General features: G+C 62.1%; 109 protein-coding genes, 2 tRNA genes and 2 pseudogenes (2 of these 113 cut by a window edge). 60 read left to right on the forward strand and 53 right to left on the reverse strand.

Going from position 1 to position 113,471, the window contains the following annotated elements; all coding sequences use genetic code 11:
• The 18 genes and pseudogenes from leuS to WIR04_RS15380 form a co-directional block, all read left to right on the forward strand.
• Positions 1-1,961, forward strand: partial view of a leucine--tRNA ligase gene (gene leuS, locus WIR04_RS15295; RefSeq protein WP_338888026.1) — the 3' portion only. 616 nt of this gene lie to the left of the window's left edge; the window shows 1,961 of its 2,577 coding nt (coding positions 617-2,577); the start codon falls outside the window, past its left edge; its stop codon occupies positions 1,959-1,961.
• A gap of 119 nt (positions 1,962-2,080) precedes the next feature.
• The gene (gene lptE / locus WIR04_RS15300; RefSeq protein WP_041205225.1) at positions 2,081-2,563 is read left to right on the forward strand and encodes an LPS assembly lipoprotein LptE; all 483 of its coding nucleotides are present in this window, start codon (positions 2,081-2,083) and stop codon (positions 2,561-2,563) included.
• A gap of 13 nt (positions 2,564-2,576) precedes the next feature.
• Positions 2,577-2,699: a hypothetical protein gene (locus tag WIR04_RS15305; RefSeq protein ID WP_338888030.1), complete on the forward strand. Its 123-nt coding sequence runs from the start codon at positions 2,577-2,579 to the stop codon at positions 2,697-2,699.
• Complete coding sequence (gene holA / locus WIR04_RS15310) at positions 2,699-3,733, forward strand: DNA polymerase III subunit delta (protein ID WP_338888032.1); 1,035 nt, start codon at positions 2,699-2,701, stop codon at positions 3,731-3,733. Before WIR04_RS15305 ends, holA begins: the two co-directional genes overlap by 1 nt.
• Before the next feature lie 64 nt (positions 3,734-3,797).
• Positions 3,798-4,451: a nicotinate-nucleotide adenylyltransferase gene (gene nadD, locus WIR04_RS15315; RefSeq protein ID WP_338888034.1), complete on the forward strand. Its 654-nt coding sequence runs from the start codon at positions 3,798-3,800 to the stop codon at positions 4,449-4,451.
• Between the two features lie 212 nt (positions 4,452-4,663).
• Positions 4,664-4,999, forward strand: a complete 336-nt coding sequence (rsfS, locus tag WIR04_RS15320) for a ribosome silencing factor (protein ID WP_025326094.1) — start codon at positions 4,664-4,666, stop codon at positions 4,997-4,999.
• A gap of 6 nt (positions 5,000-5,005) precedes the next feature.
• A complete protein-coding gene (gene rlmH, locus WIR04_RS15325) occupies positions 5,006-5,473 on the forward strand; it encodes a 23S rRNA (pseudouridine(1915)-N(3))-methyltransferase RlmH (protein WP_025326093.1) in 468 nt (155 codons plus the stop codon).
• Positions 5,474-5,574: 101 nt separating this feature from the next.
• Positions 5,575-7,503: a penicillin-binding protein 2 gene (gene mrdA / locus WIR04_RS15330; RefSeq protein WP_338888037.1), complete on the forward strand. Its 1,929-nt coding sequence runs from the start codon at positions 5,575-5,577 to the stop codon at positions 7,501-7,503.
• Positions 7,504-7,559: 56 nt separating this feature from the next.
• A complete protein-coding gene (gene rodA, locus WIR04_RS15335) occupies positions 7,560-8,663 on the forward strand; it encodes a rod shape-determining protein RodA (RefSeq protein ID WP_025326091.1) in 1,104 nt (367 codons plus the stop codon).
• Between the two features lie 26 nt (positions 8,664-8,689).
• A pseudogene (locus tag WIR04_RS15340) lies at positions 8,690-8,797 on the forward strand (FtsW/RodA/SpoVE family cell cycle protein); the annotation flags it as partial.
• Positions 8,794-8,931, forward strand: a complete 138-nt coding sequence (locus WIR04_RS15345) for an FtsW/RodA/SpoVE family cell cycle protein (protein ID WP_338888041.1) — start codon at positions 8,794-8,796, stop codon at positions 8,929-8,931. The pseudogene WIR04_RS15340 and the gene WIR04_RS15345, both read left to right, overlap by 4 nt.
• Positions 8,931-9,929, forward strand: a complete 999-nt coding sequence (mltB, locus tag WIR04_RS15350; protein WP_338888043.1) for a lytic murein transglycosylase B — start codon at positions 8,931-8,933, stop codon at positions 9,927-9,929. Before WIR04_RS15345 ends, mltB begins: the two co-directional genes overlap by 1 nt.
• Positions 9,871-10,803 carry a septal ring lytic transglycosylase RlpA family protein gene (locus WIR04_RS15355; protein WP_338888045.1) on the forward strand — a complete coding sequence of 311 codons (933 nt, stop codon included), beginning with the start codon at positions 9,871-9,873 and terminating at the stop codon, positions 10,801-10,803. Before mltB ends, WIR04_RS15355 begins: the two co-directional genes overlap by 59 nt.
• Positions 10,804-10,995: 192 nt before the next feature.
• Positions 10,996-12,225: a D-alanyl-D-alanine carboxypeptidase family protein gene (locus WIR04_RS15360; RefSeq protein ID WP_025326088.1), complete on the forward strand. Its 1,230-nt coding sequence runs from the start codon at positions 10,996-10,998 to the stop codon at positions 12,223-12,225.
• A gap of 288 nt (positions 12,226-12,513) precedes the next feature.
• Complete coding sequence (gene ybeD, locus WIR04_RS15365; protein WP_025326087.1) at positions 12,514-12,777, forward strand: DUF493 family protein YbeD; 264 nt, start codon at positions 12,514-12,516, stop codon at positions 12,775-12,777.
• Positions 12,778-12,858: 81 nt separating this feature from the next.
• Positions 12,859-13,536, forward strand: coding sequence for a lipoyl(octanoyl) transferase LipB (gene lipB / locus WIR04_RS15370; protein WP_338888048.1), 678 nt, complete (start codon positions 12,859-12,861; stop codon positions 13,534-13,536).
• A gap of 98 nt (positions 13,537-13,634) precedes the next feature.
• On the forward strand, positions 13,635-14,600 hold the full coding sequence (lipA, locus tag WIR04_RS15375; protein ID WP_025326085.1) for a lipoyl synthase: 966 nt from the start codon (positions 13,635-13,637) through the stop codon (positions 14,598-14,600).
• Between the two features lie 165 nt (positions 14,601-14,765).
• A complete protein-coding gene (locus tag WIR04_RS15380; protein ID WP_338888051.1) occupies positions 14,766-15,272 on the forward strand; it encodes a GNAT family N-acetyltransferase in 507 nt (168 codons plus the stop codon).
• Between the two features lie 47 nt (positions 15,273-15,319).
• Here WIR04_RS15380 and nqrE read toward each other — a convergent pair whose 3' ends face one another.
• From nqrE to WIR04_RS15400, 4 genes are all read right to left on the reverse strand, one after another.
• On the reverse strand, positions 15,320-15,919 hold the full coding sequence (gene nqrE, locus WIR04_RS15385; RefSeq protein WP_025326083.1) for an NADH:ubiquinone reductase (Na(+)-transporting) subunit E: 600 nt from the start codon (positions 15,917-15,919) through the stop codon (positions 15,320-15,322).
• A gap of 172 nt (positions 15,920-16,091) precedes the next feature.
• Positions 16,092-16,517 carry a hypothetical protein gene (locus WIR04_RS15390; RefSeq protein WP_338888053.1) on the reverse strand — a complete coding sequence of 142 codons (426 nt, stop codon included), beginning with the start codon at positions 16,515-16,517 and terminating at the stop codon, positions 16,092-16,094.
• Positions 16,518-16,793: 276 nt separating this feature from the next.
• On the reverse strand, positions 16,794-18,524 hold the full coding sequence (gene recJ / locus WIR04_RS15395) for a single-stranded-DNA-specific exonuclease RecJ (RefSeq protein ID WP_338888055.1): 1,731 nt from the start codon (positions 18,522-18,524) through the stop codon (positions 16,794-16,796).
• Positions 18,490-19,206, reverse strand: coding sequence for a disulfide isomerase DsbC N-terminal domain-containing protein (locus tag WIR04_RS15400; protein ID WP_338888057.1), 717 nt, complete (start codon positions 19,204-19,206; stop codon positions 18,490-18,492). The genes recJ and WIR04_RS15400 overlap by 35 nt, the downstream gene beginning before the upstream one ends.
• A gap of 259 nt (positions 19,207-19,465) precedes the next feature.
• Between WIR04_RS15400 and mscL the strand changes: the two genes are divergently transcribed.
• Entirely contained in the window at positions 19,466-19,876 is a 411-nt protein-coding gene (mscL, locus tag WIR04_RS15405) for a large-conductance mechanosensitive channel protein MscL (protein ID WP_307765105.1), read from the forward strand.
• A 101-nt stretch (positions 19,877-19,977) separates the two neighbouring features.
• Here mscL and xerD read toward each other — a convergent pair whose 3' ends face one another.
• The gene (xerD, locus tag WIR04_RS15410) at positions 19,978-20,889 is read right to left on the reverse strand and encodes a site-specific tyrosine recombinase XerD (protein ID WP_025326078.1); all 912 of its coding nucleotides are present in this window, start codon (positions 20,887-20,889) and stop codon (positions 19,978-19,980) included.
• 197 nt (positions 20,890-21,086) lie between these two features.
• Here xerD and fldB point away from each other — a divergent pair, with 197 nt between their 5' ends.
• The 6 genes and pseudogenes from fldB to WIR04_RS15440 all read left to right on the forward strand — a co-directional run bounded on the left by fldB (position 21,087) and on the right by WIR04_RS15440 (position 25,677).
• Positions 21,087-21,605 (forward strand): flavodoxin FldB, encoded by a 519-nt coding sequence (fldB, locus tag WIR04_RS15415; protein WP_025326077.1) that lies wholly within the window; start codon positions 21,087-21,089, stop codon positions 21,603-21,605.
• Between the two features lie 63 nt (positions 21,606-21,668).
• A pseudogene (locus WIR04_RS15420) lies at positions 21,669-21,770 on the forward strand (flavodoxin FldB); the annotation flags it as partial.
• A gap of 33 nt (positions 21,771-21,803) precedes the next feature.
• Positions 21,804-21,935 (forward strand): hypothetical protein, encoded by a 132-nt coding sequence (locus tag WIR04_RS15425; RefSeq protein WP_392418334.1) that lies wholly within the window; start codon positions 21,804-21,806, stop codon positions 21,933-21,935.
• Between the two features lie 255 nt (positions 21,936-22,190).
• The gene (locus WIR04_RS15430; RefSeq protein WP_338888061.1) at positions 22,191-23,591 is read left to right on the forward strand and encodes a TldD/PmbA family protein; all 1,401 of its coding nucleotides are present in this window, start codon (positions 22,191-22,193) and stop codon (positions 23,589-23,591) included.
• On the forward strand, positions 23,591-24,931 hold the full coding sequence (locus WIR04_RS15435) for a TldD/PmbA family protein (protein ID WP_338888063.1): 1,341 nt from the start codon (positions 23,591-23,593) through the stop codon (positions 24,929-24,931). Before WIR04_RS15430 ends, WIR04_RS15435 begins: the two co-directional genes overlap by 1 nt.
• A gap of 350 nt (positions 24,932-25,281) precedes the next feature.
• Positions 25,282-25,677, forward strand: coding sequence for a VOC family protein (locus WIR04_RS15440; RefSeq protein WP_338888065.1), 396 nt, complete (start codon positions 25,282-25,284; stop codon positions 25,675-25,677).
• A 66-nt stretch (positions 25,678-25,743) separates the two neighbouring features.
• Here the strand turns inward: WIR04_RS15440 and WIR04_RS15445 are convergent, their stop codons facing one another.
• Positions 25,744-26,670 carry a L,D-transpeptidase family protein gene (locus tag WIR04_RS15445; protein ID WP_005326662.1) on the reverse strand — a complete coding sequence of 309 codons (927 nt, stop codon included), beginning with the start codon at positions 26,668-26,670 and terminating at the stop codon, positions 25,744-25,746.
• A 455-nt stretch (positions 26,671-27,125) separates the two neighbouring features.
• Between WIR04_RS15445 and yegQ the strand changes: the two genes are divergently transcribed.
• Both yegQ and WIR04_RS15455 read left to right on the forward strand, forming a co-directional pair.
• Positions 27,126-28,487 carry a tRNA 5-hydroxyuridine modification protein YegQ gene (yegQ, locus tag WIR04_RS15450; RefSeq protein ID WP_042648800.1) on the forward strand — a complete coding sequence of 454 codons (1,362 nt, stop codon included), beginning with the start codon at positions 27,126-27,128 and terminating at the stop codon, positions 28,485-28,487.
• A gap of 1 nt (position 28,488) precedes the next feature.
• A complete protein-coding gene (locus WIR04_RS15455; protein WP_025326072.1) occupies positions 28,489-28,737 on the forward strand; it encodes a YfhL family 4Fe-4S dicluster ferredoxin in 249 nt (82 codons plus the stop codon).
• 86 nt (positions 28,738-28,823) lie between these two features.
• On the opposite strand, the gene WIR04_RS15460 is transcribed toward WIR04_RS15455, so the two are convergent.
• A complete protein-coding gene (locus WIR04_RS15460) occupies positions 28,824-29,216 on the reverse strand; it encodes a DUF1090 domain-containing protein (RefSeq protein ID WP_171275619.1) in 393 nt (130 codons plus the stop codon).
• A gap of 159 nt (positions 29,217-29,375) precedes the next feature.
• Between WIR04_RS15460 and WIR04_RS15465 the strand changes: the two genes are divergently transcribed.
• Complete coding sequence (locus tag WIR04_RS15465; protein WP_338888077.1) at positions 29,376-29,729, forward strand: DsrE/DsrF/TusD sulfur relay family protein; 354 nt, start codon at positions 29,376-29,378, stop codon at positions 29,727-29,729.
• Positions 29,730-29,732: 3 nt separating this feature from the next.
• On the opposite strand, the gene WIR04_RS15470 is transcribed toward WIR04_RS15465, so the two are convergent.
• From WIR04_RS15470 to rlmE, 16 genes are all read right to left on the reverse strand, one after another.
• On the reverse strand, positions 29,733-30,950 hold the full coding sequence (locus WIR04_RS15470) for an MFS transporter (protein ID WP_338888078.1): 1,218 nt from the start codon (positions 30,948-30,950) through the stop codon (positions 29,733-29,735).
• Between the two features lie 151 nt (positions 30,951-31,101).
• Positions 31,102-33,243 (reverse strand): polyribonucleotide nucleotidyltransferase, encoded by a 2,142-nt coding sequence (gene pnp, locus WIR04_RS15475; RefSeq protein ID WP_338888080.1) that lies wholly within the window; start codon positions 33,241-33,243, stop codon positions 31,102-31,104.
• Between the two features lie 180 nt (positions 33,244-33,423).
• Positions 33,424-33,693, reverse strand: a complete 270-nt coding sequence (rpsO, locus tag WIR04_RS15480; RefSeq protein WP_005326646.1) for a 30S ribosomal protein S15 — start codon at positions 33,691-33,693, stop codon at positions 33,424-33,426.
• A gap of 160 nt (positions 33,694-33,853) precedes the next feature.
• Positions 33,854-34,813: a tRNA pseudouridine(55) synthase TruB gene (truB, locus tag WIR04_RS15485; protein WP_263684543.1), complete on the reverse strand. Its 960-nt coding sequence runs from the start codon at positions 34,811-34,813 to the stop codon at positions 33,854-33,856.
• Position 34,814: 1 nt separating this feature from the next.
• A complete protein-coding gene (gene rbfA, locus WIR04_RS15490) occupies positions 34,815-35,249 on the reverse strand; it encodes a 30S ribosome-binding factor RbfA (protein WP_005326642.1) in 435 nt (144 codons plus the stop codon).
• 55 nt (positions 35,250-35,304) lie between these two features.
• A complete protein-coding gene (gene infB / locus WIR04_RS15495) occupies positions 35,305-37,998 on the reverse strand; it encodes a translation initiation factor IF-2 (protein ID WP_307765113.1) in 2,694 nt (897 codons plus the stop codon).
• 20 nt (positions 37,999-38,018) lie between these two features.
• Positions 38,019-39,521 (reverse strand): transcription termination factor NusA, encoded by a 1,503-nt coding sequence (gene nusA / locus WIR04_RS15500; protein WP_025326065.1) that lies wholly within the window; start codon positions 39,519-39,521, stop codon positions 38,019-38,021.
• Between the two features lie 14 nt (positions 39,522-39,535).
• On the reverse strand, positions 39,536-39,994 hold the full coding sequence (rimP, locus tag WIR04_RS15505) for a ribosome maturation factor RimP (RefSeq protein ID WP_025326064.1): 459 nt from the start codon (positions 39,992-39,994) through the stop codon (positions 39,536-39,538).
• A gap of 166 nt (positions 39,995-40,160) precedes the next feature.
• Positions 40,161-40,237: transfer RNA gene (locus WIR04_RS15510), tRNA-Met, on the reverse strand.
• A 91-nt stretch (positions 40,238-40,328) separates the two neighbouring features.
• Positions 40,329-40,413 (reverse strand) — tRNA-Leu (locus WIR04_RS15515).
• A gap of 9 nt (positions 40,414-40,422) precedes the next feature.
• Entirely contained in the window at positions 40,423-40,749 is a 327-nt protein-coding gene (gene secG, locus WIR04_RS15520) for a preprotein translocase subunit SecG (protein WP_025326063.1), read from the reverse strand.
• Positions 40,750-41,514: a triose-phosphate isomerase gene (gene tpiA, locus WIR04_RS15525; RefSeq protein WP_042648793.1), complete on the reverse strand. Its 765-nt coding sequence runs from the start codon at positions 41,512-41,514 to the stop codon at positions 40,750-40,752.
• 131 nt (positions 41,515-41,645) lie between these two features.
• The gene (gene glmM, locus WIR04_RS15530; RefSeq protein ID WP_106887617.1) at positions 41,646-42,980 is read right to left on the reverse strand and encodes a phosphoglucosamine mutase; all 1,335 of its coding nucleotides are present in this window, start codon (positions 42,978-42,980) and stop codon (positions 41,646-41,648) included.
• A gap of 17 nt (positions 42,981-42,997) precedes the next feature.
• Positions 42,998-43,843, reverse strand: a complete 846-nt coding sequence (gene folP, locus WIR04_RS15535) for a dihydropteroate synthase (RefSeq protein WP_338888091.1) — start codon at positions 43,841-43,843, stop codon at positions 42,998-43,000.
• 84 nt (positions 43,844-43,927) lie between these two features.
• A complete protein-coding gene (ftsH, locus tag WIR04_RS15540; RefSeq protein ID WP_025326059.1) occupies positions 43,928-45,880 on the reverse strand; it encodes an ATP-dependent zinc metalloprotease FtsH in 1,953 nt (650 codons plus the stop codon).
• Positions 45,881-45,925: 45 nt separating this feature from the next.
• Positions 45,926-46,555: a 23S rRNA (uridine(2552)-2'-O)-methyltransferase RlmE gene (gene rlmE, locus WIR04_RS15545; RefSeq protein WP_025326058.1), complete on the reverse strand. Its 630-nt coding sequence runs from the start codon at positions 46,553-46,555 to the stop codon at positions 45,926-45,928.
• Positions 46,556-46,652: 97 nt separating this feature from the next.
• Here rlmE and yhbY point away from each other — a divergent pair, with 97 nt between their 5' ends.
• Both yhbY and WIR04_RS15555 read left to right on the forward strand, forming a co-directional pair.
• Positions 46,653-46,949: a ribosome assembly RNA-binding protein YhbY gene (gene yhbY, locus WIR04_RS15550; RefSeq protein ID WP_025326057.1), complete on the forward strand. Its 297-nt coding sequence runs from the start codon at positions 46,653-46,655 to the stop codon at positions 46,947-46,949.
• A 105-nt stretch (positions 46,950-47,054) separates the two neighbouring features.
• On the forward strand, positions 47,055-47,648 hold the full coding sequence (locus WIR04_RS15555) for a PilZ domain-containing protein (RefSeq protein WP_338888095.1): 594 nt from the start codon (positions 47,055-47,057) through the stop codon (positions 47,646-47,648).
• Between the two features lie 48 nt (positions 47,649-47,696).
• On the opposite strand, the gene greA is transcribed toward WIR04_RS15555, so the two are convergent.
• The 3 genes from greA to WIR04_RS15570 all read right to left on the reverse strand — a co-directional run bounded on the left by greA (position 47,697) and on the right by WIR04_RS15570 (position 49,171).
• A complete protein-coding gene (greA, locus tag WIR04_RS15560; protein ID WP_025326055.1) occupies positions 47,697-48,173 on the reverse strand; it encodes a transcription elongation factor GreA in 477 nt (158 codons plus the stop codon).
• Positions 48,174-48,556: 383 nt separating this feature from the next.
• A complete protein-coding gene (locus tag WIR04_RS15565) occupies positions 48,557-48,934 on the reverse strand; it encodes a PRC-barrel domain-containing protein (RefSeq protein WP_025326054.1) in 378 nt (125 codons plus the stop codon).
• A gap of 78 nt (positions 48,935-49,012) precedes the next feature.
• On the reverse strand, positions 49,013-49,171 hold the full coding sequence (locus tag WIR04_RS15570) for a hypothetical protein (protein WP_338888099.1): 159 nt from the start codon (positions 49,169-49,171) through the stop codon (positions 49,013-49,015).
• A 380-nt stretch (positions 49,172-49,551) separates the two neighbouring features.
• Between WIR04_RS15570 and WIR04_RS15575 the strand changes: the two genes are divergently transcribed.
• From WIR04_RS15575 to WIR04_RS15595, 5 genes are all read left to right on the forward strand, one after another.
• Entirely contained in the window at positions 49,552-50,058 is a 507-nt protein-coding gene (locus WIR04_RS15575) for a DUF421 domain-containing protein (protein ID WP_025326053.1), read from the forward strand.
• 120 nt (positions 50,059-50,178) lie between these two features.
• Positions 50,179-51,195: a hypothetical protein gene (locus WIR04_RS15580; protein WP_338888101.1), complete on the forward strand. Its 1,017-nt coding sequence runs from the start codon at positions 50,179-50,181 to the stop codon at positions 51,193-51,195.
• Between the two features lie 150 nt (positions 51,196-51,345).
• Positions 51,346-51,834 carry a hemerythrin domain-containing protein gene (locus WIR04_RS15585; RefSeq protein WP_338888103.1) on the forward strand — a complete coding sequence of 163 codons (489 nt, stop codon included), beginning with the start codon at positions 51,346-51,348 and terminating at the stop codon, positions 51,832-51,834.
• Between the two features lie 452 nt (positions 51,835-52,286).
• Positions 52,287-54,323, forward strand: a complete 2,037-nt coding sequence (locus tag WIR04_RS15590) for a catalase (protein WP_338888105.1) — start codon at positions 52,287-52,289, stop codon at positions 54,321-54,323.
• Between the two features lie 235 nt (positions 54,324-54,558).
• Entirely contained in the window at positions 54,559-55,938 is a 1,380-nt protein-coding gene (locus tag WIR04_RS15595) for a sorbosone dehydrogenase family protein (protein WP_338888107.1), read from the forward strand.
• A gap of 186 nt (positions 55,939-56,124) precedes the next feature.
• Here the strand turns inward: WIR04_RS15595 and WIR04_RS15600 are convergent, their stop codons facing one another.
• From WIR04_RS15600 to pomA, 7 genes are all read right to left on the reverse strand, one after another.
• Positions 56,125-56,793, reverse strand: a complete 669-nt coding sequence (locus WIR04_RS15600) for an ABC-type transport auxiliary lipoprotein family protein (protein WP_338888109.1) — start codon at positions 56,791-56,793, stop codon at positions 56,125-56,127.
• Positions 56,790-57,743, reverse strand: a complete 954-nt coding sequence (locus tag WIR04_RS15605; RefSeq protein ID WP_338888111.1) for an MlaD family protein — start codon at positions 57,741-57,743, stop codon at positions 56,790-56,792. Before WIR04_RS15605 ends, WIR04_RS15600 begins: the two co-directional genes overlap by 4 nt.
• Positions 57,740-58,531 carry an ABC transporter ATP-binding protein gene (locus WIR04_RS15610; RefSeq protein WP_338888113.1) on the reverse strand — a complete coding sequence of 264 codons (792 nt, stop codon included), beginning with the start codon at positions 58,529-58,531 and terminating at the stop codon, positions 57,740-57,742. Before WIR04_RS15610 ends, WIR04_RS15605 begins: the two co-directional genes overlap by 4 nt.
• A 1-nt stretch (position 58,532) precedes the next feature.
• Positions 58,533-59,657, reverse strand: a complete 1,125-nt coding sequence (locus WIR04_RS15615) for an MlaE family lipid ABC transporter permease subunit (protein ID WP_338888115.1) — start codon at positions 59,655-59,657, stop codon at positions 58,533-58,535.
• 165 nt (positions 59,658-59,822) lie between these two features.
• The gene (locus tag WIR04_RS15620) at positions 59,823-60,194 is read right to left on the reverse strand and encodes a BON domain-containing protein (protein ID WP_338888116.1); all 372 of its coding nucleotides are present in this window, start codon (positions 60,192-60,194) and stop codon (positions 59,823-59,825) included.
• Positions 60,195-60,583: 389 nt separating this feature from the next.
• Complete coding sequence (locus tag WIR04_RS15625) at positions 60,584-61,477, reverse strand: flagellar motor protein MotB (protein WP_025326043.1); 894 nt, start codon at positions 61,475-61,477, stop codon at positions 60,584-60,586.
• 8 nt (positions 61,478-61,485) lie between these two features.
• The gene (pomA, locus tag WIR04_RS15630) at positions 61,486-62,244 is read right to left on the reverse strand and encodes a flagellar motor protein PomA (protein ID WP_106887625.1); all 759 of its coding nucleotides are present in this window, start codon (positions 62,242-62,244) and stop codon (positions 61,486-61,488) included.
• Positions 62,245-62,478: 234 nt separating this feature from the next.
• Here pomA and xseB point away from each other — a divergent pair, with 234 nt between their 5' ends.
• The 3 genes from xseB to dxs are packed head-to-tail and all read left to right on the forward strand — an operon-like array spanning position 62,479 to position 65,508.
• A complete protein-coding gene (xseB, locus tag WIR04_RS15635; protein ID WP_025326041.1) occupies positions 62,479-62,730 on the forward strand; it encodes an exodeoxyribonuclease VII small subunit in 252 nt (83 codons plus the stop codon).
• Positions 62,731-63,621: a (2E,6E)-farnesyl diphosphate synthase gene (ispA, locus tag WIR04_RS15640; RefSeq protein ID WP_106887626.1), complete on the forward strand. Its 891-nt coding sequence runs from the start codon at positions 62,731-62,733 to the stop codon at positions 63,619-63,621.
• Positions 63,622-63,642: 21 nt separating this feature from the next.
• The gene (gene dxs / locus WIR04_RS15645; protein WP_338888123.1) at positions 63,643-65,508 is read left to right on the forward strand and encodes a 1-deoxy-D-xylulose-5-phosphate synthase; all 1,866 of its coding nucleotides are present in this window, start codon (positions 63,643-63,645) and stop codon (positions 65,506-65,508) included.
• 76 nt (positions 65,509-65,584) lie between these two features.
• Here dxs and WIR04_RS15650 read toward each other — a convergent pair whose 3' ends face one another.
• From WIR04_RS15650 to glyA, 13 genes are all read right to left on the reverse strand, one after another.
• The gene (locus tag WIR04_RS15650; protein ID WP_025326038.1) at positions 65,585-66,526 is read right to left on the reverse strand and encodes an ABC transporter permease; all 942 of its coding nucleotides are present in this window, start codon (positions 66,524-66,526) and stop codon (positions 65,585-65,587) included.
• 3 nt (positions 66,527-66,529) lie between these two features.
• Positions 66,530-67,504, reverse strand: a complete 975-nt coding sequence (locus WIR04_RS15655; RefSeq protein WP_025326037.1) for an ABC transporter permease — start codon at positions 67,502-67,504, stop codon at positions 66,530-66,532.
• Positions 67,505-67,599: 95 nt separating this feature from the next.
• The gene (locus WIR04_RS15660; protein WP_025326036.1) at positions 67,600-69,156 is read right to left on the reverse strand and encodes an ABC transporter substrate-binding protein; all 1,557 of its coding nucleotides are present in this window, start codon (positions 69,154-69,156) and stop codon (positions 67,600-67,602) included.
• Between the two features lie 58 nt (positions 69,157-69,214).
• Positions 69,215-70,939, reverse strand: a complete 1,725-nt coding sequence (locus tag WIR04_RS15665) for a dipeptide ABC transporter ATP-binding protein (protein WP_025326035.1) — start codon at positions 70,937-70,939, stop codon at positions 69,215-69,217.
• A 780-nt stretch (positions 70,940-71,719) separates the two neighbouring features.
• Positions 71,720-72,208, reverse strand: coding sequence for a phosphatidylglycerophosphatase A (locus WIR04_RS15670; RefSeq protein ID WP_338888127.1), 489 nt, complete (start codon positions 72,206-72,208; stop codon positions 71,720-71,722).
• Positions 72,205-73,164, reverse strand: coding sequence for a thiamine-phosphate kinase (thiL, locus tag WIR04_RS15675; RefSeq protein ID WP_338888129.1), 960 nt, complete (start codon positions 73,162-73,164; stop codon positions 72,205-72,207). Before thiL ends, WIR04_RS15670 begins: the two co-directional genes overlap by 4 nt.
• Positions 73,165-73,366: 202 nt before the next feature.
• Complete coding sequence (gene nusB / locus WIR04_RS15680) at positions 73,367-73,780, reverse strand: transcription antitermination factor NusB (protein ID WP_025326032.1); 414 nt, start codon at positions 73,778-73,780, stop codon at positions 73,367-73,369.
• A 14-nt stretch (positions 73,781-73,794) separates the two neighbouring features.
• On the reverse strand, positions 73,795-74,265 hold the full coding sequence (gene ribE, locus WIR04_RS15685) for a 6,7-dimethyl-8-ribityllumazine synthase (RefSeq protein ID WP_025326031.1): 471 nt from the start codon (positions 74,263-74,265) through the stop codon (positions 73,795-73,797).
• A gap of 292 nt (positions 74,266-74,557) precedes the next feature.
• Positions 74,558-75,667, reverse strand: coding sequence for a bifunctional 3,4-dihydroxy-2-butanone-4-phosphate synthase/GTP cyclohydrolase II (gene ribBA, locus WIR04_RS15690; protein ID WP_338888133.1), 1,110 nt, complete (start codon positions 75,665-75,667; stop codon positions 74,558-74,560).
• 142 nt (positions 75,668-75,809) lie between these two features.
• Positions 75,810-76,463 (reverse strand): riboflavin synthase, encoded by a 654-nt coding sequence (locus WIR04_RS15695; RefSeq protein WP_338888135.1) that lies wholly within the window; start codon positions 76,461-76,463, stop codon positions 75,810-75,812.
• A gap of 54 nt (positions 76,464-76,517) precedes the next feature.
• Complete coding sequence (gene ribD / locus WIR04_RS15700; RefSeq protein WP_338888137.1) at positions 76,518-77,627, reverse strand: bifunctional diaminohydroxyphosphoribosylaminopyrimidine deaminase/5-amino-6-(5-phosphoribosylamino)uracil reductase RibD; 1,110 nt, start codon at positions 77,625-77,627, stop codon at positions 76,518-76,520.
• A 297-nt stretch (positions 77,628-77,924) separates the two neighbouring features.
• A complete protein-coding gene (nrdR, locus tag WIR04_RS15705; protein WP_025326027.1) occupies positions 77,925-78,374 on the reverse strand; it encodes a transcriptional regulator NrdR in 450 nt (149 codons plus the stop codon).
• A gap of 152 nt (positions 78,375-78,526) precedes the next feature.
• The gene (gene glyA / locus WIR04_RS15710) at positions 78,527-79,780 is read right to left on the reverse strand and encodes a serine hydroxymethyltransferase (protein ID WP_338888140.1); all 1,254 of its coding nucleotides are present in this window, start codon (positions 79,778-79,780) and stop codon (positions 78,527-78,529) included.
• Positions 79,781-80,210: 430 nt separating this feature from the next.
• Here glyA and WIR04_RS15715 point away from each other — a divergent pair, with 430 nt between their 5' ends.
• Positions 80,211-80,498, forward strand: a complete 288-nt coding sequence (locus WIR04_RS15715; RefSeq protein ID WP_025326025.1) for a hypothetical protein — start codon at positions 80,211-80,213, stop codon at positions 80,496-80,498.
• A gap of 45 nt (positions 80,499-80,543) precedes the next feature.
• On the opposite strand, the gene torS is transcribed toward WIR04_RS15715, so the two are convergent.
• Entirely contained in the window at positions 80,544-83,363 is a 2,820-nt protein-coding gene (gene torS / locus WIR04_RS15720) for a TMAO reductase system sensor histidine kinase/response regulator TorS (protein ID WP_338888143.1), read from the reverse strand.
• Positions 83,364-83,433: 70 nt separating this feature from the next.
• On the opposite strand from torS, the gene torT reads away from it, so the two are divergent.
• Entirely contained in the window at positions 83,434-84,486 is a 1,053-nt protein-coding gene (gene torT, locus WIR04_RS15725; protein ID WP_338888145.1) for a TMAO reductase system periplasmic protein TorT, read from the forward strand.
• A gap of 14 nt (positions 84,487-84,500) precedes the next feature.
• Here torT and torR read toward each other — a convergent pair whose 3' ends face one another.
• A complete protein-coding gene (torR, locus tag WIR04_RS15730; RefSeq protein WP_338888147.1) occupies positions 84,501-85,214 on the reverse strand; it encodes a two-component system response regulator TorR in 714 nt (237 codons plus the stop codon).
• Positions 85,215-85,359: 145 nt separating this feature from the next.
• On the opposite strand from torR, the gene torC reads away from it, so the two are divergent.
• From torC to WIR04_RS15800, 14 genes are all read left to right on the forward strand, one after another.
• Complete coding sequence (gene torC / locus WIR04_RS15735; RefSeq protein ID WP_338888149.1) at positions 85,360-86,526, forward strand: pentaheme c-type cytochrome TorC; 1,167 nt, start codon at positions 85,360-85,362, stop codon at positions 86,524-86,526.
• A 40-nt stretch (positions 86,527-86,566) separates the two neighbouring features.
• On the forward strand, positions 86,567-89,059 hold the full coding sequence (torA, locus tag WIR04_RS15740; protein ID WP_338888151.1) for a trimethylamine-N-oxide reductase TorA: 2,493 nt from the start codon (positions 86,567-86,569) through the stop codon (positions 89,057-89,059).
• 99 nt (positions 89,060-89,158) lie between these two features.
• The gene (gene torD, locus WIR04_RS15745) at positions 89,159-89,827 is read left to right on the forward strand and encodes a molecular chaperone TorD (protein WP_338888153.1); all 669 of its coding nucleotides are present in this window, start codon (positions 89,159-89,161) and stop codon (positions 89,825-89,827) included.
• Positions 89,828-89,834: 7 nt separating this feature from the next.
• The gene (locus WIR04_RS15750) at positions 89,835-90,203 is read left to right on the forward strand and encodes a hypothetical protein (RefSeq protein ID WP_025326018.1); all 369 of its coding nucleotides are present in this window, start codon (positions 89,835-89,837) and stop codon (positions 90,201-90,203) included.
• Positions 90,204-90,309: 106 nt separating this feature from the next.
• Complete coding sequence (locus tag WIR04_RS15755) at positions 90,310-92,103, forward strand: sensor domain-containing protein (RefSeq protein WP_338888155.1); 1,794 nt, start codon at positions 90,310-90,312, stop codon at positions 92,101-92,103.
• Positions 92,104-92,303: 200 nt separating this feature from the next.
• Positions 92,304-94,250 carry an acetate--CoA ligase gene (gene acs / locus WIR04_RS15760; RefSeq protein WP_338888157.1) on the forward strand — a complete coding sequence of 649 codons (1,947 nt, stop codon included), beginning with the start codon at positions 92,304-92,306 and terminating at the stop codon, positions 94,248-94,250.
• Between the two features lie 2 nt (positions 94,251-94,252).
• Positions 94,253-94,375: a hypothetical protein gene (locus WIR04_RS15765; protein ID WP_307765142.1), complete on the forward strand. Its 123-nt coding sequence runs from the start codon at positions 94,253-94,255 to the stop codon at positions 94,373-94,375.
• 2 nt (positions 94,376-94,377) lie between these two features.
• Positions 94,378-94,500, forward strand: a complete 123-nt coding sequence (locus WIR04_RS15770) for a hypothetical protein (protein ID WP_262108529.1) — start codon at positions 94,378-94,380, stop codon at positions 94,498-94,500.
• A gap of 285 nt (positions 94,501-94,785) precedes the next feature.
• Entirely contained in the window at positions 94,786-95,235 is a 450-nt protein-coding gene (gene aroQ / locus WIR04_RS15775; RefSeq protein ID WP_338888163.1) for a type II 3-dehydroquinate dehydratase, read from the forward strand.
• A 36-nt stretch (positions 95,236-95,271) separates the two neighbouring features.
• Positions 95,272-95,733, forward strand: a complete 462-nt coding sequence (accB, locus tag WIR04_RS15780; protein WP_025326015.1) for an acetyl-CoA carboxylase biotin carboxyl carrier protein — start codon at positions 95,272-95,274, stop codon at positions 95,731-95,733.
• 15 nt (positions 95,734-95,748) lie between these two features.
• On the forward strand, positions 95,749-97,089 hold the full coding sequence (accC, locus tag WIR04_RS15785; protein ID WP_025326014.1) for an acetyl-CoA carboxylase biotin carboxylase subunit: 1,341 nt from the start codon (positions 95,749-95,751) through the stop codon (positions 97,087-97,089).
• A 188-nt stretch (positions 97,090-97,277) separates the two neighbouring features.
• Complete coding sequence (locus tag WIR04_RS15790; RefSeq protein ID WP_307765143.1) at positions 97,278-97,526, forward strand: YhdT family protein; 249 nt, start codon at positions 97,278-97,280, stop codon at positions 97,524-97,526.
• Between the two features lie 89 nt (positions 97,527-97,615).
• Positions 97,616-99,073 carry a sodium/pantothenate symporter gene (gene panF / locus WIR04_RS15795; RefSeq protein WP_307765144.1) on the forward strand — a complete coding sequence of 486 codons (1,458 nt, stop codon included), beginning with the start codon at positions 97,616-97,618 and terminating at the stop codon, positions 99,071-99,073.
• Positions 99,074-99,161: 88 nt separating this feature from the next.
• Complete coding sequence (locus tag WIR04_RS15800) at positions 99,162-100,586, forward strand: PTS transporter subunit EIIC (RefSeq protein ID WP_338888167.1); 1,425 nt, start codon at positions 99,162-99,164, stop codon at positions 100,584-100,586.
• Here the strand turns inward: WIR04_RS15800 and WIR04_RS15805 are convergent, their stop codons facing one another.
• Entirely contained in the window at positions 100,587-101,459 is an 873-nt protein-coding gene (locus WIR04_RS15805) for a LysR family transcriptional regulator (protein WP_338888169.1), read from the reverse strand.
• A 100-nt stretch (positions 101,460-101,559) separates the two neighbouring features.
• Here WIR04_RS15805 and WIR04_RS15810 point away from each other — a divergent pair, with 100 nt between their 5' ends.
• From WIR04_RS15810 to WIR04_RS15820, 3 genes are all read left to right on the forward strand, one after another.
• The gene (locus WIR04_RS15810) at positions 101,560-102,576 is read left to right on the forward strand and encodes a zinc-binding alcohol dehydrogenase family protein (RefSeq protein WP_338888171.1); all 1,017 of its coding nucleotides are present in this window, start codon (positions 101,560-101,562) and stop codon (positions 102,574-102,576) included.
• Between the two features lie 535 nt (positions 102,577-103,111).
• Positions 103,112-103,990, forward strand: coding sequence for a 50S ribosomal protein L11 methyltransferase (gene prmA / locus WIR04_RS15815; RefSeq protein WP_338888173.1), 879 nt, complete (start codon positions 103,112-103,114; stop codon positions 103,988-103,990).
• Between the two features lie 208 nt (positions 103,991-104,198).
• Positions 104,199-104,765, forward strand: coding sequence for a sugar O-acetyltransferase (locus WIR04_RS15820; RefSeq protein WP_338888175.1), 567 nt, complete (start codon positions 104,199-104,201; stop codon positions 104,763-104,765).
• 414 nt (positions 104,766-105,179) lie between these two features.
• Here the strand turns inward: WIR04_RS15820 and WIR04_RS15825 are convergent, their stop codons facing one another.
• Positions 105,180-105,728 carry an NAD(P)H nitroreductase gene (locus WIR04_RS15825; RefSeq protein WP_025326007.1) on the reverse strand — a complete coding sequence of 183 codons (549 nt, stop codon included), beginning with the start codon at positions 105,726-105,728 and terminating at the stop codon, positions 105,180-105,182.
• A gap of 143 nt (positions 105,729-105,871) precedes the next feature.
• Positions 105,872-107,899, reverse strand: coding sequence for an NADPH-dependent 2,4-dienoyl-CoA reductase (locus tag WIR04_RS15830; RefSeq protein ID WP_338888178.1), 2,028 nt, complete (start codon positions 107,897-107,899; stop codon positions 105,872-105,874).
• A gap of 417 nt (positions 107,900-108,316) precedes the next feature.
• Here WIR04_RS15830 and sppA point away from each other — a divergent pair, with 417 nt between their 5' ends.
• Entirely contained in the window at positions 108,317-110,161 is a 1,845-nt protein-coding gene (gene sppA, locus WIR04_RS15835) for a signal peptide peptidase SppA (RefSeq protein WP_338888180.1), read from the forward strand.
• Positions 110,162-110,225: 64 nt separating this feature from the next.
• On the opposite strand, the gene WIR04_RS15840 is transcribed toward sppA, so the two are convergent.
• Both WIR04_RS15840 and WIR04_RS15845 read right to left on the reverse strand, forming a co-directional pair.
• Positions 110,226-110,783: an NUDIX domain-containing protein gene (locus tag WIR04_RS15840; protein WP_338888182.1), complete on the reverse strand. Its 558-nt coding sequence runs from the start codon at positions 110,781-110,783 to the stop codon at positions 110,226-110,228.
• Entirely contained in the window at positions 110,780-111,583 is an 804-nt protein-coding gene (locus WIR04_RS15845) for a DUF2989 domain-containing protein (RefSeq protein ID WP_338888184.1), read from the reverse strand. Before WIR04_RS15845 ends, WIR04_RS15840 begins: the two co-directional genes overlap by 4 nt.
• Positions 111,584-111,793: 210 nt before the next feature.
• Between WIR04_RS15845 and WIR04_RS15850 the strand changes: the two genes are divergently transcribed.
• On the forward strand, positions 111,794-113,227 hold the full coding sequence (locus WIR04_RS15850) for a glyceraldehyde-3-phosphate dehydrogenase (RefSeq protein ID WP_338888186.1): 1,434 nt from the start codon (positions 111,794-111,796) through the stop codon (positions 113,225-113,227).
• Between the two features lie 33 nt (positions 113,228-113,260).
• A protein-coding gene (locus WIR04_RS15855; protein WP_025326001.1) for a YeaC family protein crosses the window boundary here: on the forward strand, positions 113,261-113,471 show its 5' portion. It continues 68 nt past the right edge of the window; 211 of the gene's 279 nt are visible here — the first part of the coding sequence; it begins with the start codon at positions 113,261-113,263; its stop codon lies beyond the right edge, outside the window.

The raw sequence follows: 113,471 nt of genomic DNA on the forward strand, positions 1-113,471 counted from the left end.
TCGACAACCTGGAAGGCTGGCCAGAGATGGTCAAGACCATGCAGCGCAACTGGATTGGTCGCTCCGAAGGGGTCAACATCAGCTTCGCCATCGAGGGTCAGGCCGAGCAGCTGGAGGTCTACACCACCCGCCCGGACACCTTCATGGGCGTGACCTATGTGGGCATTGCCGCCGGTCACCCGCTGGCCGCACAGGCTGCCGCAACCAATCCGGAACTGGCCGCCTTTATCGAGGAGTGCAAGCACACCAAGGTTGCCGAGGCTGACATGGCGACCATGGAGAAGAAGGGCATGGCCACCGGCCTCTACGCCATTCACCCACTGGATGGCCGCAAGGTGCCGGTCTGGGTCGCCAACTTCGTGCTGATGAACTACGGCACCGGTGCCGTGATGGCGGTACCGGGTCACGACCAGCGTGACTTCGAATTCGCCACCAAATACGGCCTCGACATCAAGGCGGTGATCAAGCCGGCCGATGGCGAGGTGAATGTGAGCGAAGCGGCCTACACCGAAAAGGGCGTGCTGTTCGACTCCGGCGAGTTCGACGGTCTCGACTTCCAGGGTGCCTTCGATGCCATCGCCAGCAAGCTGGAAGCCCTCGGCCACGGCAAGCGCACCGTCAACTACCGCCTGCGCGACTGGGGCGTCTCCCGTCAGCGTTATTGGGGTGCCCCCATCCCCATGTTGACCCTGGCTGACGGCACCGTAGTGCCGACCCCGGAAGATCAACTGCCGGTGCTGCTGCCGGAAGATGTGGTGATGGACGGCATCCAGAGCCCCATCAAGGCCGATGCCGAGTGGGCCAAGACCAGTTACAACGGCCAGGAAGCGTTCCGCGAGACCGATACCTTCGATACCTTTATGGAGTCTTCCTGGTACTACGCGCGCTACTGCTCCCCCGACTACGACAAGGGCATGCTGGACCCGGCTGCCGCCAACCACTGGCTGCCGGTGGATCAGTACATCGGCGGCATCGAGCACGCCTGTATGCACCTGCTCTACGCCCGCTTCTTCCACAAGCTGCTCCGTGATGCCGGTCTGGTCAACAGCGACGAGCCGTTCAAGCGCCTGCTCTGCCAGGGCATGGTGCTGGCCGACGCCTTCTACTACAAGGACGAAAAAGGCGGCAACGTCTGGGTCAGCCCGACCGACGTCAAGGTAGAGCGTGACGACAAGGGTCGCATCACCAAGGCCGTCGATCTTGAGGGCCGCGAGGTGATCCACTCCGGCATGACCAAGATGTCCAAGTCCAAAAACAACGGCATAGACCCGCAGCTGATGGTCGAGCGTTACGGCGCCGATACCGTCCGCCTGTTCATGATGTTCGCCTCCCCGGCCGACATGACCCTGGAGTGGTCCGACTCCGGCGTAGAGGGTGCCCAGCGTTTCCTGCGTCGCCTGTGGCGCACCACCTTCGAGCACATCTCTGGTGGCGCCGTTGCCGCGCTGAATGCAGGCGCACTCAGCAGCGAGCAGAAGGCAGTGCGTCGCGAGCTGCACAAGACCATCGCCAAGGTGAGCGACGATGTGGGTCGCCGTCAGACCTTCAACACCGCCATCGCCGCCATCATGGAGCTGATGAACAACCTGGCCAAGCTGGACTCTGACGAGCAGGACCGCGCCCTGATGCAGGAAGCGCTGGAAGCCGTCGTCGTCATGCTCTACCCCATCACCCCGCACATCGGCTTCGAACTGTGGAAGATGCTGGGCAAGGAAGGGGACATCGACGTCGCGGCCTGGCCGGTGGCGGATGAAGCCGCCATGGTCGAGACCGAAAAGCTGGTGGTGGTGCAGATCAACGGCAAGATGCGCGGCAAGCTGACAGTGCCGGCCGACATCAGCCAGGCCGACGTCGAGAAACTGGCCATGGCCGATGCCTCGGTGCAGAAGTTCACCGAAGGCCTGACAGTGCGCAAGGTCGTCTATGTACCGGGCAAGCTGCTCAACATAGTCGCAAACTGAGGATAACCAGCACTCCCGCCCTCCTCCCCTGTCGGGGGAGGAGGGCTGCAGGGTCTGAATCTATATGTGACGGCGGGCAAGCGCCCGCCGTTCTTCACTTGATGCAAAGAGGAATTCACATGGGCATGTCCCTCACTCGCTGGATTGCCATCATGCTGACGGGCCTGCTGTTGCAGGCCTGCGGTTTTCAGATGCGGGGAACCGCCATCCCCCCGGAGCTGATGACCATGAAGGTGGTCGGTGACAACAAGAGCGACTTCTATCGGCTGGTGACCACCCGCCTCAAGGCCTCGGGGGTGACTCTGGCGGACAAGGAAGGCATTCCGGTGCTGACCCTGTCCGGGGTACGCAGCAGCAGCCAGGTTGCCTCCGTCGACTCCATAGGCCAGGACCGCGAGTACCTGCTGGGTTACAGCACCCAGTTCACCGTCTCCATGCCGGGCAAGCCGACCCAGGTCTTCCCCATCACCTTCAACCGCAGCTTCCTGAACAAGCCGGATGCGGCGCTGGCCTCCTCCCGCGAGCAGGAGCAGCTTGGCAAGGAGATGCAGGAGCAGGCTGCCAATCTGGTGATCCGCCAGCTGAGCCAGGTCAAGTTCTGATGCGGGTATCCTGATGAGAATCTACCTCGAGCAGGTCGCCGATCTGGTGATCCATCAACCCGAGCCAGGCCAAGTTCTGATGCGAGTCTGCCCAAAGCAGTCTGCAGAACACCAACTCAACCAGGGCAAGTGCTGATGCGGATCTATCCCGAGCAGTTTGCGGACCATCTCAAGGCAGGGCTCAAGCCCTGCTATCTCGTTTTTGGTGACGAGCCGCTGCTCAAGCTCGAGGCCATCGACGCAGTGCGTCAGGTGGCCCGCAAACAGGGTTTCGATGAGCGCCACAGCTTCGTGGTGGAAGCCGGGCTGGACTGGAATCAGGTCTATGACGCCTGTCAGGCCATGAGTCTCTTCTCGGCCCGCCAGATCATCGAGCTGGAGCTGCCCGCCAAGGTCGACAAGGATCTCGCCGCCCGCATCACCGAGATCGGCAAGCAGCTGCATCCCGACCTGCTGCTGGTGCTCTCGGGGGGGCGTCTCAATCAGACCCAGATGAAGGCAGCCTGGTTCGACAAGCTGAGCCAGAGCGGCACCTATGTGCCGGTCAATCACCCCGAGCCCCGCTTCTTCCCGCGCTGGATGAGTGCGAGGTTTCAACGCTTTGGCCTCAAGGCACTGCCGGATGCGGTCAACTTCATGTGTCACGCCTTCGAGGGCAACCTGCTGGCCGCGAGTCAGGAGATAGAGAAGCTGACCCTGCTCGGCCCGCCCCAGCCCATCAGCGTCGCCTATCTGCAAGAGACCATCATACGCCACGCCCACTTCACCCCCTTCCAGCTCGTCGATACCCTGCTGGAGGGCAAGGTGAACCGGGCCCAGCGCATACTGCTGGCGCTGCGGGCAGAGGGCACCGAGCCCGGCATGCTGGCCTGGACCCTGTGCCGGGAGCTGGAGCAGCTCACCGAGCTGGCCCTGGCCGCCCGTGCCGGTCAGCCGCTGGTGGAACACTTCAGCCGGTTGCGCATCTGGCAGAGCCGCCAGCAGCTCATTCAGCAAGCCCTGACCCGGCTGCCCGTTGGCAAGATACAGCAGCTGTGGCAACTGATGGCCCGGCTGGATGACGCCCAGCGCCGGTTCGACACCGAGCAGGCCTGGCTGATGTTGCAGACCATAGCCCTGGGTTTTCGCGATGGCACGCCGCTGCCCCTGCTGGAGGTGGACCCATGCTGAGCGCCCCCATCGAACGCCAGGACGGCCCCTTGGCCCCCCTCCATGATCTGACAGGAAGAGCCTCATGCTGAAGGCCCCTATCGGCATCCTGGGCGGTACCTTCGATCCCATCCACATCGGTCACCTGAGGCCCGCCATCGAGGCGCGGGACGCTCTGGGCCTGGCCGAGGTGCGCCTGCTCCCGAACCATATTCCGCCCCATCGCGCCAGTCCCTTCTGCTCCAGCGAGCAGCGGCTCGCCATGGTCGCGCTGGCGGCGGCGGAGAACCCGGGCTTCGTGGTGGATGAGCGGGAGCTGCAACGGGACACCCCCTCCTGGACCATAGACACCCTCATCGAGCTCAAGCAGGAGCTGCCGGAGACCCCTGTCTGTTTCCTGATGGGCATGGACTCCCTGCTCGGCTTGCCGAGCTGGCATCGCTGGCAGGAGCTGCTCGAACATGCCCACCTGGTGGTGAGCAAGCGCCCGGGCTGGCAACCGGATTACCCAACCGAGGTGGCCAGCCTGCTGGCCCGCCACCAAACCCGGGATGTGCAGGATCTTCATCGACACCGTCAGGGCCATGTCTGGATCGCCGACAACCTGCCCATAGAGCTGTCGGCCACCCGGCTGAGGGCCCTGCTGGCGGCAGGGCAGGACCCCAGGTACCTGCTGCCGGCTCCGGTCGCCGACTACATCCGGCGGCACCGGCTCTATCAACCATCGCCAAGCCGGTGAGCGGCACCACGCGGGTTGGTCAGCCGACATCCTGAGGCGCACCCGGCACGGGCTTGACTATTGTCCCGCCCGGTTGCGCACTATAGTGATCAACAGGGGCCTGCCTTGCCCATGGCGGCGACCCCGGATCCATTCCCTTTTGCCAGACTGGGAAACGGGAGTGACCATGATATAATCCGCCGCCCTCTGGCGCCGGAAGATAGGAGAAGACATTGCAAGGCCAAGAACTGCTCGCCTTTATCGTCGACAAGATCGATGACATGAAAGGCCGCGACATCATCACCCTGGATGTACGCGGCAAATCCAGCATCACGGACACCATGATCATCTGCTCCGGCAACTCCAATCGCCACGTCAGCGCCATCGCCCACAACCTGGCCAGTGAGGCCCGCCATGCGGGGCTCGACCTGCTCAGCGTGGAAGGTCAGCTCACCGGTGAATGGGTGCTGGTGGACATGGGTTCCGTCATCGTCCACGTGATGCAGGATGAATACCGCGACTTCTACCAACTGGAGAAACTCTGGGGTGGCACCCAGGTGCAAGCGTAACGAACGATGAAGATCCAGTTGATTGCAGTGGGCACCAAGATGCCTGCCTGGGTAGAGCGTGGCTTCGAAGAGTACCGTCGCCGTTTCCCGAAAGACATGCCGTTCGAACTCGTCGAGATAGGCGCGGGCAAAAGGGGCAAGAATGCCGACATTCCCCGCATCCTGCAAAAGGAGGGGGAAGCCATGCTGGCCGCCGCCGGCCGCTCGCGTATCGTCACCCTGGACATCCCCGGCAAGCCCTGGACCACGGAGCAACTCGCCGTATCGCTGGAGGCCTGGAAGCTCGATGGCCGGGATGTGGCGCTACTGGTGGGCGGGCCTGAAGGCTTGTCCCCCGAGTGCAAGGCCGCCGCCGAACAGAGCTGGTCCCTGTCACCCCTGACCCTGCCCCATCCGCTGGTGCGGGTGCTGGTGGCCGAGAGCCTCTACCGCGCCTGGAGCATTACCACCAATCATCCGTATCACAGGGAATGAGCCATGACACCTTGGAACATCACTCCCTCATACACCCAGTACCACAGGGGATAGTCCATGTGGTACCCGCCCCTGCTCCCCGTCAGCCATAAGGTAACGGCATGCTGAAGAATCGCATCGAAATGCGCGATCACAGTGCCGAGGGACGTCTGTTCTTCCGGCGCACCCTGGTAGCCTACATCGGCATGGTCGTCCTCATGCTGGTGCTGCTGGGTAATCTCTACTACCTGCAGGTAGAGTCTTACGAAACCTATCAGACCCGTTCCAACGACAACCGGATCCGGGTCGTGCCGGTGGCACCGCCACGGGGCCTCATCTATGACGCCAACGGCGTGCTGCTGGCGGAGAACCGCCCCGTCTACAGCCTGGAGATAGTGCCGGAAGAGACCGAGGATCTGGAGAAGACGGCCGACGAGCTGATCACCCTGCTGGCCCTGCCGGAGGGGACCAAGGAGCGGTTCCTGGCCGAGGTGAAGCGCCAGCGCCGCTTCAAGCCGGTCCCCCTGTTCGAGAAGCTGACCGAGTACCAGGTAGCCCTCTTCTCGGTCAACCAGCACAACTACCCGGGCGCCAGCATAGAGGCCTATCTCAAGCGCTACTACCCCTTTGGCGATACCCTGACCCATGCGCTGGGCTATGTGGCCAAGATCAACACCCGTGACGTGGAGCGCCTCGACAAGGAGGACAAGCTCGCCAACTATGCCGCCACCAAGGACATCGGCAAGCAGGGGGTGGAGAAGTTCTACGAGGATCAGCTGCACGGCGTGGCGGGCTACCAGGAGGTCGAGGTCAACAACCGCGGCCGGGTGGTGCGCACCCTCAAGTTCCAGCCGCCGGAGCCCGGCAAGGACATCTACCTCAACATCGACATCCGCCTGCAGTTGAAAGCGCAGGAGCTGCTGGCCGGCCGCCGGGGCGCCATCGTCATGATGGATCCCAATACCGGCGCCATCCTGGCCATGGAGTCGAGCCCGAGCTACGACCCCAACCTGTTCGTGACCGGCATCTCCAACACCAACTACTCGGCGCTGCTCAACGATCCGGCGCGCCCGCTGGTGAACCGCACCACCCAGGGCATCTATGCCCCCGCCTCTACCGTCAAGCCCATGATGGCGGTGATGGGGCTCAACGAGGGGGCCATCACCCCCAACTATCGCTACTTCGGCGGTCCCAGCTTCTCTATCCCGGGCACCACCAAGAAGTTCCGCGACTGGCGCCGCTGGGGCCATGGCTGGCTCGACGTCTATCGCGCCATCGAGGTGTCGGCCGACACCTACTTCTACGATCTCGCCTACCGGGTCGGCATCGACAAGATCCACGCCTACATGACCAAGTTCGGCTTCGGTCAGTACAGTGGCGTCGACCTCTATGAAGAGACCAAGGGCGTCATGCCGTCCCGCGACTGGAAGATGGCGCGCTGGCGTCAGCCCTGGTATCAGGGGGACACCATCTCCATCGGCATAGGTCAGGGCTACTGGAGCTCCACCCCCATCCAGCTCGCCAAGGCGATCAGCATACTGACCCAGAACGGTCACGATGTGACGCCGCACCTGCTCAAGAGCACCGCCTCGGCGGATGGCGTGGTCAACGCCCCCATCAACCCGAACGTGGCCATCGCAGCCAAGAGCGACACCTACTGGCAGGTGGCCAAGGATGGCATGTGGCGCGTCATCAACGGCCATGAGGGGACGGGACGCCGCGCCTTTGCGGGCACTCCCTACAAGGCGGCGGGCAAGTCAGGTACCGCCCAGGTGGTGGGCCTCAAGGAGAACCAGGTCTACAACGCGGCCACCACTAAGGTGGAGCACCGCGACAACGCCCTCTTCGTCGCCTTCGCCCCCTTCGAGGCCCCCAAGGCCGTGGTGGCCCTGGTGCTGGAAAACGCCGGTGGCGGCAGTGCCATGGGGGCGCCGGTCGCCCGCCACATGCTGGATGCTTACCTGCTGCCGCCAGAGCCCCAGCTGCCGCCGGCGCCCGACAAACCGTCCACCCCTGGCCCGGATCAGCGCGAGGCCGTGCCCAATGAATAACGCCGCACTCTTGCCTCCCCTCCCGAGGCCATCCATGCAGAACGAGGTCTTCTCTCATGAGTAACTCCGCCCGCCAGCAGAGTATCTGGTACAAGCTGCACATCGACCTGCCGCTGCTGCTCGGCCTGCTGGCGCTGATGACCCTCTCCATGGTGGTGCTCTACTCCGCCTCGGGCCAGGACTTTGACTCCATAGTGCGCCAGCTGGTGCGTGGCGGCCTCGCCTTCGGCCTGATGATAGGCCTGGCCCAGCTGCCCCCCTCCCTCTATGCGCGCTGGTCCGTGCCCCTGTTCACCCTGGTGGTGCTGCTGCTCATCGCGGTGGACGTGTTCGGCCATATCGGCAAGGGGGCCCAGCGCTGGCTGGACCTCGGCTTCATGAAGTTCCAGCCCTCGGAGGTGATGAAGCTCTCCATGCCCATCATGGTGGCCGCCTGGCTCAGCCGCCACTCCCTGCCCCCCAAGTTCAGCCATGTGCTGATCGCCCTGGTGATGGTGCTCTTGCCCACTTTGCTCATCGCCGCCCAGCCCGATCTCGGTACCTCCATCCTGGTGGCGGCCTCCGGCTTCTTCGTCATCTTCCTGGCGGGGATCAGCTGGTGGCTGATCGGGCTGGCGGTCTTGCTGATCTGCGCCTTCATGCCGGTGCTCTGGTTCTTCCTGATGCACGACTACCAGCGCCAGCGGGTGCTGATGCTGCTCGACCCTGAGAAGGACCCCCTCGGCCGCGGCTACCACATCATCCAGTCCAAGATAGCCATCGGCTCCGGCGGCGTCTTCGGCAAGGGCTGGCTGCAGGGCACCCAGTCCCAGCTGGAGTTCTTGCCGGAGCGCCACACCGACTTCATCTTCGCGGTGTTCAGCGAGGAGTTCGGTCTGGTGGGGGTAGCCCTGCTGCTGGTGATCTATCTCTACATCATCAGCCGCTGCCTCTTCATCTCCATGCAGGCCCAGAACAGCTTCGAACGCCTGCTCGGCGGCGCCCTGACCCTCACCTTCTTCGTCTATGTGTTCGTCAACATGGGCATGGTGAGCGGCATATTGCCTGTGGTGGGGGTGCCCCTGCCCCTGGTGAGCTATGGCGGCACCTCCATGGTGACCCTGATGGCAGGCTTCGGAATACTGATGTCCATTCAGACCCACAGAAGGCTGCTGGCATGATGAGGTGGATATATTCTGCCGGTGGTGGGGTGCCCCTGCCGCTGGTGAGCTATGGCGGCACCTCCATGGTGACCCTGATGGCAGGCTTCGGAATACTGATGTCCATTCAGACCCACAGAAGGCTGCTGGCATGATGAGGTGGATATATTCTGCCTGTCGTGGAGGACCCCTGCCCCTGGTGAGCTATGGCGGCACCTCCATGGTGACCCTGGTGGCAGGCTTCGGAATACTGATGTCCATTCAGACTCACAGACGACTGCTCGCCTGATGAGACGGGTTGGATTGCTGCTCCCTCTCGTCGCCTCGGTGGCCACCGCCGCAGTGGCACCGGATCGGCTGGCACAGCTCGCCGAGCAGCAATCCGTGCCGCTGGCCGAGTTGCAGGCCGCCGCCGCCCAGGCGCGGCTTCGCCAGGAGGTGCTCGACACCATCAGCCGCCCCTGGGAGGCCAAGCCCTGGCATAGCTACCGGCCGCTGTTCGTCACCCCGGAGCGGATCCGGGACGGGGTCGGCTTCTGGCAACGCCATGCCGCCACCCTGACCAGAGCCGAGCAGCACTACCGGGTGCCCGCCTCTCTCATCGTCGCCATCATCGGCATAGAGACCTCCTATGGCCGCCAGATGGGTCGTCATCCGGTACTCGACAGCCTCTACACCCTGGGGTTCCACTATCCCGCCCGTGAGGAGTTCTTCGCCAAGGAGTTTGCCCAGCTGGTGCTGCTTGCCCGGGAGGAGAAGTGGTCGCTCACCAGCCTCAAGGGCTCCTATGCCGGCGCCATGGGCATGGGACAGTTCATGCCCTCCAGCTATCGCCACTACGCCGTCGATTTTGACGGGGATGGCAAGCGGGATCTGTTTGCCAACCCGGCGGACGCCATCGGCAGCGTGGCCAACTACTTTGCCGAGCACCGCTGGCGCTGGGGAGAGTCTGTGGTGGAACCCGCCTTGATCGGATTGGCGCCAGTAGGTACCCTGCTGGGGCCCGAGCCCGAGCTCAAGCAGCGCTGGGCCGAGCTGGCCGCCGCCGGGATTGAACTCGCCACCCCGCTGGCACCGGACACGCCGGTGAAACTGCTGGCATTGGAGCAGGCCGATGGACCGGAATACTGGGTCGCGCGCCACAATTTTTATGTGATCACCCGCTACAACCGCAGCCCTCTCTATGCGATGGCGGTGCATCAACTCAGTCAAGCCATCCAGGACGCTTATGCATTACAGCCACAAACTTCTCCCCCTCACGCTGACCTTGTTGCTGGCCGCCTGTAGCAGCCAACCGGAGCAGGCTCCCCCGCCGCCGGTCCCGGTGCAGCCGGAAAAACCCCAGGTGATCGAAATCCCGCAAGCCACAGGCGCCATCCCGCGCCCCGAGCCCATGAGCGAGAGCGGCAACCGGGACTACTGGATCGGCAAGCAGAAGTACGAGGTGTGGCGTGACATCAAGCACTACAGCGAGGAGGGCACCGCCAGCTGGCTGTCCCAGGATCTCGATGGCAACAAGACCGCCAACGGCGACGTGCAGGACAGCACCCTGTTCAGCGCCGCCCACCGCAACCTGCCGCTGCCGAGCTATGTGCGGGTCACCAACCTGGACAACGGGCTGGAGACCATAGTGCGAGTCAACGATCGCGGCCCCTTCGGCAGCGAGCGCCTGATCGATCTCTCCCATGCCGCGGCCAAACAACTGGAGATGGTCGACGGGGGCGAGGCCAGAGTACGTCTCGAGCTCATCACCGATCAGCCGGATCAGATGGTCGAGATGGTCCCCATGACGCCGATGCAGCCCATGCAGCCGGCCGCCCAGGAGGCAGCCTTCCTGGGTGAGGCCCAGCCGGCGGCTGCGGCCACCGTCACCCCGGCCAAGGCCGCTCCCGCGGCCACCGCCACGGCGACCGGCACCCTCTCCACGCCCAAGGCCGCCACCGGCCAGGGCAAGATGATCCAGGTGCTGGCCAGCGGCTCCCAACCCAGGGCCGAGGCCATGGGCAAGGTGATGACCCAGCGCTACGGCGTGCCCTACCAGGTGGTGGCCCACGATGCCATCTTCCGGGTGCTGCTGGGACCGGTCGCCTCCGATCAGCAGGCAAGCCTGCTGGAACAGATCCGGCAGGGGGGGCTGGAGCAGGCCTTCATCGTGCCCTGATGACAAGGCAAACAGAGTGAATCGTCACTTTCCCCCGGCGTCACGTCGTTTCCCGGCGTGACGCTGACAACCGATGGATAAAAAACCAGACCAGATGGCACGCCGGACTATGACCGACCGGCACATCTGGTATAGTGGACCCCGCTTTTTTTCAACTTGGGTAATCCCCATCCAGGCACCAGGAATTTCAAGATGTCCAAATTTGCCCGTTCCGTTATTCTGGCCTCCCTGCTAAGCGCGACCGCCCAGGCCAACCAGCCGGTACCGACGCCGGATTCGGCTCTGCCGACTGCCCAGCCGGTCCCCACATTGAACAGCGCCCCCATGGTGGTGCCTGCCGCGCCGGAGATCTCCGCCAAGGCCCATATTCTGATCGACTACTTCTCCGGTCAGGTGCTGGCCGAGCAGAACGCCGACGAGCGTCTGCCCCCCGCCAGCCTGACCAAGATGATGACCTCCTACATCGTCGGCAACGAGCTGCTCAAGGGGAACATCAAGGGCACCGACATGGTGACCATCAGCCAGAACGCCTGGTCCAAGAACTACTCCGACTCCTCCAAGATGTTCATCGAGGTGGGCAAGCAAGTCTCCGTCGATGATCTCAACAAGGGCATCATCATCCAGTCCGGCAACGACGCCTGCGTCGCCATGGCCGAACACCTGGCAGGCAGCACCGACTCCTTCGCCAGCCTGATGAACTCCTGGGCCGCCAAGCTCGGCATGAAAGACTCCCAATTCAAGAACCCCCACGGTCTGGATGAAGAGGGTCACTACAGTACCGCTCGCGACATGGCCCGCCTGGGTCAGGCCCTGATCCACGATCAGCCTGAGGAGTACAAGATCTACTCCCAGAAGTCCTTCGTCTTCAACGGCATCACCCAGCACAACCGCAACCGCCTGCTGTGGGATCAGTCCCTGCAAGTGGATGGCATCAAGACAGGCCACGTCAGCCAGGTCGGCTACAACCTGGTCTCCTCCGCCACCAACAACGAGGGCATGCGCCTGATCGCCGTGGTGCTGGGCGCCAGCAGCGAAGGTTCCCGCGCCGCCGAGAGCAAGAAGCTGCTCACCTACGGCTTCCGCTTCTTCCAGAGCCTGACCCCCTACAAGGCCGGCACCGAGCTGGTGACCCAGAAGATCTGGATGGGCGACAAGTCCGAAGTGAAACTCGGGGTCGATCAGGATGTCTCCGTGCTTGTCACCCGTGGCCAGGGTAACAACCTGAAGGCGGACTTCCAGCTCGAGAGCGAGCTGAAGGCCCCGCTGGCCAAGGGTCAGCGCGTCGGTACCGTGTTCCTCAAGCAGGGTGACAAGGAGATCAAGCAGGTTCCGCTGGTCGCCCTGGAAGAGGTGCAGGAAGGTGGCCTGATGAGCCGTCTGTGGGATTACCTGGTGATGCTGGTCGCCAGCTGGTTCAAGTAATCTACCGCACAATCCCGACCAAGCAGCGGCGCCAACAGGCGCCGCTGCTGTCTTTACCACTCTGGGGCAGTGAATAACCCTGCAATCTGCAGGTTCCGCCGACGCGCCATTTGTGGTAAAAAGCAGCATTCCCACGTCCTGTCGACCTGGCGGGCCTTGATCCCGTGCCGGGCAATGCCCATATAAGATGGAGCCGTGCCCATGGTTGACGCGACTGGCGGCCCGAGTCCTTCGGCCAGACAAGATGCAAGATGAAGTCGTTTCGTGACGACGCTAAAGGTGAGTGAGATGAATACCAAGTTTGATGAGCTGCTGGAGTTCCCCTGCAAGTTCCCGTTCAAGGTGCTTGGGGTGGCCGATCCCGCCCTGCCGGATCAAGTGGTTGAAGTGCTGCAGCAACATGCCCCCGGTACTTACAGCCCCACCGTTCAGCCCAGCTCCAAGGGCAACTACCACTCGGTCCGCGTAACCGTGACGGCCCAGAGCAAAGAGCACATCGAAGCGATGTATCACGCCCTTGGCAAGATCGAGCTGGTGAAATACGTACTGTAATTTCTCTCTCGCCCCGCCATCGGGGCGAGCGATTATTTGCCATTCTGTTTTGCCGACGCAAGCGCCCGTCAGTGAGGAAAGATGTCATCACAGATCCCCGCCCAGCCACGGCTGTTAGTCAGACAGTTGGGCCGTCGCCCCTACCAGCCGGTGTGGGACGCCATGAAGGCCTTCACCGACAACCGCACCAGCGAGACGCCCGACGAGTTCTGGGTGGTGGAGCACGATCCCGTCTACACCCAGGGCCAGGCCGGCAAGGCCGAGCATCTGCTCGCCCCCGGTGACATCCCCGTGGTGCAGAGCGATCGCGGCGGCCAGGTGACCTATCACGGCCCCGGCCAGCTGGTGCTCTATGTGCTGGTGGACGTGCGCCGCAGCAAGCTCTCGGTGCGCGAGCTGGTGACCTGCCTGGAAACCGCCATCATCAATACCCTGGCGAAGAGCGGTATTGAGGCCTATGCCAAGGCCGATGCCCCCGGCGTCTACGTGAAGAACGATCTCGGCATCGAGGCCAAGCTCGCCTCCCTGGGCCTGCGGATCCGCAAGGGCTGCTCCTTCCATGGACTGGCTCTCAATATCAACATGGACATGACCCCCTTCCTGCGCATCAATCCGTGCGGTTATGCAGGCATGGCCATGACCCAGACCAGCGCCCTGGGCGGCCCGCAGAGCGTGGCCGAGGCGCAATCCATCCTGGTGATGGAGCTGGCCAGCCTGATTGGCTATGAGACGATCACGAATACCGACGAGGCATCATGAGCACGCCCTGCATCAGCACCCATGCCGGGCGCTGATGCGGAGATGTCGATGCTCCCGACGGCCATCAACCTGACAATAACAAACACCGAGAGTGAATCATGAGCAAACCCGTTCGTATGGAGCCGGGCGTCAAGCTGCGCGATGGCGACAAGATGGCCCTGATCCCGGTGAAATTCATGCCGGATCCCAACGAGGAAGTGCTGCGCAAGCCGGACTGGATGCGGATCAAGCTGCCGCCGTCGAGCCAGAAGATCGAGCACATCAAGAGCACCCTGCGCAAGAACAAGCTGCACTCGGTATGTGAAGAGGCCTCCTGCCCCAACCTGGCGGAGTGCTTCAACCACGGCACGGCCACCTTCATGATCATGGGCGCCATCTGCACCCGCCGCTGCCCCTTCTGCGACGTGGCCCACGGCCGCCCGCTGGCGCTGGATCCCGAAGAGCCGAAGAAACTGGCGCTCACCATCAAGGAGATGGGGCTGAAATACGTGGTCATCACCTCGGTGGACCGCGACGATCTGCGCGACGGCGGTGCCCAGCACTTCGCCGACTGCATCAAGCAGATCCGCGAGCACAGCCCCCAGACCCGCATCGAGATCCTGACCCCGGACTTCCGCGGCCGCATGGAGCAGGCGCTGGAGGTGTTCCGCGAAACGCCGCCTGACGTGTTCAACCACAACCTGGAAACCGCCCCGCGCATGTACCGGGTCGCCCGCCCGGGTGCCGACTACAAGTGGTCCCTCGAGCTGCTGCGCCGCATCAAGGAGATGCACCCCCATGTGCCGACCAAGTCCGGCGTCATGATGGGCCTTGGCGAGACCAACGAAGAGATAGTCCAGGTGCTCAAGGATCTGCGCGAGCACGGCGTCAACATGCTGACCCTGGGTCAGTATCTGCAGCCGAGCCGCCACCACCTGCCGGTGAAGCGCTACGTGCCGCCCGCAGAGTTCGACGAGCTGAAAGATGTCGCCATGGGGCTGGGCTTCTCCCACGCCGCCTGCGGCCCCTTCGTGCGCTCCTCCTACCACGCGGATCTGCAGGCCAAGGGCGAAGAGGTCAAATAACCTCGCCCGGAAAGAGGGGTCAGATAACCTCTCCTGCTAAAAGAAGAGCGCCCTTGGGCGCTCTTTTTGTTGAACATGTCGGACTCGACACTCCCGGCCAACCTCTTGGCTAATTCCCAGTTCCGGGGTTAAGGTGGCGACTCCCTTTCCTTGAGTGAAGCTCCGATGCCAATCCCTATCGTTCGTCTGATCCCCATGGATGAGGCGGCTTTCCCCGCCTATCGCGACTACTTCATCGACGACTACGCCCAGGATCTTGCCAGCAATCACGGGCTGACCCTGGCCGATGCCCGCCAACAAGCCGAGGCTTCCTTGCTGCAACACCTGCCCCAAGGAGCCGCCACGCCGGGCCAGAGCCTGCTCTGCATCATCCCTGTGAGTGACAATGTCGGGAGTTCAGTCGCACCGACGGCGGGCATTGCCGGCTATCTCTGGCACAGCATCGACAGCGCCGCCCACACCACCTTTGTCTATGACTTCTACATACTCCCGACCCATCGCGGACTGGGCTATGGCAAGGCCGCCATGGCGGTGCTGGAGGCCGACTTGAAGTGCCTTGGCGTCGGCCAGATCAAGCTGAGAGTCGCCTATGACAATCCGAGGGCCAGGGCGCTCTACGAGGAGATCGGCTTTCAAATCACGGGCTACAACATGGCCAAGACGCTGGGTTGATGGCTTCCGCCATCGACCCTCTTCCCGGTTTCAGTTCGCGCGGACACTCAGAGCGAGATCCCGGAAAACGACATAAAGCCGAGCGACATCAGCCCCGCCACTATGAAGGTGATGCCAATGCCTCGCAGCCCTTCCGGCACGTCCGAGTACTTCATCTTCTGGCGCAGGCCGGCGATGGCGACGATGGCCAGCAACCAGCCTAGCCCCGACCCCGCCCCGTAGACCACGGATTCGATGAAGTCGTAATCCCGCTGGGCCATGAACATGACGCCGCCGAAAATGGCGCAGTGCACCGTCAACAGCGGCAGGTAGATGCCGAGCGCGTGATGGAGCGCCGGGAAATGCTTGTCCAGCACCATCTCCATCACCTGCACCAGGGCCGCCAGCACGCCTATGTAGATGATGAAATCGAGAAAGCCGAGATCAAATTCCCCGAGGAAGGTGCTGTCCGGACGCAGTATATGGCGGTAGATCAGGTTGTTGAGGGGAATGGCGATAACCATGACCACCAGCACCGTCATGCCAAGGCCGAAGGCGGTGTTGATGTTCTTCGACACCGCGAGGAAGGTACACATGCCGAGAAAGAAGGCCAGGGCCAGGTTTTCCACAAAGATCGACTGAATAAACAAATTGACGTAATAGTCCATGAAGGCTGCTCACCACTTGATTGTGCAAAGAGAGGGTCCGCCCCTGACCAGGGGCCAGTGGCAGGAACGGGACGACAGTCAGCACGGGCGCGAACGCAGACGACGGGGGTCGGCGGATCGACAGGCAGTGATCAGCGACAGAGGCGGCGTGTGCCCGGCGAAGGGAGGGACGCTAGTCGCCGTGGCAGAAGCGATATTGCAGGTGATGGCAGAGCAGTTGCCGCTGGTGCAGATGACCAAGGCAGCCAGGCCATTGCCTGAGGTAGATGAGGGGCAGGAAGAACAGCAGGCCGCAGAGCAGACCGAGGATCTCGTGCTGGAACCAGGCCAGCAGCATCTGGTAGAGATCCGGGTCGATGGCCCCTTCCAACCGCCGCCCCTGCTCGAAGCTGAGCCGCCACTGGGAGGCGGGAGGCAGGCTGAGGTTGTCGGCCAACCCCGGCGCGGGAGGCTCGTGCAGCTGCATCGAGGATGTCGACGTCCCCTGGGCCGACAGCGCGGGCGCACTGAGCCTTGCCGCGGCAGAGGCGGCAAGCCACAGCAGGCAGGCGACGGCGAGCACCATCGGCCAGCCCAATGGTCGACCAAGGGGTGGCAAGGGGACAGGCTCCTTGAAAAGGCAAGGGGTTGAACGTGGCCGAATATATCACAATCCCGCCTTATATTGAATTTTGACCTCAGCCAACCGACAACATCCGATACAAACAACCTGCTTTCCCCACAAATCTGGCATTTAACACCCTCAAGGAAAGCAGCGGAGAACGACACCCGTCCTCACCCCTTGAGCCCCATTCAGTGAGGGTATGGCCGCTCTTGCAACAAAAACGGCCACCCCAGGGTGACCGTTTTTGCTGCCGGGCATGGCGACTGCCCGCTAGAGACCGGCGGCCTCCAGATGCTCCACCAGCAGCTGCACACTGCGGCTGCCGCGCCACTCGTTGACGTCGAGCCGGTAGACCAGCCGCACCCGTTTCACCGAGGCGTCGGGCCAGCGCTTGAGATCCACCCCGAAGGCGATAGCATCCACCGCATGACCGGAATCCGTGGTCAGCATCAGCTTGAGGTGCTTCTCCCCCACCAGCCGCTGCTGCACCAGCACGAACTCGCCGTCAAACAGCGGCTCGGGGAAGGCCTGACCCCAGGGGCCGGAGGCACGGATGAGCTCCGCCAGCTCCAGGCAGAGCTCGTCCGGCAACAGCTCACCGTCGGTAAGCAGCACCCCGGTCAGCAGTTCCGGGGTCACCAGCTCGGCGATGACGGCCTCAAACGCCCGGCCGAACGCCTCTATATTGGCCTTGGGCAGGGTCAGCCCCGCCGCCATGGCGTGGCCGCCAAACTTGCCCATCAGGCCGGGATGGCGGGTATCGAGCAATTCGAGTGCATCGCGCAGGTGCACCCCGGGGATGGAGCGACCCGAGCCCTTGAGCTCGGTCTCGCTGCTCTCGGCAAAGGCAATCACCGGTCTGTAGTACTTCTCCTTGATCTTGGAGGCCACCAGCCCCACCACCCCCTGATGCCACTCGTCCCTGTGCAGCACTATGCCGGAGGGCACCTCGCCATCGCGAAAGCGGATCTGCTCCAGGGTGGCGAGGGCCTCCTGCTGCATCCCCTGCTCTATCTCCTTGCGCTCCTGGTTGAGGCTGTCCATCTCCGCCGCCAGCTGGCGCGCCAGGTTGATGTCGTCGCAGAGCAGGCAGGCGACCCCGAGGGACATGTCATCGAGACGGCCCACCGCATTGAGGCGGGGCCCCAGGGCAAAGCCAAGATCGGCGGCGCACAGGCGGCGGCCATCCCGGCCCGACACGTCCACCAGCGCCTGGATGCCGGGGCGGCAGCGACCGGCCCGGATCCGCTGCAGCCCCTGATGGACCAGGATGCGGTTGTTGCCATCCAGCGCCACCACGTCGGCGACGGTGCCGAGGGCCACCAGATCGAGATAGTCCGCCACATTGGGGGCGCGAATGCCCTGACGCTCATACCAGCCGCTCTGGCGCAGGTGGGTGTTGAGGGCCGCCATCAGATAGAAGGCCACCCCGACCCCGGCCAGGGACTTGGAGGGGAAGTCGCAGCCACGCTGGTTGGGGTTCACTATCGCATCGGCATCAGGCAGTTCCTGGCCCGGCAAGTGGTGATCGGTAACCAGTACCCGCATCCCGGCCGCCTTGGCCGCCGCCACCCCGGCAATGCTGGAGATGCCGTTATCCACCGTGATGAGAAACTCGGCGCCCCGAGCCACCGCCAGCTCGACGATTTCGGGGGTGAGGCCGTAGCCGAACTCGAAGCGGTTGGGCACCAGAAAATCGACATGATGGCCCCCCATGGCCCGCAGGGCCAGCACGCACAGGGCCGAGCTGGTGGCGCCGTCGCAGTCGAAGTCGCCAACGATGAGGATGCGCTGCTGCGTCATCAGGGCATCCGCCAGCAGGGGCACCGCCTGCTCCATGCCGAACAGGCGCTGGGGCGGCAGCAGCTGGCTGGCGCTGCGCTCCAGCAGGGCGGGGTCTTCTACCCCGCGGCTGGCGAAGATTTGACGTAGCAGGGGATGCAGGGTGGCGGGCAGATGGGAATCATCAACTCGCGAACGACGACGGATTTGCAGGGGCATCGATATGATCCAGTAGCTTGAGCAGTTGTTCAGGGCGCTGGTAACCGCGCACCAGATCCCCGTTTGGCAGGACCCAGCTCGGCAGCGCCTTGATCCCGAGCCATTGGCTCAGGCCGATATGATGGGCAAGGATCTCATTACATCCGGCCTCAGGCAAACGATCACTGAGACTGAGTTCGCCGAGCTGCCCGGGGGCACACCAGGTCGCCTGCGCCCCGGCCAGATCGGCGAAGGTACTCAGTGCTGGCAAGAGCTGCACGCTCACCCCCTGCGCCTGCAGTATGGGCAGCTCATCGAGCGAGGTACGGCAGCTGCGGCAGGTCAGATCGGTAAAGAGTGTGATGCGGTGACGCTCGTGCGGGGCCTTGAGCTGCATCCGCTGCTCGCCGATCTGGGCCAGCGCCAGCCGGCGCTGCCGTTGCTGATCAAGCATGGTGAGATTCTTCATGCCGTGACCCAGATCCAGCATGGAGCCCTGCAGCACATAGTCGCCCCTGGCATCGCTGTAGATCAGCCCCTGGGCCGTGCCCAGCAGGAAAAGGCCAGGTAGCGGCGTCTCATCGACCAGGAAGACCTGCACGCCGAGGCGCTGCGCCATGGTCTGTTTCAATTGTTGAGGATCCATCCCCGCGTTGGCGGTAAAGGCGCACAACAGCATCATTTCCAGTAGTAAATAGCGCACTATTTCACTCACTTGGCATGAACGGGAGGTTTAATACGGTAAACCAGTGACATAGGTGACTCAACTCATAAATTACAGACTGATTAATAGAGGTGGATGCAAAAAATTCCTATTCCAGCAGGTTGCCAATTGAGCCGAGGCCCAGCAAGCTAAACGGGACAACAGGAGACGGTGAGGGCATCCCACTGTTTTCCTGATGCTTTATTATTCAAATCAAGGAGCGGCGTCGCCGCATCCTGCCCATTTTTTGGAGGGGAACATGAGTCTGATTAAAGAGTTCAAGGCCTTTGCCGCCAGAGGCAACGTCATCGACATGGCGGTCGGTATCATCATAGGTGCCGCCTTCGGCAAGATAGTCTCCTCCTTCGTGGGTGACGTCATCATGCCGCCCATCGGCCTCATCCTGGGGGGGGTGGACTTCAGCGATCTGGCCGTGACCCTGAAGGCCGCCGAAGGTGACATCCCTGCCGTGGTCATCGCCTACGGCAAATTCATCCAGACCGTCATCGATTTTCTGATCATCGCCTTTGCCATCTTCATGGGGCTCAAGGCCGTCAACACCCTGCAGAAGAAGCAGGCAGAGGAAGCCCCTGCCCCGGCCGGCCCCACCAAGGATCAGGAGCTGCTGACCGAGATCCGCGATTTGCTGAAATCCCAGCAGGGGAAATAAGCCCGGGCCTGCCCGGCACTTGCAAAAAAACCGCCACCAGGCGGTTTTTTTATGGAGGATGCCCCAGACGAGGGGCGACAACTTTCGTCAGGGGCGGGCGTTCAGGCCCGTGGATGGTGCTCCCCATGGAGCGCCTTGAGCCGCTCGTTCGCCACATGGGTGTAGATCTGGGTGGTGGAGAGATCCGCGTGCCCCAGCAGCATCTGCACCACCCGCAGATCGGCGCCGTGGTTGAGCAGGTGGGTGGCGAAGGCGTGGCGCAGGGTGTGGGGGGAGAGTTCCCCCCTGATCCCCGCCCGCTGGGCATAGAGCTTGATGCGATGCCAGAAGGTCTGACGGGTCATCATCCTGGCCTGCTTGGAGGGGAAGACCACGTCCGAGCTGGTGCCCCCCAGCAGCAGGGTACGAGCCTCTCGGTAGTAGCGCTCCAGCCAGTGGACGGCCTCCTCCCCCATGGGCACCAGCCGCTCCTTGTTGCCCTTGCCCACCACCCGCACCAGCCCCTGACGCAGGCTGACATGCTCGGCGGTGAGCCCCACCAGCTCGGAGACCCGCAGCCCGGTGGCATAGAGCAGCTCGAGCATCGCCTTGTCCCGCAGCTCCAGCGGGTCGTCCACCAGGGGCGCCGTGAGCAGCGCATCCACCTCGCCCTCGCTCAAATCGGAGGGGAGCTTCTTGGGCAACTTGGGCCCCTCCAGCAGCACTGTCGGGTCGTCGCTGCGCAATTTTTCCCGATTGAGGTACTGATAGAAGCGGCGCAGGGCCGAGAGGAAGCGGGCCGTGCTGCTGGCCGCGAACTGCTGGTCCACCCGCCAGGCGAGGTAGTGCTGGATGTCGTCCATCCCCGCCAGCAGCAGGGAGCCGCCCTGGCCGTCGAGCCAGAGGGCAAACTTTTCCAGATCCGTGCGATAGGAGCTGACCGTATTGTCGGACAGCCCCCGCTCCAGCCAGAGGGCATCCAGGAAGGGCTCGATCAGGGGATGGTTGTGCACGGCAGGGGCAGGCTTGGTCATGGGGTGTCGGTCTTGGGCAAACGGTGGCCCATTGTAGCCTGCCAGGCCGGCGCGCACATCAGGGGCTTGCGCGTCCCCGGCAGGCATAGCAGGCGGTGAAGCACGAGGGGCAATCTGCTAGACTGGCGCCCTCACTCGGGCTGTCCAACCCCCATGGTTGCCCGACCCCCTTGCCTACTGCGATCAAGAGAAGAGCGATGAAGATAGGTTTGTTTTACGGCTCAACCACCTGCTACACCGAGATGGCCGCCGAGAAGATCCGCGCCCTCATTGGCCCCGAGCTGGTTGATCTCCACAACATCAAGGACGTGCCCCTGGCCCGCATGCAGGAGTACGACATCCTGATCCTCGGCATCTCCACCTGGGACTTCGGCGAGCTGCAGGAAGATTGGGAATCCCGCTGGGAAGACATCAAGGATGTGCCTCTGGAAGGACGCATCATCGCCCTGTTCGGCATGGGCGATCAGCTGGGGTACGGCGAGTGGTATCAGGATGCCCTTGGCCTGTTGCACGATCAGCTGGTGCCCAAGGGGGTCAGGCTGGTGGGTTACTGGCCCAACGAGGGGTACGAGTTCGATGCCTCCAAGGCGCTGATCGACGATGGCCGCCACTTCGTCGGCCTGGCCCTCGATGACGCCAATCAGTACGACCAGACCGAATCCCGCATCGAGCAGTGGGTCGATCAAATCCTGAATGAGATCCACGAGCTGCTGTGATCCTGGTAGCTTACATGTTCGATGATCTCTTGGATGCGGAGCGACGATGGCCATCATCTTGTCGTCGGCCTGGCCCTCGATGACGCCAACCAGTACGACCAGACCGAATCCCGCATCGAACAGTGGGTCGACCAGATATTAAGCGAGATCCACGAGCTGCTCTGATCCAGGTAGCTTGCATGTTCGATGATCCCTTGGATGCGGAGCGACGATGGCCATCATCTTGTCGTCGGCCTGGCCCTCGATGACGCCAACCAGTACGACCAGACCGAATCCCGCATCGAACAGTGGGTCGATCAGATCCTGAATGAGATCCACGAGCTGCTGTGATCCCGCCTGGCGGCGCCAAAGAGTGTCGACGGACCGGCTTCCTCATCGCCCCTCGAGAGCGACCTTGATCTCCCCTGCCGGCAGCCGGCCACACTGGCTGCCGGGCGCAGTTATCGCACCGTTTTTCTCGTTCGGTATCATCGTCTGACGCTATAGCGACTTTTTGCTGCTGGTCTGCAACAATGGGTTCGACACCCTATAACAACCTAACACCCGGTGTCGGAAGCAAACGGACAGATCAGAAAAGGAAATTCTATGACCTCATTCTCCCTGTTGGCCCCCACCATCGCCCGCGACGTGCTCGATCACGCCCTGCGGCTGGGTGCCGACTTCGCCGAGCTGTTTGTGGAGCGCAAGCGCCGCAGCCAGCTCAGCCTGCTCTCCAGCCAGATAGAGAACATCAGCGGCGGCCTCGATTTTGGCATAGGCGTGCGCCTGTGCTACGGCCACAAGGTGCTCTACGGCTACACCAACCTGGCCAGCCGCGACGAGCTGCTGCGCATCGTCAGCCTGCTGGCGGCCAAGGACAGGCGTGACCCCGTGGTCACCGCCACCGCCTTCGATTTCACCCCCATCACAGACCGCAACCCGGTGGCCCTGCCGCTCTCGGTCGACAAGCAGCTGGAGCAGAAGATCGCCTATCTGCATGCCATGGATGCGGTGGCCCGCGCCGAGAGCGGCAAGGTGAGCCAGTTCTCCGGCAACGTGCTGGGCTGGGAGCAGGAGGTGGAGATCTTCAACAGCGAAGGGCTGCAGGTGAGCGATCGCCGCCACTACAACCGCATCATGGCCCAGACCATAGCGGTGGAAGGGGGCGAGCAGAGCGTGGGCTACGAGGCCCCCGGTGCCCTGATGGGCTGGGAGCATGCCGACCGCATAGATCCGCGGGAGCTGGCCCTCACCGCCACCCGTCAGGCGCTGGTGAAACTGGGGGCAGCCCCCTGCCCGAGTGGCACCTTGCCGGTCATCATGGAGAGCGGCTTTGGCGGCGTCATCTTCCACGAAGCCTGCGGCCACCTGCTGGAGACCACCTCGGTGGCCAAGAAGGCCTCGGTATTCCACGACAAGATGGGCCAGCTCATCGCCAATCCGGCGGTCAGCGCCGTGGATGAAGGGCTGCAGGGCAACGCCTGGGGCTCCATCAACGTCGATGACGAAGGGATGGCGACCCAGCACACCCAGCTCATCAAGGACGGCGTGCTGACCGGCTTCCTGGTAGACAGAATGGGCGCCATCAAGACCGGCCATGCCCGCACCGGCTCAGGAAGGCGCGAGTCCTACAAGTTCGCCCCCACCTCCCGCATGCGCAACACCTACATAGAGCCGGGCAGCCACAGCTTGGACGAGATGCTGGCCACCGTCGAGCACGGCATCTACGCCAAGAAGATGGGAGGCGGCTCGGTGCAGCCGGGCACAGGCGAATTCAACTTCAACGTGCAGGAGGCCTACCTCATCGAGCACGGCAAGATAACCCGGCCCCTCAAATCGGCGACCCTGATCGGTACAGGCCCGCAAGTGCTCAAAGAGATCTCCATGGTGGGGCGCAATCTGGCCCTGGCCGCCGGCATGTGCGGCTCCGTCTCTGGCTCGGTGCCCACCTCTGTCGGCCAACCCGCCTTGAAAGTTGACAATATCCTGGTAGGAGGGAACGCCTGATGAGCGCACTCGACATGAACAGCCTGCTCACCCGCCTGCTGGAGAAGGTCGCAGACCTTGGCGCCGAGGCGGACGTCATCGCCAATCAGGACAAAGCCTTCTCCCTCAAGGCCGACAAGGGGGAACTCGGCGAATACAAGGTCACCAGCAGCCAGCAGCTCGGCATTCGCCTGATCAAAGCGGGTCGGGTTGGCATCGCCTATTCGGAATCCCTCGATGAGCTGGCGCTGGATGCCATGCTGCAGGATGCGCTCGATGCCAGCCGCTTCGCCAAGGTGGATGCGGATCAGCGCATCTCGGTGGCGGGCAGCAGGATCAGCACCGACTGCGCCGAGATAAACCAGCCCGACACCACGGCGGTGGAGGAGAAGATAGCCCTGGCCCTGCGCCTCGAATCGGACATACTGGCCCTGCCAGGCGTGACCGGCGCCCCCTACAACGGTTTCTTCGAAGGGGAGAGCCGCCTCTGGCTCGCCAACAGCCGGGGCAGCCTCTGCCAGCACAGTGAATTCAGCGTCGGCTGCTATACCTCGGCGCTGGTGGAGCGGGATGGCCGCCAGTCGATGCACTCGCAAGGGCAGTATGGCCGCCGCTTCGACGAGCTGGACCCGGCCCCCCTCATCGCGCAGATCCATGGGGTAGCCGACGGCCTGCTGCCGGGAGAAGCGGTGCCAAGCGGTCGCTACAGCGTCCTCTTCAGCACCAACTGCTTCGCCAACCTGTTTGGCTGCTTCCAGGGGGCGCTGTCCGGCAAGTGGGCCCAGCAGGGGATCAACCCCTGGCGGGACAAGGTGGGACAAAGCGTGGCCTCCCGCTGGCTCACCCTGGAGAGCCGGGCCTATATGCCGGGGGGCATGCACATCAAGGCGTTCGATGGCGAAGGGGCAGCCACCTCGGATCTGCTGCTCATTGGCGAGGGGGAGCTCAAGACCCTGCTCCACAACAGCGCCACCGCCCGCCACTTCGGGGTTGCCAGCAACGGCTCGGCCGCTCGCAGCGCCCGCAGCGCTCTCGATGTGACCACCCGCCACCTGGTGTTCGGCACAGGTCCTCACAGCGAGGGCGAGGTGCAGAGCGGCGACTATCTGGAGCTGGTCAAGCTCGACGGCCTGCATTCGGGGGCCGATGCGGTGAGCGGGGACTTCTCGTTTGGCGCGTCAGGGTTCCTCTGCCGCGATGGGGTACGGCTCCAGCCGGTGCGCGGCATCACAGTGGCAGGCAACTTCTACCGCCAGCTCGGGGAGCTGGAGGCGGTCGGCAACGTGCTGCACCACAACGATGGCAAGGGCTTCTATGCGCCGCTTATCCGTTTCGGTGGCTTGAATGTCGCTGGCAAGTGACAACCAAGGGATGACAAGGAGTGCCATGCTCCTCCATCCATCCGTTTCGGTGGCTTGAATCTCGCTGGCAAGTGACTGTATCTAGTGAGAAACGCAGTTATCTTCCCCATCCAAAAGCGGCGCCATCAGGCGCCGTTTTTTCATTGATGGCACCTCTCATCGCCCACTCCTAACCTCTAAGAACCTGTCTAAGAGCTGTCGCGAGAGGCCGTCAGCAAGGTAAAGAGCAGCGCAGGAACCGGAGCGTATAGATATACGTGAGGATTCCGAGCAGCGCATGAGCCTTGATCACGATCTCGCAGCAAGATCGTAGATTGGTTCCAAGAGCCGCCGGTCGCATCGGCCGGAACATGCTGGAGAATACGAAGATGGACAACACCCTGGTCTGGGCCGACATTCCGACACGGGATCTGGATCGCGCCATGGACTTCTACTCGGCCCTGCTCGATGTGCAGGTCACCCCCATACAGGAGGAGGAGATGCGGTTTGCCATGCTGCGCCACGATGGCAACAACGCGGCGGCCTGTCTCGGCCCCATGGACAAATACCACCAGCCCGGTGGCGCCGGTCCCCTCATCTATCTCTCCCTGGGTGACAGGTTGCAGGAAGCCGAGCAGCTGGTTCCCCGGCTCGGCGGGCGGGTGCTCGAACCCCTGCACTCCATCGGCAGCGGCCACGGCTCCCGGGTCATCATAGAGGATACCGAAGGCAACTGGCTGGCCCTCTATGCCCCGCCCGCCCCTTGAGCCACATAAACAATAACGGCGACCCTGGGGTCGCCGTTATTGTTACCGAGCGTCTCGCAGAAGCGATCAGGCTTCAGGATTGAGGCGAGTCGGCATGCCGGTACGCTGTTCCAGCACCTGCTTGACCACATTGGAGTCGCTGTCCATGTGGGCGATGAAGCGGGTGGTGGCCGGGGTCATGGGGAGCGGCACAGAGGCGGTGGAGTTGAACTCCTCCTCGGTGCGCGACAGCGGCTCGTGCACTTCCATGTAACGACCGCCATCCGGCTCGACCGTGGTCTTGACCGGCTGGTTGACGAACTGGACGCGGGTACCGACCGGCACGTTGTCGAACAGGTACTTGATGTCATCGGCGCGCAGACGGACGCAACCGCTGCTCACCCGCAGACCTATGCCGAAGGTGGCGTTGGTGCCGTGGATGGCATAGAGGTTGCCGATATAAAGGGCGTGCAGGCCCATGGGGTTGTCCGGACCGGCCGGCCAGACCGCGGGCAATGTCTTGCCCTGGGCGGCGTAGCGGCGACGGATGTTCTCGGTCGGGGTCCAGGTCGGGTTGGCGCGCTTGCGCTCCACCTTGGTGATCCAGTTCTCCGGGGTGTTGACCCCCAACTGGCCGATGCCGATGGGCAGCACCTGCACCACGTTCTTGCCTTTCGGGTAGTAGTAGAGACGCATCTCCGCCACGTTGATGACGATCCCCTCGCGCGGCGCATTCGGCAGGATCAGCTGATGCGGAATGGTCAGCTTGCTGCCCGGCGTTGGCAGATAGGGGTCGACGCCCGGGTTCGCTTCCATGATGTTGGTCAGGCCCAGCTGGAAGTCGGCGGCGATCTGCTCCAGCGGACGGTTGTCTGCGGGCACCACGTATTCCTGGTTCTCACCGATCAGACGGCTGTTGGCGGCTGGCAGCGCGTATTCAACGGCGGCGGCCTGCTGGCTGACCAGGGTCAGAGTGCAAAAAAGGGCCGAAGCGGCAATGCGAAGGGGATTCATAAAATTCCTGTATGGTTTCCTGTACCTGTTGGCCTGAAGCCGGTTCATCCTCGGTCTGTCCCTTGTCGCGAGTCGCTCTCGCCCGAGGCCAATACCGAGCGCGCATTCTTTCCCGAGTCGGACAAAATTTCAACTTGAAGAGGGGGCTTTTTCGCGGAAAAGATCCATTCTCCCCCCAACAATCGACCGTGTCGGGTGCCTGTCAGCCTAACATCGCCAATCTGAGCGCAAAATGAACATGCATCCGACCCGCCACCCTAGCCCCAAATTGCATGATGGCGCCGTCACGAGTACAATCTCGCACCCCTTTTATCAGGAGTATCGAGTCATCTCGTGCTCTGGGTGTACCTCATCGGGTGGCCGTGCGTCGAGTACGGTCGCACCATGCCGATGACCCTATACGGCGCCATCAGGTGGCGCCGTCCTGATTTGCAATCAGACAGAAAGAGTCCAACATGTTCAGACCAGAATTGCTCTCCCCCGCCGGGACCCTCAAGAATATGCGTTACGCCTATGCCTATGGCGCCGACGCAGTCTATGCGGGCCAGCCGCGCTACAGCCTGCGGGTGCGCAACAACGAATTCGATCACGAAAATCTGCAGCTCGGCATCAACGAGGCCCATGCCCTGGGCAAGCAGTTCTATGTGGTGGCCAACATCCAGCCCCACAACTCCAAGCTCAAGACCTTCATCCGCGACATGCGCCCCGTGGTGGACATGAAGCCGGATGCGCTCATCATGTCAGACCCCGGTCTCATTATGATGATGCGCGAAGCCTTCCCGGATATGCCCATTCACCTCTCGGTGCAGGCCAACGCGGTCAACTGGGCCACGGTGAAGTTCTGGCATCAGATGGGCCTGACCCGCGCCATCCTGTCGCGCGAGCTGTCCCTCGACGAGATCGAAGAGATCCGCATGCAGGTGCCCGAGATGGAGCTGGAAGTCTTCGTCCACGGGGCGCTGTGCATGGCCTACTCGGGCCGCTGCCTGCTCTCCGGCTACATCAACAAGCGCGACCCCAACCAGGGCACCTGCACCAACTCCTGCCGCTGGGAGTACAAGGTGCACGAGGGCAAGGAAGATGACGTGGGCCAGATTGTGCACCGTCAGGAGCCCATCGCCGTGCGCCCGGACAACACCCTGGGGCTCGGCAAGCCGAGCGATGCCCTGGTGCTGCTGGAAGAGTCCAACCGCCCAGGCGAATACATGACGGCGTTCGAGGACGAGCACGGCACCTACATCATGAACTCCAAGGACCTGCGCGCCGTCGAGCACGTGGAGCGCCTGACCAGGATGGGGGTGCACTCCCTGAAAATCGAAGGCCGCACCAAGTCCTTCTACTACTGCGCCCGCACCGCCCAAGTCTATCGCAAGGCCATCGACGATGCGGTCGCCGGTCGTCCGTTCGATCCGACCCTGATGGGCACCCTCGAGAACCTGGCCCACCGTGGCTACACCGAGGGCTTCCTGCGCCGCCACAACCACAGCGAGTACCAGAACTACGACTACGGCTACTCCGTCTCCGACACCCAGCAGTTCGTCGGCGAGATCACCGGTCGCCAGGGCGACATGGTGGAAGTGGAAGTGAAGAACAAGTTCCTGGTGGGCAACAGCCTGGAGCTGATGACGCCGCAGGGCAACGTCAGCTTCAACCTGGAGCAGATGCAGAACCGCAAGGGGGAGCTTATCGACACGGCGCCGGGCAACGGCCACGTTGTCTATGTGCCGGTCCCCAAAGAGATCGACGTCAACTACGGCATACTGCTGCGTAACCTGGGCGATCGTCAGGACACCCGCCAGCCACATTCGGCGGCCTGAGATGGCGCTGCTCATCACCGACAAGTGCATCAATTGTGACATGTGCGATCCCGAGTGTCCGAACCAGGCCATCAGCCTGGGGGACAAGATCTACGAGATCGACCCGGATCGCTGCACCGAATGCGTCGGCCACTATGAGAAGCCCACCTGCATCAGCGTCTGCCCTATCGATTGCATCATCTGGGATCCTGCCCATGTGGAGACCGAAGAGCAGCTGATGGACAAGTTTGTGCTGATGCACAGGCAGTAGTACCGAACCTGCGGGTTACGGACTGCATCATCCAGAAATAGAAAAAGCCGGGCATGCCCGGCTTTTTCTATTGCACTGCAGCCCGGTCAGGGCTTGATAAGTTTCTGCAGCGCCTCAAGCTCGCGTTGGGCCTCCAGCAGCTCGGCCTGGGATGCCTCCAGCTTGGCCTGCTTCTTGGCGATCTTGTCCGGCTTGCCCGAGACCCGGGCGCTCTGCAGATCCGCCAGGCGCTCCTCCACTTCTTGCTTCTGCTTGGCGACCTTCTCTTGCTGTTCCTCGACGAGGCCGGCATCGGTGCAATGGGTCTCGATGTTGCGCAGGGCCTGCTCCAGACCCGCCACCTGCTGCGCGTTATCGTGCGCCCGGGCGAAGCTCAACTGCTCAGTCACCGCCTGATGCCTGGCCTTGCAGCCGACGTTTTCACTGCCATAGGCCTGTCCGGCCAACAGCAATAATCCTATTCCGGCAATCTTCCACATAACGACCTCTTTGCTCTGTCATACTGGATGGCCGCCTATGAGACCTGACTCATCTCCCGAGGTCAAGGCACAGGGAAAGGGCTACGACAGAGTTTGCACTGGGTCATGCCGCCGCCATGCCGACGACGCTACAATGCCCCTTTCAACCCGGAGAGTCCCATGAAGCAACAGATCCTCATCATCGCCAACGGCGCCCCCTATGGCAGCGAGTCCCTGTTCAATGCCCTGCGTCTGGGGATAGCCCTCAACGAGCAGGAAGGCACAACGCTGACGCTCTTCCTGATGTCAGACGCGGTCGGCGCCGCCCTGGCGGGCCAATCCCCTGCCGAGGGCTACAACCTGCGCCAGATGCTGGAGATCCTGCTGGCACAGGGCACTGTCATCCGACTGTGCAAGAGCTGCACCGACGCCCGTGGCATCACGGCCCTGCCCCTCATCGAGGGCATCGAAATAGGTACTCTGCCCCTGCTGGCCCAGTGGACCCTGGCGGCCGACAAGGTGCTGACCTTCTGATCATCAAGATCCGGCACTGACCCGGGCCAGCGCCGGGCGCGGGATCCGGGTGCTCAAGCCATAGAGCATCAGGATCACCAGGCAGAGCAGTGCCATCAGGGCATAGAGCCAGCCACCTCCCCAGTTGGCCAGGATCCAGCCCCCCAGCAGGGCGCCGATGGCGACCCCGAGCCCGGACATGGAGGCCGCCCCGAAATAGCTCCCCTTCAGATGACTCGGGGCCATCTGATCGATCAGCACGTTGAGCAAGGGGAACAGGATGCACTCGCCGACGCTCAGCAGGATCACCGCCACTATCCAGTGCCACCAGATGGCGGTGTTTCCGAGGGCAAACAGCAGCTGGGCGCCGAGAAAGAGCGCCACCCCGAGTTGCAGCCGGCGCTTGGTGGGCCAGCGGGCCGTCAGGTGCAACAAGGGGAACTGCAGTATCACTATGGTCAGCGCATTGGTGCTCACCAGCCAGCCGATGAGTCGCTCCACCTCAGGGGTGCCGGCTCGGGTCAGGTACTGGATCAGGGGTGACTCGAACTGTACATAGACCAGCATCAGCAGCACGTTCGCCAGGGTCAGCAGCAAGAAGCCCCTGTCCTGCCAGAGTACCCGCAACACGGCGCGCATGCCGGGGCCGGCGGCATGGCTTGCCTGACAGGCGGCCAGCCGAAAGCCGACGAAGAAGATGAAGCCGAGCAGCAGATAGCTGACACTGAGCAGCAGGAAGGTCTCCTGCCGTGCGCTCAGGCCGTAACTGACCCCGAGCAGGGGGCCTATGGCCGCCCCCAGGTTGAGCAGAAAATAGCGCAGGTGCAGCGCCAGCTCGCGGGCTTTGGGCTCGGCCAGGCTATCGGCCATCAGCGCCTTGCCCGGTGAGTCGATGAGCCCGTAGGAGAGCCCGCTGCCGATCACCCCCATCGCCAGCCAGATCACCTGATGGGAGAGGCCGAGCAGAGCGACGCTCAGGGCCGACACCAGGCAGCCAAACAGCAGTATGTTGCGCCTCCCCCACTTGTCCGACAGCCAGCCGCCATAGAAGCTGACCAGGGTGGAGAGGGCCGCCGTGGCCCCCAGGATGAGGCCGATCAGGGTCGCCGAGAGGCCATAGTCGCGGTAGAGCAGGATGGAGAGAAAGGGCCAGACCATGAAGAAGGTGGTGCGCACCATGAAGGTACCCAGGATCACGATCCAGACTAACGGGGGAAACTGCCTGAGATAGGCCCATGACATGCTGCACTTCCTTTTGACAACGTGACGGCGAGTCGTCCCTTATAGCAACTGGCGCCAAAAGGAACAAGGCCTCTTCTCCCTGGTCCCCTCAGGCAGACAGACAGGCACAAAAAAGCCGACCCTGAGGTCGGCTTTTCACAGAACGGATGCCTTATTCTGCAGCCGGCTCTTCGGCAACGGCCACGTCGGCAACCGGGGCGGCGGCTTCGGTCGGTGCATTCGCTTCCTTGATGGAGAGACGCACGCGGCCCTGACGGTCCACTTCCAGTACCTTCACCTTCACCACGTCACCGATCTTCAGGAAGTCGGCCACGTTCTGCACGCGGGCATCGGTGATCTGGGAGATGTGTACCAGACCGTCTTTACCCGGCAGGATATTGACGAAGGCGCCGAAATCGGCCAGACGCACAACCTTGCCTTCATAGATGCGGTTCACTTCGATCTCGGCGGTGATGGCCTCGATGCGACGGATGGCTTCCATGGCGGCTTCGTTGGCAACGGCGGAGATGCGGACGGTACCGTCATCATCCAGCTCGATGTTGGTGCCTGTCTCTTCGGTCAGGGCACGGATCACGGAACCGCCCTTGCCAATGACATCCTTGATCTTCTCAGGATTGATCTTGATGGTGTGGATGCGCGGGGCGAAATCGGAGATCTCGGCACGGGGAGCCTGGATGGCCTCGTCCATGACCTTCAGGATGTGCAGGCGAGCGCCACGGGCTTGCTTGAGGGCAATCTCCATGATCTCTTTGGTGATGCCTTCGATCTTGATGTCCATCTGCAGCGCGGTGATACCTTCGGTAGTACCGGCCACCTTGAAGTCCATGTCGCCCAGGTGATCTTCGTCACCCAGGATGTCGGACAGCACGACGAAACCTTCTTCTTCCTTCACCAGACCCATGGCGATACCGGCAACGGAGGCCTTGATCGGCACACCCGCGTCCATCAGCGCCAGGGAGGAACCACAGACGGAGGCCATGGAGGAGGAACCGTTGGATTCGGTGATTTCAGACACCACGCGTACCACGTACGGGAACTCGGCGGCGCTCGGCATCACGGCAGCAACGCCGCGCTTGGCCAAACGACCATGACCGATCTCACGACGCTTGGGGCTGCCCATCATGCCGGTCTCGCCGACGCAGTACGGCGGGAAGTTGTAGTGCAGCATGAAGCGGTCGGCACGGTGGCCAGACAGCTCGTCGATGTTCTGGGCGTCACGCTCGGTACCCAGGGTCGCAACCACGATGGCCTGAGTCTCACCACGGGTGAACAGGGCGGAGCCGTGAGCGCGGGGCAGGATGCCGGTGCCGACGGACAGGGCGCGGATCATTTCCGGATCGCGACCATCGATGCGCGGCTCGCCACGGACCACACGGCCACGGACGATGCGGCTTTCCAGGCTGTGGAACTCTTCGCCGATCTTCTTGGCATCTTCTTCCACGCCGGAGGCGATGACCTGCTCGACCACGCGAGCCTTGATGGCACCGATGGCGGCGTAACGCACGGCCTTCTCGGTGATGCGATAGGCTTCACCCAGTTCGGCAGTGGCCAGCTCGGCAACCTTGGCTTTCAGCGCTTCGTTGACGGCAGGCGGGGTCCAGTCCCACGGCTGGGTACCCACGTCGGCGGCGAATTCGTTGATGGCGTTGATCACCACCTGCATCTGCTCATGGCCATAGACCACGGCGCCCAGCATCACCTCTTCGGAGAGGATGGCCGCTTCGGATTCCACCATCAGCACGGCGTTGGCGGTACCGGCAACCACCAGGTCCAGATCGCTCTGGGGCAGTTCGGTGGTGGTCGGGTTCAGCACGTACTGACCGTTCATGTAACCCACGCGGGCAGCAGCAATCGGGCCGCCGAACGGGATACCGGAGATGGCCAGGGCAGCAGAGGCACCGATCATGGCAACGATGTCGGGGGACACGGCCGGGTTCACGGACATGACGGTGGCAACCACCTGAACCTCATTGAGGAAGCCTTCCGGGAACAGCGGACGAATAGGACGGTCGATCAGGCGGGAGATGAGGGTCTCACCTTCGCTCGGACGGCCTTCACGACGGAAGAAACCACCCGGGATACGACCAGCAGCATAGGTACGCTCCTGGTAGTTGACGGTCAGCGGGAAGAAGTCACGGCCGTGATCGGCCTCTTTCTTGCCAACGACGGTCACAAATACGCAGGTATCGTCCATGCTGACCATGACGGCCGCAGTGGCTTGACGGGCCATCACACCGGTTTCCAGGGTGACGGTGTGTTGACCGTACTGGAATGACTTTACAATAGGATTCACGTGAATTTCCTTTTTACAATTTGGCGCTTTAAATTCGCGTGCAAGTATACTTGATTCGCATCAAAAGGTAAGCGGTGGCACGCATTCTGTGAGGCAGGCAACGGTTTGCCGCGCGATAAAAATGATCCATAAAAAAGGGGAACCTGATGGTTCCCCTTTTTCGCGAAATCTGATGGTCGATTAACGACGCAGACCCAGCTTGGCAATCAGAGCAGCGTAACGCTGAACGTCTTTACGCTTCAGGTAGTCCAGCAGCTTACGACGCTGGGAAACCATGCGCAGCAGACCGCGACGACCGTGGTGATCCTTGGAGTGCTCCTTGAAGTGACCTTGCAGATGGTTGATCTGGGCAGTCAGCAGGGCAACCTGCACTTCGGGGGAACCGGTGTCGTTGGCGCAACGAGCGTTGTCAGCAACGATGGAAGCTTTGATCTCAGCATTTAGAGACATGGTATTACTCCAGTAGAGTGTTTAAAGGTTCACAGCCAATCTCTAATTCAGCCGTGAAATGAGGGCCGTATCATAATCGCAGCCGCCCCTTTTCGCAACGATAAAGAGGGGCAAGCTGCACGCGCCCTGGTCGGTGAGCCAGGGCGATAGCGCCAGAGGATCACTCCTCGTTGTTATCGTCGTGATAACGCACCAGTCGCTTGGGGGCGACCCGCCCTTCGTCGTCGATCTCGCCGACGCCGATGAACTCGCGCTCAGGACCGACCGTCATGCGGACCTGGCCGCTTTGCGGCGCACCCGCCACCTGCACGGCCTGGCCCTGGTTCACATAGGCGGCCACGGCCGTCAGCATGTTCACCTCGGGCAGGGACGCCACTGCGGTATCCATCGGCAGCAGCAGGGGATCCAGCTGCTCCCGCGGCGGAATGCTCTCGGCCTTGGCCTGCTCGAAGATGCACTCGAGCTGTTCGAGGGTCAGCATCCTGTCATAGGGATAGCTGGCCACCTGGGTGCGGCGCAGCTGGGTGACGTGGGCGCCACAGCCCAGCACTTCACCGAGATCATCCACCAAGGAGCGGATGTAGGTGCCCTTGCTGCAATGCACCTCGAGGCGCACCTCATCCCCTTCGAAACTCAGCAGTTTGAGCTCGAATACGGTGATGGGGCGGGCTTCCCGCTCGATCTCGATGCCTTCACGGGCGTACTCGTAGAGCGGACGACCGTTGTGCTTGAGGGCGGAGTACATGGACGGCACCTGCATGATGGGGCCGCGGAACTGGTCCAGCGCCTCGATCAGGGTGCCCACGGCCACGTTCACCGGACGGGTGGAGACCACCTCGCCGTCGGAGTCGCTGGTGTTGGTGCGCTCGCCCAGCTTGGCGGTGACCTCATAGCGCTTGTCCGCCTCCAGCAGATACTGGGAGAACTTGGTGGCCTCACCGAGGCAGATCGGCAACATACCAGTCGCCAGGGGATCCAGGGCGCCGGTGTGGCCGGCCTTGGCCGCGTTGTAGATCCGCTTGACCTTCTGCAACACATCGTTGGAAGTCAGACCGGTCGGCTTGTCCAGCAGCAGGATACCGTGTACGTCACGGCCCTTGAAACGACGTCTTCGAGACATCTCAGGCTTTGTCCTCAGTAGTATCATCCGGTGCGGCTTCGTCTTCTTCACGACCGGCTTCGGTCATGCGACGCTTGTCTTCACGCACAGTGTTGGTCACCAGGTTGGAGAGGCGCATCCCCTCGACCAGGGTCTGGTCGTAGTAGAAACGCAGCTCAGGCACCACCCGCAGACGCATGGCGCTGCCAAGCAGGCTGCGAATGTAACCGGCCGCCTCGGTCAGGCCCTTGAGCCCTTCCGCGATACGCTCGGCGTCATTCTCCAGCTGCAGGAAGGTGACGTAAATCTTGGCATAGTTGAGGTCCTTGGACACTTCCACGTCGGAGACGGTCACCATGCCGATGCGCGGGTCTTTCACCTCGCGCTGCAGGATCAGCGCGATTTCACGCTGGATCTGCTGCCCGACCCGACGGGTCCGGCTGAATTCTCTAGCCATATTCTATCCTGCGATAAAAGGGGGCCGCAGCCCCCTATTTGTTCTAACGCTCGGCTTACAGAGTCCGCTGAATTTCAATGGTCTCGTAAACTTCGATCTGGTCGCCTTCACGCACGTCGTTGTAGTTCTTGACCGCGATACCACACTCGTAACCGTTGCGGACCTCGTTGACGTCATCCTTGAAGCGACGCAGGGATTCCAGCTCGCCTTCATAGATAACCACGTTGTCACGCAGAACGCGAATACGGTTGGAACGCTTGACCACACCTTCGGTGACCATACAGCCGGCAACGGCGCCGAACTTCGGTGACTTGAAGACGCTACGGACTTCAGCCAGACCGATGATCTCCTGACGATACTCAGGGGCCAGCTTGCCGCTCATGGCCTGCTTCACTTCGTCGATCAGGTCATAGATGACGGAGTAGTAACGCAGATCCAGGCTCTCGGATTCGATGACCTTGCGCGCAGAAGCGTCGGCACGGACGTTGAAGCCCACCAGGATGGCGCTGGAAGCAGCCGCCAGGGTAGCGTCGGTTTCGGTGATACCACCGACCCCGGAACCCACGATCTTGACCTTGACTTCGTCGGTGGAGAGCTTGACCAGCGCATCGCAGATCGCTTCCACAGAACCCTGTACGTCGGCCTTGATCACCACGTTCACTTCGGACACTTCGCCCTCGGTCATGTTGGCGAACATGTTTTCCAGCTTGGCCTTCTGCTGGCGAGCCAGCTTGACTTCGCGGAACTTGCCCTGACGATAGAGTGCCACTTCACGGGCTTTCTTCTCGTCACGCACGACGGTGGCTTCGTCACCGGCAGAGGGAACACCGGACAGACCCAGGATTTCCACCGGCAGGGATGGACCCGCTTCCTTGATCTCGCGACCCAGTTCGTCACGCATGGCGCGAACACGGCCGTACTCGAGACCACAGAGCACGATGTCACCCTGGCGCAGGGTGCCTTCTTGTACCAGTACGGTAGCAACAGGGCCACGACCCTTGTCCAGGAAGGATTCGATCACGACGCCGTTGGCCATGCCATCGACTACCGCTTTCAGCTCCAATACTTCGGACTGGATCAGGATGGCTTCCAGCAGATCGTCGATGCCTTCGCCGGACTTGGCGGAGACGTGAACGAACTGGCAATCGCCACCCCAGTCTTCGGACATGACGTTGTAACGGGCCAGCTCGGTCTTGACGCGATCCGGATCCGCTTCTGGCTTGTCGATCTTGTTGACCGCCACCACCAGGGGCACTTCTGCCGCCTTGGCGTGCTGGATGGCTTCGATGGTCTGCGGCATGACGCCGTCATCGGCAGCAACCACCAGAACCACGATGTCGGTCGCCTTGGCACCACGAGCACGCATGGAGGTAAACGCAGCGTGACCCGGGGTATCCAGGAAGGTGATCATGCCACTGTCGGTCTCGACGTGGTAAGCACCGATGTGCTGGGTAATGCCACCGGCTTCGCCAGCGGCGACCTTGGCTTTGCGGATGTAGTCCAGCAGCGAGGTCTTGCCGTGGTCGACGTGACCCATGATGGTCACGACAGGGGCACGCGGCTTGGCTTCGGAGGTCTCGTCACGATCGGACAGAACCGCTTCTTCCAGCTCGTTCTCACGGCGCAGCACCACCTTGTGACCCATCTCCTCGGCGACCAGCTGAGCGGTCTCCTGATCGATCACCTGGTTGATGGTGGCCATGGCACCCATCTTCATCATCACCTTGATGACTTCAACGCCCTTGACGGCCATCTTGTTGGCCAGCTCGGCCACTGTGATGGTCTCGCCGATGACGACGTCACGGTTCACCACGGCAGCCGGCTTGTTGAAGCCGTGCTTCATGGCGTTCGGCATGGCCATCTTGCCACGCTTGCCCTTGCGGGCACGGGGGTTGCGGGAGTCGCGGTCGTCTTCGCGGCGAGTGGCCTTTTTCGGGGCCTTGGCAGCGGCAGCCGTGCGACGGCTGGTCTCTTCCTTACGATCCAACTCATCTTCGGCCGCTTGCGCGTGCTTGTTGGTGGTCAGATGGTAATCGCTGCTCTCTTTGGCGCGAGCGGCCTCTTCCTCGGCCCAACGGGCCGCATTCTGTTCCGCCATGACACGAGCCTCTTCGGCTTTCTTCGCGGCGAGTTCTTCAGCTTTTTGCAAAGCTGTCTGTTCTTGTTGGCGCTTCAGTTCTTCTGCTTCGCGCTTGGCCATCTTTTCTGCCTCTTGCTGAGCTGTGCTAGCGGCTACTTTGGCGGGCTGTGGAGCCTGTCGAGCCTTTGATTGTGCCTCGATCCGCGCCTTTTCCTCAGCTTCACGACGAGCCTGCTCAGCCTCACGGCGAGCCTTCTCTTCAGCGTCGAGACGAGCCTTGTTTTCGGCCTCGTGACGAGCTTTTTCTTCTGCTTCCAAACGCGCTTTTTCCTCGGCTTCCGCCTGACGCTGTTCATCTTCCAGCGCCGAGCGTTTTACATAGGTGCGAGTCTTGCGCACTTCAACCTGCACTTCCTTGTTCTTGCCGCCAGTCCCTTGAACACTCAAGGTGCTCTTGGTCTTGCGCTGCAAAGTCATGCGGGCTGGTGCGGTGATCTCGTCACCTCCATGCTGTTTTTTCAAGTGAGCCAGCAGAGTCTGTTTCTCAGACTCGCTGACGAGGTCGTCGGCCTTGCTCTTGCTGATACCGGCATCGACAAACTGCTGGAGAAGACGATCAACCGGCGTGTCGATGTCAGTGGCAAGTTGTTTGACTGATACTTCTGCCATTCATTTTCCTCCGTTTGACCTTATTCAGACTGCTCTTCTCCGAACCAACAGATATTGCGAGCAGCCATAATCAGCTCACCGGCTTTCTCAGCGGTCAGCTCTTCAATGTCGGCAAGGTCGTCGATACCTTGCTCTGCCAAATCTTCCAGGGTGCCGACGCCGCGAGCGGCCAGGGCATACGCCATGTCACGGCCAAGGCCGTTGAGATTGAGCAGTTCTTCGGAAGGCTCTACGCCGTCGAAGGATTCTTCTTTGGCCAGGGCCTTGGTGGTCAGGACATCCTTGGCACGCTTGCGCAGCTCTTCCACCATGTCTTCGTCCAGACCGTCGATGGCCAGCAGCTCATTGACGGGTACGAAGGCGATCTCTTCCAGGGTGGAGAAACCTTCTTCCATCAGCAGACCGGCGAAATCGTCGTCGATGTCCAGCGCGCTGGTGAACAGGGTCAGGATGCGATCGTTCTCGGCCTGGTGCTTGGCACGCATGTCCTCGACGGTCATGACGTTCAGCTCCCAACCGGTCAGCTGGGAGGCCAGACGCACGTTCTGACCGTTGCGGCCGATGGCCTGGGCCAGGTTGGCGGCTTCCACGGCGATGTCCATGGTGTGGTTGTCTTCATCAACGATGATGGAGGCCACATCGGCAGGCGCCATGGCATTGATCACGTATTGGGCCGGGTTGTCATCGTACAGGACGATGTCGGCACGCTCACCGCTCAGCTCGGCGGAGACGGCCTGAACACGGGCACCACGCATGCCGATACAGGCACCGATCGGGTCGATACGACGATCGTTGGTCTTGACCGCGATCTTGGCGCGAGAACCCGGATCACGGGCGGCACCCATGATTTCGATCATCTCTTCGCCGATTTCCGGCACTTCAATGCGGAACAGCTCTTTCAGGAAATCCGGGCTGGAGCGGCTGACGAACAGCTGGGAACCACGGGCTTCCGGACGGACTGCGTAGAGCAGGCCACGGATGCGGTCGCCCGGACGGAAGGTCTCGCGCGGCAGCATGTCGTCGCGGAAGATCACCGCCTCGGCATTGCTGCCCAGATCCAGGATCACGTTGTCGCGGTTGCTCTTCTTGACCACGCCGCTGATGATGGTGCCTTCCTTGTCCTTGAACTGGTCAACGACTTGGGAACGCTCGGCCTCGCGCACTTTCTGCACGATAACCTGCTTGGCGGTCTGGGTGGTGATGCGGTCGAAGGTCACAGAGTCAATCTGGTCTTCAACATAGTCGCCGATCTGGATATCCGGCTGCTCGATCTGAGCGGCTTCGAGGGTGATTTCCCCGTACGGGTTCTCCATGGAAGCCTGATCGGCCACCACGACCCAACGGCGATAGGTGTCGTAGTCACCGGTCTTGCGATCGATCTCGACCCGAACTTCAATCTCGCCTTCGTATTTTTTCTTGGTCGCAGTCGCCAGCGCAGTCTCCAGAGCCTGGAAAATCTTCTCGCGGGGGACAGCCTTCTCGTTGGACACAGCGTCAACGACCAGCAAAATCTCTTTATTCATATCCGATAGCCTCGTTAACCAAAGTTCGGCACTATGTTCGCTTTTTGGATATTGGTGAAAGCCAACACCTCGTCCTTACCATCTACTGTCAGGGTGATCATGTCCCCCTGCACAGCTTTGATTACGCCTTTGAACTTGCGGCGGTTGTTTGTTGCCATCCGAAGCGAAACCGCCGCCTCTTGGCCAACGTATTTTTCGAACTGGGCAACCTTGAACAGCGGACGATCCAGGCCCGGGGAGGAAACCTCGAGGTAATACTCCTCGGTGATGGGATCTTCAACGTCCATGATGGCGCCAACCTGGCGGCTCACCTCGGCACAGTCTTCCACCGTCACGCCTTGCTCTGAGTCGATGAAGACGCGCAAGGTCGAGTGCTTACCCGCACGGATAAACTCGACACCCCAAAGTTCAAAACCCAAGGCAACGACCGGAGCCTCGAGCAGATCGGTCAAACGTTGTTCCAACGTAGCCAAAGTCACCCTCCGAAAAACAAAAAAAGGGCATATAGCCCAGATAGAGATCGATTCAGAGTAAATCGCACATAACAAAAAGCCCCGATGTCAAATCGGGGCTTGGCGCTTTACCCTGATTGTCGCCTCGCAGCGACCGCCTTCCTGAGCGTAGGAAATGCGTGAAATTTGGTTGCGGGGGCCGGATTTGAACCGACGACCTTCGGGTTATGAGCCCGACGAGCTACCATGCTGCTCCACCCCGCGTCCGAAATCGTGCGAGATTATAGCCACTTCATTCTTATCACACAAGACTGACTGGCTATAACTTCCCGGTTACCCGGGTTCACTGCTTAATTGGTGCCGTGGGCGGGACTCGAACCCGCACACCCTAGAGCACTACCCCCTCAAGATAGCGTGTCTACCAATTCCACCACCACGGCAAAAACTCTTTACTCGGGAACGTCAGTGTCTTTCTTCACTGGCGCTTTGGTCTGCTCAACTTGCTGAGTCTGTTGCAGATTTTCCCATTCGCTACCCTGTTTTACCTTGTTGCTTGACATGGAGCCGAGCACCAGGCTGATCAAAAAGAACAGAGTGGCCAAAATTGCAGTTGTGCGGGTCAGGAAACTGCCTGAACCACCGGAGCCGAATACAGTATTCGATGCCCCTGCGCCGAAGGAGGCGCCCATATCAGCCCCTTTACCTTGCTGAATCATCACCAGACCGATCAGAGCCAGTGACACCAGCAGATAAACGACTAAAAGAATCTCGTACATTTAACTTGCACCCTTTGCCGCTTCAACAATTCCTAAAAACGCATCGCTGTCGAGGCTTGCTCCACCTATCAGCCCGCCATCAATGTCGGGTTGGGCAAACAAATCTCTCGCGTTGGTCGGCGTCACGCTCCCACCATAGATGATCCTGACTTTCTCACCTATTACCGGAGTATCCTCCGCCAAGCGACCACGTATAAAGGAATGAACCTCTTGTGCCTGCTCGGGTGTGGCGCATTTACCTGTACCTACAGCCCAAATCGGCTCGTAGGCGATGATAGCATTATCGAAAGCCATCGCGCCATTTTTCTCTATGACGATATCCAGCTCTTCGGCGATCACCTCGAAGGTTCTTCTCGCCTGTCTCGCCGCACCTGACTCCCCCAGACAAAGGATGGGAATCAAACCTGCCGCTCTGACTGCCGCAAACTTCTCTGCGACGATAAAGCTGGTCTCACCAAAGAGACGCCTGCGCTCGGAGTGACCGACCAGTACGTATCGGCACCCTGCCTCGACCAGCATCTCACACGAGACTTCACCCGTATAAGCGCCCTGTCTGTGCTGGCTCACATTCTGAGCCCCCAACCTTATCACCTTCTGCTCATCGAGCAGTCGTGCGGTAAAGTCGAGATGCACATGGGAAGGACAGAGAACAACATCTACATCATCACCAACACCCTTCAGGCACTGACTCGTAAACTGCTCTAACTGCGACCTACTGCCGTGTAACTTCCAGTTGGCGGCTACAAACGGCTTGCGATGTCCCATCGGCAACTCCCTTGCGAAAGCGGGGCTGATAATATCCAGAGGATGATCAGCTGACAAGTGCTATTTTCAAATTTTCGAATCGTTTGAACAAGATACAACCAGGGAGATTAAAAAATCGCCCTGGTTGCTCATTAAAACGCCGATTCGACCTGTTGGGCGATGCGCTGTGCCATGTCACGCACCTGTTGCTCATGCTCTCCTTCCACCATCACCCGGATCAGGGGCTCGGTGCCAGATTTGCGCAGCAGGACACGGCCACGGCCACCCAGTTCCTGTTCCACCTTGGCCACTTCCTGCTGCACGGCTTCGGCCGCCAGCGGATCCTTGCCCTCGGCAAAACGTACGTTCACCAGTACCTGGGGGAACTTGCTCATGCCGGAGCGCAGCTTGGCCAGCGGCATCTCCGCAGAGCACACCGCCGTCAGCACCTGCAGGGCGGCGACTATACCATCCCCTGTGGTGGTCTGATCCAGGCAGATGATGTGACCCGAGTTCTCGCCACCGATGCGCCAGCCCTTCTCGTTCATCATCTCGAGCACATAGCGGTCACCCACCTTGGCACGGGCAAAGGGGATCCCCAGGGTCTGCAATGCCAGCTCCAGGCCCATGTTGGCCATCAGGGTACCGACCACGCCGCCCTTGAGGCGACCGTTGCGCAGTGCATCGCGGGCGATGATGTAGAGGATCTCGTCCCCGTCGATGATGTAGCCAGTGCTGTCTACCATCACCAGGCGATCGCCGTCACCATCGAAGGCGACACCGAGATCGGCCTTGCACTCCAGCACCTTGGCGGCCAGCGCCTCAGGTGCGGTGGAGCCCACCCCATCGTTGATGTTGAGGCCATCCGGGCTGCAACCGATGGCAATCACCTCGGCGCCCAGCTCGCGGAACACCGAGGGAGCGATGTGATAGGTGGCGCCATGGCCGCAATCCACCACCATCTTCACCCCTTCCAGGCTCAGATGGGTGGGGAAGGTGCTCTTGCAGAACTCGATGTAACGGCCGGCGGCATCGTCGATGCGCTGCGCCTTGCCAAGTTCGGCGGACTCCACGCACTTGAGCTCGTGATCCAGTTCGGCTTCGATGGCCAGCTCCACCTCATCGGGCAGCTTGGTGCCGTCGGCGGAGAAGAACTTGATGCCGTTGTCGTAATAGGGGTTGTGGGAGGCGCTGATGACGATGCCAGCCTCGGCACGGAAGGTGCGAGTCAGGTAGGCCACCGCCGGGGTCGGCATGGGGCCCATCAATATGGCCTTGAGGCCCGCAGCGGAGAGGCCCGCTTCCAGCGCCGATTCCAGCATGTAGCCGGAGATCCGGGTGTCCTTGCCGATCAGCACCTTCTTGGTGCCCTTCTTGGAGAGCACCTTGCCGGCGGCCCAGCCCAGCTTCATCACGAAATCCGGGGTGATCGGGTATTCACCCACCTTGCCGCGCACACCGTCTGTGCCGAAGTACTTTCTGGTCATTGTCTGTTCTCGTTATTTTATCTGGATACGAAATCTTGTCCCGTCATGGTCATCCAGCCTACGCGCAGCGCGTCCATGGTGGCTCGCACGTCGTGCACCCGAATGATCCTGGCGCCATGTTGCAACCCGATCAGGGCGCAGGCCAGGCTGCCGGCCAGCCGCTCATCAACGGGGCGGCCAAGCAGATTGCCTATCATAGACTTTCGCGACATCCCCACCAAGAGCGGCAGACCGTAATCCAGCAACTTCTGCTGCTCGGCCAGCAACTGATAGTTGTGTGCCAGCGTCTTGCCAAAGCCATAACCCGGATCCAGCAGCAGGTGCTGGCGCGGGATCCCTGCATCCAGGCAAGCGGCTATCCGCTCGTCGAAGAAGGCCCTCACCTCCCCCAGCAAGTCGTCGTAATGAGGTTCGGCCTGCATGGTTCTCGGCTGTCCTTGCATGTGCATCAGGCACACGGGCACGTCAGCCTCTGCCGCGGCAACCAGGGCACCAGGCTCGAGCAGGGCCCGCACATCATTGATGAGATGGGCGCCTGCCGCGCAGCCCGCCCTCATCACCGCAGCCTTGGAGGTATCGAGGGAGATCATCACATCGAGCTCCTGCACCATCCGCTCGACCACGGGGATGACCCTGTCCAGCTCTTCCTGCTCGCTCACATCGGGGGCGCCGGGGCGAGTCGACTCGCCACCGATGTCGATAAGGGTGGCCCCCTCCTCCGTCATCTGGCGGGCATGAGCCAGGGCCAGTTCAAGCTGCTTGAAGCGGCCGCCATCTGAGAAAGAGTCCGGTGTCACGTTGAGGATCCCCATGACGTGGGGACGCTCCAGGGAGAGGCTGCGCCCCTTGCTGATTAGTTGCATCTTTACATCTACCTGTCACAAGAAAATCTGGGTATCCGCACAAAGAAAAACCCCGGGCAAGCCCGGGGTTTGGATCATAAAAGCTTACTTGGCCGGCACATCGTTCGCCTTGTCGATGTCACTGCGCGGTGCGCTGTTGTCATCGGCCTGCGCCTTGACCTCGGGCTCGCTGCTCACGCTGGCGCCCCCTTGCGGGGTGTCACCGTGCTCATCGTGCCAGTTGCTGGGAGCACGTACCTCACGACGGGCCATCAGATCGTCGATCTGCTTGGCATCGATGGTCTCGTACTTCATCAAGGCATCCTTCATGGTGTGCAGCACATCCATGTTGTCCTGCAGGATCTGCTTGGCACGAGCATAGTTGCGATCGATGACCTGCTTGACCTCGGCATCGATGACGCGCGCGGTGTCGTCGGACATGTGCTTGGCCTTGGCCATGCTGCGACCGAGGAAGACTTCACCGTCTTCTTCGGCATAGAGCATGGGGCCCAGACGCTCGGACATGCCCCACTGGGTCACCATCTTGCGGGCGATGTCGGTGGCACGCTCGATGTCGTTGGAGGCACCGGTCGATACCTTCTCGGCACCATAGATCAGCTCTTCCGCCAGACGGCCGCCGTACAGGCTGGAGATCATGGACTCCAGATGCTGCTTGGAGTGGCTCCAGCGATCCTGCTCCGGCAGGTACATGGTCACCCCAAGGGCGCGGCCACGGGGAATGATGGAGACCTTGTAGACGGGATCATGATCCGGCACGACCCGACCGATGATGGCATGGCCGGCTTCATGATAAGCCGTCATCTCCTTCTCGGATTCCTTCATCACCATGGAGCGACGTTCCGCCCCCATCATGATCTTGTCCTTGGCCTTCTCGAACTCGTTCATGGAAACCACGCGGCGGCTCTCACGGGCGGAGAACAGGGCGGCTTCGTTGACCAGGTTGGCGAGATCGGCACCGGAGAAACCAGGGGTACCACGGGCAATCAGAGCAGGATTGACGTCATCCGCCAACGGAACCTTGCGCATGTGCACTTTCAGGATCTGCTCACGACCACGAACATCCGGCAGACCGACCACGACCTGACGGTCGAAACGACCCGGACGCAGCAGAGCGGGATCCAGCACGTCGGGACGGTTGGTTGCGGCTATGACGATGACGCCTTCATTGCCTTCGAAGCCATCCATCTCGACCAGCATCTGGTTCAGGGTCTGCTCACGCTCATCGTGGCCGCCACCCAGACCGGCGCCACGCTGGCGACCGACCGCATCAATTTCATCGATGAAGATGATGCAGGGGGAGGATTTCTTGGCCTGCTCGAACATGTCGCGCACCCGGGAGGCACCGACACCCACGAACATTTCGACAAAGTCGGAACCCGAGATTGTGAAGAAGGGCACCTTGGCCTCACCCGCGATGGCCTTGGCCAGCAGGGTCTTACCTGTACCGGGCGGGCCGACCAGCAGCACGCCGGTGGGGATCTTGCCGCCCAGTTTCTGGAACTTGGTCGGATCGCGCAGATAGTCGACCAGCTCTTTGACCTCTTCCTTTGCCTCGTCACAACCCGCCACGTCGACGAAAGTGGTCTTGATCTGATCCTCACTCATCAGGCGAGCCTTGCTCTTGCCGAACGACATGGCACCCTTGCCACCGCCGCCCTGCATCTGACGCATGAAGAAGACCCAGACACCGATCAGCAACAGCATCGGGAACCAGGAGATGAAGATGGACGTGATCAGAGACGGCTCTTCCGGCTTCTCACCCATCACCTTCACGTTGTGGTTGAGCATGTCGTTGAGCAGTTGGGGATCCGGCGCAGGGATGATGGTGGTGAAACGTTCACCGGTGCGCTTGACGCCATTAATGACCTTGCCATCCATCCGTACTTCACGGATCTGCTCTTGGGTCACTTCTTTCACGAAGCTGGAATAGTCCAGCTGGCGACTGGTGGTATCGCTGGGGCTGAAGCTATTGAACACCGACATCAGCACGACGGCGATGACCAGCCACAGGATTAGGTTTTTCGCCATGTCACTCAAATCAATGACCTCGCAGACTGACAGTTAACGATGAGGGTTAGGGTACTACAGTTTAAAACCGGTAGCCACAATGTAGACTTCTCGTGAACGGGCACGGGAGGAGTCTGGTTTACGAATCTTGACGACAGAGAAAAGTCTACGAATTTCATTGAGATAGGCGTCAAACCCCTCCCCCTGGAATACCTTGACCACGAAACTGCCATTACTGCGCAAGACCTGATTGCACATGTCCAGCGCCAGCTCGATCAGATACATGGAGCGAGCCTGATCCACCTGCTGGGTTCCGCTCATGTTGGGCGCCATGTCAGACATGACCACATCAACCTTGTCCGGGCCAACCCGGGCCAGCAAGGCGGCAAGCACAGTTTCCTCCCGAAAGTCCCCTTGCAGGAAATCGACACCGGCAATGGAATCCATCGGCAGAATATCGCAAGCAATCACTCGCCCCTTTTCACCCACCTGCTCGATGGCGAACTGGGACCAGCCACCGGGGGCCGCCCCCAGATCCACCACCGTCATGCCCGGTTTGAGCAACTTGTCCTTGCCCTGAATCTCATCGATCTTGAACACGGCGCGGGAACGCAGTCCCAACTTCTGGGCTTTTTTGACGTAATGATCGTCAAAATGTTCTTTTAACCAGCGGGTTGAACTGGGGGAATGTTTTTTCTGGGTCATGATTGTCGACTTTAAAAAACCACAAGGGTTATTAGTATTAAGGGCTAAGTGGGGGTAGAATACGCCCCTTTCAACCCTGACTTATGAAGAAATTGCCATGATTCTCAACAATAAACAGAAACAGTACCTCAAGGGCCTCGCCCACAGCCTGAAGCCGGTCGTCCTGCTGGGACAACACGGCCTGACCGAAGGGGTGCTGGCCGAGATCGATCTGGCGCTGAACCACCACGAGCTGATCAAGGTTAAGGTGTCGTCTGAAGATCGTGAGATGAAACAGCTGGTGATGGAAGCCATCGTCCGTGAGACAGGCGCCATCAAGGTACAGAGCATGGGCCATGTACTGACCATCTATCGTCAGGCCACAGAACCCAAGATCCAGTTGCCCCGCAAGTAACAGGAAAGAGCGTTCGCTCTTTCCTTCATTTCTCTTCTTCCCAAGTCGCTTGCCAAAATAGTCGTCAGGCCCTTAACCTGCGATGAATACTTGCGGACACCCACTATGGACAAGCATCAGATTCTCACCGACGAGGAGCTGGCCATGCTGCAGGACTTGGGAGACGCAGAGGACATGGCCGCCGGCCAGTTCCTGCGAGGCAACCTGAGCCTTCCCCTACAGAGCCTGTTGCAACGGGCCAGCCACTTGACGATCGAGGCCCGTATCGCCGGCCATCAACTGCGTTTTCCGCTGCATTGTACCCTGGCGGCGGAAGGCCACACCGAGCTGCGCATCGCCGCCCCCACCATCACAGAGCTGGGCTCCCCTCATCTGCGCGCCTGGCGACTCGATGAAAAAGCCGTCTTTCACACCAGCGATGCCGAGTATGAGGTGCACAGCCTCTCCCTTGGCGGTCTCATCGTAGCTGGCTTGCCACCTACCCTGGCCAAGGGCGACCGGCTGCACGGCACCCTCGACATCGAGGGATTGCCCCCCCTGGCACTGAGCGGCACCCTGATAAGGCATGTCCAGTCTCACCGGAAGCACCATGACTGGGCCTTGAAATTCCAGCTGGACAAGGGAGATCAGGAGCGACTGCGGGACTGGCTCTTCCAGCGTCATCAGGACGCCTTCGTCCAGACCTATCAGGGGGACTAAATGCAACAGGGGAGCCGGGCTCCCCTGTCTCTTCATCGCCCCTCATCGTCAGAGGTAGGCGACTTCCAGAATTTCGTACTCAACATCGCCGGCCGGTGTCTTGACGATGGCCACGTCGTCCACTTCCTTGCCGATCAGGGCACGGGCAATGGGAGAGTTCACGGAGATCATGTTCTGTTTGATGTCCGCCTCGTCGTCACCCACGATGCGGTAGACCACTTCCTCTTCCGTTTCGCTTTTCAGCAGGGTCACTGTCGCACCGAAGATGACGCGGCCATTGTTGGCAATCTTGGTGATATCGATCACCTGGGCATTGGAGAGCTTGCCCTCAATCTCCTGAATGCGGCCTTCACAGAAACCTTGCTGCTCGCGAGCGGCATGGTATTCGGCGTTTTCTTTCAGATCACCATGTTCACGGGCATCAGCAATCGCTTCGATAATCTGGGGACGCAGCTCGCTCTTCAGATAGTCGAGCTCTTGACGCAGCTTTTCAGCGCCGCGAACAGTCATCGGAGTATGATTCATAGTCGAAACCTGGGTTGCTTTATAAAGAGAAGCTGCGGCAATCAAAGAGAGCCGCAGCTATCGGTTCGGATGAGGCATCTTAATATGAAGCCGTCACAAAATCCATGTCAGCCCCTGCGAGCAGGATCGCGCTTTGAACGACCAAAGGCAGCCGGGGTGCTGAAGAAAATCGAGAGGATGAGGCGAAAGGAGGCAGCCACGGCGACCTTGACCATGGCTGCAATATTTTCGTTTTGGTTGTCTGATCAGGCTCACCACCGCATCGAGCCTCGCCTTGCCTAGGTGAAGTCCTGCTTGCAGACACGTTTCCATGCCTTGCTGGCGATCATCGGTCGAAGGGGATCAAAAGGCAGACCAACATCAAGCCAGCTTGCAAAACCACCTCAGTACCTGGAGTCGTAATAGCTGTAGATGCTCTTTTCCCAAGAGGTATCTGCCATGTTGGGCCAGTTGTCGCTATCAAACCCAGGGGCATTCTTCATGCGCTCCTCAGTGGTATCCATGATGAAGCGCTTGTTTTCAGTATCGACCTTCAGGGCGCTCCAGGGTACGGCAAACAGCTTCTCGCCGAGGCTGAGGAAACCGCCGAAGGAGAGCACTGCATAACACACCTTGCCGTTGTCGATATCCAGCATGAGCTCCTTGATGCTGCCCAGCTTTTCACCTCTCGGGTCGTACACATCGTCGCCATTGAGCGTGCTGGCGCTGAGTACTCTTGACCCAAGCTGACGACCGGTTTTGGTTGGAATGATATTGTTCATTTGATGCTCCTGACATTATTGGAAGAAGGCGTGAGGGGAAAAGAGCGTTGGCAGCAAGCTAACCAACGCGGTAACGATTTATTTCCCCTTTCTGGCGTCCTTGCGGTCATCTTTTCTATCGTCGGGGGCTGCCTGGCGTTTGCCGGCAGACGCTGGAATCGCACCCTTTGATTCCTTGTCGTCCTTGCCCTTGCCTTTGGTCTCTTCAGTACGACCCTTGAGTTGGTCCTTGTTCATGATGAACTCCTGATAGTCAGTTGGATGAGGGGTGCGAGAAGCAACATGGGATCCCGCACCAACCATCGTGAGCATAAGCCCCACGGAACAGGGGGTCTGTACGTTGACCCACATAGAGAACGGACCCGGCAAGTTCGCCATGCTGTGGGCCCGCCCCGAAGAGATACCCACCTATCGGGAGACCCCCTTGCGTTCGCCATCGCACAGATCAAGGTTCATCAGGATTGATAACGTCGGGATGAGCGCCTCCTGACCGGTAGGCTCGCTGAGCGATGCTGCGGGCTGCATTCACAAAGGCCGCGCACATCGGGTGCAGGCACTGCCTCGCTCCCGTCCAGTCCTGCTGGGTACCCCACCCAGGATCAACCCGGACCACAGACATGTTCGACCTTGACTTGAACGGCGTGCTTTCCTTCACGGTATCGCCGCTACAACTGATGCTGCGGGGAACCTTGATCTATTGGTTCCTGTTCGTAGTCCTGCGGTTCGTGCTGAGACGCGATATCGGTACGCTCGGGCTCAGCGACTTTCTGTTTGTGGCGATCCTCGGTGACGCGGCGCAGAACGCGATGATCGGCAGCGCCACCTCGACCACGGACGGCATGGTGCTTATCGCGACCCTGGTGTTCTGGAGCTACCTGCTGGATTTCCTGAGCTTCCACTTTCCGGCGGTCCGTCGCTTCACGTCGGCACAGCGCATATGCCTGGTCCGCGACGGCAAGATGCTGCGGCGAAACATGCGCCGTGAATTCATTACCGAGGAAGAGTTGAGCGCGAAGATCCGCCAGGAGGGCGTCGATGACATCGCGCGGGTCAAGCGCATGTATCTCGAGGGCGATGGCGAGATAAGTCTGATCAAGCAGGAGACGAGCACTCCCCCCCAATAAAGGCCCGGCTTATGTGCGCCATAGCACCGACCGGGCCACCCCGAAAGCCTACCGTGCAACTCATGCCCCGCGATAAGGCATGACGTTTTCCGAACTGACATTCCCCCTAAGGAGTCTGAAATGGACACTGACATGACTGCCAATTCCCCACCATTAGCCACACGGGAACTTGCCGCGCGAGAGCGCAGATACGCCCTGGCTGATGCCGAGGCCCACATCGATACCTCAAGTACGCTGACCAGCGCCGTCTCGTGGGGGGCTATCGCTGCTGGTGCCGCGGCGGGCGCGGCCCTCTCATTGATCATGCTGATCCTCGGTGTCGGCTTAGGCCTCTCATCGGTATCGCCATGGTCATTTGAAGGGATCAGCGCCACCAGCTTTGGTGTATCAACCATCCTCTGGCTCACGCTCACACAACTGTTTGCCTCCGCAGTGGGTGGCTACCTGGCCGGCCGGCTGCGCACCAAATGGATGGATACCCACACCGACGAGATCTATTTTCGCGATACCGCACACGGGTTCCTCTCCTGGGCAGTGGCCTCGCTAGCCACCGCAGCGCTGCTGACGTCGGCGGTCGGATCCATCCTGAATGGGGGTATCCAGGCCGGGGCCTCGGTCGTGGGCGGGGTAGCCACCACTGCCACAGTAGCGGCGGGCGGCTTGGCGGCATCCGGGCAGATGGCGTCTGGAGAGAGTGGGCCCATGGCTTACTTTGTCAACTCCCTGTTTCGCAGGGATACAAGGGCCGAGGCGGCCGGTCTGACCGAGGAGAACGGGGTCACCCTGCCTGCCGAAGCCTCAGAACGGGAGATGGCCAATCAGGTCTCTGAGGTGGGGCGTATCTTCATGAACGTCAGCCGCACCGGCCCCCTGCCCCCTGAGGACGTACGCTACGTAGGCCAGCTCGTTGCCCAACGCACAGGCTTGTCGCAACAAGAGGCCGAGAAGCGCGTGACGGACGTCTACGGGCGCGTCCAGGCAACACTGAACGATGCCGAAGTGGCCGCCAAAGATGCCGCCGACAAGGCACGTGCGGCGTCGGCATACGCGGCGTTGTGGACCTTTGTCTCCTTGCTCATAGGTGCCTTCGTCGCCAGCCTGGCCGCAACCTGCGGTGGCAGACGGCGTGACGCCTGACCATCCCCTTCAAGCCTACACATCAAGAGGTCCGACTATGCGTTCACTCATATTGCTGTTACTGGGCATCCCCATCCCGATCATCATCCTCATCGCACTGTTCGCGCATTGAGGGAACATTATTCACCTTCAAAAAATCAAGGAATTACCATGAAAACTGCCACCGAGATCGCCACTACACCGAAACCAGCCACAGCCGAAAAGGATGCCATCGCGTTGCTGAGGGCCGACCATCGTACCGTCAGCGGCCTGTTTGCCGAGTACGAAAAGACGCGTTCCAACGCCAAGAAGAGGGCGCTCGTCACCGAGATTTGCCGCGCCTTGACGGTGCATACCCAGATCGAGGAAGAGATCTTCTACCCCGCCATCAAGGCAGTATTGAAGGACAAGCTGTTGCTACCGGAAGCCACCGTTGAACATGGTGGCATCAAGGATCTGATCGCCCAGCTCGAAGGCCTCGAACCCGATGGCGAGATGTACGACGCCAAGGTGAAGGTGCTCTCCGAATACGTTGAGCATCACGTCGAGGAGGAGCAGAGCGAGATGTTCCCGAAGGTCAAGGCCAGCTCGCTGGATCTGGCCAAACTCGGCGCCAGGATGGCAGCGCGCAAGGCCGATCTGCTCGCAGCTCTGGGCTGACACTAGCCAACTGCTCACCCAATAAGGAGCGACCAGGCCCTTTGTGCCTGATCGCGCTTCCCTTCAATGCCGTTCACCACCTTCACTCGGTGGCAGCGGCGAGCAATCAGGATGGCGCCATGAAAAAGACGGATCCCCAACCGAGGGCTGCCAAGCTGCGACCCACTCCGGTAACGAAACTCGAGGCTGCCGACGCGGTTGCGCAACAAGCCGCCGCCGTAGAGGCACTCGCGAGTTCGATGCAGCACAACGTCAACAAGCGCAAGGAGTTCGGGCGTGACAATGCCATCACGCCGCCCACCGGACAGACGGTAACACCTTCGTCGGCCCTGGCGTCGGCCAGTACCCTCAGCGAAACCAACCCGTCGGCAAAGAGCGGCGATGGCACAACCGCCGGCCCTGCCGCCGCGCCCGGCGTGCTCGACAGGGCGCGGAGCTATGGCACGGGGCAGGTGCTGACGACCAATCAGGGCGTGGCGGTCGGTGACAACCAGCACTCGCTCAAAGCGGGTCTGAGCGGGCCGACCCTGCTCGAAGACTTCATCCTGCGAGAGAAGATCACCCATTTCGATCACGAACGAATCCCTGAACGCATAGTGCATGCGCGCGGCTCGGCTGCTCACGGCTATTTCGAAGCCTACCAGCCGCTCACCGAGCTCACTCGCGCGGCCCCCTTCCAGGCTGCGGGCAAGATCACACCGGTCTTCGTGCGCTTTTCCACCGTCGCCGGCGAACGGGGCTCGGTAGATACGGCGCGTGACGTGCGCGGTTTCGCCGTCAAGTTCTACACCGACGAGGGCAACTGGGATCTGGTGGGCAACAACATCCCGGTCTTCTTCATCCAGGACGCGATGAAGTTTCCGGATCTCATCCATGCCGTCAAACCCGAACCGCACAACGGTATGCCGCAAGCGGCATCGGCCCACGACACCTTCTGGGATTTTGCCTCGTTGATGCCGGAGACCACCCACACGCTGATGTGGGTGATGTCCGACCGTGGTATTCCACGCAGCTACCGGATGATGCAGGGCTTCGGCGTACACAGCTTCCGGCTGGTCAATGCGGCGGGCGAGTCGCATTTCGTCAAATTCCACTGGACACCCAAACTCGGTACCCATTCGCTGGTCTGGGATGAGGCGGTCAAGCTCGCCGGTGCCGATGCCGACTTCCATCGCCGCGATCTGTGGGATGCCATCGAAGCAGGCGAATACCCGGAGTGGGAGCTCGGCCTGCAGATATTCACCGACGCCCAGGCCGAAGGCTTCAGCTTCGATGTGCTCGACGCCACCAAGATAGTCCCCGAGGAGCTGGTGCCGGTGACGCCGGTTGGCCGCATGGTGCTCAACCGCAACCCCGACAATTTCTTTGCCGAAACCGAGCAGGTCGCCTTCTGTACCGCCCATGTGGTGCCCGGCATCGACTTCAGCAACGATCCCTTGCTGGCGGGCCGGATCCACTCCTATGTCGACACCCAGATCACCCGGCTGGGTGGGGCAAACTTCCACGAGATCCCGATCAACGCCCCACTGGCCCCCGTCCACAACAACCAGCGTGACGGCTTGCACCGTCAGGCCATCCCCCGCGGCAGAGTCGCCTACGAGCCCAACTCCCTCGGCGGTGGTTGCCCCTTCCAGGCCGGTACGGCGGGGTTCGTCTCCTTCCCGCAACAGCTCGATGGGGACAAGCTGCGTGGCAAACCGGAAAAATTTGCCGACCACTACAGTCAAGCCACCCTGTTCTACGAGAGCCAGACCGAGGTCGAAAAGGCGCACATCATCGCGGCCTTCCGCTTCGAACTGAGCAAGGTGTCGGTGCCGGCCATCCGGCAACGCATGCTGGCCTCGCTGGTGAACGTCTCCGCCGACATGGCGACAAAGATCGCCACCGGCCTTGGCATCAAAGTGCCCGCGGCCATGCCGACGGCGTTGGCGAAGGCGGTCTCCCCCGAGGTAACCCTGTCGTCTGCCCTGTCACTCATGGCGCACCCCGGCGACGGCGGGATCCGTACCCGCAAGGTGGCGATCCTGATCGCCGACGGGATTGTGGGCGCCAGTGCCCTGGTCATTCAGGCCGCCATCACCGCTGCCGGCGCTGTGACGTGCATGATCGGGCCCCGCCTAGGACCGGTTAACTGCGCCGACGGCCAGTCACTGGAGGCGACCGGTACCCTGGAGAATGCTGCGTCAGTCCTGTTCGACGCGCTGGTCTTGCCCGATGGCGGGGATGGGGTAACGCGGCTCGCCGGCTACGGTCAGACGGTGGAGTTTGTGACCAACCAGTATCGCCATGGCAAGACCATCCTGGCCCTCGGCGCCGGGAAGGCCCTGCTCGATCAGGCGGGTATCGCACCCACCTTGGCATCGGGCGAGCCAGATCCGGGCATAGTGCTGGCCAGCGCCGATACTGTAGATGAGGGGACGGCAACCTTCATCACCGCAGCTGGTAAACATCGTCACTCGGCACGTGAGAGTGACCCACCTCGTATCTGAGGACGATCCGGATCTCGAGTCGACGTCGAGGCGAGCCACCTAGACTCGCCTCTCGTGGCCCCTCAAGGAGCAAGAACATGAACCGGGAAACCCAACTGCAGATTCTGCTGATGTTGACGCGGCTTGACACCGTTGCCCCTTGGCCGCATGACCGGCCTGGGGGGTATATCCCCGGCGGCAACGGGGGAACAGTGCAGAACAGGGTCAGCCTGCCGTTGCTGATGGCGTCGCGGCCATGAAACTGACCATCTCTGCATCTGGCCTGACTCGAGTCCGCCGCGGATGGATTGGCCTGGCGGCCGGCGGGGCGATCCTGGCGCTTGCGGCCTGCAGCGAGTCCGCCCAGCAACCGGTCGCGGCAGGTTCTGGATCATCGCCCACGCTGCTTTCGCCACAACACACCCTGATCCCGACCATCAACATTGCCCCGGCGGAGGGGTGGGCACCTGGCGAGATGCCGATAGCCGCCCCCGGCATACGCGTGACCGCCTTCGCCCGAGGGCTGGATCATCCCCGCTGGCTGTATCTGCTGCCCAATGGCGATGTCCTGGTGGCGGAGACCAATGCTCCCGCCAGGCCGGAAGAGGCCAAGGGGATCAAGAGTTGGGTGATGGGGCTGTTCATGAAGCAGGCGGGCGCGGCAACAAAAAGTGCCAATCGCATCACGCTGTTGCGTGATACCGATGGCGATGGCGTAGCGGATCTGCGTTCTGTCCTGCTGACAGGTTTGAACTCCCCTTTCGGCATGGCCCTGGTGGGGAGTTATCTCTACGTCGCCAATACCGACGCGGTGGTGCGGTTCGCCTATCGACCCGGTGATACCCATATTGCCACGCCCGGCACCACTCTGGTGACCCTGCCGGCGGGGCCCATCAATCATCACTGGACCAAAAACCTCATCGCAAGCCTGGAGGGAGACAAGCTCTATGTCACGGTCGGCTCCAACAGCAATGTAGCTGAACGCGGCATGGACGCAGAAGCGCAGCGAGCGGCCATCTGGGAAGTCGATCTTGCGAGCGGCTCCCATCGCATCTTTGCTTCCGGCTTGCGCAACCCCAACGGCTTGGCCTGGGAGCCGCACAGCGGCGCCTTGTGGACCACGGTGAACGAGCGGGATGAACTCGGCAGCGATCTGGTTCCCGACTACATGACGTCGGTGCGGGACGGCGGCTTCTATGGGTGGCCCTACAGCTACTATGGCCAGCACCTGGATGAGCGGGTAACGCCGCAAAGACCCGATCTGGTGGCCATGGCGATCCCCCCTGACTATGCCCTGGGCCCCCATACCGCGTCGCTGGGATTGGCATCCTCTGCGGGCACCTCCTTGCCCTCGCCCTTTACCGAGGGGATGTTTTTCGGCCAGCATGGCTCCTGGAACCGCAAGCCGCACAGCGGCTACAAGGTGGTGTTTGTCGCCTTTCATGAGGGCAAGCCCGTCGGTTTACCCATCGATGTGCTGACCGGCTTCCTCAGCGAGAAAGGCCATGCACTCGGCCGGCCGGTGGGGGTGATCCTGGACAGTCAGGGCGCCTTGCTGGTGGCAGATGATGTGGGCAATACCATCTGGCACCTGGGAGCCCGGCACCTGACCAATGGCTCGCTGATGCTGCGTTAAATCAGAGCACCACTTGCTCGATACCCTCCCCGGCTACCGCCGGCAAGGCCCCGAGGCGACACAGCCCGCCGACAGGAGAGGCTGAGCCTCGGGCATCAAGATGAAAACCCATTCAGATTTCAGAACCGAGGGAGCCTGCTGCTCTCCGGCCTGTAGCTGTCCTCTTTTCTCTGCCACGTCTGCGGTTCAGCGGTGCGCCCCGGGTGAGGGGCGCCAGTTGCCCGTGGCGTCGGCACAGAAGCTGGCCAGGCGCTGCACGACCTGCTGAACGGCACTATTGGCCGCCATCACGCCGCCGTAGGGATTGGCCTGCGGTGCTGGCACTGTCTCGTCGAATTCGCGCCAGGCCAGCACCTGGCGACTGTCACTGTCCACCAGATAGGCCCGCAGCGTGAAGCGGGTACGGCTGGGTGACCTGTCGAACTCCTGCTGCAGGCGGATGATTTCGACATCGAGGCGCAGATCCCCCGCAGCCGCGCTGGGGGCCAGGACGACGGCGCGAAAGGCCCCCGTGCCCTCGAGCGCGGCGACGATGCCCGGGGCTATCATCCGGGCGGGCGTATCGATCCATTCACTGTGCGCGAAATACTCCAGCTGATAGGGCTCGCGAACGTAGATGATCCGCTGGCTGTCGAAACCGGGGGCGGCACGCGGCGGGTTGACGATCAGCGTAGGCGCGGCGTCCAGTCTGGCCGCTGCGGCCTTGGTCGGGGGGGATGCGCCCACCCCGGAGAGCGAATAGAAGGCTGGTGGCGGCACCTTGGCCCCATCGAACATGCTGCAGGCAGCGGGCAGGAGCAGCAACAGCGCGGCGACGGCGAGCCGGGTGAAGGGAAGTGGTGGCTGGCGGATCATGGCTGTTGCCCTCCTTCGGATGATTCTCCGGGGCCATCCGGTACCGGCTTGTGGCCGAACAGGAGTCCGGAGGGGTTGCGTTCGGTCTGCTCGCTGAGGCGGCGCAGCGAGGTCGTCAGCACGCTGAGCTCACCGAGCAGGCGTTCCAGCTGGGGCAGGGTCTCCGCCGTGAAGCGATTGATGTCGCTGCCGACCGCGTTGAGGGTCTTGCCTGCGCTGGCACTGGTGCCGGCGATCTCATTGCCCATCTTCTCGACGGCATCCGCCGCCCGCCCGATACGCGCGATCAGGGGGGCGAGCTCGTCGCTCGCACTCGCGCTGTTTTTCATCACCCTGGCCGCATCCATCAGGCCGGCATCTATGCTCTCGTTGCGCGCGGCCAGGGTATGCGCCACCCGGGCAATGTCGGTCAGGGTGCTCTGGAAGGCGGCCTGATTCTCCGGACCGAGCAGGGTATTGAGGCTGTTCGAGGTACTGTCCAGCTTGGCCAGCACGCTGGTGAGGACGTTCTCGAGGCGAGCGGCGAGAGAGGGATTGGTGCGGATCACCGGATACTCATAGCCGGCGCTGGCCTGCAACAGGGGCATGTCGCTGGCCCCGCCGCTCAGCTCGACGTAGGCGATCCCCGTCAGGCCCTGTGTCTTGAGCACGGCCACAGTGTCCTGCCTGATCGGCGTGCCTCGCTCGATGGCGAACAGCAGATTGACCTGCTCGGGATTGGCCGGATCGAGCCGTATCTGCCTGACCCTGCCGACATCGACACCGTTGTATTTGACCGGTGCATTGAGATTGAGGCCAGCGACCGACTCCTCCGAGATCGCCAGATAGAGATCGTATGCCTTCTGGAAAGCCCCTCCCGAGGCGAGCCAGAGGATGACGGCCACCAGCAGGGTGCCGAGGATGACGACAAAACCCCCTACCAGGGCGTAACTGACCTTGGTTTCCATCATGTCCCCTCGCTGCGTTGCTCGGCGGCCCGCCCTCGCGGGCCGTCGAAGAATGGCCGGATTGCCGGCAGATCCATCTCTGCCAGCGCTGTCATCGACCCTATCCCCTGCACCTTCCCCTCGCCGAGCACGGCGACGCGGTCGGCCACCTGCCACAGCAGATCGAGATCGTGGGTGATAAGGACAATGGTCAGGCCGAACAGATCGCGTAACTTGCGGATCAGACTGTCTATCTCACCAGCGCTTTCGGGGTCCAGACCTGCGGTCGGCTCATCGAGAAAGAGCAGTTCGGGATCGAGGGCCAGGGCACGTGCCAGCGAGACGCGCTTTAGCATGCCGCCGCTCAGCTCGGCCGGGTACTGATCACCCACGACCGGCTCCAGGCCGCTCATCGCCAGCTTCCTGTCGGCGATGTCGTCGATCAGCCCCTGTGCGAGTTCGGTGTGCTCACGCAGCGGCAGGCCCACGTTTTCCCTGGCGGTCAGGGAGCCGAACAAGCCGCCACTCTGAAACATGACCCCCCAGCGCTGGCGCAGGGCAAGGGCGTCGGCGTCTTCGATGTTGGCGAGATCGACCCCGAGCACCCGGATCGAGCCCGACTCGGGTTGCTGAAGCAGGATGATCTCCCGCAGCAGGGTCGACTTGCCCGATCCCGAGCCGCCGATCAGCGCGAAGATCTCGCCGTGGTTGACCACCAGATCGATCCCGTCATGGACGACATGCTCGCCAAAGCGCGTCATCAGCTGGCTGATGATGATGGCCGGGGTGACACTGCCATCTGGCGCCTTCATCTCAGAGATCCAGGGCGCTGAAGGCAACCGAGAAGAGCGCATCGGCCACTATCACCATAAAGATGGAGTGGACGACGCTACGGGTCGTCTGCCGTCCGACACTGTCGGCTCCTCCCTTGGTTTGAAACCCCTGGAAGCAGCCAACGGTGACGATGATGGCGGCAAATACCGGCGCCTTGCCGATACCGATCAGCAGATCCGTGACGCTCACCGTCTTGACGAAGCGATCGAGGAATTCGGCCGTGCCGACGTCCAGCTGGATGTGCGCCATCAGCATGCCCCCCAGGACGCCGAAGAGACCGGCGAAGAGGGTGAGCAGGGGGAGAGTGATCAGGAGAGCGAGTACCTTGGGCAGCACCAGCATGTCGAGCGGTGCAATGCCGATGGTACGCATGGCGTCGATCTCCTCGGTCACCGCCATGGTGCCGATCTGCGCCGCGTAGGCGGAACCTGAGCGGCCGGCGACGATGATGGCGGTGATCAGCGGTGCAAACTCTCGCAGCATCGAGAGCGCGACCAGATCGACGACAAAGATGTTGGCGCCATAGAGGCGCAGCTGCGCGGCCCCCTGATAGGCGACGACGATGCCGAGCAGAAAGGAGAGCAAACCGACGATGGGCAGGGCATCGACACCTGCGCTGCGGATGTTGTAAAGAATTGGGCGCCAGCGAATCCGTGTCGGATGGGCCAGCCAGCCACCAAAGGCGAAGGTGCACTCGCCGATGAAAGCGAGCAGGGCGCAGCCTTGTGCCAGCAGGGTCGCCGTGCCGTGGCCCAGGCTTTCCAGGCGGGATAGAGGGTGAGAGGGTACAGGCGCGGGTCCCGGTGCGGCCTCCTGAGCCAGGGCATCGAACAGCCTGGTGAACTCAGGGCGCAACTGGCGCAATTCGACGCCAGCCGCACCGTCACGCAGCCGGCGCAGCAGTGTTTGCAGGATCCAGGCCCCTGCCGTATCGAGGGCCTCGATGCCAGAGGCGTCGATGACCCAACTCTCTCCGGCCGGGGCGGCAAGGGCGTCGAGCTCGCTTGTCAGCCTGCCCATGCCGCGCGCAGTCCAGGATCCCGACAACGCCAGCACCTGCGGCATCGTCCGGCTCATGGCCGCCGGTGTGATGGTCAGGTTCAAGGCTGGCCACCCTGACAACAGAGTGGCAACCCCGAACAGGCAAAACGCCAAGGGGCCCCCGTCGACCGATGGCGGAAGCCAGGCAGGCAGCGTGCCGGATCACCCAGCTCAAAGGCTCCCCTGCGCACCATGATGCCTTGCCATGAGAGGTCGTCGGGCGTTTGCCTAGCGCTCGGTCCCGACCTTGATGTCATTCTTGACAGAGATCACCCCCTCGACGCCCGTGGCAATCGCGACGGCCTTGTCCAGCGCCGTCTGATCCGCCACGCCGCCACTCAGGGTGACCTCCCCGGCCTCATCGGTATCGACATGGATATTGATCAGGCTGGACATCTGCTCGGCAGCGAGCCCCGCCTTGATCTTGGTGGTGATGACCGAGTCCTCGACATATTCCATCGTCGAGGACTCCATGGTCGTCGATTCCGATGGCATCGACTGCACGGCATCGGTGTCGTCGTTGAGCTCGGCGCCGTGGCTGGCTAACGGGAGCAACAGCAGTCCGGTGAGGAGCAGGTTGGCACTGAAGATCTGGTTCATGGTGGTTCCTTCCTGGAGGGCTGAATAAACGCACGTCTGGCAGCCCAGGTGCTATCCATTCGCCGTGACGAAGATGTAACACGGGGCAGCGCGCAGTTCTGTACGGCATCGTACATAACGAGGAAGGTCGACAAGGCCACGGGGGAGCGGCATGACATCAGGGAGGGGGAGATGAGGGAGCCTTGCCGCGCGACAGGCGCCGCATTGGGAGTGACTGATGGGCGGGCGGACCGCAGAGGTGCGGTTCAATCGCCCGCCGTTCGCACCCGACTTACCTGGACATGCGGCGAGCGGAGGCCCTTTGTTCGGCCACTCGAGCTCACCAGAAAAGAGACGCAGCGGTTATCGGAAACAACCGCTGCCAGCGGGATAGCGCTTTCTGGCGAACGCTACTTGGGATCAGCCACCCCGATAGGGGCAGATACCGTCGGTTTGCCCTGCATGATGGCGATCTCCACCCGCCGGTTCATGCGCCTGTTCTCCGGGCTGTTGTTCGGCACCAGCGGCTGGGAGTCCGCCATTCCCTGCACTACCAGGCGGTTGCCGTCAAAGCCGGGCACCTTGATCATCTGGTGGGCCACCGCCACCGCCCGCTGGGACGAAAGCTCCCAGTTGGACTGGAACAGCTCGTCTTCGGTGGCGACGTCATCGGTGTGACCGGAGACGGTGATCTCCCCGGGCACATCCTTGAGCAGGGTCGCCACTTTACGGATCACCGGCCAGAACTGGGGCTGCAGGAAGGCGGAGCCCGCCGGGAACGCCGCCTTCTCGCGGATGCGAATGATGATCTGCTGACCCAGCGCCTCTATCTCTATGGCCCCGTCCTGGATCTGGGCCTGCATCTGCTCGGCCAGCGCCTTGGCCAGTTCGTTGGACTGCGCCTGCGCCTTCTGGGCCTGCTGGGCGGTGTCGCCACCGCTCTGCTGACCCTCGGTCTTGTCATGCCCCCCCGCCTGATCCGCATCCCCGGGCTGAAAATCCAGCTCGGTCTGGGTCATGTCGATGGTCTGCTGCATGATGGTGTCGATGGGGGTCGGTTCAGGCCGGCCAGGGCGAAACTCCTGAGCGATGACCGAGGTCCCCTTGGGAATATCCTTCACCTCCAGAATGTTCTGCACCCCGAACGCCTTCTCCATGGAACCGGCGATCTGCTTGAACTTCTGCACATCCATCTCCGCAAAGGAGAGCAGCAGCACGAAGAAGCACATCAACAGGGACATGAGATCGGCGAAGGTACCCATGTAGCCCGGCAGGCCGGGAGGCGGACACTTGCACTTTGCCATGGGGCCTCCTAGTCGAGCCCGTTGTTGCGTTTGGACTGGTTGAGGTAGTTCTGCAGCATGGCCTGGATCACGCGGGGGTTCTGGCCGTCCTGGATGCCCATGATGGCGTCGAGGATCAGGGTGCGGCTCAGTTGCTCCTCGCCGCTGCGCAGCTCCAGCTTGTCGGCAATAGGGATAGCCACCATGTTGGCTTCGATGGCGCCATACAGGGTCGTCAGCAAGGCCACCGCCATGGCCGGTCCTATGGACTTGGGATCACTCATGTTCGCCAGCATGGCCACCAGCCCCACCAGGGTGCCTATCATGCCCATGGCGGGGCCGAGATCCCCCAGGGAGCGAAACACCTTGATGGCGATGACGTGGCGCTCCGAGGTCAGCTCTATGTCTTTTTCCATCACGGCGCGCACCACGTCGGCGTCATGGCCGTCCACCAGCATGTCGATGCCCTTCTTCATGAAGGCATTGGGGATCTCCGCCGCCTCCAGCGCCAGAAAGCCCCCCTTGCGGGCCGCGTCTGCCAGCTCCACCGCCTTGGCAATCAGATCGTCGAGCTTGTCGCCCTTGTACATGAAGGCCTTGCCCGCCACCTTGAACGCCATCAGGAACTGGCTGAGGTTGAACTTCATCATGCAGATGAAGAGGGAGCCCAGTATGGTGATATAGACCGAGGGCATATCCACATACATGTTCATGGGGCCACCCAGCAGCATGCCGTACACCACGACCCCAAATCCCAGCACTATGCCTATCAGACTGCCTAAATCCACATCCCTACTCCTGTCGCCGAACTTGCCATTTATTTATATTGCGTTGAATTTTCTGCTATTGCGCCTCGGGCAGCAAGCCCGGCACGCCTTCATAACAGGTCGGCAATAGATGGATGCCAGCCCCTTGTTATCGGCCGCGGTCAGGATAGTTTGAGGGCGGCACACTTTTCTGCCTCCCCCCTGTGCCCGGTCGATGTTAAGATGAGCCGTTTTTTTCAATCCCCGAGGATGGACATGGCCAGTAAAAAAATCGACCGTCTGAGTTTTGATGCCACCCTGGAAGAGCTGGAAACCATAGTGCATCAACTCGAACAGGGGTCGCTCCCCCTCGAGGAAGCACTCAAACAATTCGAACAGGGCATCCATCTGGTGCGGGCCGGCCAGCAGAAGCTGGAGCAAGCCGAGCAGAAGATCCAGATCCTCCTGACCCAGGCCGACGGCAGCGAACAGGCGGTCCCCTTTCGATCAGAGCAAGGAGAGGAGTGAGTGACCCTGGACGATTTCTCCCGCCTGCACCGGCGCCGCATCGACGACTGCCTCTCGGCACAGCTTGAGGCTCTGCCCGCCATGGCGCCGCGCCTGCGGGACGCGATGAAATACGGCCTGCTGCTCGGCGGAAAACGGGTACGCCCCTTCCTGGTCTACGCCGTGGGCGAGATGCTGGGGGTGCCAAGCGAGCGCCTCGATGGTCCCGCCGCCGCTGTGGAGTGCATTCACGCCTACTCCCTGCTGCACGACGATCTGCCCGCCATGGACAACGACGATCTGCGCCGCGGCCAGCCAACAGTGCACAAGGCATTCGATGAAGGTACCGCCATCCTGGCCGGTGATGCCCTCCAGACCCTGGCATTCTCCATACTGGCGGACCATCCCCTCCCCGACGAGCTGCTGGCCAACCGGGTACGGATGCTGAGCGCCCTGGCCCGCGCCTCCGGTTATCTCGGCATGTGCGGCGGTCAGGCGCTGGATCTGGAGGCCGAAGGCCGCCGCATCAGCCTGGCCGAGCTGGAGCAGGTGCACCGCCACAAGACGGGAGCCCTCATCGAGTGCGCCGTCACCCTGGGTGCCCTGTGCAAGGCCGACGTGGCGCCTGCCACCCTGGCCGCGCTGCAAACCTATGCCGCCGCCATCGGGCTCGCCTTCCAGGTGCAGGATGACATCCTCGACATCACGGGCGACACCGCCACCCTCGGCAAGCCGCAAGGCTCTGATCTGGCGCAGGAGAAGAGCACCTATCCGGCCCTGCTCGGTCTCGACCCTGCCCGTGAGCTGGCTCGCGAACTGCATGACAAGGCCTTAACAGCCCTGCAATCCTTGCCCTACAATACCGACATTCTGGAAGCGTTTGCCGATTACATCATCGAGCGAACCCACTAAACGCTGGATAACAGTAACAATATGAGCGTTGATATTAGCGATTTCCCCAACCTGGCCCTCGCGGATACGCCGGTCGAGTTGCGATCCCTGCCCAAAGAGCGGCTGCCCATTCTGTGCGAAGAGCTGCGCGAGTATCTGCTGCGCTCGGTGAGCCGCTCCAGCGGCCACTTCGCCTCCGGCCTTGGCACAGTCGAGCTGACGGTGGCGCTGCATTACGTCTACAACACCCCCTTCGATCGCTTGGTGTGGGACGTGGGTCATCAGGCCTATCCCCACAAGATCCTGACCGGTCGGCGCGAACGCATTCACACCATTCGCCAGAAAGATGGCCTGCACCCCTTCCCCTGGCGGGAAGAGAGCGAGTACGACGTGCTCAGCGTGGGCCACTCCAGCACCTCCATAGGTGCTGCCCTCGGCATGGCGGTTGCCGCCGAGAGCGAGGGGCTGGGCCGCAAGGTGGTGGCCGTCATAGGTGACGGTGCCATCACGGCGGGCATGGCCTTCGAGGCCCTCAACCACGCCGGCGATGTCCACAAGGACATGCTGGTGGTGCTCAATGACAACGAGATGTCCATCTCCGAAAATGTCGGGGCGCTCAACAACCACCTGGCCAGGCTGATGTCCGGCAAGCTCTACACCACCATCCGCGAAGGCGGCAAGAAGGTGCTGGCGGGGCTGCCGCCGGTCAAGGAGCTGGCCAAGCGGGCCGAGGAGCACCTCAAGGGCATGGTGGTGCCAGGCACCCTGTTCGAGGAGTTCGGCTTCAACTACATAGGCCCCATCGACGGCCACGACATCCACGCTCTGGTCGAGACCCTGCGCAACATGCGCAACCTCAAGGGTCCCCAGCTGCTGCACGTCAAGACCAAGAAGGGCAAGGGCTACGAGCCCGCCGAGAAAGACCCCATCGGCTATCACGCCGTGCCCAAGTTCAACCCGGACGAGTGCGCCCTGCCCAAGAGTGCCGGCGGCAAGCCGACCTTCTCAGCCATCTTCGGCCAGTGGCTGTGCGACATGGCCGCCAAGGACGAGCGTCTGGTCGGCATCACCCCCGCCATGCGCGAGGGCTCGGGGCTGGTCAAGTTCAGCCAGCAGTATCCGGATCGCTACTTCGACGTGGCCATCGCCGAGCAGCATGCGGTCACCTTCGCCGCCGGCCTGGCCATCGCCGACAAGAAACCCGTGGTCGCCATCTATTCAAGCTTCCTGCAACGGGCCTATGACCAGCTGATCCACGACGTGGCGCTGCAGAACCTGCCGGTGCTGTTCGCCATCGACCGGGCCGGTCTGGTGGGGGCCGACGGCCCCACCCATCAGGGGGCCTTCGACATCAGCTTCCTGCGCACAGTGCCGAACATGGTGGTGATGACGCCGTCCGACGAGAACGAGTGCCGCCAGATGCTCTACACCGGCTATCAGTGCAACCAGCCTGCGGCGGTGCGCTACCCCCGTGGCAGCGGCTGCGGCAGCGAGATCATGAGCGAGATGCAGGCGCTGGCACTCGGCAAGGGCCGCGTCGTTCGTGATGGCAAGGGTACGGCCATACTGGCGTTCGGCACCCTGCTGCATCAGGCCAGGGCCGCCGCAGAGGCGCTGGACGCCACCCTGGTAGACATGCGCTTCGTCAAGCCCATGGACGAGGCGCTGGTGCTCTCCTTGGCCGCCACTCACGACCAGTTCGTCACCCTAGAAGACAACGCCATCATGGGCGGGGCAGGCTCTGCGGTGAACGAGCTGCTGATGCGTGCCAAGCATTGCAAACCGGTGCTCAATCTGGGGCTGCCGGATCGCTTCGTGGAACAAGGCACCCAGGAGGAGATCTATGCCCAGCTGGGGCTGGATGCCACGGGCATTCAGGCCAGCATAGAGGCCTGGCTGCAAGCCTGATCAAGCGGTTAACGCGATCAAACAAAAGAAGGGCGCCTGATGGCGCCCTGCTTGTTTTCTGCGTGTCTGACCTTTCTTACCCTTTGTAGATCTTCGGGTTAAACACATCCCGCAGCCAGTCACCCAACAGGTTGATGACCAGCACCAGCACCACCAGGCAGATGCCCGGGAAGGCGGTGATCCACCAGGAGCCGGAGAAGATGTAGTTGAAGCCCACGCTGATCAGCGACCCCAGCGACGGCTGATCCACCGGCATACCCAGCCCCAGGAAGGAGAGTGCCGCCTCACTCATGATGGCGTTCGCCACCTGCACGGTGGAGATGACCAGGATGGGCGACAGGCAGTTCGGCAGTATGTGGCGGAACATGATGCGCGGGGCACGGAACCCCATCACCTGGGCCGCTTCCACGTACTCCTTCTTCTTCTCAGCCAGCACGGAGGCGCGTACCGTCCGGGCGTACTGGGGCCACTCGGCGATGCCGATGATCACTACCAGCATCAGGATGGCGAACTTAGAGTAAAACTCGGAGCCAAAGGTCGCCTGGAAGATGGCGGAGATGATGATGGCCACCATCATGGTGGAGAACGACAGCTGCACGTCGGCAAAGCGCATCAGCAGGTTGTCGATGCGACCACCGAAGTAACCGGCGATAAGGCCGATGACGATGCCGAGCACCAGCTGCAGACCGACGGCAAACAGGCCTATGGTCAGCGAGATGCGGGCGCCATAGAGGATGGTGCTCCAGATGTCACGACCCTGGTTGTCGGTACCGAGCCAGAAGCGCGCCTCGCCCCCTTCCAGCCAGGAGGGAGGCAGCTCCGCATCCATCAGATCGAAGCTGGTCTGGTCATAGACGTTGTGCGGTGCCAGCCAGGGCGCCAGCAGCGCCGCCAGTACGAACACCACGAACACCGCAAAGCTGAACATGGCTACCTTGTCCCGCAGGAAGTAGTAGACGATGTCAGAGTTCTTGAATCGCGCCCAACGGCTTGGGCTTGCAGTTACAGCGTTAGTCATCTGTTACCCCTTGGCGGTCAGGTTGACGGTCGGGTTGATGAACCCGTAGAGCAGGTCGACCAGGGTATTGGTCACCACAAAGATAAGGCCCACGAAGATGACGTAAGCGGTGATCAGCGGGGTATCGACCCGGTGGATCGCCTCGAGGAACAGGAAACCGGTCCCCGGCCACTGGAACACGCTCTCGGTCAGTATGGTGTAGGCCACCATGGTGCCGATCTGCACGCCGCCGACGGTGATGACCGGCAGCATGGTGTTTTTGAGGGCGTGGCTGTAGTAGACCTTGTTGTTGTCCAGCCCCTTGGCACGGGCGAACTTCACGTACTCGGAGGAGAGCTGCTCCAGCATCTCGGAGCGTACCAGCCGGATGAACAGCGGCAGCATGATGGAGGAGAGGGAGACCGCAGGCAGGATCAGGTGCAGTATGCCGTCCCAGGTAAAGAAGCCCGACTCCCAGCCCAGCAGGTTGTAGGTCTCGCCACGGCCATAGGCCGGCAGCCAGCCCAGCTGGATGGAGAAGAGGTACATCAGCATGATGGCGGTCAGGAAGACCGGGATCGAGATGCCGATGCTGCTCACCGCCATGATGAGCTTGGTCAGGAAACTGCGCGGTCTTATCGCCGAATAGACCCCCAGCGGAATGGAGACCACGACGATGATGAGCGCAGCGGCAAACACCAGCTCAAGGGTAGCCACCAGCTTGTCGAGGATCACCTCGAGGGCCGGTCGCTTGAAGAAATAGGAGGTGCCCAGATCCCCTTGCACCGCGTTCTGCAAGAAGCGGCTGTATTTCACCAAAAAGGGATCGTTGAGGCCCATCTTGTCGCGCAGCTCCTGGCGCACGGACTCGGAGACGGATTGTCCCACCAGCTCGCGCAGCGGATCCCCCAGGTTGTCCTGGATGGAGAAGGCGACCAGGCTGATGACGAACATCACTATCACGGCCTGATAGAACCGTTTCAGCAGGAATGTAAACATGCTTGTCCTTCTACGTGGCCTGTGTCTTGGCACAGGCTTCTGTTAATGACGGGGCACCCATGGGCGCCCCGCCAGGTCCTTCCTTAGCGCTTCACTTACTTGTTGACCACCAGGTCACCCAGGTAAGGGAAGTTCATCACGTTGACCACCGGCTTGATGTCGACGTTCTTCTTGGCACCGTAGGCCAGGTCTTCCCAGTGCAAGGGCACGTAGGCAGCGTCGTCGATCAGCATGGCTTCCACCTTCTGCAGGATGGCGGCACGCTTGGCCGGATCGGTTTCGGTGTTCGCTTCCATCACCATCTTGTCAGCCTCTGCGTTGGCATAACCGCCGCAGTTGTACTGACCCATGCCGGTCTTGGCATCCTTGGTGAAGGTCAGGAACTCGAAGAAGTTCGCACTGTCTTCGGTGTCGGAGTGCCAGCCGATCAGCTGCATGTCGGCGGCGCACTTGTCAAACTCGGGCCAGTACTGGGCCACCGGCATGGTCTTCAGATCCACCTTGATGTTGATCTTGGACAGCATGGCGGAGACGGCCTGGGCGATCTTGACGTCGTTGACGTAGCGGGCAGCCGGGGAGATGAAGGTCATCTTGAAGCCCTTCTCGTAACCGGCTTCCTTCATCAGCTCCTTGGCCTTGGCCAGATCATACTGGGGCTTGAGCGCCTCGTTGTAACCGGCATAGCCTTTCGGGCTCAGCTGGCCAGCGGGGGTACCGAAACCCTTGTTGATCTTGTCGACTATGCCCACCTGGTTGATGGCGTAGTTGATTGCCTGACGCACGCGCTTGTCTTTGAGCGCCGGGTTGGTGTTCTGGTTCAGCTCGATGATGATGGCGCGGGTACCGGACAGGGTCACCAGCTGGGAATCCTTGCCGTTCTTCACGCGCTCCAGATCGTTCGGGGCAACCGGGTAGATCATGTCCACGTCACCACCCAGCAGGGCGGCTACGCGGGTCGCGTCTTCCTTGATCGGCACCACGGTCAGGTTCTGGACGTTGCCCTTGGAGGCCTTGTCCCAGTAGTTGGCGTTGCGGGCATACTCCAGCTTGACGCCCTGCTCGCGGAACTTGACGCTGAACGGACCAGTACCGGAAACATGGGTAGAGGCATAGGAGTCGCCGTTCTTGACGATGGCGGCCTTGTCCTTGCCGGCTTCATCCTTGCCGCTGTAGAACTTGGAGTCCATCGGGAAGATGTAGGTGACGGTCTGCAGCACCAGCGGGAAGGGCTTGGCGGTGACGAGATCCACGGTGAAGTCATCCACCTTCTTGGCTTCGGCGATGGGGTCGAAGATCGCCTTGAAGTCCGGGGAGGCCTTCAGACGGTTGACGGTCCATACCACGTCATCGGCGGTGAAGTCGTTGCCGGAGTGGAACTTGACACCCTTGCGCAGGTGGAAGCGGACGGTCTTGTCGTCGATGCGCTCATACTTCTCGGCCAGACGCGGCTCGAATTGCAGATCCTGGGTGTAACGCATCAGGGGATCGAACACCAGGTGAGACATCTCCAGGGTCTGACCGGAGAGCTGCTCCTGCGGGTCCAGCGAGGTGGCGTCAGAGGCGACGGCAACCTTGATGTCGGCGGCAGAAACGTTGAACGCGAGACCAGCGGCGAACAGCGCCATGGCGATCTTGGATAATCCTTTCTTCATGTCTTTCTCCATGCTTTTGGCTTTTTATTGACAGACAAACCGGCGAACCGGTGCTTTCCTAGCTTGCGATTTCCAGCCCCTCGCGGGACATTCCCTTAAATTCCGGCATGAGGGAGATCAGCTTGCGGCTGTACTCATGCTCGGCATTGGTAAAGAGTTTTTCGGTCTCCGCCACCTCCACCAGGTGGCCGTGCTGCATCACGCCGATGCGATCGCACATCTGGCGGATGACCGGCAGATCGTGGCTGATGAACAGCATGGTGAGCCCAAGCTCCTGCTGCAAATCCTTGAGCAGGTTGAGGATCTGGGCCTGCACCGAGACATCCAGCGCCGAGGTGGGTTCGTCGCAGATGAGGAAGCGCGGTCGGGTCGCCAGGGCGCGGGCGATGGAGATGCGCTGGCGCTGACCACCGGAGAACTCGTGGGGATACTTGACCCCGGCCCCGCGGCCGAGGCCGACGTGATCCAGCAGATCACTCACTATGCCCTCGATCTGGCTCTCGCTGCTCGCCAGTTTGTGGAAGCGGATCGGCTCGGCGATGATGTCACGCACCTTCATGCGCGGGTTCATCGAGGAGTAAGGGTTCTGGAACACCATCTGCATCTGGCGACGCAGCGGGCGGCGCTCATGCTCCCCTTTCAGGGCGGTGAGATCGATCCCCTCGAAGAAGATCTTGCCGGTATCGGGCGGATAGAGGCCTGTGATGGCGCGGGCTATGGTGGATTTGCCGGAGCCCGACTCCCCCACCAGACCGAAGGTCTCCCCTTCGAAGATCTCGAAGCTGATGTTGTTGCAGGCGCGCACGTACTGGCGGCGGCTCGGGAAGATGGAATCCTTGGTGACGAACTTCAGATCCACGTTCTCCACCCGCAGCAGGGCACCTTCATAGCTGCGCTCGTCCTGACTCTGGCCGAGCCAGTGGGTCTTGAGATCGATGCTGAGATCCGGCGCACCGGCATCCTCGATGTAGGAGACCAGGGGGAAGCGCACCAGCTTCACATCCGAGCGCGGCACCGCCGAGATGAGGCTGCGGGTATAGGGGTGACTGGGGCGACCCAGCACCTGTTCGGTGGTGCCGAACTCCACCAGATCCCCGCGATACATGACCGCCACCTTGTCGGTGACGTTGGAGACCACGCCCATGTCGTGGGTCACCAGCATGCAGCCCACCTGACGCTCCTTGCAGAGGTTGCGGATGAGCTGGAGGATCTGGTCCTGAATGGAGACATCCAGCGCCGTGGTCGGCTCATCGGCGATGATGAGCTCGGGATCCCCCGACAGCGCTATGGCGATGACCACCCGCTGGCGCATGCCACCGGAGAACTGGTGCGGGTACTGCTTGATGCGGATTTCCGGCTGCGGTATTCCGACCGCCCCCATCAGCTCGAGGGCCTTGGCAAAGGCGGCCTCGCGATTGAGGTCGGTATTGGCCAGTATGGTTTCCACCAACTGCTGTTCAACGGTGAACAGCGGATTGAGGGAGGTCATGGGATCCTGGAAGATGAAGCCGATACGGGAGCCACGGATGGCCCGCATCTCGTTCTGGCTCTTGCCGGAGATGAGCTCGCCGTTGAGGTAGATATCGCCACGGGCGATGCGACCGGGGGGGCTCAACAGATCGATGACGGCATTGCCTATGGTGGACTTGCCGGCACCTGATTCACCGACTACGCCGACGATCTCGCCTTTTTCCACGGAAAAAGAGAGATCCTTGACCGCGGCCAGCACCCCATAGCGGGAGGGGTACTCGATCCGCAAGTTTTTCACTTCGAGCAAGGACATGGTTACCTCTGCGGGGGACATCCGTCCCAAATAATTCGTCCGTAAATCAGCCGCAGATGCTGGTTGTGCCTTGGTACTTATGTTGAGAGCTTGTCTTGTGTAATAAACGCTCAATCCATGAGGCAGCCAAACCAGCGATCCGGGCGGGTTTTTTGCATTTTTTTGGAATAACCCGCGAGTAAGTTAGTCGGTTTGTCCGCGGGTGTAAATGATCCAGTTATACAATTTCGCAATACTTTGCGCAGATAACGCACTCGCCATTGGCGAAAAATGTCGACAAATATCACATTATCAGAGATTGTGATGGCAATGCGAGAGATTACCTTATTTAAACTTCAACAAAGATGTAACAAGCAATCGAATTCACTATTCAATACAGACTACGCGGCTTCGAATGAGTAGTGAATATTTATGTGAAATGATTTTTTAACGACAGCATATCTGGATGAAGGAAAACTAAGCAGAGATAAATAGGGTCAACTCAGAATGATCTGCCAGAGCCCAGTGCGCCGTCACCGGACAAGCCGGGGGGATTGCATACAAAAAGGCGCAGTCCCACCAAGGAACTGCGCCTGAAGCTTAATTGTATGGAAAGAGCGGGCAGACAGAGGATGACACTGCGCGGCATCGAGGGCCAAGCCCGCCATGACGGCCCTGACCGCCGACCCCGCCTTACCAGCGAGCCAGCAACTGCATGCAGAACAGGGCGAACAGACCGGCGATGAGATCATCCAGCATGATGCCGAGCCCGCCATGACGGCCCTGACCGCCGACCCCGCCTTACCAGCCAGCCAGCAACTGCATGCAGAGCAGGGCGAACAGACCGGCGATGAGATCATCCAGCATGATGCCGAGCCCGCCGTGAATGCGGCGATCGAACCAGGAGATGGGCCAGGGCTTGAGCACGTCGAACAGCCGGAACAGCACAAAGCCGGCCAGCACCCACTCCCAGCCAGCCGGAGCGGCAATCATGGTGACGCCGAAGCCTATCACCTCGTCCCAGACGATGGCACCGTGATCCGGCATGCCGATGGCATCGGTGGCCGCCTGGCAGATGCGAATGCCCGCCACGAAACCCACCGCCAGCAGGGCAATGAACCAGGGGGTCGGCAGACCGCTCACCAGCAGGTAGAGCGGAATGGCCACCAGGGTCCCCATGGTGCCCGGTGCCCTGGGGGAGAGACCGGCGCCAAAGCCCAGCGCCAGACAGTGGAGCGGGTTCTTCAGGCTCAGGCTGTTCAGCTCGGGCCTTATCTTGAAAAAGCTCATGCGAAGTGATCCCAGCCCTTGAGATGAAGCTCGACCGGCTGCTCATCCTGCACATAGTCGATGCCGGGGTCGCCGGCCTGGATGCGGCCGATGCGGGTGAACCTGACGCCACAGTTGGCCAGCGCCGTGTCCAGGGCACCGTGATGCTCTTGTGGCACCGTGAAGCAGAGTTCGTAGTCATCGCCGCCGGCCAGCGCCAGCTGCCAGGCATCCCGTGCGGGCACTGCGTCCTGCAACACGGGCGAGAGGGGCAGCAGGTCCAGATCGATCTGGGCCCGCACACCGGACGCCTTGAGGATGTGGCCGAGATCGGAAGTCAGGCCGTCGGAGAGATCCAGGGCGCTGCTTGCCAGCCCGCGCAGGGCCTGACCGGCCAGAATGCGGGGATGGGGATGATCGAGCCTGGGCAGCACGGCCGCCAGCTGGTTCTCATTGAGGGTGCGCTTGCCCAGCAGGTGGGAGAGCGCCAGGGCCGCATCCCCCAGGGTGCCGGTGACATAGATGCCGTCCCCTACCCTGGCGCCGCTGCGCATCAGGGCACGGCCGGTCGGCACCGATCCCTTCACCGAGACGGTGATGGAGAGTGGCCCGCGGGTCATGTCTCCCCCTACCAGGGCCACATTGTAATATTCGGCGAGCTCGAGGAACCCTTCCGCAAAGCCCGCGACCCAGGCCTCGTTGACGGCGGGCAGGGTCAGCGCCAGGGAGACCCAGCGCGGCTCGGCCCCCATGGCGGCGAGATCGGAGAGGTTGACCGCCAGCGCCTTGTAGCCCAGATCCACCGGATCCATGTCCGGGAAGAAGTGCACGCCGCTCACCAGGGTATCGGTGCTCACCGCCAGTTGGGTATCGGCGGGCAGGGTCAGCAGGGCGCAGTCATCCCCTGGGCCCATCACCACGTCCTTGCGGGCGTGGGGGACCTTGAAGTACTTCTCAATCAGCTCAAATTCACCCATACAGTAAAAAGCCAGCGGTTAAGCTGGCTCCTCTCTTAGATGCTGTTGATGCGCTTGCTGCGGCATCGTGATCAAGGCTCATCTGCTGCTCGGGCTCCTCATGTATCTCTAATACACTCCGGCCCCTGCGCTGCTCTTCACCTTGCTGACGACTTCTCGCGACAGAGCATCTATCAGCACTGAATGCTGATGGACGACGGGATCAACGCTTGGGCAGCGTCTTGATCACCTTGTCCAGTACACCGTTGACAAACTTGTGGCTGTCATCGGCGGCGAAGGCTTTGGCCAGCTCGATCGCTTCGTTGATCACCACGCGCGGCGGCACATCATCACGACGGGTCAGCTCGTAGGTCGCCAGACGCAGGATCGCCTTGTCCACCATGTCCACTTCTTCCAGCGGACGGGAGAGGAAAGGTGAGAACACCTTGTCCAGCTCGTTGCAGTGGACCGCTACCCCGAACAGCAGATCGCGGAAATAGCTCAGGTCCACACCCTTGGTGTCCTGATCGATCTTGAACTGCTCTTCGATGTCGCCCACGTTGGCCTGGGTCATCTGCCACTGGTAGATGGCCTGGGTGGCGCAATGGCGGGCCTTACGGCGCTCGGACGGTTTCAATGTACTTCTCCTCGTTACACGTCCAGTTGTTTCAGGACGTTGATCATTTCGAGCGCGCTCAGTGCAGCCTCTGCACCCTTGTTACCCGCCTTGGTACCGGCACGCTCGATGGCTTGTTCAATGTTTTCAGTGGTCAGTACGCCGAAGGCGACGGGAATGTCATACTCCATCATCACCTGGGCCAGCCCCTTGCCGTTCTCGCTCGCCACCAGTTCGAAGTGATAGGTGCCGCCACGGATGACGGTACCGAGCGCTACTATGGCGTCGTATTGACCGCTCTTGGCCAGCTTCTTGGCTGCCAGGGGAATTTCGACGGCACCCGGCACGCGCACCAGGGTGATATTGCTGTCCTGGACCTGGCCTTGACGCTTCAGCACGTCCAGCGCGCCGTTCACCAGGCTGTCATTGATGAAGCTGTTGAAACGGGCAACGACAATAGCAACACGCGCCTCGGGAGCGGCGATATTCCCTTCGATAATCTTCATTGGAAATCCTGTCTCTGTGCAATCAATAGGGGCCGGGGCCAAAAGTGCACGCATTCTAGCACAACAGAGCCGCGACAAAAAACCATGGCCGCAACGAGCGGCCATGATCGTCATTCAAGCCATCAGGGGCTTACTCGCCGACGTATTCCACCACTTCCAGACCGAAACCGCCGAGAAGAGGGGGATACTTCATCGAGCGAGTACCAAGGCGTTTACTCGCCGACGTACTCAACTACCTCAAGGCCGAAGCCGCTGACGAGGATGGTATTTCGTCAAGCGAGTACCAAAACGCTTACTCGCCGACGTATTCCACCACCTCAAGGCCGAAGCCGCCTAGGGCATGGTATTTCTTCGGCGAACTCAAGAGGCGCATCTTGCCGACCCCGAGCGCCTTGAGGATCTGGGAACCCACGCCGACCCGGCGCGAGGTGCCTTGCCACTTGGCCCCTTCCGGTGCCAGCCCCTTGTCGGCGGCTTCAAAGCCCTTGACCCGGGCCAGCAGCTCGGCACCCTGGGCTTCGGCCCCCAGGATCACCAGCACACCGCCCTCTTCGGCGATGCGGGCCATGGATTTGGGCAGCGGCCAGCTGCGGGCGCTGTGGCGATCCGTCAGCAGCAGATCGCTCAGCACGTCGTGCAGATGGACCCGCACCAGGGTCGGCAGGTCGGCCTTCACCTCGCCTTTCTTGAGGGCGAAGTGCACCTGGTTGTCGATGGTGTCGCGGAAGGTGACCAGATCAAACTCCCCGAACTCGGTGGGCAGCTTGCACTCGGCCACCTTCTCCACCGTGGTCTCGTGCTGGTTGCGGTACTCGATGAGGTCGGCGATGGTGCCGAGCTTGATGCCGTGCTGCTCGGCGAAGATCTCAAGGTCGGGACGGCGCGCCATGGTGCCATCCTCGTTGAGGATCTCGACGATGACGGAGGCCGCCTCGTAACCGGCCAGACGGGCCAGATCGCAGCCCGCTTCTGTATGGCCGGCACGGGTCAGCACACCGCCATCCTGCGCCATCAGCGGGAAGATGTGGCCAGGCTGCACCAGATCGGCGGCCTTGGCGTTCGGTGCGACGGCGGCCTGTACGGTGACGGCGCGATCGGCGGCGGAGATGCCGGTGGTCACACCCTCGGCCGCTTCTATGGTCACGGTGAAGGCGGTGGAGAACTGGGCGTTGTTGCGATCGACCATCAGCGGCAGCGCCAGCTGCTTGCAGCGATCCCGGGTCAGGGTCAGGCAGATTAAGCCCCTGCCGTAACGGGCCATGAAGTTGATATCCTCCGGACGGACACAGGAGGCGGCCATGATGAGGTCCCCTTCGTTCTCCCTGTCTTCGTCATCCATCAGGATCACCATCTTGCCCGCCTTGATATCGGCAATGATTTCCTGGGTTGTGCTCAGCGCCATGGGCTACTCCATCAACATGCTTGGGGAATTGAGCCTGCCGGCTCGGCTTGATACTGCATCATTGTCTGCTAGATGGGGGCGCGGGGCCCCATTTCAATCGGAGCGGGATCACAGAACCGTATTTTGCCCGCTCGCCTGCCTGTCAGATAAACCCGGATCGGGCCAGGGTCTCCAGGGTCAGGCTGGATCCGCCCTGCTCCTGCGCCCTGCCCTGCATCAGTCGCTCCAGATAACGGGCGATTTGATCCACCTCCAGGTTCACCCTGTGGCCCGGTTTCCAGCGCGTTATGGTGGTCTCCTGGGCGGTGTGGGGCACTATCGTCAGGCGGAACAAGTCCCCCTGCACGGCGTTGACCGTCAGGCTGATGCCATCCACCGCAATCGACCCCTTCTCGGCGATGTAGCGGGAGAGCTCCGTCGGCGCCTGGATCCAGTACTCGATGGCGCGGCCGCTGCTGGACTTGCTCTTCACCTCGCCTATGCCGTCCACATGGCCAGAAACCAGGTGGCCGCCGAGGCGGGAGCTCGGCATCAGCGCCTTCTCGAGGTTCACCGGATCCCCCACCTTGGCCTCGGCAAAGCCGGTGCGAGAGAGCGTCTCAAGGGAGACGTCCGCGGTGTAGCTGTTGTCCCCCAGGGCCACCACGGTCAGGCAGACGCCGTTGGTGGCGATGGAGTCGCCCAGCTTGACGTCGCCAAAGTCCAGGGTCGGGGCATGGACTGTGAGGGCCATGTCATCCCCCTGGCGGCGCAGGGCGGCCAGGGTCCCCATGGCTTCGATAATTCCGGTAAACATGCAGATCACCTTGATAATGACGGGGCCGAATCGGCCCCGATAGACAGTGAAAAATCAGGCAATTTTCGCTGTGATGCGAATATCCTGCCCCACCAGGCGCACATCCTTGAGAGTGAGCTTGGGGGCCTGGAACAGCTTGGTCAACTCCGGCAGGTGGAACAGGCCGCGTCCCTCGTCCCCCAGCAGCTTGGGGGCCTGATAGAGCACCAGCTCGTCCACCAGCCCCTTGGCCAGCAGAGCGCCGCACAGCCTGGGGCCCGCCTCCACCAGCACAGAGTTGATGTTCTGCTTGGCCAGCAGCATGAAGAGGCTGACCAGATCCAGCTTGCCATCCAGCAGCGGCAGGGTCAGCTGCTGCACCCAGGCCGGCCAGTCCCCGTCGACCTTGTGACGGGCCAGCAGCACGGGGCCCTCGCTCTGGAACAGGGGCAGGTCCGGGGTGAGCCGGTTTTGGGAATCGACGATGACCCGCAGCGGCTGGCGCAGGGTCTCCCTGGGATAGCTGGCCTTGACCGAGGCCGGCAGCTCGTCCCAGCGCACGTTGAGGGAGGCGCCGTCGGCCAGCACCGTCTCGGCGCTGGAGAGCACCGCATCGTGGCGGGCACGCAGCCGCTGCACGTCGCGGCGCGCCTCCGGGGAGGTGATCCACTGGCTCTCGCCGCTCGCCATGGCGGTGCGACCGTCCAGGCTGGCGCCGAGCTTGACCGTCACCTGCGGGAAGGCGGTGCGCATCCGCTTGAAGAAGCCCGGGTTAAGGGCCTCGGCCTCGGCGCTGAGCAGGCCGAAGTCGGTCTTGATGCCCGCCTCGGAGAGCATGCGCAGGCCGCGTCCCCCCACCTGGGGATTGGGATCCACCATGGCGGCGACCACCCGGGTCACGCCGGCCTTGATCAGCGCCTCGGCGCAGGGGGGGGTGCGACCGTGATGGGAGCAGGGCTCCAGGGTCACATAGGCGGTGGCGCCGCGGGCCTCTTCACCGGCGGCATGCAGGGCATAGACCTCGGCATGAGGTTCACCGGCACGCTGGTGCCAGCCCTCCCCCACCACCACGCCGGCCTTCACCAGCACGGCGCCCACACAGGGATTGGGGGCCGTGGTGTAACGGCCGCGGCGGGCCAGTTCGAGGGCCCGACTCATCCATTGGTAATCATCTTGACTAAACATCTGGGCTCCTCTGACATAACATCCCGGCTTTGCGCAGCATCGTAGGTTCGATTAGCGCAGCGTAATCGGACGCGGCAACATGGGTTAGCAGAAAGACTTACTTCTCCAGCTTGGCGATCTCTTCGCCAAACTCGCGGATGTCCTCAAACCTGAGGTAGGGGGAGCGAAGCGGATATCACCTTGCCCACCCGATAGCATTACTTCTCCAGCTTGGTGATCTCTTCACCGAATTCGCGAATGTCCTCAAACCTGAGGTAGGGGGAGCGAAGCGGATATCACCTTGCCCACCCGATAGCATTACTTCTCCAGCTTGGCGATCTCTTCACCGAATTCGCGGATGTCCTCGAAGCTACGATAGACGGAGGCGAAGCGGATATAGGCCACCTTGTCCAGGCTCTTGAGCTCATCCATCACCAGGTTGCCCACCAGCTGGGAGGCGACTTCGCGCTCGCCGGTGGCACGCAGCCGGGACTTGATGTGGTTGACCCCCTTTTCGATGGCCTCCATGCTCACCGGCCGCTTCTCCAGGGCCCGCAGTATGCCGGCCCGCAGCTTGTCTTCATTGAAGGGCTCGCGGGAGCCGTTGGACTTGATGACACGGGGCATCACCAGCTCGGCCATCTCGAAGGTGGTGAAGCGCTCGTGGCAGAGCAGGCATTCACGACGGCGGCGCACCTGATGGCCTTCTGCCACCAGACGGGAGTCGATCACCTTGGTATCAACGGCACTACAGAAAGGGCAATGCATCTGACCTCCGGCGTTAACGGAAAAGGCACCTGCCCCGCGGGGTCAGGATCTTGGCCGGCCAGTGTAGCACGGCCATCCAAAGCCGGTAAAAGCCCAGAAAAAACAATGCCACCCTAAGGTGGCATTGGTCTCAAACCAGACTGTCTGGCCGATCAGGCATAGACAGGGAAGCGGCGGCAGATGTCCAGCACCTTCTCGCGCACTGTGGCCAGCACGGCGTCGTTGTCGTGGTTGTCCAGCACGTCGCAGATCCAGTTGGTCAACTGGATGGACTCGGCTTCCTTGAAACCACGGCGGGTGATGGCCGGGGTACCGATCCGCACACCGGAGGTGACGAAGGGGGAGCGCGGGTCATTCGGCACCGAGTTCTTGTTGACGGTGATGTTGGCCTTGCCGAGCGCGGCATCGGCGTCCTTACCGGTCAGCTCGCGGCCGATCAAATCAACCAGCATCAGGTGGTTGTCGGTACCGCCGGAGACAATCTTGTAACCGCGCTCCATGAAGGTGGCGGCCATGGCCTTGGCGTTCTTGACGACCTGGGCCTGGTAGGTCTTGAACTCGGGCTCCAGTGCTTCCTTGAAGGCCACGGCCTTGCCGGCGATGACGTGCATCAGCGGGCCGCCCTGACCACCCGGGAAGACGGCGGAGTTCAGCTTCTTGTACAGATCTTCGTCGTCAGCGGCGGAGAGGATCAGACCACCACGGGGACCGGCCAGGGTCTTGTGGGTGGTGGAGGTGACCACGTGGGCGTGGGGCACCGGGTTCGGGTAGACGCCTGCGGCAATCAGACCGGCCACGTGAGCCATGTCGACGAACAGGTAGGCACCGATCTTGTCGGCGATTTCGCGCATGCGGGCCCAGTCGACCACGCCAGAGTAGGCGGAGAAGCCACCTATCATCATCTTCGGCTTGTGCTCAACGGCCAGGCGCTCCATCTCGTCATAGTCGATCTTGCCGGACTCATCGATGCCGTAGGGGATGATGTTGTACAGCTTGCCGGAGAAGTTGACCGGGGAGCCGTGGGTCAGGTGACCACCGTGGGCCAGGTTCATGCCCAGCACTGTGTCGCCCGGCTGCAGCAGGGCCATGTAGACGGCGCTGTTGGCCTGGGAGCCGGAGTGCGGCTGCACGTTGGCATAGGTGGCACCAAACAGTTCCTTGGCGCGCTCGATGGCCAGGGTTTCGACCACGTCGACGTACTCGCAACCACCGTAGTAACGCTTGGCCGGATAGCCTTCAGCGTACTTGTTGGTCAACTGGGAGCCCTGGGCTTCCATGACACGGGGGCTGGTGTAGTTCTCAGACGCGATCAGCTCGATATGTTCTTCCTGACGACGGGTTTCGTCTGTGATGGCCTGCCACAGCTCTGGATCATAGCCGGCGATGGTCATGTCACGTTTCAACATCCGTTTATCTCCTGAAAATCGTTTGCGCGATAGGTGAAGTGGGCCCGCGCATTGTAACGTGAGCTGGATCAAAGAGACAGTCCAACCACCCAAAAACTTGTTTATAAAATGTAAAATACGTCGCAATTTTCGAAGCCGGAAACCCCTCTTCCCCCTCGCCTCTCGCGGGGCCCGCGTGCCCTCCGCCGACTTGCCCCCTCCTGGATCGCCCGACATTCCTCTCTGACCCGCCCTCCGAGTCCTCCCCAACGGAGGGCAAAAACCAGAGCCAGATCATGGATATAGCATTTACTAACAGATAACATCTTTAGACGGTACAACGGCTGCGAAGCCTGGCGAGCGGCCATGGGCTGGCAACGGCAGGGCCCTTTGGCGCACAGGGTCACACCAGAGCCCTGCATTTGCCTCTCTCACCACAAGGGGAAACGCCATGATGGATCATCTGATGCTGTTCGTGATTGTCGCTGTCTTTGCCATCTTCTACTGGGTCTACTACACCGGCAGCCGCAAGGGAGTCTGTACCGCCAACTGGGAGACACTGCCCACCCGGGAGCAGTACCTGGCGGCCCACCCCGAGGCCGTCGATGGAGATCTCATCTTCTGCATCCATTGCGGCCATCATCAGCAGCTCGAGGTGGGGGTGGTGCACCAGACCGACTACCGGCGCCAGCACATCTGCCCCCGCTGCAAGCAGGCGCTCTATAGAGACGAGACGTAAAGAGAGTAGGGGCGGGTCAGCCGCAGGTGGCAGGTCAACCTGAGGCTAATGTGGGGTCGTCAGGTGCCTCTCCTGCCACGCCTTGAGCGTCGCCACCGCCGCATCAAACTCCCCGGTCAGCCCTGCCGGATCAGCGTCACCCGCCTCCAGGGCGGCGCACTGCGCGGCAAAGTCATCCAGCCCGAGCGCCAGGGCACTGCCCTTGAGCTTGTGGGCCATCCCCTTGCGCTCTCCCCCCTCGCACCGCACCAGCGCGGCCACCAGCGCCGCCCCCTGGGATTCAAACAGTCCGATGAGCTGACGGATGCGCTGGCTGCCGAGCAAGGCCAGATCGGCGTCCAGCACGGGATTGGCGGCCTGGGGGGCGGGCGGGCTGACGGCGCCCTCCCTCGCGCCCGGCGGGGCCTGCGTTGTCTCTCCCTGGAACTGGCGGTCGATGGCGCTGGCCAGCGCCGCCAGGCGCACCGGTTTGCCCACAAAGTCCGCGAAGCCCGCCTCCAGACAGAGACGGATATCCTCGGGATACATCTGGGCCGAGATGGCGATGGCGGGCAGGGGGCGCTCGTGCACCTCCTCGCTGATGGCGGCCAGATCCTCGCGCAGGGTCAGACCGTCCATGTCCGGCAGACTGATGTCGAGCAGCGCCAGATCGAAACCCCGCTCCGTCACCCGCGCCAACGCAGATCGCCCGTCTTCCGCCAGGGTGACACTGTGGCCTAGGCGCACCAGCATGCCCTCGGCCACCAGCCGGTTGATCTCGTTGTCCTCCACCAGCAGGATGTCGCGCGGCTGGCCGAGGTGCAGCGGCTGGGCCGCGGCCGGCAACTGGGCGGCCGAGCGTTGCAGGGGCAGGCTGAAGCTGAAGCGGCAACCCTCCCCGGGGCGGCTGTCGAGGTGCAGCTCACCCCCCATGGCGGCCACCAGCTTGCGACTGATGGCAAGCCCGAGTCCGGTGCCCCCCTGATGCCCCATGTCCCGCTTGCGCTGGCGGAACGCCTCGAATACCGCCTCCTGCTCATGCACAGGAATACCGGGGCCGGTATCGCTCACCGCAAACAGGATACAGGGCTCGGCGCAGGGGCCACCGCATGGGAGGGGGCTCACCTCGAGGCAGATCCGCCCCCTGGCGGTGAACTTGACCGCGTTGCCCAGGAGGTTCGCGAGCACCTGACGCAGCTTGCCCAGATCCCCTTCCACCACGGGGGGCAAAGTGGGGGCGTATTCCAGTACCAGGGCCACTCCTCTGGCCTCTGCCTTGGGCCTGAACAGGGCGCTCAGCTCATCCACCAGCTGATGCAGCGGGAAAGGTTCCCGGCGCGCCTCCAGGTGGCCCGCCTCGATTTTGGAGTAGTCGAGGATGTCATTGAGGATCTCCAGCAAGGATTCGCCACTGTGCTCGATGGCGGCGAGATAGCGCCGCTGGGTTTCGCTCAGGTGGGTATCTTCCAGCAGGGTCAGCCCCCCCAGAATGCCGTTCATGGGGGTGCGAATTTCATGGCTCATGGTGGCGAGGAAGACCGACTTGGCCCGGTTGGCCTGCTCCGCCTCGGCGCGGGCCAGGCGCTGATTCTCCACCTCCTCGTTGAGACGCTGGTTGGCGTGGCTGAGCTGCACAGTCCGCTCCACCACCCGTGACTCCAGATCCCGCTGATAGCGGCCCAGCTCGACGGCATTGTCACGAAACACCTGCAGGGCCCGCCCCAGCTCCGCCAGCTCGTCACGGCCCGTCCCTGCGATCGGGTCCAGAGGGGCCAGATCCCCGCGCGCCAGCCGGCTCATCCCCGCCACCGCCCGTTGCAGCGGCCAGACGATGCGGCCGTAGACCATGCGCCACATCAACAGCATCAGCAGCACCAAGGTAAGCAGACCTATCCCCATCAGAGCCTGCTCCAGCAGCCTGAGACGCTGGCTTAACGCCTGCTGGCTCTCTCCCAGGGAGTCGCGGGCACGGCTTACCAGCTCACCGACCTGCTGGTTGAGGCTGCTCATCAAGGCCTCATTGGCGCTGGCCAGCACCCGCAGCGCCTCTCCCTTGCCGAGCCAGTCGCTGCGCAGCTGCACCAGCTCGTCGCTCTGCGCCAGCAGGGTCAGCGCCTGCTCCACCCCCTGGCGGCGGGCCGGATCCGTCACAGCCCCGGCCCGCAGCTGCAAGATCGCCAGCTCTCGTTGCCCCTCCTGCAACAGCGTCTGCAAGCGCTCCTGCCGTTCGCTGCGCCACATCTCCTCGATGCGCTGCTGCTGCATCAGGGTGCGATGACGCAACTCGGTCATCTGCTCCAGCCAGTCGAGATCCTGCTCCAGCAAGCGGTCCAGCGTCCGGGCTGCCTGCCCCCCTTGCTGTTGGTAGAGGGAGCCCAGCCCCGCCACCATCACGGTTTCGGCATTCTCCATCTGGCTGCGCGCCAGCTCGGCGATCTGCCCGGCCGCCGCCACCAGGCGGGCCCGCTGTGCCTCGCCCTGGGCCATCAGAGTCAGGCGCTCCCCCACCAGCCAGCCCTGCTGGCCCAGATTGCCGATGATGCTCTGGCTGAGCTGATCGAGGGTTGTTGAACCCTGTCCACGGCCAAGTTGTGCCAGCACCTGCTGCAGCTGTTGTCCCTGCAGGGTGAGCAAGCGCCCCTGATGCTCCCGCTCCTGCTCACTGGTCGCAGTGGCCAGCAACCTTGAAGCGCTCTGGATCTCGCCGCTGAGGCGAGAGAGCGTGCGGGCCAGCTCCTGATCGGCCAGGGTCTGCTGCACTCCCTGCTCCAGCTGGCGCAGATGGCTAAGCCCTACCCAGCCCAACAGGGAGGCACTCAGGGTCAGCAACGCCATCAGGGAGAAGGCCAGCAGCAACTTGCCACCCAGGCCGGAAAAGATTCTCACGCTCAGCACCTTGGTTGTGGTCGGCTTTGACCGGATAATGCGGGCCCACACTTTAACAAAACCCCGGGTCATGCGAAGCGTCTATCTCTCCCTCTTGCTCATGCTGCTCCCTGGCCCCCTGCTCGCCTTCGAGGTGGACCACTGGCCCGCAGGCGAGTTCGGCGGCCAGCCCGTGCGCCTTCACTGGCCAGAACCCGCCCCTCTCCAATCCCCCCTGACCCTGTGCGCCCTCTATCCCCATCTGCGGGACGCCTACTGGCTCTCGGTCAATCAGGGCATGGTGGAAGAGGCGACACGGCTGGGGGTCAGCTTGCGGATCCACGAGGCGGGGGGCTACGGCGCCCTGGCAGAGCAGCGGCAGCAGTTGCAGCAGTGCCTGAGGGAGGGGAGCGACGCCATACTGCTCGGCGCGGTGAGTTATGAGGGGCTGAGGGAGGCTGTCGTTGCCAGCCCGCTGCCGGTATTCGGCCTGGTCAACGATCTGCCCGGCGGTCTGGTGCGGGCCAAGGTGGGGGTCTCCTGGTACCAGATGGGCTGGCAGATGGGCCACTGGCTGGCGCGGCGCCACCCCGCCGGCAGCAAACCCGTCTCGGTCGCCCTCTTCCCCGGCCCGCAGGCGAGCGGCGGCAACAACTTCGTGGAGCCGGGCTTTGCCGACGCCATCCAGGGGAGCGCCATCAAACTGGTCACCACTGCCCGCGGTGACAACAGCCGCGAAATCCAGCGCACCCTGGTGCAGCAGACCCTGGCCCGCCACCCGGACCTCGACTATCTGGTGGGGGGGGCCATCGCCGCCGAAGTGGCGGTGAACGAGCTGGCCCAGCGCCATCTCGACAGGCCCAGAGTGCTCAGCACCTACTTCAGTCACGGGGTGCAGCGCGGCCTGCGCCGGGGCAAGATGCTGGCGGCCAACAGCGATCAGATGCGGCTGCAGGGGCGCCTTGCGGTGGCTCAGGCGGTCTGCCTGCTACAGCATCCCGAGGCGGGCGAGCAGCAGTGCCCGCGGGTGATGGGCCCCCCCATTCTGACCCTGGATGGGCCCCTGGCCGACACCGCCAACTCTCTATCCGATGGGGCTTTTCGCCCCGTCTATCGGGTCGGTGCCGCCCCCGCCGATCATTAGCCCGGTCACCTGATTCAGGGGGCCAGCTCGCCGGCAAACAGATAGCCTTCACCATGGACGGTGACAAAGAGCTGGGGATCCCGGGGATCCGGCTCCATCTTGCCCCGCAGCCGCCGGATCAGCACGTCGATGGTGCGATCGCTCGGGCCATCGCCGCGATGGCTGATGAGGCTGAGGATCCGCTCCCGGCTGAGTACCCGCCCGGCATGGGCGACAAAGGCCACCAGCACTTCATATTCGGCCTTGGTCAGACGCACCGGCACCCCGTCCTTGCTGAGCTGGCGGCGGGGAATGTCAAAACGCCAGGGGCCAAAGCGCACCGCATCGTCAGCCGCTGCCAGCTCGTTCGGCGCGGCGGCAGCCAGCGAGATCCGCCACAGCAGATTCTTGACCCGCACCAGCAGCTCCCGAAGCTCGAACGGCTTGGTGACATAGTCATCGGCCCCCATCTCGAGGCCGACAATTCGGTCCACCGCATCGCTGCGGCCGGTGACCAGAATGATCCCCACAGTGCTGCGCGCCCTCAGCTCACGGGTCAGCAGCAGGCCATCTTCCCCCGGCAGGTTGATATCCAGCATCACCAGATCGACCGTCTGCTCCGCCAGCACGGCGCGCATCTCCTGGCCGTTTTCCACCGCCGTCACCCGATAGCCCTCCCGCTCGAAATAGCCGGTCAGCTTCTCGCGGGTCACCGCATCATCTTCAACAACCAGAATGTGGTAGCTCATGGGCAGGGTTCACGATGGTCGACAAGGGAGGATTATTCTATTCACATTTTGTCATAAATACCCCTATTTCATTAATTTCTGGCGACAGCCCTGTTCACAACGCCTCCCTATCATGGCCCCCATCAAAAAAGTGATGTGAGAGAGCATGATGAAAAAACTGTGGCACTTCCTGCGCACCCCCAGCCGTCGCTGGTCGGTACTGGCGCTGCTTCTGGTGGGCGTCGGCGTCACCCTCGCTGGCACCGTCGGCCTGCACTATGGCTTCGAGAAGACCAGCAGCCTCGAATTCTGCATCTCCTGCCACTCCATGAAAGACACCGTCTATCCGGAGTACAAGGAGTCCATCCACTTCAAGAATGCCTCAGGGGTACAGGCGGTTTGTACCGACTGTCACCAGCCGAAGGATTTCGTCGGCAAGGTGGCCCGCAAGATGGAGGCGGCCAACGACCTCTATCAGGAGTACATAGGCCACAGCATCGACACCCAGGAGAAGTTCGAGGACAGACGCCTGCATCTGGCCGAGAAGGTGTGGGCCCGGATGAGCAGCCAGAACTCCAAGACCTGCAAGTCCTGCCACAGCTACGACAACATGGATCACGCCAAACAGTCCCCGGCGGCTGCGCTGGCGATGAAAGATGCAGCGGCGAAGAACATGAACTGCATCGAGTGCCACAAGGGCATAGCCCACGAGCTGCCCAACATGGCGGGGGGCTTCCGGGCCACCTACGCCACCCTGGCCAGCGAAGCCCAGCAGGCGCCTGCCGGCGACACCCTCTACAACCTGGGTGAAAAAGATCTCTATGCCAGCGAACAGAGCACCGACCCGGTCGGCAAACTGCTGCCCGCCTCCCGCATCGAAGTGGTGGCCCGCAGCGGCGATCGCCTCAAGGTGACCATCGAAGGGTGGCGCGAGAGTGACGGCAAGGGCCGGGTGCTGAGCGAATACATGGGCAAGCGAGTCTTTGTCGCCACCATCCGTGACGAGCTGAAAGCAAGCGAGAAAGTGCTCAAGCAGGAGACCGACAGCGCCACCCATATCCAGTGGGAGCAGGTGCAGGTGCAGGCCTGGGTCGATGGCAAGGGCTTTGAATCCTCGCTCAAGCCGATCTGGGATTATGCCGGCGAGATGTACAAGTCCACCTGCAACTCCTGCCACGGCGCGCCGGATCCCGCTCACTTCACTGCCAACGGCTGGATCTCGGGGCTCAAGGCGATGTCTGCCTACTACCGCCTCAGCAAGGAAGAGGAGCGCACCCTGCTCAAGTACCTGCAAAACCATGCCGCCGATACCGGTGGTCAGGGCAGCCACTAATTCCGGATTCGAGTTCCGGATCCGAGAGAGGAATAACAAGATGATCAACATTTCCCGTCGTGGTTTTCTGGGTGGCTTGCTGGCCAGCGGTGCCTCTGCCCTCATCGGCCCCTCCCTGCTCGGTCGCGCCGTGATGGCTGCCGAGTCTGGCGACAAGCTGGTGCAGTCCGGCTCCCACTGGGGCGCCTTCCGTGCCCGGGTCGTCGATGGCCGCTGGGTCGAGACCCTGCCGTTCGAGCATGACAAACACCCCACCGACATGCTCAAGGCCTTGAGTGAGGTGGTCTACAACCCCTCCCGCATCCGCTGTCCCATGGTGCGGCTGGACTGGCTGCGCAAGGGCCACCAGTCCGACACCAGCGAACGCGGCCAGAACCGCTTCGTGCGGGTCACCTGGTCCCAGGCGCTGGACTTCTTCTATCACGAGCTGGAGCGGGTGCAGAAAACCCATGGCCCGAGCGCCCTCTATGCCGGTCACTCCGGCTGGCAGTCGGTGGGCAAGCTGCACTCCGCCGGCGCCATGCTGGGACGCGCCATGAACCTGCACGGCACCTATCTGGCCAAGGCCGGTGACTACTCCACCGGCGCCGCCCAGGTGATCCTGCCCCACGTGGCGGGCGCCATGGAGGTATATGAGCAGCAGACCTCCTGGCCGCTGGTGCTGGAGCACAGCAAGACCATCGTCATCTGGGGGTCTGACCCCATCAAGAACCTGCAGGTGGGCTGGCTGGTGCCGGATCACAGCGTCTACGACTACTGGGCACAGCTCAAAGAGAAGGTGGCCAAGGGGGAGATCCGGGTGATCAGCGTCGACCCGGTCAAATCCAAGACACAGAAATACCTCAATTGCGATCAGGTGACCCTGAATCCGCAGACCGACGTGCCGCTGATGCTGGGCATAGCCCACAGCCTCTACAGCGAGAAGCGCCACGACGAGGCGTTCCTGAAGAACTACACCACAGGTTTTGACAAGTTCCTGCCCTACCTGCTGGGCACCAAGGATGGTCAGGTGAAGGATGCCGAGTGGGCGGCCGCCATCTGTGGCGTACCTGCCGAGACCATCCGCGAGCTGGCTCGCGCCATGAGCAGCGGCCGTACCCAGCTCATCGGCGGCTGGTGTGTACAGCGCATGCACCACGGCGAGCAGTACGCCTGGATGCTGGTGGTACTGGCCTCGATGATTGGCCAGATCGGCCTGCCGGGGGGCGGTTACGGCTTTGGCTGGCACTACAACGGGGCGGGCACCATCACCTCCAGCGGCCCCATCATGTCCGGTTTCAGCTCGGTCATTCCAGGGGTCAAGCCGCTCCATGACGGCGACTGGAAGGGCTACTCCAAATACATTCCGGTGGCCCGTTTCGTCGACTGTATCCTCAATCCGGGCAAGACCATCGCCTTCAACGGCCAGACCATCACCTACCCCCACATGAAGATGGCGGTGTTCTGCGGCAACAACCCCTTCCACCACCAGCAGGATCGCAACAAGATGGTCGCTGCCTGGCGCAAGCTGGAAACCGTGGTCAGCATCGATCACCAGTGGACCGCCAGCTGCCGCTTCGCCGATATCGTGCTGCCCGCCACAACCACCTACGAGCGGGATGACATCGAGCAGTGGGGTTCTCACTCCAATGCGGGCATTCTGGCCATGTACAAGGTCGTGGAGCCGCTGTTCGAAGCGCGCGATGACTACGACATCTTCGCCGATCTCTGCCGTCGCTTCGGTCGCGAGGCCGAGTTCACCGGCGGCAAGAGCAAGCTGGAGTGGATCCAGAGCATCTATGACGACGCCCGTCTGCAGGGTCGCGGCATCGGCATCCGTCTGCCCCGTTTCAGCCAGTTCTGGCACGGCGAAGGCTTCGTCAGCTTCCCGGCTGGCCAGCCCTGGGTGCGCCACGCCTCGTTCCGTCAGGAGCCGGATCTGGAACCGCTCGGTACCCCCTCTGGCCTTATCGAGATCTACTCCAAGACCATCGCCGACTACGGCTATGGGGATTGCCCGGGCCACCCGGTCTGGATCGAACCCTACGAGCGCTCCCACGGCGGGCCGGGCAGCGCGCGTTTCCCGCTGCACCTGCAATCCTGCCACCCGGACAAGCGGCTGCACAGCCAGCTCTGCTCCTCCGACAACTACCGCGCCACTTACACTGTGCAGGGTCGCGAGCCTGTCTATATGAACCCGCAGGATGCCGAATCCCGGGGCCTCAAGGACGGGGATCTGGTGCGGGTGTTCAACGGTCGCGGTCAGGTACTGGCTGGTCTGGTGGTAAGCGATGACTACGCTCCCGGCGTGGTCAGGATCCAGGAGGGGGCCTGGTATGGCCCGCAAGAGGGCGGCAAGGTGGGCACCCTCTGTACCTATGGGGATCCCAACGTACTGACCGCCGACATCGGCTCCTCCAGCCTGGCACAGGCCACCACGGCCCATACCGCGCTGGTGGAAATCGAGAAGTTCCGCGGGCAGGCACCTGCCGTCACCGCCTTCGGCGCGCCGGAATCGGTCAAGGGCATCGACCCCATGTTCCCGGCACTCTGACCCCGGGGGGACGAAAGCGCCCCCTTGAGTTTCCTTTATTTTTAAAGTCGTTAGAATCGGGAGCCATCAAGGCTCCCGATTGCCATCCACGGAGGAAAAATGCAGGAATTCATGGCTACCAGCGAACGCCGGGCCCAACTCTACTGGTGGTTTTCCACCCTGTTTGCCACCGAACTCAGTGATGAGCAGATCGCCGAATATGACACCTATGACGTGCGAAGCTTCCTGAAAAGCCTCTCCACTCTGGATCCCATGCGCGAGGCCGTGGCCGAGCTCAACGAGGCCATAGCCCGCCTGCTGGTGCGCCCGGATCGCCAACTGGAACTCGCTGCCGACTTCGCCGGCCTGTTTCTGGTGGATCCCAAACAGGGTGCCCTGCCCTACGAGTCCCTCTACCGGGGCGATGCCAAGTTGCTGATGCAGGCCCCCATGGCCGAGATGCAGGCTCGCCTCGATCGCCTCGGCATCAATGTCAGCGATAAATACAAAGAGCCTGCGGACCATCTGGCCATAGAGCTGGATCTGATGGGCAACCTCATCATCCGTGCGGCGGAAGCGACCACCGCCGCCCAGCGGGAGAGCTGGCTCGGGGAGCAGGAAGCGCTGCTGCACGAGCATCTGCTCGCCTGGTTCCCGCGCTTCGAGGCCGCTTGCCGCGCCGCAGACCGGTTTGGTTTCTACGGTGCCAGCGCCCGCCTGCTGGGGGTCTTCCTCACCATGGATGCCAACTACCTAAGCCTGGTCAAGCCGGCGCAGTCTGCCGACTAAGCCTCGCATGAAAACAGCCCTGCTTCTTATTGCATGCTGGCTGCTGGCCCTGATCCCGCTGGATCAGGGCCTGACCCCCCTCGCCGTCCTGCTGTTTCACCCGGACAGGGAACTGTACGGCGCCGCCCAGCTCACCGGCTTTGGCGGTATCCTGCTCACCCTCTACCTTGCCAATCTCGGTGTCGAGGTGGTGCTGCGCCGCCGATTCCAGATAGCGGGCATGCTGACCCTGCTGGTGGCCTGGGTAGACTTCATCAACAGCAGCGGCAGCGAGTCGCACTTCCTGCTGCTCTACCTGCTGGCCCTGCCGTTCCACCTGCTCGGCTGGCTGGTACTGGTGCGCGGCATTCAGGCATTCGGCCGCCAGAAAGGCTGAGATCCCGTTGATTTAACATCACTCCCAGACTTTTTCTCCCTCTTGAAACTTCCTGCCATACTGTCACAGTCATCTAAATGACAAAGAAATCAATTCAGGAGCCGCCATGGAAAAAGTGCTACCCGAATCGGTTCAGACACTGCATTTGTCAGGCCCGTTATCCCTTCATGAATGGCAACAACTGCTCGAGCTGGCACCCTTTGGGATAGGGGTCTTCGATCGTGACTTCAGGTGCCGTGGCGTCAACGGTATCTTCACCGAGCTGAGCGGTCTGACCCAGGGGGATCACCTCGGCAAGACCCTGTTCGACATCACGCCGGCCCAGGCCCCCATGCTGCTCCCCCGGCTTAAGCAATTGCTCAATGGCGCCCCCCGGGCCGAGCTGGATCTGGGCTGCATCCATGTCTCCCGCCCCGGCGGGCCGAGGCGCTGGCAGATGAGCTGCAGCCCCCTGATGGATGCCGCCGGGATCTTCAATGGCATCTTCCTCATCGCCCGCGATCTCACCCAGGATCCCCGCGCCTATCTGGGAACGACCCGCTTCACCGGGGAGATCCAGGAGACCAGCAGCCAGCACGCACAGCGGCTCTACCAGGCGGAGGCCAGGCTTCACCACCTCTCCTATCACGACCCCCTCACCGATCTTGGCAACCGCAACCTGCTGCAGGAGCGGCTCGAACTGGAGATAGAGACGGCCCGCCTGAACAAGCAGGCCCTCGCCCTGCTGTTCATCGATCTCGACGGCTTCAAGCTGATCAACGACAACCTGGGGCACAGCGCTGGGGATCTGCTGCTCAAGCTGCTGGCACAGCGCATCCGCCACAGCCTGCGCCCGGGGGATCTCGCCATCCGGCTAGGCGCAGACGAGTTTCTGGTGCTGCTTCCCGACATCCGGCAGCCCCAGGATCTGGTGGCGCTGATCGAGCGGCTGCAACACCGGCTCCACGATCCGGCCGACATAGGGCAGGAGCGGGTGAGGCTCTCGGCCAGCATAGGCGTCGCCCTCTACCCGGATCATGGCCAGAGCCCGGACAGCCTCATCAGTGCGGCGGACAATGCCATGCATGAGGCCAAGCGCCGGGGCCGCAACGGCTATCTGTTCTACTCCCCCGACATGATGACCCAGATGAGGGAGCGGATGGCCCTGGAGCAGGGGCTGATCAAGGCCATGGAGCAGCAGCAGTTCCGCCTGCTGTACCAGCCCATGACGGATCTCGCCAATGACAGCCTCAGCGGCCTCGAGGCCCTGGTGCGCTGGCAGCACCCCAGCGAGGGCATGATCTCTCCCGCCCGCTTCATTCCGGTGGCCGAGGAGTGCGGTCTGATAGAGCAGCTGGGGGAATGGGTGATGCGCACCGCCTGCCAGCAGGGACAGAGGTGGCTGGCGGAAGGGTTCGCCGTGCCCAGGTTGTCCGTCAATGTGTCGGTCAGGGAGATGCGCTCCCCCGACTACGTGGACAGGGTCACCGCCATCCTGGCGCAGACCGGCTTCCCGGCAGAGCGGCTGGAGATAGAGGTCACCGAGAGCATCATCCAGAGCGTGGATCAGAGCCTGAGTCTCTTTACCCGCCTCAAGGCGCTGGGAGTACAGATCGCCATCGACGACTTTGGCACCGGCTTCTCCTCCCTGAGCCTGCTCAAAAGCCTGCCCATAGATCGCATCAAGATAGACAGGGCCTTCGTCCAGGCGCTGCCCGACGACAAGCACAGCCGGGAGCTGTGCCGCACCATAGTCAGCCTGGCCGACAGCCTCGGCATGGCGGTCACGGCGGAAGGCATAGAGACCCAGCCCCAGCGCCAGTTCCTGCAGTCTCTGCGCTGCGAGGAGGGCCAGGGCTACCTGTTCAGCCACCCCCTGTCAGAACCCCACATGACCTCCATGCTCGCCCCCCAGCGCTGACAACGGTCGCCTCAAGGGATCCAATGAAGAAGGGAGCACCAGGCTCCCTTCTCTTTATTCCCTTCAGCTTGCTCCCGTCAGGGCCCGCTCACAGGCGCCCCTCCTCCTCTCGTCGCTATCCAAAAGTCTAATTGCCCTCCCGTACCAAAGGTATAAGTTGTTACTCAATCATTACAAAAATGTATTCACAGGAGTGAGAGATGAGCGAGAGCAAGGTCTATCCGGTCAAGGCCCACATAGGTAGCGACGCCCTGCTGGACAAGGAAGGTTATGAAGCCATGTACCGGGCGTCGGTGCAGAACCCGGACGCCTTCTGGGGGGAGCAGGGCAAGATCCTCGACTGGATGACCCCCTACACCCGTGTCAAGAACACCTCCTACGATCCGGGTCATGTCTCCATCAAATGGTACGAGGATGGCCTGCTCAACGTGTCGGCCAACTGCCTGGATCGCCATCTCGCCGAGCGGGGTGACAAGGTCGCCATCATCTGGGAAGGGGACAACCCGGCCGAGGATCGCAAGCTGACCTATCGCGATCTCCACACCGAGGTGTGCAAGTTTGCCAACGTGCTCAAAGCCCAAGGGGTCAAGCGCGGCGACATGGTCTGCCTCTACATGCCCATGGTGCCGGAGGCGGCCATCGCCATGCTGGCCTGTACCCGCATCGGCGCCGTGCACAGCATCGTCTTCGGCGGCTTCTCGCCAGAGGCCCTCTCGGGTCGCATCATAGACTCGGGCTCCTCCATCGTCATCACAGCCGACGAGGGCCTGCGCGGCGGCCGCCCCATCCCCCTCAAGAAGAACGTGGACGAGGCGCTCACCCACCCGGATACCAGGGTCAACAAGGTCATCGTCCTCAAACGCACCGGCGGCAAGGTCGCCTGGCATGACCACAGAGACATCTGGTGGCACGACGCCGTCGCCGCTGCCAGCCCGGATTGCCCGCCCGAAGCCATGGGTGCCGAGGATCCCCTGTTCGTGCTCTACACCTCGGGCTCCACCGGCAAGCCCAAGGGAGTGCTGCACACCACGGGCGGCTACCTGGTCTATGCAGCCCTCACCTTCAAGTACGTGTTCGACTATCACGAAGAGGACATCTACTGGTGTACCGCCGACGTGGGCTGGGTCACGGGTCACTCCTATCTGGTCTACGGGCCGCTCGCCAACGGCGCCACCACCCTCATGTTCGAAGGGGTGCCCAACTACCCGGCCACCAACCGCATGAGCCAGGTGGTGGACAAGCACCAGGTCAGCATCCTCTATACCGCCCCCACCGCCATTCGCGCCCTGATGGCCAAGGGCAAGGAGGCCATCGAAGGCACCTCCCGCGCCAGCCTGCGCATCATGGGATCTGTGGGGGAACCCATCAACCCGGAAGCCTGGGAGTGGTACTACCGCACCATAGGCGACGAGCGCTGCCCCATAGTCGACACCTGGTGGCAGACCGAGACCGGCGGCATCCTGATCAGCCCCCTGCCCGGCGTCACCGCCCTCAAACCCGGCTCCGCCACCCGTCCCTTCTTCGGGGTGCAGCCGGCCCTGGTGGACAATCTGGGCGAGCCGCTGGAGGGCGCCACCGAGGGCAACCTGGTGATCACCGACTCCTGGCCGGGTCAGATGCGCACCGTGTTCGGCGATCACGAGCGCTTCGAGCAGACCTACTTCTCCACCTTCCCCGGTCGCTACTTCACCGGCGACGGTGCCCGTCGCGACGAGGATGGCTACTACTGGATCACGGGGCGGGTGGATGATGTACTGAACGTCTCCGGCCACCGCATGGGCACCGCCGAGATAGAGTCGGCCCTGGTGGCCCATCCCAAGATAGCCGAGGCGGCCGTGGTGGGTGTGCCCCACGAGATCAAGGGTCAGGGCATCTATGCCTATGTCACCCTGATCGCCGGGGAAGAACCCAGTCGCGAGCTGCATAAAGAGGTGAAGGAGTGGGTGCGCAAGGAGATTGGCGCCATCGCCACTCCGGATGTGATCCACTGGGCCGAGGGCCTGCCGAAGACCCGTTCCGGCAAGATCATGCGCCGGATCCTGCGCAAGATCGCCACCGGCGAGACCGACAGCCTGGGGGATATCTCCACCCTGGCGGATCCGGGTGTCGTGGACAAACTTATCCGCGAGAAGTCAGAGGCGGCCTGATCATGCGCTCCATAATGCTGCGCAAGATCGCCACCGGCGAGACCGACAGCCTGGGGGATATCTCCACCCTGGCGGATCCGGGCGTCGTGGACAAGCTTATCCGCGAGAAGTCAGAGGCGGCATGATCATGCGTTCCATAATGCAGCGCAAGATCGCCACCGGCGAGACCGACAGCCTGGGGGATATCTCCACCCTGGCGGATCCGGGTGTCGTGGACAAACTTATCCGCGAGAAGTCGGAAGCGGCCTGAGTCCTCTCTCCCTATCACGACAAAGCCGGCCTTGTGCCGGCTTTGTCGTGTCTGGAAAGCCCAAAGAGGCGGGCGCAGCGGCAGAGCGGCTTCGAGCGCAGGAATGCTCAATAAATGGGCAGATGTAGAGATTAGACCAGTAAAATGCTGCTAATTTTCACGAAATCAATATAATTGCGAAATCTGTGTGCCAGGGCACACCGAATTGTGCAGAAAGTGGCTAGATTTTTGGTGGTCCACAGATAGCTGATAGATAGCAGCATAATCATCGAGGATGTACTCAATATGTCGCAACATCACCGAATCCTCCTGCTCAACGGCCCCAACCTGAATCTGCTGGGCAAGCGGGAGCCGGGAATCTACGGCAGCAAGACGCTCGATGAGATCGTCGCCGATCTGAGCCAGTACGCCAACGAACTCGGTGTCACCCTGGAACACCTGCAATCCAATGCCGAACATGAGTTGGTCGGCCGCATCCATCAGGCCATGGGCCAGGTGGGTTTTATCATCATCAACCCGGCCGCCTTCACCCACACCAGCGTCGCCCTGCGCGATGCCCTGCTGGGCGTGGCCATCCCCTTTATCGAGGTTCACCTGTCAAACGTTCATGCCAGGGAACCCTTCCGTCATCACTCCTATCTGTCTGATGTCGCCAAGGGGGTCATTTGTGGGCTGGGTGCCGATGGCTACCAATTCGCTTTAACCGCGGCCGTGCATCAGTTGCGCGCGGCTTGATAATCACTGATCAGATAAAGAAGAAAGAGAATGCTAATGGATATCCGCAAAATCAAGAAGCTGATTGAACTGGTTGAAGAGTCCGGCATCGCCGAGCTGGAAATCTCCGAAGGGGAAGAGTCCGTTCGCATCAGCCGTAATTTCTCCGGCCAGGTTAGCGTTGCCCCGCAGATGATGATGCAGCCAGCACAGGTTCAACAAGCCGCCGCTCCGGTCGCCGCTGCCGCCCAGGCCGCAGCCCCTGCTGCCGACGCCGCCCCGAGTGGCCATCTGATGCGCTCCCCCATGGTGGGCTCCTTCTACCGCTCCTCCAGCCCGGAAGCCAAGCCTTTCGTGGAAGTCGGCCAGCACGTCAATGTCGGCGACACCCTGTGCATCGTCGAAGCCATGAAAATGATGAACCAAATCGAGTCTGACAAGGCCGGTGTGATCAAAGCGATCCTGGTTGAAAATGGTCAGGCCGTCGAATTTGACGAGCCGCTGTTCATCATCGAATAAGGGAAGACGCCACCCATGTTGGACAAAGTAGTCATCGCCAACCGCGGTGAAATTGCCCTGCGGATCCTGCGCGCCTGCAAAGAGCTCGGGATCAAGACAGTGGCCGTTCACTCCACTGCCGATCGGGAGCTCAAGCATGTGCTCCTGGCCGACGAAACCATCTGTATCGGCAAACCCGCCAGCGGTGAGTCCTACCTCAACGTGCCGGCCATCATCGCCGCCGCCGAGGTGACCGGAGCCGTCGCCATCCACCCGGGCTACGGCTTCCTCTCCGAGAACGCCGACTTTGCCGAAGTGGTCGAGAAATCCGGCTTCATCTTCATAGGCCCGCGCGCCGAGACCATTCGCCTGATGGGTGACAAGGTTTCCGCCATCGAGGCGATGAAGAAGGCGGGCGTACCCTGCGTACCCGGCTCCGACGGCCCGGTGGACAACGATGCCAAGCGCAACGCCACCATCGCCAAGCGGATCGGCTACCCCGTGATCATCAAGGCCGCCGGTGGCGGTGGTGGTCGTGGCATGCGCGTGGTGCGCAACGAGTCAGAGCTGGCCGCCGCCATCGCCCTGACCAAATCCGAAGCGGGCCAGTTCTTCAAGAACGACATGGTCTACATGGAGAAATACCTGGAGAACCCGCGCCACATCGAGATCCAGGTGCTGGCAGACGGCCAGGGTACCGCCCTCTACCTGGGTGAGCGGGACTGCTCCATGCAGCGCCGTCACCAGAAGGTGGTGGAAGAGGCGCCGGCACCCGGCATCACCGAAGAGATGCGCAAGTTCATCGGTGAGCGCTGCGTGCGCGCCTGTCTCGAAATCGGCTACCGCGGTGCCGGTACTTTCGAGTTCCTGTACGAGAACGGCGAGTTCTACTTCATCGAGATGAACACCCGGATCCAGGTCGAACACCCGGTCACCGAGATGGTCACCGGCGTGGATCTCATCAAGGAGCAGCTGCGCATCGCCGCCGGCCAGCCCCTGTCGATCACCCAGCAGGACATCCGCCTCCGTGGCCATGCCATCGAATGCCGGATCAACGCCGAGGATCCGGCCACCTTCATGCCGTCTCCAGGTCTCATCCAGCGCTTCCACGCGCCGGGTGGTCTGGGGGTGCGCTGGGAATCCCACATCTATGCGGGTTACAAGGTGCCGCCCTACTACGACTCCATGATCGGCAAGCTGATCTGTTACGGCGAGAACCGTGACATCGCCATCGCCCGCATGCGTCACTCTCTCGACGAGCTGGTGGTGGAAGGGATCAAGACCAACATCGCCCTGCAAAAAGAGATCATGAAGGACGAGAACTTCCAGCACGGTGGTACCAACATCCACTACCTGCACAAGAAGTTGGGTCTGTAAGAGGTGCCAGGACCCGATAACTTGCCGCACGGTGGCATTAACAGCCACCATCTGCACAAGAAGTTGGGTCTGTAAGGACTCTTCAACAGAGATTGTCCGGTCCCTCCGGATCGGCAACGAAAAAAGGGCCATGGCGACATGGCCCTTTTTTGTTATCCTTGCGCCCCTCAAAATTGTCGGAGGCCAAGGTGGATCGTTTCGCGCTCGCCCGTCGGGAAGCAGCCCTCTGTCTGCTGCTGACCCTGCTCTATTTCGTTGCCTGGTATGGCACCGCTTACTTCATCCCGGAAGAGCTGGAACTCTGGGATATGCCGCTCTGGTTCCTGCTCAGCTGCATGCTGATGCCACTGCTGTTCATCGGCCTGTGCGCGCTCATGGTGGACCGCCTCTTCATCGACATTCCTCTGGACACCGAGGAGCCTCCCCATGAATCTTGAGCCGAGCTCGCGCTGCGAACCCATGACGCCCCGGTTGAGCGAAATCAACCTGTCTATCGACACAACGCTCGACACAGAGGGAGCTCTTCATGAATCTTGAGCTGATGCTGCCGCTCTTCATCTATCTGGTGCTGGTGCTGGGGGTCGGCTTCTGGGCCGGTCGCCACCGCGCCGGTGGTGACTTCGTGCAGGAGTACTTCATCGGCAACCGCAGCATGGGTGGCCTGGTGCTGGCCATGACCCTGGTGGCCACTTACACCTCGGCCTCCTCCTTTATCGGCGGGCCGGGCGCCGCCTACAAGATAGGCCTGGGCTGGGTGCTGCTGGCGATGATCCAGCTGCCCACCGTCTGGCTCACCCTGGGGGTGCTTGGCAAGAAGTTCGCCATCATAGCCCGCCGGGTCAATGCGGTGACCATCAACGACATGCTGTGGGCCCGCTACCGCAGCAAGTGGGTGGTGGTGCTGGGCTCGGTGACCATCATCCTCGCCTTTATCGCCACCATGGTGGTGCAGTTCATCGGCGGCGCCCGCCTGCTGGAAACCGCCACCGGCCTCAGCTACCAGCAGGGGCTCTTCCTGTTTGCCAGCTGCGTGCTGCTCTACACGGTGATCGGCGGCTTTCGCGCCGTGGTGATGACGGATGCCCTTCAGGGCATCATCATGCTGATAGGGACCGGCGCTTTACTGGCGGGGATCCTGATTGCCGGTGACGGCCTGCCGAACCTCATCCACCAGCTCAAGGTGATAGATCCCAAGCTGGTGAGCCCGACCGGCGCCGGTGACATGCTGACCCAACCCTTCATGCTGAGCTTCTGGATCCTGGTCTGTGTCGGCGTGGTGGGGCTGCCCCACTCTGCCCTGCGCTGCTTCGGCTACCGCGACAGCAAGGCGCTGCACAGAGGCATCCTCATCGGTACAGTGGTCAGCGCCCTGCTGATGCTGGGCATGCACCTCGCCGGCGCCCTGGGCCGCGCCATCCTGCCCGGCATGGACAGCCCGGACAAGATCATGCCCTCCCTGATGATGGAAGTGCTGCCCCCCTGGCTGGCGGGGGTCTTCCTGGCCGCCCCCATGGCGGCCATCATGTCCACCATCGACTCCCAGCTGATCCAGGCCTCGGCGACCCTGGTCAAGGATCTCTACCTCAACTACCTCAATCCTCGCCAAGAAAAGCTGGAGGTGCGCATTCCACGGCTCTCCCTGCTCTGCACCCTGATCCTCGGCACCCTGGTGCTGCTGGCAGCATTGCAACCGCCAGAGATGATCATCTGGCTCAACCTGCTCGCCTTCGGCGGTCTGCAGGCGGTCTTCCTCTGGCCCCTGGTGCTCGGCCTCTACTGGTCGCGGGCCAATGGTCCCGGGGCGCTGGCCAGCATGGTGTCAGGCATTGTCTGCTACGGGGCCTTGAGTCAGTGGGGGATCAAACTGGCCGGCCTGCACGCCATAGTGCCCAGCCTGGGGCTCGGGCTGGTGGCCTTCATCCTTGTCAGCCTGCTGACTCCGGCCCCGGATCAGTCGGTTCGCCGATTGTTTGATCAGAAATAAGAAAGGGGCCAATAAAGGGACTCGCACCTATTCCCAAATGGGTGCGAGTGGGTAAAATGTGCGCCACGTCACAAAATGCCGCACCCTTATGCCAGTCCAGAACGCCAGAAAGATCCTGACCCAGTCCCTGCAACGGCTCGGTTATGCCCTGTTGCTGCCCGTCTCCATTCTGCCGCTGGCGGCCCTGCTCTATCGGCTCGGCCAGCCGGACGTGCTGGATCTGGCGGTGCTCTCCCTGGCCGGACGCGCCCTCTTCAGTCAGATGCCGCTTATCTACGCGGTGGCTATCGCCTTCGGGCTGAGCCGGCAGGGGCAAGGGGCGCAGGCCCTGGCCGGCGCTGTCAACTTCCTACTGCTGAGCTCGGCACTCGCCGCCCTGCAACCCGGTCTGCATGCGGACATGATCTGTGGCCTGCTGGCGGGCCTGACCACCGCCATGGTCTGCTCCTGGACCCGCAGCCTCTCTCTCCCCGGCTGGCTGCGGCCGCTGCAGGAGGAGCTGCCCGGCCTGCTGCTCTCGGCCCTGGCCAGCCTGCTGCTGGTCGTGCCCCTGGCCCTGCTCTGGCCCCTGCTGGAGGATGGCATCACCCTACTCGCCTCAGACCTGCTCACCACGCCGTTTGGCGCCTTCTGCTACGGCGTGCTGAACCGGCTGCTGATCCCCCTCGGTCTGCACCAGGTGCTGGGCAGCCTGATGGGGCTGGGGGAGAGCAACCTGCAGGCGCTCTCTGCCGCCCAGCCGCTGCACGAGGGCTATGTGGCGGGTCTCTATCCCGTCATCATGTTCGGTCTGCCCGGCGCCTGTTTTGCCATCTGGCTCCATCGCCAGCGGATGCGGCGCCTGCCGCAGGGGGGCTTGCTGCTCACCCTGGCACTCACCTCGGCCCTGGTGGGGATCACCGAACCCATCGAATTCCTGTTCGCCTTCACCGCCCCCTGGTTGTTCCTGGCCCATGCCCTGCTGACCGGGCTGTCGCTGGCCATCTGCAGCGGGCTCGGCATCCAGGTGGGCAGTTACTTCTCCGCCGGTCTGCTGGATCTGGTGCTCAGCTACGGCTCAGGTGAGCACAGTTTCTGGCTCATTCCCCTCGGCATACTGTTCTTCGTCATCTATGCCCTGGTCTTCTCCCGGCTGCTTGAATACGCCCCCCTCAGCCTGCCGAGCAAACCCATCGCCGAGGATCTGCCCCAGCTCGCGGCCGTGGCCCCCACGGATCCGCAGATGCTGGCCATCCAGTACCTCAAGATGCTGGGGGGCATGGACAACCTGCAGGCCATGAGCGTCTGCCTGACCAGGCTCAGCCTGCGGGTGCGGGAGATGACGCTGGTGGATCAGTCCCGTCTGGCCAGGCTGGGCTGCCTCTCCTGGATAGTCCTGAACGACCATCAGCTGGTGCTGGTGCTGGGCCCCAACGCCGGCCTCATCGAGGGGCAGATCCGCATGCTGGCAGAGCGCCAGTCGGTCCCCCTCGGTCTCGAGCCCGGTCAGGCCCCCCTCGGCCAGCACCGCTGATCAGGCGAAGGGCAGCCGCTCGGCGACGAAGTCCATCAGGCTGCGCAGGGCGGGCGCCAGGTGCTCGCGGCTCGGATAGATGAGGTAGAAGGGATTGGGCGGTATGGGGTGAGCTGGCAGCACCTTCAGCAGGCGCCCCGCCGCCAGATCGTCCCGGCAGACGTGATCCGGCAACAGGGCTATTCCCCCCTCGTGGAGCGCCAGCTCCCTCAGCGCCAGCAGGCTGTTGCTGAGGCAAGCCCCTTGGGGTCGCCAGCCCCCCTCCTGCAGTGGCCACAGCGGCAGCGCCCCATGCACCAGGCAGGCATGATCTCCCAGCTCCGTCAGTTGTTGCGGCGTGCCATGGCTCGCCAGATAACCCGGGGCCGCCACCAGATGGCGCGCCACCTGGCCGATGCGCCGGCAGATGAGGCTGGAATCCTTCAATGGTGCCGCCCGCAGCGCCAGATCGTAACCCTCCCCCACCAGATCCAGCTGCTCGTCACTCAGGGTCAGTTCCAGTACCACCTCGGGGTAGAGGGCGCGAAACTGGGCCAGGATCCGGCCAAGCAGCAGGGTGCCTGTGGCCTCGGGGGCCGTGATCCGCACCCGGCCCGCCGGGGCCGAGCGCAGCCTGGCCATGGCCAGATTGGCGCTTCTCGCCAGGGCCAGCAGGGACTGGCAATGCTCCACATAGACCTCTCCCTGGGGGGTCAGGCTCAGTCTACGGGTGGTGCGCTGCAACAGCCGCACCCCGAGCCGGGACTCGAGGCGCGAGATCTTCTGGCTCACCGAGGACTTGGGCATGCCGAGCACCTCGGCCGCCCCGGTAAAACTGCCCTGCTCCACCACTGTGGCGAACAGCCCCATCAACTCCAGTTCGACATTGTTCATATATACAAACAGTCTGTCCCAATTACCCATCTTAATCTGAATAATCAACCAGACTAGACTCTCTGGCAATCCCACTCATACCGATTTGAAAGGAACTGCCATGAAAGCCATCGCCCTCACCCATTATCTGCCAAGCGATCACCCCCACTGCTTCATCGAGACCGAGCTGCCGGATCCGACCCCAGGCCCGCGGGACCTGCTGGTAAGGGTCAAGGCCAGCTCCATCAACCCGGTCGACACCAAGGTGCGCGCCCCCAAGGCCAAGGTTGAAGCCACGCCCCGCGTGCTGGGCTGGGATGCCGTGGGGGAAGTGGTGGCCGTGGGCAGCGAGGTGACCCTGTTCAAGGCGGGGGACAGGGTCTGGTATGCCGGCGACATCAGCCGCCCCGGCAGCAACAGTGCCCTGCAACTGGTGGATGAGCGCATCGCCGCCCTCGCCCCCAAGACCCTGAGCGATCTGGAAGCCGCCGCCTTGCCGCTGACCGCCATCACCGCCTGGGAAACCCTGTTCGAGCGTATAGGTCTCAACCGCGAAAGCGAGGGGCGGCTGCTTGTCATAGGCGGCGCCGGCGGCGTCGGCTCCATCGCCATCCAGCTGGCCCGCCAGCTCACCAGGATGGAGGTGATCGCCACCGCCTCCCGGCCTGAAAGCCGTGACTGGTGCCTGGCCATGGGCGCCCACCAGGTAGTGAGTCATCACAAGCTGCAGGAAGAGCTGGCCGGCCTTGGCATCAGCCAGCTCGATGCCATCTTCTGCACCAATGCTACCGAACAGCACTGGGCCGCCATGGCGAGCCTCATCCGCCCCTTCGGTCACATCTGCACCATCACCGAATCCAGCGAGCCCTGGGATCTGGGCCTGCTCAAGGCCAAGAGCGTCACCTTCAGCCAGGAGTTCATGTTTACCCGCTCCCTGTTCCAGACCCCGGACATGATAGAGCAGCACAAGCTGCTCGGCCGGGTCGCCGCCCTGCTGGACCAAGGGGTGCTCAAGAGCACGCTCACTCGTACCCTGCCCGAACTGACCCCGTCCAGCCTGGCACAGGCCCATCGCGAGCTGGAGGCAGGCCGCATGGTGGGCAAGCTGGTGATCGACATGAGCGGCTTCGCCAGCTGAGGCCCTTGCAGCCAGGGGATCCCCACAGCCGTGTGTTCTATTCCCTTATAGGTAAAAAATGCACCATCATGGGGTGAGATCACCAGCGACAAGCCCCAAGAGTGCACAGCTCCACCGCCGATCTGTGCCCCTAACGGGGCCTTCCCCCCGAAAAACCATAAAAAAGAGGCCATCCCGCCGGGATGGCCCTCAAAACCTGAACGTTGGGGTAACAATCACACACATATCCTTATGCAGGACATGTGTAACTTTGCAGATTGCGTGCCAATGTCTGCATTTACCCGCAAAATGACCGCTTTTCAGCGCACCGGCATAAAAAAAGCCACCCTAAGGTGGCTGAAAAAGATGACGGAACTTCATAGAGCAAAGCATTCAGCGGGAACAAGTTGCTTCCCGTCACCCAGTAAGGAATACATTAACCGTGCCAACTTGGCAGAGTTGCCTTCCTTCCCCATCCCATCATGGGCAAACCACGACAGCACAGGCCCATGATGATAGAATCCCGCGGTTTCACATTTATGAAAGAGTCGACCCCATGCCCTGGATACAAATTCGAATCAACGCCACTGCCAAGACGGCAGACAAGGTGAGCAACATGCTGCTGGGGCGTGGAGCCCAGGCGGTGACCTTTATGGATGCCCAGGATGTGCCCGTTTACGAGCCACTGCCTGGTGAAACGCCACTCTGGGGCGAGACCGAGGTGATGGGGCTGTTCGATGCCGAAACCGACCCGGCGCCCACCATCGCCTTCTTCCAGCAGATCTTCGGGGAAGACGTCGGCTACAAGGTCGAGCAGCTGGAAGACAAGGACTGGGTACGCGAGTGGATGGATCACTTCCACCCCATGCAGTTCGGCGAGCGGCTCTGGATCTGCCCGAGCTGGCGCGACGTACCCAACCCCGATGCGGTCAACGTCATGCTGGATCCGGGCCTGGCCTTCGGTACCGGCACCCACCCCACCACGGCGCTCTGCCTGCAGTGGCTGGACGGGCTGGATCTGGCCGGCAAGACGGTGGTCGACTTCGGTTGCGGCTCCGGCATCCTCGGCATCGCCGCCCTGAAGCTGGGCGCCGCCCGTGTCATCGGCATCGACATAGATCCGCAGGCCATCCAGGCCAGCCATGACAACGCCGAACGTAACGGCGTCGCCGGCCAGATCGAGCTCTATCTGCCGGCTGATCAGCCGCAAGGGGTGGAAGCGGACGTGGTGGTGGCCAACATCCTGGCCGGCCCGCTGCGCGAGCTGGCACCGCTTATCGCCGGCCACGGCAAGCCCGGCAGCCTGATGGCGCTCTCCGGCGTACTGGAAAGCCAGGCCCCGGAGCTGGAGACCATCTACGGTCAGTGGTTCGAGATGGACCCGACCGCGGTGAAGGAAGAGTGGTGCCGCCTCTCAGGCCGCAAGCACGGCTGATAGCAAGAGGCCATCACTGTGGCAACACTGCGGTCGCAAGCACGGCTGATAGCAATGTCATCCTGCAGAACGACAAGGGCACCCCAGGGTGCCCTTGTCGTTTCCCGGTGCCAGCAGTGCACCCTTCTGCCCACTCTGGGGAGAGCTTCACGCTTCTCTGTCCCTCGATGGCTTATCCTCTCTCCCTCCACCCCATTGAGACCCAGCCATGACCGAATACGAAAAGATGATCGCCAGCCAGCCCTACAACTGCATGGCCCCCGAGCTGGATCTCCTGCGCCGGGAGACGGCGCGCCGCTATCGCCGCTTCAATCGCGCGGACGAGGAGCAGCAGCTGGCGCAGCTCAAAGAGCTCCTCGGCGAGCTGGCAGAAAACGCCTTTATCTGCCCGCCCCTCTACTGCACCTACGGCCGCCACATCCACCTTGGCGAGCGCAGCTACATCAACATGGGGGCCACCCTGCTGGACAACGCGCCTATCCGCATCGGCGCCGACGTCATGATAGGGCCGAACGTGCAGATCTATACCGCCGCCCACGCCCTGGACGCCGATGAGCGCATCCAGGGGGTGGAGACGGCGCTGCCGGTCACCATAGAAGACAGGGTCTGGATCGGCGGTGGCGCCATACTGTTGCCTGGGATCACCATAGGGCGGGAGGCCATCGTCGGCGCGGGCGCCGTGGTGACCAGAGACGTCCCGGCCGGAGCCCGAGTGGCGGGCAATCCGGCCCGCATCCTGCCCGCCAGGGACAAGATGCCAGTGACCGAGAGCTAGGGGCAAAAACTCCCATCAACATAAAGCCCGATATCATCAAGGCCCGTGAGACGGTAAAAAAAGGCCGCCCACAGACGCAGAGGGGCCGGGGCTGACGCAGAAAACCGCCCATAAAAATAAAGCCCAATGTCATGACGACGTTGGGCTGTAAAAAGGTGCTACGGAATTGCGACTCTCATCGCAGAAAATTAGAAGGGGTCACCTTCTAAACTGGCAATGGGATAATAACGGGGCGCAAACGTTTTACGTAGGGTAATCAACCAGGATTGAGAACAGCCTCTCACTATTCAAAAAATTCCCAGGCAAGCCCGAACTCCCTCTTGGCAAGTTTCCATTTATCAGTACAGCCTGCCGTCATTTTGGGGTAAATAAAAAAACCCTGAATAATCAGGGTCTTTCTGCACTATTCGTGGCTTAGAAGCGACGTACGAAGTCAGCGACAGGCAACTCCCGCAGCTTGCGCGCCTCCAACATGGGGGTGCCCAGGTAGAGGAAGCCCACCAGTTGATCGTCCGGTGCCAGCCCCAACCCCTGATTGATCCCCTCGTCGAAGATGAACCAGCCGGAGCGCCAGATGCCGTTGAACCCCTGTGCCTGGGCCGCCATCTGCATCGCCATCAGGGCGCAGCCGGCAGAGAGCTCCTGCTCCAGTTTAGGTACCTTGGGGTGCGCCTGATAGCGGGTCGCGACGGCCACCAGCAGGGGAGCGCGCAGGGGCGCCTCCTGGCACTTCTTGATGCTCTCGTCGTCCTCGCCCCGGGCGCGGGCCGCGTCCGCCAGCAGGGCCCCCAGTCGCTCGCGCCCCTCCCCTTCAAACAGGATGAACTGCCAGGGGGTCAGGGTGCCGTGATCCGGTGCCCGCAGGCCGGCCTTCAGAATATTGTCGAGCACCTCGCCACTCGGGGCCGGGGTGGTCAGACGGCCACAGGAGTGGCGGTTGAGTAACAGGGAGAGGGCATCCATGGTCAGTTCCTTATCAGGGGGCAATGATGGCGCTACCTTAGCACAGCCCGAAGGGGAGCACAGCCGGGGCTGGCCTGCGCCACCAATAGAAACCCCCTGATAGTCAGGGGGTTATCATCGTGCAGTCAGCCAAGGCCAGGGCGCTAGATAACGGACGCCAGCTCGGCCCCCTGGCGGATGGCGCGCTTGGCGTCGAGCTCCGCCGCCACGTCGGCACCGCCGATGATGTGCACCGGCTTGCCCGCCGCCTGCAGACCGGCCTGCAACTCCCGCAGGGGCTCCTGCCCGGCGCAGATGATCACCTGATCCACCGGCAGGCACTGTCTGGCCTCGCCCACCTGGATATGCAGCCCCTCGTCGTCGATGCGCAGGTATTGCACGCCGGAGAGCATCTGTACCTTGCGGTTCTTGAGCACTGTTCTGTGGATCCAGCCCGTGGTCTTGCCCAGGCCATCCCCCACCTTGCTCTCCTTGCGCTGGAGCAACCAGATCTGGCGCTCGGGAGCGTCGATCACTGGCGTCATCAGACCGCCGCGCTCACCCAGGCTCTTGTCGATGCCCCACTCCCTGAGCCAGTGATCGCGATGATGATCCGCGCTCCCCTCCGCCTTCTTCTCCACCAGGAACTCGGCCACGTCGAAGCCGATGCCGCCGGCGCCGATCACCGCCACTTTCTGGCCCACCGGCTTGTGATCCCGCAGCACGTCGAGGTAACTCAGCACCTTGGGATGATCGATGCCGGGAATGTTGGGGGTGCGCGGGCGGATGCCGGTGGCGAGGATCACCTCGTCAAAACCGCCGCCAAGCAGGCTCTCGGCGCTCTGGCGCTGACCGAGATAGAGCTCGACGCCGCACTTCTCCAGCCGCCTGGCGAAGTAGCGCAGGGTCTCGTGAAACTCCTCCTTGCCCGGGATCTGCTTGGCGAAGTTGAACTGGCCCCCTATTGTCGGCGCCTGATCGAACAGGCTCACCTGATGGCCACGCTCGGCGGCGTAGCAGGCGAATGCCAGCCCGGCCGGCCCGGCCCCCACCACCGCCAGCTTCTTGGGCTGGGGCACCCGGCCAAACGTCAGCTCGGTTTCGAAACAGGCGCGAGGATTGACCAGGCAGGAGGCGCGCTTCTGCTTGAACACGTGATCGAGGCAGGCCTGGTTGCAGGCGATGCAGGTGTTGATCTCGTCCGCCCGGTTCTCGGCGGCCTTGATGACAAACTCGGGATCCGCCAGGAAGGGGCGCGCCATGGAGACCATGTCCGCCTCCCCCTGCGCCAGGATACGCTCGGCCACTTCTGGAGTGTTGATGCGGTTGGTGGTGATAAGTGGCACCTTGAGGTGCTTTTTCAGCTCGGCGGTCACCCAGCTGAAGGCGCCCCGAGGCACGCTGGTGGCGATGGTGGGGATGCGCGCCTCGTGCCAGCCGATGCCGGTGTTGATGAGGCTCACCCCCGCTTGCTCCAGTGCTTTCCCGAGCGCTATCACCTCCTCCAGGGAGGAGCCCTTCTCCACCAGATCCAGCATGGATAGACGGAAGATGATGATGAAGTCGGTGCCGACCCGCTCGCGAATGGCCCGCACTATTTCCAGCGGGAAGCGCATACGGTTTTCGCTGCTGCCGCCCCAGCCGTCGCTGCGCTGGTTGGTGCGCTCGCAGATGAACTGGTTGATGAGATAGCCTTCCGACCCCATCACCTCGACCCCGTCATAGCCCGCCGCCTTGGCCAGTGCCGCGGTCGAGGCGAAGTCTCGTATGGTGCCGCGGATCTGCCGCTCGCTCATGGCCCGCGGCTTGAACGGAGAGATGGGAGCCCGGATGGCGCTCGGCGCCAGGCTGAACGGATGGTAGGCATAGCGGCCGGCATGGAGGATCTGCAGCGCTATCTTGCCCCCCTCCTGATGCACGGCGCTGGTCACCTTCTTGTGCTTGGCGACCTGCCAGGGGAAGCTGAGCTGGGAGCCATGGGGCACCAGGCGCCCCCGCAGGTTGGGGGCTATCCCCCCGGTGACTATGAGGGCGACACCGCCGCGGGCGCGCTCGGCATAGAAGGCGGCCAGCTTGTCAAAGCCCCCCTTCTCCTCCTCGAGGCCGGTATGCATGGAGCCCATCAGCACGCGGTTCTTCAACTGGGTAAAACCGAGATCCAGGGGAGTCAGCAGCGTTGGATATAGACTCATGACGCACTCCTTTTCGAGGCCGGCACGCAGGAATCCATATGCAAGACCCGGTTCTTCAACTGGGTAAAGCCGAGATCCAGGGGGGTCAACAGCGTTGGATAAAGGCTCATGACGCACTCCTTTTCGAGGCAGACACACGAGATGCCGCCAGCACATGGTGACGAAGAAGGGGACTGCGGGGGGTCAGCAACGTCGGGTAGCGGCTCACAGGGCCTCCAGTTAATTTTTTGTTATCAAATTGAGGCTAGAGTAAAGAATCGAAAATCCTTTTTCAAACAAATGTTTGGACATTTTTTCAGCGAACAGCCGTGTCCCGAAGCCAGGGGGGGCGATCGCGGCCAAGGGAAAATGGCAATTGGCGGGTCAACTGGTTAATAATGACCTCTCTCTACCCATTAACAGGGCGTTAGCACGGCTATGTCTATTTTCAAAGGTCTGGGGTGGCTGTTTCGCAGCCTGTGGCGTCTGCTCAACTTTACCCGCTTGATGCTGGTCAATCTGCTGTTTCTCATCGTCGTGCTGGTCATCGCCTTCAGCCTCAACCAGAGCGAGACCCCGGACACGCCCATAGAGGGGGCCCTCACCCTCAATCTCGCCGGCGTACTGGTGGAGCAACGCACCCAAACCGATCCGACGGTACAGCTACTGAGACAGATGGAGAAAAGCGACGATCAGCCCAGTGAAATCGTCCTCTCCGACCTGTTGTGGGCCATCAAGAGCGCGGGAGATGACGACCGCATCAAGGCGCTGGTGATCAAGCCCCAGGGACTGCAGGGGGCCAGCCTCTCCAAGCTGCAGGAGGTGGCGAGCGCCATAGATGCATTCAAGGAGAGCGGCAAGCCGGTCATCGCCATGGCCGACTACTACAGCCAGGGCGCCTACCTGCTCGCCGCCCATGCCGATCATGTGCTGCTCAACCAGAGCGGCGCCGTGCTGATCGAAGGCTTTGGGGTCTACCAGACCTACTTCAAGTCGGCGCTGGAGAAGCTCAACGTCACCCCCCATGTGTTCAAGGTCGGCACCTACAAATCCTTCGTCGAGCCCTATACCCGTGACGAGATGTCCCCCGAGAGCAAGGAGGCGAACCAGCGCTGGCTGGATCAGCTGTGGCAATCCTATGTCACCGACGTGGCCGAGCAGCGGGAGATAGAACCGGATGCCGTCGCGCCAGACAAGGATCACTTCCTCGAGCTGCTGCGCAAGGCCGGTGGCAATGCCGCCAGCTACGCCCTCGACAACGGTCTGGTGGATCAGCTCGCCACCCGTGACGAGATGACCCAGGCGGTCATCAAGGAGGTGGGCGAGAGCGAGGATCACGGCTGGAAAGGGGTCGGCCTGAAAGAGTATCTGGCCGCCATCCCCGAGCAATATCCCCAGAACGGCAAGGATGAGGTGGGACTCATCACCGCCAGCGGCGCCATCATGGACGGGGTGCAACCCGCCGGCACCATAGGCGGTGACAGCCTCGCCGAGCTGCTGGCCGAGGCCCGCCGCGACGAGCTGGTCAAAGCCGTGGTGCTGCGGGTCGACAGCCCAGGGGGCAGCGCCTTCGCCGCCGAGCAGATCCGCGCCGAGCTGCTGGCCCTGAAACAGGCGGGCAAGCCGGTGGTCATCTCCATGGGCAGCTACGCCGCCTCCGGTGGCTACTGGATCTCCGCCGATGCGGACAAGATCTTCGCCTCCCCCACCACCCTCACCGGCTCCATCGGGGTGTTCGGCATGTTCGCCACCATCGACAAGGCGCTCTCCCAGTACGGGGTGCACACCGACGGCGTCGGCACCACCGACTTCGTGGGGGTCGGGCTGACCCGCGCCCTGCCGGAGCACGTCGGTCAGGCCATCCAGCTGAGCGTGGAAGACACCTACCAGCGCTTCGTCGGTCTGGTCGGCAAGGGCCGTGGCCTGAGCCCGGAAGAGGCGGAGAAAGCCGCCGAAGGCCGGGTCTGGACCGGTCAGGATGCCAAGGAGCTGGGGCTGGTGGACGAGTTCGGCAACCTGGACGACGCCCTCAAGGCCGCCGCCGAGCTCGCCAACCTCAAGAGCTGGCAGGTCACCCCCATAGCGCCGGAAGAGTCGGCAAGGGACAGGTTCCTGCGCGAGCTGTTTGACAGCAGCGCCCAGGCGCTGGCCCCGCACCTGCAAAGCTGGCTGCCCGCAGGATTGGGCAAGGTGCTGGTGGAGATGAACCGCAGCCTGGATCCGCTGACCCGCTTCAATGACCCGCAAGGCACCTACGCCTTCTGCCCGGTCTGCGTGCCCTGATCCGGCAACGACAACAAAAAAACCGCCGAAAGGCGGTTTTTTTGTCTTCAGAAACCCATGACTATCAGCTCAGCAATCCAGCCTCAGCCCAATGCTGCAACTCGGCCAGCACCCGGGTCTCGCGCACCGTCCACTGGGGACAGGGGCCGGCCAGCTGGGTCTTGTTGGTCTGCAAGGCCTCTTCCAGGGCAAACCAGCCCGGGGTGAAGCCAAGACGTATCTCGTAGGGCTGGGGGTGCGGCTCGCTCCACGCCTCCCCCACCTGACAGAGGTAATAGAAGGAGCGGATGCAGTAGGCGTCGTAGTCGGACTCGCGGGCGGCACGAAACTCCCGGGTCTGCCCGAGCAGCAGACCCACGGCCACCAGCTCGGCGCCGCACTCTTCCCGCAGCTCCCGGGCCAGGGCGGTCTGGTGACACTCCCCCGCCTCTATGCCGCCCCCGGGGAACATGAGATCCCCGTTGACGCGAGAATGCACCAACAGCAGTTCATCCCCGCGCATCACCACGGCCCTGACCGTGGTCCGCTCGAGCACCCGCCCCTCGCAGGGAACCTGACCATGGACGAGGCGGATGTCGAAGGCATGGGCCCATTCACGGGCACCGGGTGGTAGCGGGATCATGGGGCCTGGTAGCTCCCTGCCCTGAGCGCCTCTACTATGGTGGCTGCCGCCTGATCCAGCCTCTCCTGCTGCTCCTTGCCGATGGCATGGTAGATCCCGAGACGGGTGGACGAGACCTCGGGGGTCTCCTGAAACGACTCGCTCACCTTGCCCCACTGATAGGCCAGATCAAATGCCTTCTGCCCCATGTAGAGGGTGCTGAGGGCGGTGAGGATCCGGCTGTTGACCTTGTCCCCTTCCCCATAGAGGGAGAGGGCGTGATGCATCAGGGCGATGGCCTTCTGGGGCTCGCTCTTGGCATAGATGCCCCCCAGGGCCAGCTGCAACTCCGGCTCCTCGAGGGCGGGGGTGCCTTCCAGCGCCAGGAAGCTGGCACGGGCCGCTGGATTGGTGTTGTTGGTCCAGTGCCAGAGCAGCAGGTAGGGATCCTGGGAGCCACGGGTCTGCGCATCCAGCTGCTCCAGCTGAGCGCCGGCGGCCAGCATGCCCTCCACCCTGGGGCTCTTCTGCTCGCGGGCCCGCTTGTATTCGATGTTGGTGGAGTGTTCGGCGCACTGGAGGTAACGCTCCAGGTCACGCATCAGCGCGTACCTGTGCCTGTCCGAGCCCTCCTCCTGGAGGTAGTAGCGGGCGCGGATGACATCGCTGCGCTCATGGCGACACCAGCCGTCGTCCACCAGATCCGCACAGAGCGCCGGAGACTGGGTGCAGATGTTGTGGATCCTGTCGTCATCGCAGGCCATCAGCGTCAGACAACAGGCGAGGGGGAGCAGTAACGGACGCTGTGAGAATAGGGTCATGGTTCACATCTGGTTGGTAACAATCGCAACCCGCACTGGCCACCGCCAACTAGCAAACAGGCTACATATCCATTACAATGCGCGCGCCGTATAAGGCCGCGACTGCAGAATAATATAACGAAACCGTCAGCCCTACACTGATCTGCATTCGACGAATTTCAATTTGCCCAGGCAACTTGCTTCAACAACGTGAAATAAAGGATCTGGTTAATGACCCACGAGCACTACTTGCAGGCGTGGCAGGAGAGCCAGGAGCTCGCCGAAGCCATGCAGCCCTTGATTGGTCGCCTCTACCGACAGCAAGGGATAGAAATCACCCTCTACGGGCGCCCCCTGCAGAACGCCTCCACCATCGACATCCTCAAGGCCCACAGGGTCGTTCGCCGCCACCAGGGCACTCCCCTCCCCATCCAGCAAAGCTTCCCCCTGCTCCAGGTCATGGTCGCCCTGAACCCGACCGCCGCCGAAGTCGATCTCGGCAAGCTGGCCGTCGGCTACTGGCAGGATCACCAGGATGAAGCCGGCATAGACGACTACCTGCGTGCCAAGCTGGCCCCGGCCCTGAACCGCAATTCAGTGCCCGCCCCGACCGACGTGGTGCTCTACGGCTTTGGCCGCATCGGCCGCCTGCTGGCCAGGCTGCTGATCGAGCGCACCGGCGCCGCCAACTCCCTGCGCCTGCGTGCCATCGTCGTGCGTGGCGGTCGCGAGGGGGATCTGGAGAAGCGGGCCAGCCTGCTGCGCCGCGACTCGGTGCACGGTCCCTTCAACGGCTCCATCGAGGTGGATAATGAGCGCAGCGCCATCATCGCCAACGGCACCTTCATCCAGGTGATCTATGCAAACAGCCCTGCCGACATCGACTACACCGCCTATGGCATCGACAATGCGCTGATCGTCGACAACACAGGGGTCTGGCGCGACGAGGCGGGTCTGTCCGAGCACCTCAAGGCGCGCGGCGCCGCCCGGGTGCTGCTGACCGCCCCCGGCAAGGGGGAGATGAAGAACGTGGTGTTTGGGGTCAACCACGAGGTGATAGGCCCGGATGACAAGATCATCTCTGCCGCCTCCTGTACCACCAACGCCATCACACCCGTGCTCAAGGTGATGCAGGACAAATACGGCATCCGCCACGGCCATGTGGAGACGGTGCACTCCTATACCAACGATCAGAACCTGATCGACAACTATCACAAGGGCGAGCGCCGCGGTCGCAGCGCAGCCCTCAACATGGTGATGACCAGCACGGGCGCCGCCAAGGCGGTGGCCAAGGCGCTGCCCGAGCTCAAGGGCAAGCTGACCGGCAACGCCATCCGGGTGCCGACCCCCAATGTGTCGCTCGCCATCATCAACCTGTCGCTGGAGCAGGGCACGGATCGGGAGAGCCTCAACGCCTATCTGCAGCAGATGGCACTGAGCTCGGCCCTGCATCGCCAGATCGACTTCAGCGCCAGCACAGAACTGGTCTCCTCCGACATGGTTGGTTCCCGCTTCGCGGGCATAGTGGACTCCCAGGCCACCATCGCCGAGGGGGATCACTGCGTGCTCTACGTATGGTATGACAACGAGTTCGGGTACAGTTGTCAGGTAGTGCGGGTGATGGAGCAGATGGCCGGTGTAGTCCGCCAGGATCTGCCCGCCTGATCCCTTCATGGCTCAATTTGCAAGGAGAGGCCGATGTCGTTTCAACAGGTGATAGGGCAGATGCCCAAAGAAGTGTACGAGCGGCTCAAGACCGCGGTCGAGCTGGGCAAGTGGCCGGACGGCCAGCCCCTCACCGAGGAGCAGAAGGCCACCTCCCTGCAGGCCGTGATGGCCTGGCAGGCGATGCACCTTGCCGATCCCGAGCACATGAACATAGGCCGCGACGGCGAGATAGTGATGAAGA

The organism is Aeromonas rivipollensis (genome assembly GCF_037811135.1).
Classification (GTDB): domain Bacteria; phylum Pseudomonadota; class Gammaproteobacteria; order Enterobacterales; family Aeromonadaceae; genus Aeromonas; species Aeromonas rivipollensis.

What these genes read in the sequence shown, in the direction of transcription:
- lptE (WP_041205225.1), top strand. Translation starts at nt 2,081, where the DNA reads ATGGGCATGTCCCTCACTCGCTGGATTGCCATCATGCTGACGGGCCTG.
- WIR04_RS15305 (WP_338888030.1), top strand. Translation starts at nt 2,577, where the DNA reads ATGAGAATCTACCTCGAGCAGGTCGCCGATCTGGTGATCCATCAACCC.
- holA (WP_338888032.1), top strand. Translation starts at nt 2,699, where the DNA reads ATGCGGATCTATCCCGAGCAGTTTGCGGACCATCTCAAGGCAGGGCTC.
- nadD (WP_338888034.1), top strand. Translation starts at nt 3,798, where the DNA reads ATGCTGAAGGCCCCTATCGGCATCCTGGGCGGTACCTTCGATCCCATC.
- rlmH (WP_025326093.1), top strand. Translation starts at nt 5,006, where the DNA reads ATGAAGATCCAGTTGATTGCAGTGGGCACCAAGATGCCTGCCTGGGTA.
- mrdA (WP_338888037.1), top strand. Translation starts at nt 5,575, where the DNA reads ATGCTGAAGAATCGCATCGAAATGCGCGATCACAGTGCCGAGGGACGT.
- rodA (WP_025326091.1), top strand. Translation starts at nt 7,560, where the DNA reads ATGAGTAACTCCGCCCGCCAGCAGAGTATCTGGTACAAGCTGCACATC.
- WIR04_RS15345 (WP_338888041.1), top strand. Translation starts at nt 8,794, where the DNA reads ATGATGAGGTGGATATATTCTGCCTGTCGTGGAGGACCCCTGCCCCTG.
- mltB (WP_338888043.1), top strand. Translation starts at nt 8,931, where the DNA reads ATGAGACGGGTTGGATTGCTGCTCCCTCTCGTCGCCTCGGTGGCCACC.
- WIR04_RS15355 (WP_338888045.1), top strand. Translation starts at nt 9,871, where the DNA reads ATGCATTACAGCCACAAACTTCTCCCCCTCACGCTGACCTTGTTGCTG.
- WIR04_RS15360 (WP_025326088.1), top strand. Translation starts at nt 10,996, where the DNA reads ATGTCCAAATTTGCCCGTTCCGTTATTCTGGCCTCCCTGCTAAGCGCG.
- ybeD (WP_025326087.1), top strand. Translation starts at nt 12,514, where the DNA reads ATGAATACCAAGTTTGATGAGCTGCTGGAGTTCCCCTGCAAGTTCCCG.
- lipB (WP_338888048.1), top strand. Translation starts at nt 12,859, where the DNA reads ATGTCATCACAGATCCCCGCCCAGCCACGGCTGTTAGTCAGACAGTTG.
- lipA (WP_025326085.1), top strand. Translation starts at nt 13,635, where the DNA reads ATGAGCAAACCCGTTCGTATGGAGCCGGGCGTCAAGCTGCGCGATGGC.
- WIR04_RS15380 (WP_338888051.1), top strand. Translation starts at nt 14,766, where the DNA reads ATGCCAATCCCTATCGTTCGTCTGATCCCCATGGATGAGGCGGCTTTC.
- nqrE (WP_025326083.1), bottom strand. Translation starts at nt 15,919, where the DNA reads ATGGACTATTACGTCAATTTGTTTATTCAGTCGATCTTTGTGGAAAAC.
- recJ (WP_338888055.1), bottom strand. Translation starts at nt 18,524, where the DNA reads ATGCCCCTGCAAATCCGTCGTCGTTCGCGAGTTGATGATTCCCATCTG.
- mscL (WP_307765105.1), top strand. Translation starts at nt 19,466, where the DNA reads ATGAGTCTGATTAAAGAGTTCAAGGCCTTTGCCGCCAGAGGCAACGTC.
- xerD (WP_025326078.1), bottom strand. Translation starts at nt 20,889, where the DNA reads ATGACCAAGCCTGCCCCTGCCGTGCACAACCATCCCCTGATCGAGCCC.
- fldB (WP_025326077.1), top strand. Translation starts at nt 21,087, where the DNA reads ATGAAGATAGGTTTGTTTTACGGCTCAACCACCTGCTACACCGAGATG.
- WIR04_RS15425 (WP_392418334.1), top strand. Translation starts at nt 21,804, where the DNA reads ATGCGGAGCGACGATGGCCATCATCTTGTCGTCGGCCTGGCCCTCGAT.
- WIR04_RS15430 (WP_338888061.1), top strand. Translation starts at nt 22,191, where the DNA reads ATGACCTCATTCTCCCTGTTGGCCCCCACCATCGCCCGCGACGTGCTC.
- WIR04_RS15435 (WP_338888063.1), top strand. Translation starts at nt 23,591, where the DNA reads ATGAGCGCACTCGACATGAACAGCCTGCTCACCCGCCTGCTGGAGAAG.
- WIR04_RS15440 (WP_338888065.1), top strand. Translation starts at nt 25,282, where the DNA reads ATGCTGGAGAATACGAAGATGGACAACACCCTGGTCTGGGCCGACATT.
- WIR04_RS15445 (WP_005326662.1), bottom strand. Translation starts at nt 26,670, where the DNA reads ATGAATCCCCTTCGCATTGCCGCTTCGGCCCTTTTTTGCACTCTGACC.
- yegQ (WP_042648800.1), top strand. Translation starts at nt 27,126, where the DNA reads ATGTTCAGACCAGAATTGCTCTCCCCCGCCGGGACCCTCAAGAATATG.
- WIR04_RS15455 (WP_025326072.1), top strand. Translation starts at nt 28,489, where the DNA reads ATGGCGCTGCTCATCACCGACAAGTGCATCAATTGTGACATGTGCGAT.
- WIR04_RS15460 (WP_171275619.1), bottom strand. Translation starts at nt 29,216, where the DNA reads ATGTGGAAGATTGCCGGAATAGGATTATTGCTGTTGGCCGGACAGGCC.
- WIR04_RS15465 (WP_338888077.1), top strand. Translation starts at nt 29,376, where the DNA reads ATGAAGCAACAGATCCTCATCATCGCCAACGGCGCCCCCTATGGCAGC.
- WIR04_RS15470 (WP_338888078.1), bottom strand. Translation starts at nt 30,950, where the DNA reads ATGTCATGGGCCTATCTCAGGCAGTTTCCCCCGTTAGTCTGGATCGTG.
- rpsO (WP_005326646.1), bottom strand. Translation starts at nt 33,693, where the DNA reads ATGTCTCTAAATGCTGAGATCAAAGCTTCCATCGTTGCTGACAACGCT.
- truB (WP_263684543.1), bottom strand. Translation starts at nt 34,813, where the DNA reads ATGTCTCGAAGACGTCGTTTCAAGGGCCGTGACGTACACGGTATCCTG.
- rbfA (WP_005326642.1), bottom strand. Translation starts at nt 35,249, where the DNA reads ATGGCTAGAGAATTCAGCCGGACCCGTCGGGTCGGGCAGCAGATCCAG.
- infB (WP_307765113.1), bottom strand. Translation starts at nt 37,998, where the DNA reads ATGGCAGAAGTATCAGTCAAACAACTTGCCACTGACATCGACACGCCG.
- nusA (WP_025326065.1), bottom strand. Translation starts at nt 39,521, where the DNA reads ATGAATAAAGAGATTTTGCTGGTCGTTGACGCTGTGTCCAACGAGAAG.
- secG (WP_025326063.1), bottom strand. Translation starts at nt 40,749, where the DNA reads ATGTACGAGATTCTTTTAGTCGTTTATCTGCTGGTGTCACTGGCTCTG.
- tpiA (WP_042648793.1), bottom strand. Translation starts at nt 41,514, where the DNA reads ATGGGACATCGCAAGCCGTTTGTAGCCGCCAACTGGAAGTTACACGGC.
- glmM (WP_106887617.1), bottom strand. Translation starts at nt 42,980, where the DNA reads ATGACCAGAAAGTACTTCGGCACAGACGGTGTGCGCGGCAAGGTGGGT.
- folP (WP_338888091.1), bottom strand. Translation starts at nt 43,843, where the DNA reads ATGCAACTAATCAGCAAGGGGCGCAGCCTCTCCCTGGAGCGTCCCCAC.
- rlmE (WP_025326058.1), bottom strand. Translation starts at nt 46,555, where the DNA reads ATGACCCAGAAAAAACATTCCCCCAGTTCAACCCGCTGGTTAAAAGAA.
- yhbY (WP_025326057.1), top strand. Translation starts at nt 46,653, where the DNA reads ATGATTCTCAACAATAAACAGAAACAGTACCTCAAGGGCCTCGCCCAC.
- WIR04_RS15555 (WP_338888095.1), top strand. Translation starts at nt 47,055, where the DNA reads ATGGACAAGCATCAGATTCTCACCGACGAGGAGCTGGCCATGCTGCAG.
- greA (WP_025326055.1), bottom strand. Translation starts at nt 48,173, where the DNA reads ATGAATCATACTCCGATGACTGTTCGCGGCGCTGAAAAGCTGCGTCAA.
- WIR04_RS15565 (WP_025326054.1), bottom strand. Translation starts at nt 48,934, where the DNA reads ATGAACAATATCATTCCAACCAAAACCGGTCGTCAGCTTGGGTCAAGA.
- WIR04_RS15570 (WP_338888099.1), bottom strand. Translation starts at nt 49,171, where the DNA reads ATGAACAAGGACCAACTCAAGGGTCGTACTGAAGAGACCAAAGGCAAG.
- WIR04_RS15575 (WP_025326053.1), top strand. Translation starts at nt 49,552, where the DNA reads ATGTTCGACCTTGACTTGAACGGCGTGCTTTCCTTCACGGTATCGCCG.
- WIR04_RS15580 (WP_338888101.1), top strand. Translation starts at nt 50,179, where the DNA reads ATGGACACTGACATGACTGCCAATTCCCCACCATTAGCCACACGGGAA.
- WIR04_RS15585 (WP_338888103.1), top strand. Translation starts at nt 51,346, where the DNA reads ATGAAAACTGCCACCGAGATCGCCACTACACCGAAACCAGCCACAGCC.
- WIR04_RS15595 (WP_338888107.1), top strand. Translation starts at nt 54,559, where the DNA reads ATGAAACTGACCATCTCTGCATCTGGCCTGACTCGAGTCCGCCGCGGA.
- WIR04_RS15600 (WP_338888109.1), bottom strand. Translation starts at nt 56,793, where the DNA reads ATGATCCGCCAGCCACCACTTCCCTTCACCCGGCTCGCCGTCGCCGCG.
- WIR04_RS15605 (WP_338888111.1), bottom strand. Translation starts at nt 57,743, where the DNA reads ATGATGGAAACCAAGGTCAGTTACGCCCTGGTAGGGGGTTTTGTCGTC.
- WIR04_RS15610 (WP_338888113.1), bottom strand. Translation starts at nt 58,531, where the DNA reads ATGAAGGCGCCAGATGGCAGTGTCACCCCGGCCATCATCATCAGCCAG.
- WIR04_RS15620 (WP_338888116.1), bottom strand. Translation starts at nt 60,194, where the DNA reads ATGAACCAGATCTTCAGTGCCAACCTGCTCCTCACCGGACTGCTGTTG.
- WIR04_RS15625 (WP_025326043.1), bottom strand. Translation starts at nt 61,477, where the DNA reads ATGGCAAAGTGCAAGTGTCCGCCTCCCGGCCTGCCGGGCTACATGGGT.
- xseB (WP_025326041.1), top strand. Translation starts at nt 62,479, where the DNA reads ATGGCCAGTAAAAAAATCGACCGTCTGAGTTTTGATGCCACCCTGGAA.
- dxs (WP_338888123.1), top strand. Translation starts at nt 63,643, where the DNA reads ATGAGCGTTGATATTAGCGATTTCCCCAACCTGGCCCTCGCGGATACG.
- WIR04_RS15650 (WP_025326038.1), bottom strand. Translation starts at nt 66,526, where the DNA reads ATGACTAACGCTGTAACTGCAAGCCCAAGCCGTTGGGCGCGATTCAAG.
- WIR04_RS15655 (WP_025326037.1), bottom strand. Translation starts at nt 67,504, where the DNA reads ATGTTTACATTCCTGCTGAAACGGTTCTATCAGGCCGTGATAGTGATG.
- WIR04_RS15660 (WP_025326036.1), bottom strand. Translation starts at nt 69,156, where the DNA reads ATGAAGAAAGGATTATCCAAGATCGCCATGGCGCTGTTCGCCGCTGGT.
- WIR04_RS15665 (WP_025326035.1), bottom strand. Translation starts at nt 70,939, where the DNA reads ATGTCCTTGCTCGAAGTGAAAAACTTGCGGATCGAGTACCCCTCCCGC.
- WIR04_RS15670 (WP_338888127.1), bottom strand. Translation starts at nt 72,208, where the DNA reads ATGAGCTTTTTCAAGATAAGGCCCGAGCTGAACAGCCTGAGCCTGAAG.
- thiL (WP_338888129.1), bottom strand. Translation starts at nt 73,164, where the DNA reads ATGGGTGAATTTGAGCTGATTGAGAAGTACTTCAAGGTCCCCCACGCC.
- ribE (WP_025326031.1), bottom strand. Translation starts at nt 74,265, where the DNA reads ATGAAGATTATCGAAGGGAATATCGCCGCTCCCGAGGCGCGTGTTGCT.
- ribBA (WP_338888133.1), bottom strand. Translation starts at nt 75,667, where the DNA reads ATGGCGCTGAGCACAACCCAGGAAATCATTGCCGATATCAAGGCGGGC.
- WIR04_RS15695 (WP_338888135.1), bottom strand. Translation starts at nt 76,463, where the DNA reads ATGTTTACCGGAATTATCGAAGCCATGGGGACCCTGGCCGCCCTGCGC.
- ribD (WP_338888137.1), bottom strand. Translation starts at nt 77,627, where the DNA reads ATGTTTAGTCAAGATGATTACCAATGGATGAGTCGGGCCCTCGAACTG.
- nrdR (WP_025326027.1), bottom strand. Translation starts at nt 78,374, where the DNA reads ATGCATTGCCCTTTCTGTAGTGCCGTTGATACCAAGGTGATCGACTCC.
- glyA (WP_338888140.1), bottom strand. Translation starts at nt 79,780, where the DNA reads ATGTTGAAACGTGACATGACCATCGCCGGCTATGATCCAGAGCTGTGG.
- WIR04_RS15715 (WP_025326025.1), top strand. Translation starts at nt 80,211, where the DNA reads ATGATGGATCATCTGATGCTGTTCGTGATTGTCGCTGTCTTTGCCATC.
- torT (WP_338888145.1), top strand. Translation starts at nt 83,434, where the DNA reads ATGCGAAGCGTCTATCTCTCCCTCTTGCTCATGCTGCTCCCTGGCCCC.
- torR (WP_338888147.1), bottom strand. Translation starts at nt 85,214, where the DNA reads ATGAGCTACCACATTCTGGTTGTTGAAGATGATGCGGTGACCCGCGAG.
- torC (WP_338888149.1), top strand. Translation starts at nt 85,360, where the DNA reads ATGATGAAAAAACTGTGGCACTTCCTGCGCACCCCCAGCCGTCGCTGG.
- torA (WP_338888151.1), top strand. Translation starts at nt 86,567, where the DNA reads ATGATCAACATTTCCCGTCGTGGTTTTCTGGGTGGCTTGCTGGCCAGC.
- torD (WP_338888153.1), top strand. Translation starts at nt 89,159, where the DNA reads ATGCAGGAATTCATGGCTACCAGCGAACGCCGGGCCCAACTCTACTGG.
- WIR04_RS15750 (WP_025326018.1), top strand. Translation starts at nt 89,835, where the DNA reads ATGAAAACAGCCCTGCTTCTTATTGCATGCTGGCTGCTGGCCCTGATC.
- WIR04_RS15755 (WP_338888155.1), top strand. Translation starts at nt 90,310, where the DNA reads ATGGAAAAAGTGCTACCCGAATCGGTTCAGACACTGCATTTGTCAGGC.
- acs (WP_338888157.1), top strand. Translation starts at nt 92,304, where the DNA reads ATGAGCGAGAGCAAGGTCTATCCGGTCAAGGCCCACATAGGTAGCGAC.
- WIR04_RS15765 (WP_307765142.1), top strand. Translation starts at nt 94,253, where the DNA reads ATGCGCTCCATAATGCTGCGCAAGATCGCCACCGGCGAGACCGACAGC.
- WIR04_RS15770 (WP_262108529.1), top strand. Translation starts at nt 94,378, where the DNA reads ATGCGTTCCATAATGCAGCGCAAGATCGCCACCGGCGAGACCGACAGC.
- aroQ (WP_338888163.1), top strand. Translation starts at nt 94,786, where the DNA reads ATGTCGCAACATCACCGAATCCTCCTGCTCAACGGCCCCAACCTGAAT.
- accB (WP_025326015.1), top strand. Translation starts at nt 95,272, where the DNA reads ATGGATATCCGCAAAATCAAGAAGCTGATTGAACTGGTTGAAGAGTCC.
- accC (WP_025326014.1), top strand. Translation starts at nt 95,749, where the DNA reads ATGTTGGACAAAGTAGTCATCGCCAACCGCGGTGAAATTGCCCTGCGG.
- panF (WP_307765144.1), top strand. Translation starts at nt 97,616, where the DNA reads ATGAATCTTGAGCTGATGCTGCCGCTCTTCATCTATCTGGTGCTGGTG.
- WIR04_RS15800 (WP_338888167.1), top strand. Translation starts at nt 99,162, where the DNA reads ATGCCAGTCCAGAACGCCAGAAAGATCCTGACCCAGTCCCTGCAACGG.
- WIR04_RS15805 (WP_338888169.1), bottom strand. Translation starts at nt 101,459, where the DNA reads ATGAACAATGTCGAACTGGAGTTGATGGGGCTGTTCGCCACAGTGGTG.
- WIR04_RS15810 (WP_338888171.1), top strand. Translation starts at nt 101,560, where the DNA reads ATGAAAGCCATCGCCCTCACCCATTATCTGCCAAGCGATCACCCCCAC.
- prmA (WP_338888173.1), top strand. Translation starts at nt 103,112, where the DNA reads ATGCCCTGGATACAAATTCGAATCAACGCCACTGCCAAGACGGCAGAC.
- WIR04_RS15820 (WP_338888175.1), top strand. Translation starts at nt 104,199, where the DNA reads ATGACCGAATACGAAAAGATGATCGCCAGCCAGCCCTACAACTGCATG.
- WIR04_RS15825 (WP_025326007.1), bottom strand. Translation starts at nt 105,728, where the DNA reads ATGGATGCCCTCTCCCTGTTACTCAACCGCCACTCCTGTGGCCGTCTG.
- WIR04_RS15830 (WP_338888178.1), bottom strand. Translation starts at nt 107,899, where the DNA reads ATGAGTCTATATCCAACGCTGCTGACTCCCCTGGATCTCGGTTTTACC.
- sppA (WP_338888180.1), top strand. Translation starts at nt 108,317, where the DNA reads ATGTCTATTTTCAAAGGTCTGGGGTGGCTGTTTCGCAGCCTGTGGCGT.
- WIR04_RS15840 (WP_338888182.1), bottom strand. Translation starts at nt 110,783, where the DNA reads ATGATCCCGCTACCACCCGGTGCCCGTGAATGGGCCCATGCCTTCGAC.
- WIR04_RS15845 (WP_338888184.1), bottom strand. Translation starts at nt 111,583, where the DNA reads ATGACCCTATTCTCACAGCGTCCGTTACTGCTCCCCCTCGCCTGTTGT.
- WIR04_RS15850 (WP_338888186.1), top strand. Translation starts at nt 111,794, where the DNA reads ATGACCCACGAGCACTACTTGCAGGCGTGGCAGGAGAGCCAGGAGCTC.